Below are 111,682 nucleotides of genomic sequence, written 5' to 3'. Positions count from 1 at the left end.
TGGTCGCGCCGCGAATTCTGGCGATGGTGGTTGCAACGCCGGTGCTGGCATTTGTTGGTACGATTGCGGGAATTGCGGGCGGCGTGATGGTGGGCTGGATGGCGCTGGACATCAATCCGGCCCTGTTTCTGGATCGGTTGCAATCCAATGTTCCGCTGGACCAGTTCTGGGTGGGCATGTCCAAGGCACCCGTGTTTGGCTTTGTCGTGGCACTGATTGCCTGTCGGCAAGGCCTGAACGTTGGCGGGTCAGTCCAGTCGCTGGGCAGCAAGACGACGACATCGGTGGTGCAGGCCATATTCTCGATCATCGTGATCGATGCATTGTTTGCCATCTTCTACATGGAGATGGGCATATGACCGATGATTTCATCATCCGCATACGCGACCTCAAGACAGCCTATGGCAGCCATGTTGTTCATGAGCATCTGGACCTTGATATCCGGCGAGGCGAAATCATCGGCATTATCGGCCCGTCCGGCTGCGGCAAGTCCGTTCTGCTGCGGGCGATTACCGGCCTCAAGGAACCGGCAGCGGGCAGCATTGAAGTGTTTGGCAAGCGTCTGGAGACGCTGGACGCCGAAGAACGCGCCGCGGTCGAGCGGAGCTGGGGGGTGATGTTCCAGGATGGCGCGCTGTTCTCGAACCTCACCGTGCGTGAAAACGTCATGGTGCCGATGAAAGAGCACACCGAGCTTTCGCCGCAGCTCTGCCGAGAACTGGCCGACATGAAGATCCTGATGGCCGGGCTGCATGCTGATGCGGGGCCCAAATTCCCGTCGGATTTGTCCGGCGGCATGCGCAAGCGGGCCGCACTTGCCCGCGCGCTGGCGCTGGATCCGGAGCTCTTGTTCCTGGACGAGCCGACAGCCGGGCTCGACCCCATCACGGCGGCCAAGTTCGATGCCCTGATCCGCGATCTTCAGCGCGCACTGGGCCTGACTGTCTTCCTTGTGACGCATGATGTGGATACGCTGCATGCGACGTGTGACCGGATTGCCGTGCTTGGCGAGAAACGCGTGCTGGCGGTCGGAACAATTGATGAGTTGAGGGCCTTTGATCATCCCTGGGTCCAGGAATATTTCGGAGGTCCGCGTGGGCGGGCCGCTGCGGGACACTAGAAGAGGAGCCCGGAGACAATGGAAACACGTGCGAATTATGCGCTGATCGGTGCGTTCGTGATTATTGCGACCATGGCGGTTGCAGTCTTCACATTGTGGCTGGGCCAGTCGCAATTCCGTCAGGATTTCGAAGCCTATGACATCGTCTTCGAAGGCCCGGTGTCTTTGGAGCAGGGGGCATCCGTCCGCTATATCGGCATCAAGGTGGGCGAAGTATCCTGGGTGCGGATTGATCGGGGGGATCCGTCAAAGGTTCGCGCCCGCATCCGCGTCGACTCCGAAACGCCGGTTAAGGTGGACTCGACCGCCTCGATTCAGTTGGCGGGTATCACCGGCATTACCTTTGTTCAGATCACGGCAGGCACACCGAATGCGGCCTCCTTGCGCGCGCGGCCTGGACAGCCCGTTCCCGTCATCAAGGCAGAGCGCACCCAGCTCGACGAGATCTTTGCCGGTGGCGCCGAAGTGCTGGGCAAGGCGACGCGCACGATTGAGCGGGTCAATCTGGTGCTGACCGATGAGAACATCGAATCCCTTTCCAAGACGCTGACCAATATCGAGCGACTCAGTGGCCAGCTTGCCGCCACGGATGGCACGATGGCGCAGGCGACGACCACGTTGCGAGATGTGTCCGCTGCGGCGCAGCGGTTTGAAGAGGCTTCGGCCTCCTTTGGATCTTTCAGTTCCAATGCGGACGCGCAAATCACTCAGTTTGGCGGTGAGGCCAATGCGCTGATCGCTGATCTGAGAAACGTCACAGAGAACGCGAATACAGCCGTAGAAGAGAGCAATCGCGCCATCTCAGCCGCCGCCGATGCAATTGAAGGCCCGGCGACGGACGCGCTTCAGGATGCTCGTCTGGCCAGCCGTGATCTGCGCGTGTTGATCGCACGTCTGGACCGGGTGGCGCGTGAACTTGAACAGAACCCACAGGGCTTCGTGGTCGGTGACCCGGCCCCGTATGAGGAGAGCCGATAGATGATCCGTAAGCTTGCTACCTGCCTCGCAACGGGCGTTGCCGCCTTTGGCCTGGCCGCCTGTGTCTCTGTCTTGCCGGAACCGAAAGTGCCGCAAGGGTTGTACCGGTTTGCCGCCGTTGAGACGGTGTATGATCTTGAAGCATCCATTGTCGTTCGCGAACCGGAAGCGTCGCGCCTTGTCGCCGGACGGGCCATTGCAGCGGAGGATTCCTCCGGTGCGCTGAGGCTGGTGCCGAATGTGGAGTGGACCGATTCCTCCACGCGCCTGATGCAGATGGCAATGCTGGATGCGCTGGAAGGGAATGGGCCGGGCAAGGCGATTGTGCCGGAGACGGGCGCGCTTGCAGAATATGAACTTGCGTGGCAGGTGACCGATTTCACCCTGTCCGGAACGACGGGGCGGTGCCGGGTACGTGCGACCCTTCTGGAAGGGGCATCGCGGGATGTTCTGGATCAGACGATTGTTTCAACCACGCAGCAGGCCGATGGCGATTCCAATGCAGACCGCGCCAAGGCGCTGGCAGGGGCCGGGCGGGCCTGCGTGGACGAAGTTGCCGGCTTTGTCAGCCAGTACATCAACGCCCACGCGGCCAAACCCGAAAGCTGAGCTAGCCGCTCTTCATCTGGTCGAACGGCAGGTCCTTGTCGACCCGGACATCCTGAGGCAGTCCAAGAACGCGTTCGGCGATGATGTTCTTCAGGATCTCGTCCGTACCGCCAGCAATGCGCAGGCCAGGGGCCCACATGAAGCTCTGCTGGAAGATGGCGTCGGCTGGCATCCGGTCTGAATCCGTCAGGATGCCGTAATGGTCCTGCATCTCGATGGCCGAGTTGCAGATATCCTGAAGATGGTTGGCCGTGATGATCTTACCGATCGAGTTTTCCGGTCCCGGTGTCTGGCCGCGCGACAGGGCCGTCTGTGTACGGAACTTGGTCAGCTTGTAGCCTTGCGCTGCGACATACCAATCCGCCAGCTTCTCGCGGAAGGCCTGATCCGACATGGTGCCGGCCTCTTTGGCGTAGGCCATGATCTCCGCCCAGTCCGGGCCCGGCGATCCGCCCACGGCGAGGCGTTCGTTCATCAGCGTGACGATGGCCACTTTCCAGCCTTGGCCGACATCGCCGAGGCGATCGGAATCCTTGATACGGACGTCGGTGAAGTAGACTTCGTTGAACTCACGGCCGCCAGATGCCTGGTGGATCGGGCGAACTTCAACGCCAGCCTGTTTCATGTCCACGATGAACATGGTCAGGCCCTTGTGCTTTGGCACGCTCGGATCGGTCCGGGTCAGCAGGATGCCGTAGTCGGAATAATGCGCGCCGGAGGTCCAGACCTTCTGGCCGTTGATGACCCATTCGTCGCCATCTTTCACGGCGCGGGTCTTCAGGCCTGCGACGTCAGATCCTGCGGACGGCTCCGAGAAGAGCTGGCACCAGATTTCCTCGCCTTTCAGCGCCTTGCCGACATAGCGTTTCTTGTGCTCGTCAGACCCGAAGGCGATGACGGTCGGGATACACATGCCAAGGCCGATGGTGAACGGGCCGGTTGGCGCGTCGAACTTGCCTTCTTCCTGGTTCCAGATGACCTGCTGCATCGGTGTGCCACCACGACCGCCGATCTCCTTTGGCCATGTTATCTGGGCGTAGCCGTTCTCAGCCTTCGTTTTCTGCCATTCCTTGGCGCGGCGCATGAATTCAGAGCCATCGACGCGCTGGCGCAGGGGCTTGTCGCCTTTTGGGTCAAGGTGTTTGCCGAGGAAAGCGCGTGCTTCGGCGCGGAATTCGGCTTCTTCTTTGGTATCGTTGAAGTCCATGTCTGTTTCCTCCTTATGCGGCGTTCTTGTTTTCGAGGGTGCGGACGAGTTTCTCTTTCCACACTTTTGGGGCGCCGGCCTGAACGGCCAGCAGCTTGGCGCGGCGATAGAAGAGGTGGCAGTCCACCTCCCATGTGAAGCCCATGCCGCCATGAGTCTGGATGTTTTCCTTGGAAGCGAACCAGAAGGCTTCGCAGGCCGCGATACGGGCCGCAGCAGCCGCTTCCGGCAGTTCCGCTGCGCCGGTGGAGACCGCCCATGCACCGTAGAAACAGTTGGAGCGGGCCACTTCGTTCTTCACATACATTTCGGCCAGCTTGTGCTTGATAGCCTGGTTGCCGCCGATCGGACGGCCAAACGCGTAGCGCTCTTTTGCATAATCCGTCGCCATTTCCAGCGCGCGGGATGCTCCGCCCAGCTGTTCGAAGGCGAGCAGCACAGCGGCGTGATCCAGAATCTGGTCGTTCAGCATTTCGCCGTCGCCAGCGTTTCCGAGGCGTGTGGCCGGGGCCTTGTCGAAGACGATCTCGGCATGGCTGCGGGTCGGATCCAGCGTCTGAAGCGTCTTGCGGGTGACGCCTTCACCGGTCAGGTCCACGAGGACGAGGCTTGCGCCGGAGCCTTCCTTGGCCAGCACGACGGCATGTGTTGCCACATCGCCATCGGTGACAGGCACTTTCGTGCCGGAGAGGGTGGAGCCATCGAACGTGGTTTTCAGATTGGCCGCAGTCGGATTGCCGGGGCCTTCGCTGGCGGCGTAGCAGCCGACGACGTCCCCGCTGACGATGCGGGGCAGGACATCTGCCTGTTGTTCGGACGAGCCAGCGATCTTCAGCGCTTCGGTGAAGAAGTAGACGGTCGACGCCCACGGCACCGGCGCGAGGACGCGGCCCATCTCTTCTGCCAATACGCAGACCTCCAGCAGGCCGAGGCCAAGGCCGCCATGTTCTTCCGGAATGGCGGTGCCGAGCCAGCCCATTTCGACGACTTTTTTCCAGACGTCGGCATTGTGGCTGACATCATCATCGTTCAGGACCAGACGGACAGCCGTCATCGGGCATTCGGATTCCAGGAATTTCCGGGCTTCATTGCCGAGGAATTTCTGGTCTTCGGAAAAGTCGAAGTTCATGTCGCTTGCGCTCCCCTTGCTGGCCGTTGGGCCACTCTATTTTCTCCAATGATCAAGAAAATAGCGCGCTTTACGTGCGCGGAAACCCGTCACCCAACGGAAACGCCTGAATCCACTTTGGATTGGGAAAAATGCGGGTTGCGTGAAATTTGATCGTTCCGCTTCACGGCCCTGAAAGACCCGGATGGCATTTACCGGCGTTGAGATCGGGAGCTGTTGATGGCCAAGGCCGTATTTCACAAGGCGCAGCGCGTCTTCGTAAAGCCCGTAGGAACCTGGGCGTTGATCGAGCAAGTCATTCCCCATTGGGTGAAGGACGTGGACGAGCCCCTGCGCGTTACCTATGAGTGCGGATTGGGGCGCAGCTTTCAGGCGCATGAGCTGTCGGCTGACGACACGTCACCGACTGAAACGCGCCTGCACCGTCTCGAGAATGACGAAATCATGCTGGAACACTGGCATATCGTGCGGCGCAAGGCGAAATGGCGCGCGCGCATTGGCGGACCGGACCTCAGCGAAGTCGGAACGTTTCCGGTTGTTATCACCGATGAGGAAGACCTGAGCGGCTGGCGTGTGTCAGGCAGTGAGTATGACCGCGACCCGCAGCGCATCGAACATCAGGCGCGCATGATTGCCTGCACGCCGGACCTGTTGCAGACGGCGCGGCAAGTGGCGGACCAATATGAAGAGTCCCCTGACGCGTTTCCTCCAGAGTTGAAAACTGTCGCGCAGCGTTGCGCCTCCATCCTGCGATTTGTCTATGAGCTGGACGAGGAAGACGTAAAGCATTCAGCGACGGTCGCCGCCGAATAGGCGCCAATCCCCCCGCAAGAGCGTGACGATTGCGAGGCCGATGATCGCGCCCGCCACATTGGCTGCAATGTCGAGCCAGGATCCCTCTCGGCCTGCATCGCCCATCATCTGCGCAATTTCCATCGTCATGCCGTAGGTCGCAGCGATTGCGAAACCGGCCAGCACGCGCGCTTTGCCAATTCCGAATGCAACGCCCAGCGGGGCGGCGAGGGCGGCATACGCGACGAAGTGTTTGATCTTGTCTGAAAATTGGGGGGCAGGGGCCTCGGTGGCTGGGATGAGTGACAGGTAGCAGATTGTCGCCGCGATGATCAGCGCCGCCATCGCAGCGAGTATCCGCAGGGCGGGATGGGTGAGCAGGGTCGTCATATATAAATCCGGCTTTCTGCAAGCTACTGGGCGCTGGCCCTCGACGTTGCAAGTGCAAATCCCTAACTGGAAGACTGGAATTCTGTTTGCCGGAGAAAACATGCGCACTGAAGCCCCCGTTGCCGTCCAATTGTCCGATTACACCGCCTATCCGTTCGAAATCGAACAGGTGGACCTCAGGTTTGACCTTCACCCAGACGCGACTCTGGTGCGGGCGGACCTCAAGATCCGGCGCACGGGTGCTGCGGACGCCGCACTGGAACTGGACGGGGAAGCGCTGGAACTAAAATCCATCGCAATTGATGGCGCGCCTCTGCCGGAGAGCGCTTATGAACTGACCGAAAGCGGGCTGACCCTTCAGGACGTGCCGAATGCCTTCACACTGGTGACGGAAGTCGAGATTGCGCCATCGAAGAACACGGCCCTTTCGGGCCTTTACATGTCCGGTGGTCGCTTCTGCACGCAATGCGAAGCCATCGGGTTTCGTCGCATCACCTTCTATCCGGACCGGCCGGATGTGATGAGCCGGTTCACGGTACGGATGACGGCGGACAAGGAAACCTACCCCATCCTGCTGTCGAACGGGACGCCGGGCGAAACGGGTGATGTGGATGATGGACGCCACTTCGCGGTGTGGGATGATCCGCACAAGAAGCCTGCCTATCTCTTTGCGCTCTGTGCGGGGGATTACGATGTCTATCGCGACCAGTTCACCACGATGAGCGGCAAGGTGATCGACCTCGCCATCCATGTCGACAAGGGCGATGCGGACCGTGCTGCCTGGGCCATGGACAGCCTCAAGCGCTCGATGAAGTGGGATGAGGAGACCTATGGCCGGGAATATGATCTTGGCGTGTTCAACATCGTGGCCGTGCGGGATTTCAATTTCGGCGCCATGGAGAACAAGGGTCTGAACATCTTCAACTCCGCCTATGTGCTGGCCGATGAAGCCAGTGCGACGGATGCGGATTTCGAAGCCATTGAGAGCATTGTCGCCCACGAATATTTCCACAACTGGACGGGTAACCGGATCACTTGCCGTGACTGGTTCCAGCTGTGCCTGAAGGAAGGCCTGACAGTCTTCCGTGATCAGAACTTCTCTGCCGACATGCGCTCGCGTCCGGTGCAGCGGATCAAGGATGTCATCCGTCTGCGCGCTCGTCAGTTTGCCGAAGACGCAGGCCCGCTGGCGCATTCCGTGCGGCCTGAAACCTATGGCGCGATCGACAATCTCTACACGGCAACCGTGTATGAGAAAGGCGCTGAAGTCATCGGTATGCTGCGCCGGATCCTGGGCGAGGAAACCTATCGCAAGGGGATGGACCTTTATTTTGACCGCCACGACGGACAGGCGGTCACGATCGAAGATTTCTATGCCTGCTTCGAAGAGGTCAGCGGCGATGATTTCACCCAGTTCCGCCTCTGGTATTCGCAGGCCGGAACACCTGAAGTGAGCGTGGAGGAATCCTGGAACCCGGAAACCCGCGAAGTGGCCGTGACGCTGAAACAGCGCGTGCCGGCAACGCCGGGTCAGGCCAACAAGAAACCCATGCTCATCCCGATGGAAATGGCCCTGATTGATGATGAAGGGAACATGGCCGAGTGGATTACGCTGTTCGAAGATGAAGAACTGACGCTGACCTTTGACCTTCCCGAAGGATCGGAGCGTCCGCTGGTATCCATCAACCGGGACTTCACGGCGCCGATCCGCCTGAAGCGCAATCTGGACCGTGAAACGCAACTGGCAATGATCCGTTTGGAGACGGACCCGTTCAATCAGTGGGACGCTGTGCAGGCGCTCGCCAAACAGGAAATCCTTGCTTTGTCCGAAGGTTCGCAAGCCGAGCCAGACGACGCGCTGGTCGATGCGATTGCTGCGGCGGTCACCGGGGCATCGGATGATCCGGCCTTTGCTGCGCTGCTGGCGCGCTTGCCGGATGTGAATGAACTGTTCCTTGAGCGCCAGCCCGCTGACCCTGTCGCGCTGGATGCGGCGCGCAAGAAGCTTCAGGCAGCGCTCTATGGCAAGCTGAGCCAATTCGCCGACAGCGTGTTGGGTGAATCATCGACGCAAGCCTATGATCCGGGGGCAGAGCAGGCAGGCGAACGCGCCCTCCGCACGGCGCTGATTGGTCTGTTGGCGGCGTCTGGCGCGGATGAGGCAGGCGACCGTCTCCTGTCGCTCTACCAGGCCGCGACCAACATGACCGAGAAACTGGCCGCGCTGCGCGGACTGGCCGGTCTTGACGGCGAGGCTCGCGAGACAGCGTTGGCGGACTTTGAAGCAGAATGGACGTCCAATCCGCTCGTCATGGACAAATGGTTCGGCGTGCAGGCCGGGACAGGCGATGCGGCCACCATCGAGAAACTCGCGGCGCATTCCGCCTTCGATTTGCGTAATCCGAACCGCGTACGCTCAGTCGCAGCAGCTTTCGCGATGCAGAATCTGGCCGGCTTCCATGCCCCGGATGGTTCCGGCTATCGTGTGGTCGAGGATATCATCCTGAAAGCTGACAAGGTGAACCCCGCACTTGGCGCTCGGCTTCTGACCGCATTCGAACAATGGCGGAGCCTGGAACCAAAGGCCAAAGCGGAGGCAGAGGCCTGCCTGCGCCGGCTGCAAGCTGCTGATTTGTCAAAGAATTCTGTCGACATCGTTTCACGCGCGCTTGGCTAGGGACAGAATCACCCCGGCTTTGGGTTAACGAATTCTTTCTCTTTGTTAAGAATTGCGCAACAATTACGCCCGAGAAGCTGAGTTTAGTCTTGGGTTTAAGATAAATTGGCGCGCACAGAACATGGTGTCCCACTCGGTCATCCCTGGTGATACGGACGCCGCGACAAAAGGAGTCGCGGAGCCTGACCGACGTCGCCTGAAATGGACCGTTGTCGCCATCATTCTCCTGTTAGCCGGTGCGCTGGGCCTGAAGGCCTGGGATGAGCGCCAGACCGCCGATGAGGGCTTGCTGGCCGCGCTGGAGGCCAAGGCCAGCACGGTCGCTGCGCGCCTGGTCGGTCATGCGGGCACGGCAGAAATGGCGATGCGCCTGATCGAGGATACGGGCGCGTCCCGAACGACTGTTGCATCGGCGACGCCGGGCGTGGATGTGGTGGCTACGCTTCAGGATGCGCGACGGGCCCCCGCCGACAGCCGACTGGCCGCCGCTGTGCCGGTGGCTGAAACCATGCTGGCAAACGGCCACGGGATCGGCCTGTCGCGTCAGGGAGACCTGATTGTAGCCACAAACTCTCCGGACGGGGAGATCATTCTGGCGATGGCGCCGGTGGGCACATGGCTGCCTGCCAGCAGCGGGCGCGATGGGATATTTGTAACGGATAACCAGTTCAGCGCTGGTACGATGGTGCCCGGCTTGTCCGGCATGCGCCCAGCGACCGGGTTTCGCGCGCTGACGATGCTGGACCGCGCCGCGACAGGATGTGCCCCGGTCTCCAATAGCGGATTGATGGTATGTTCCAGTCGGACGATGCCCTTGTTTACGCTGGATGATTTGATCCGGTTGCTGATCTTTGGCCTGTTGCTTGCCGCGCCGATGCTGGTCATTCTGGGGCTGATGAATCGTCTCTCGGACTCGGCAGATGCATCGCTGGTCGAGCGTGCAAATGAAGCGGAAGCCGACCGGTTCATGAGTCCGGTCATGCTGGGCGTGCGCGCAGGGTATTGGGAATGGTCAGACGATTCCAGCGCGGTCTATCTCAGCGACGCGGCGTCTGAACTGATGGGCATGTTCGGGGATGGCGTGATCACCGTCGACGAATTGCTTCAGCAGGTGCATCCGGAGCACCAGGCGCGCGTACAGGAGGCCTTCCGCGTTGGCTACAAGGATGGCTGGGTGCAGACTAGCTTCGTGACCAGTTTCCAGCCGCCTCGCTGGATGGAGTTGCGCGGAAGCGTCACCACAAATGCGCAGACCGGTGCCAATGTCTATGGCGGCGTGCTGCTGGATATCACTGAGCGCAAACAGGCAGAAGATCGCGTCAAGGCGGCTGAACGCCGGTTGCGCACGGCGATTGAGGGTTTCAACGGGCCGTTCGCACTGTGGGACAATCGCAAGCGGCTGCTTTACTGGAACCGGGCGTTTGCCTCGGATTTCCAATTGGAAGAAACATTGCGGCCCGGCATGGCGCACCATACGGTCGCCATCGCGCGGGCGGGGGCCTTGCGCGCTGAACATCCGTCTAAAGAAGATGAGCGCGCTGTCGTGCTGGAGCTGAATTCGGACCGGTGGATCAAACTGGTCGAGCGCCCTACGCTGGATGGTGGCCTGCTGTCTGTCGGCGTGGATGTGACGGAAAATGTGCGCAACGAAGCCGAATTGAAAAAGCAGAAGGCGCAGATGCAGAAGACTGCGCTGGAGCTGAAACGCTCAGAGGGACGCGAACGGGAGCTTTCCCGGAAATATTCCGAGGAAAAGGCCAAGGCCGAGCATGCCGCACACACAAAATCAGCCTTCCTGGCCAATATGAGTCACGAGCTGCGCACGCCCTTGAATGCGATCAACGGCTTCTCCGAGATCCTCTCGAACGAGCTGTATGGCCCGATGGGGGATGAACGCTACAAGGGGTATGCCCAGGATATTCTGACATCCGGACAGCATCTCCTGGACATGATCAATGACATCCTCGACATGGCCAAGATTGAAGCGGGCAAGATGACGATTGATCCGCAGCCGATCGACCCGGTGGACCCGGTCGATGCCGCGGTGCGAATGATCCGCCGTAAGGCCGAGGACAAGCAGATAGAGATGAAGCTGGACTCCCAGCCGAACCTGCCGGAGATTGATGCAGACCACCGCGCCATTCGCCAGATGGTACTGAACCTTGTTTCCAATGCTATCAAGTTTACGGATGCGGGGGGCAAGATCACCGTAACCGTCGAACAGCGCGGGCCGGAGATCTATGTCGGCGTCACGGATACGGGCATCGGTATCCCCGCGGAAGACCTGCCACGTCTGGCAACACCGTTTGAACAGGTGTCCGGCACCAAGGACCGGAATTATGAAGGCACCGGGCTCGGCCTGGCACTGACCAAGTCCTTTGCTGAAATGCATGGTGGACGGATGATCATGTCATCCATCGAGGGCGAGGGCACGACCGTTGCCTTCACGCTGCCAATTACCGGCGCGCGAGAGTTGGTTGACGAGGCCAAGGCGCGCAACGTCGCCTAGGGGCGGCAATTCCATTCCGTGATGCGTGATCCGGCGGGCGTGATGTCGACACTGCCCCACGCGCCGGTTTTCAGTTTTCGGTCCAGCTGCTCCGGCTGGGCGTCCACGACATCGGGCAGAAAACGCGCAATGCCGTTGGAGGTGACAATCAGGGCGGTGTCGTCGGTGCTGAGTTCTGCTGCACGCGCGAGCAGTCCGCGCCATCCATCGCGCAGAGCATCGCCATCGACGAGCCAGCCATCAGGCGGCGTCGCATCGCGTTCCCAGGCTTCAAGCGCGGCCTCACCAATGCGGGCGAGCACTTTGTCTTCTGGCTGGTTTTCGTCCGGGCCGTAGTCAACTTCTGTCAGGAAAGGCAGGACGATCAGGGCAGGGGAGTTGGTGCGCATGCCAATTATCGCGCGTGCCGTCTGACGTGTACGGGCGAGGGGGGAGCAGAACGCCGCGACAAAGTGCGTGGCGTTGAACTGCGCGGCCAGCGCGTCCGCCTGTGCCAATCCGGAGGAGGACAGCGGGAGATCCGTCCGCCCACCAACACGGGTGACGGTATCGCCCTTGTCGAAAGTGTTGCCATGCCGAACGATGATAAGCCGTGCCATAATCGATCAATCCTGTAGCGGGTCGCCATGCTGCGCGATCAGTCGTTCTGCCAGTGCAACGTCTTCCGGCGCATCAATGCCCGGTATGGCGATGGCATCCGGCTCCACTTCGACACATTGAATGCTCATGCCGCTTTCCAGAAACCGTAACTGCTCAAGACCCTCCAGGGTTTCATAGTGACCCTCCGGCAGTTTCACATATCTCCGCAGCGCATCCAGACGGTATGCATAAAGACCAATATGACGACATACGGGAGACATGGGGCCAGCTTCCCGTAGCGCGGCTTCCTTGCGGATCGCCGGAATCAAATTCTTTGAAAACCAGAGGGCGCGGCCGGATGTGTCATGGGCCAGAGTTGTCCCAGAGAAGGGCGTGGTCTTCTTGTGCGTGCGGAAATCGTCAAGGGCCTGCCAGGTGAGGCGGACATAGGGCGTTGCCGCATCGGCGCCGGATTGCGCCGCCGCTTTTGCCACGGCCACAACATGGGAGGGCGGCGTGAACGGGGAATCGCCTTGTAGATTCACGACGACTTCCGGAGACACGCCCATTGCTTCCACGGCGGCCAACGCCCGGTCCGTGCCGGAGGGCACGTTCGGATCTGTCATCACCACATCAATGCCGAGCTCGCGGCAGTGTTCGGAGATGCGGGTATCATCGGTTGCCACGATGCTGGCTGCGTCATCCAGCTTCGCAGCAGCACGGGATGCCATCGCAGCGACACGGCTGACCATTGTGCGACCGGCAATCTCAACCAGCGGTTTGCCGGGAAAGCGGGTGGAGCCATAGCGGGCGGGAACAACAATCAGCGTTTTCATGGCCGCGCTTTACATGACCTGCGAAGAATTGCCCACCTCATCTTCACGCAATTGTTGCATCAGGCCGATAATTGGCGCGACCCATTGCAGCGCCTCCTCGTCGACGCCTTCATCGCGCAGGAAGCCTGTCAGCGCAGGGGCGAACTGCTCGCTTTGCCCGCACTCTACGAGGGCAAGTTCCAGTTCCGGCAGCACGACATTCTGAAAACTGTCAGCAAAATTCTGGAGGTCGTCTGTACGTGACATCAGGCGCATCGTGGCAAACGTGTTCAAATCGCCTTCATCATTGGTGATACGCTTCAGATCATTGATCAGACCGCGATTGTCGGAGGCAAATTCGCCCAAGATGTGGTCTGTCTTGTATTCCACCCATTCCTGCGTGCAGGGTTCTGGTGCGGTGACGCAGGCGGCGAGCGGGCAGGTGGCAAGTGCAAACGCGGCGATCAGGCGGTTCATGGGCGTCCTCCGATGTGTTCCCACAGGCACCCTAATCCCGGAGCCTGTCGGCGCAAGACGGCCTGCTCAGCGGCAAGAAAAAACCCCGGCGCAATGGGACCTGCGCCGGGGGCTTCCGCCTATGCATTCCGTGCAATGCGCATGCGGAATCTCTTATTCGTCGGATTGGTCGGTTTCGATCGTGATCGTGTGGGTCGATTTGGAGTGAACCTGCTTCTTGAAGGCCTTTTTCTCCGCGGTATCGAGCTTGTCGCTGTCGAGCACCGTTTTGATCGTGGCCTTGGCAGTCAGGGCACCCTTGCCGCCTTTGACGCAGGCGATCTTCACCTTCTTCGCCGCGCCATCATCAGTCTTTTTCTCAAGGATGCGGGTTTCACCGGTTGCGAGATCAGCCGTGCGACATTCCTCCACCAGATCTGTCAGGGCGATATGGGTGTTTTCGATCTGGTCCTCGAAATCATCGCCATAGGCGAGGTCGATCTTGCGTTCGAGTTCGTCAGCATGCATTTCGATGCGGGCTTCGAGCATGGCGATCTTGGGCTCCAGATTGCGTTCCCAGGCATCGGCCTGCGCCTCGGCCCGATCCGCCATCGCTTCGGCATGCATCTCCCATTTCTCGGCCTGTCTCTCGACATTCTCGGCCCACGCTTCCCATTCTTCTTCCGTCTTGGGCATGGTTTCTTCGGTGAAGCTGACGGCCAGTTCCATCTCGCGATTGAACTGTTCGTTGAGGCCGTCGAAGGCGAGTTCGATCACCGGCATGGACTCCACGAGCTTGTTGATCTGAGCCGTTTCGGCTTCGATTTTTGCTGTGAGGACTTCGATCTCACGCTCGATGTTGGGGTTCTTCACATTCACATTGAAGGGCTCGCCAATGATCACGATCTGACGATCCTCGACCTGCTCGCCATCGACATAGACCGTGCCGCTGTCCAAGCGAAGGCTGCTGGAAGATTTCAGCTCACGGATGTCTCCAGGCGTCGGAGTCTTTGGGGGAGTGGGCGCAGCGCGCGGTTGGTCTGGCATCGGTGCGCCAGCGAGTTCTGCCATGTCGACCGTGTTGTCGACTTCTGCAGACGCGCAGGCGGAGGTTACGAAACCCGAGCTGAGCAGGGCCGCGCTTCCCAGCAGTCCGGAGATTCCAGCGCCCATGAGGCGGCGGGAGCGGGATGGGCTGGGCGTGGTCATGCGGATCATTCTTTCCTTGAGGGCGTGGGTCAGCGGCAGGCTGGCGGCGGCGGTGAGGCGTTCCGGCAGGGCGAGCTGCACAGCCTTGAGGAGCGTTTCGCCATAGGCGTGCGGCGAGGACGCGCCGGATTTCAGGACATCACTGTCACACGCGGCTTCCTGGTCCGTGCGGAAGGCGCGGCGCGCCATGTATGCCAGCGGGTTGAACCAGAGCAGGGCGACAAAGATTTCCGACACTTGCAGGGCCCAGAGGTCACCGCGCTTGATATGGGTCATTTCATGGGCCAGTGCAGCGCGTTGCTGGCTTTGGGTGTAGTCGTCCTCGAACCAGGCTGGCAGCAATACGGTTGGACGCAGCAAGCCGGAGACGAGGGGGCCAGACGAGATGAAGCTGGTGGAGACCTTGGGCATCTTCTTCATGCCAACCTGACGGGCGACCTCCTCGGCAAGACGGGCGAGTTCCGGAGAGGGGGCCATTTCCTCGCGGCGCAGCGTGTTCATGAAGCTGTGGTGTGCCCAGCTGCTGCGGAGGATCATGTATAGGGCTCCGCCAACCCAGACGGCGAACATTGTGCCGAGCAGCAATCCGCCCAGTATCGGATCGGACACTTCCGGGAATGCCACAAGACCGGGTGCGCCATCGAGTAGGGGGCTCGAATTGGCTGGGCTTGAGACAGGCGGAGCCCCGACGACATGAGTTACGGTGCCTACAGGTTCAGGTGAGCGAAACAGTGCAGGGGCAACTTCAGTCGTCCCGGCCGAGGCAGGCATCGGAGTCTGGAAGAACTCGAAGAAACCCGCCAGCGGCGAGGGCATGGACAGGGGAGGCAGGACCAGTCGGGCGACCGGAATGGCCCACAGGGCATAGGTGACGCCTGCGCCGAACTGGCGGGCGACATGCTTTCGCGCAACCAGGATGAGGGCGATGAGGATCGACACCGCGATAATGGTCTGCGCGGCATAGCCGATGTTGAGGCTGTTCAGGTCGAAAATCATTTCTTCAACTCCCCCAGAAGCTTTTCAAGTTCCGCAATGTCGTCTGCGGTCAGGCCGCGTGTGTCTGCGAGGTGGGCAACCAGAGGGGCGGCGCGTCCGGAAAAGACCTGATCAACAAACTGACGTGCTGCGCCGGCCTTGTAGGTGCCTTCCTCAATCAGCGGAAAATAGAGATAGCGCCGACCGTCTTCCTGGGTGCTCAGCGCGCCCTTCTCAACCAGCCGGGCCAGCAGTGTTTTGACCGTGCGGCTGGTCCAGTCTTTCTCGGATCCGAGCGCGTCGTGAACGTCCGCGGCGGCGAGGCCGGGCTGTTTCCACAACACGGCCATGACTTCGAGTTCGGCGTCAGAAATCTTCATATGTAGAACCCCTCTCTGGACTACAGGTGTAGTCGTACGCGATGACTACATTCGTGGTCAACAAGTTTTCGATGACACATTCGTAAGGTGCAGATCGTCGCAGGAATCCGCGCTCGTGTGGCTTCTATTCGGGGTCGCAGTCGAGTACGGTCCTCTGAATAAAGTGGAGGAGAAGGCCATGAAGCGTGTAATGATTGCGGCGATTGCGGTGGCAACATTGCCGGCAGGTTGCGCGACGACGGGCAGCTCTGGCGATTTCGGACGCGTGCTGGGCGAGGTGCTGAGCCAGCAGACGGGCGACAGCTCCCTCACCCAGGCGGAGATAGATGCGGGCCTGCGCGAAGCCTTGACGGTTGGCACGAACCTTGTCGCGGCGCAGCTGGGCCAGACGAATGGATATTTCGGGGATCCTGAAATCCGCATTCCCCTGCCGAAGACCTATCGTGATATCCAGTCCGGCCTATCCCGCGTCGGGGCGAGCGGCCCGCTGGACGATCTGGAACTGCGGATGAACCGCGCCGCTGAGGATTCTGTGCCGGAGGCGAAGACGCTGGTGCTCGGCGCGATCCGGCAGATCACGATTGAGGATTCTGTGCGTATTCTAAACGGTGGGGACACGGCGGCGACGGATTTCCTGCGCGCGAAGACAGAAAGCCAGTTGCGGGCTTCGTTCACGCCTTATGTCAGATCTTCGCTAGCAGAGGCGGGGGCGTTTACGTCTCTTGAACAGGTGGCCAATAGCTATGGCGTTGGCGGCGTTACCACGACGCTTCAGAATGATTTGACAGACCATGCTGTGTCGCTGGGTCTGGATGGGCTGTTCCACTATGTGGCCCTCGAGGAGAAGAAAATTCGTGAGAATCCTGTGGCTCGGACGACGGAGCTGTTACGGCGCGTCTTTGGATCGAGGGGCTGATGCGTCGCTTTACGTATGAAGCCAAAGCCGGCGGAGAGATGGCCGGCATCGAATTCGGTGATCCCATCAAGCCCTTCTCGGCGGTGTGGCTGCACGCAACCGGATTCAACGGGATGACGTATCAATCCTTGCTGGCCCCTCTGGGCCTGCGCCAGCGCGTTGCAGCGCTCGATATGCGCGGACATGGCCGCACGACGCTGCAGGCAAAGCCGGGTCAGATGAAATCCTGGAAGCGTCACCGCGATGATGTGATTGAGTGGCTGGAAAAGGAAGCGCCGCATGGCGTGATCCTGGCGGGGCATTCCATGGGCGGATGCGTTGCGCTGATGGTGGCGGGCAAGCGTCCGGACCTGGTGAAGGGCCTGATCCTGGTCGATCCGGTGATCATGTCAAAATCGATCTATTTCTGGCAGCATATGCTGACGCCGATTTCCTTCCTGATGCCGAAGAACGGCATGGCGCGGCGGGCGAAGAAGCGCCGGGCGGAATTCGGCACATTCCGCGAAGCGCTGGAATCCTATACCGGTCGCGGGGCGTTCAAGACGTGGCGGGAGCCTTTCCTGGCGGACTATCTTCTGGACGGGATCGAGCGGGTTGACCACAATCCGATCGACAGTGACGAGCAGACATGGCGCCTGTTGTGCGAGCCGAAATGGGAGTCGGCCACGTTCGCGGCTCAGCGCAACCGTCCGTGGAGCGCGCTCCGGCGGGTGAAGAAACACCAGATCCCGATGACCATTCTGCGGCCAACGAGAGATTCCGTGATCACCGACAAGGTGCGGGCGAAGCTGATCCTGACCTATCCGGCGATGATGATGAAGGCCGTGCGCGGGACAACGCATTTCCTGCCGATGGAGGCGCCTTATGAAGTGCGCGATCAGCTTTCGGCGTTCTTGGCGCGGCTGGTGGAGCGGTTCACGCTGGAAGAGGACGCCTTCGTGGAGCGGTCGTTGAAGGTGCGCCGGCGCGGCGCGCGATAGGGCGGGGCAGTCCTCAGTTTAGAAAAGATCAGTGGTGGAACATTCGGCAAGCGTGTAAGGGTTCGCGGTTGCCTTTGGAGCTGACCCCATGCCGCTTGATATCCTGGCCCTGCCGGGGGTGGAGATCGCCATCGTGCTGTTGCTCGTGGCGGTTGTGTTTTTCGGCTTCATCCGGGAAATCCTGCCATCAGATGTGGTGGCCTTGCTGGCAATGGGCGCTTTGCTGCTGACAGGCATTCTGTCGGTTCCGGAAACGCTCGCAGTCTTCTCCAACCCGGCACCAATCACGATTGCGGCCATGTTTGTCCTGTCTGCTGCGCTGGAGCGTACAGGCGTGATTGATGCGGCGGGGCGGATGGTGACGCGGCTGGCCGGGCGCGCGTCGCCGATTGTCGCGATGCTGGCCATGATGTGCGGCGTGATGGTTCTGTCGGCGTTCATGAACAATACGCCGATTGTCGTTGTCCTCATTCCGGTCGTGATTCAGTTGGCGCGCAGTTTGGGGGTCGCGCCATCCAAACTGCTGATCCCGCTTTCTTTCGCCGCGATCTTTGGCGGTACGACAACATTGATCGGTACGTCGACAAACATCCTTGTCGATGGCGTGGCGCAGGAGGCAGGGCTCGCCCCCTTCGGCATGTTCGAGATCACCGCAGCCGGAGCTGTTCTGGCATGTGTGGGGGCGGCCTATCTGGGGCTTGTGTCGCGCTTCCTGCTTCCGACACGGGAGTCATTGATCGACATGTTGCCGGATGCCAGAAAGCGGCGCTTCCTCGCGCAGATCCTGATCCCGCTTGGTTCTCCCCTGATTGGCAAAGCCATTTCCGAGACCGGATTTAGCGCCGAGAAAGGGTTCAAGGTGATCGACGTGTTCCGCGATGGCCTGTCCCTCCGGGCGGATTTGCGTGACCTGATTATCCAGGCAGGGGACCGGGTGGTCTTGCGCTCGCCCGTATCGGAAGTCCTGACCCTGAAGGAAGCCGGCAGCATCGCGATCGGCGCATCAGCCAGCGATCTCCGCCCGGCATTCGAGCCGATCCAGACAAGCGAGACCATGATCATGGAGGGCGTGATCGGGCCGCAATCCCGCCTGATCGGGCGGTCCCTGACGGGCCTCGGCCTTGCGCGCCTCTATGGCGTTTACGTGCTGGCCATTCATCGGCGCGGAGAGAATGTCACCAACACACAGGATATGCGATTTGATGTCGGGGATACGGTCCTGCTTGAAGGGCCAGCGCGCGGGATGCGACAATTGTTCGATGACGGTATTCTCAACAATCTGACCGAGACGACCGAACGGGCAATTCGGCGCGGCAAGGCCCCGATTGCAATGGTAGCACTGGTAGCGGTGATGGGGCTGGCGGCGCTGGGCGTGCTTCCCATTGCGGCGCTGGCCCTGATTGCGGCAACGGCGGTGGTCGCGCTTGGCTGCCTGGACCATCAGGAAGCCTATCGTGCAATCAGATGGGACATCCTGATGCTGATTTTCGGCATGTTGGCGCTGGGGCTGGCCATGGAGAAGTCTGGCGCGGCAAGCCTTCTGGTCGGGCATCTGGCAGAGTTGACCGCCGGGTTTGGCCCGATCGCGGTGCTGGCCGTACTGTATCTGGTCACATCCTTCCTGACTGAAATCATGAGCAACAATGCCGCTGCGATCCTGCTGACGCCAATCGCGATTGGGCTAGGCGCGCAGCTGGGTATCGATCCGCGACCATTCGTGGTTGCGGTGATGTTTGCTGCCAGCGCCAGCTTTGCCACGCCTATCGGGTATCAGACGAATACGCTGGTCTACAGTGCAGGCGGGTATCGCTTCTCGGACTTCCTGAAGATCGGTGTGCCGTTGAACCTTGTGATGTTTGCGGCCGCCATGATCGTCATTCCGATGTTCTGGCCGCTGGGCTGAGCACTACCAGAGTTCCCGGTCGGGGGAGGCGGCATCGGCCAGCTTGCCCATCAGGCGCTCAAGCTCCTGCTGCTCGTCTTCGGTCAGCGCGCCGGACAGCTTCTGCTCTTCCGCCAGGGCGATTGGGACAATGAGTTCATAGACGTCCCTGCCTGCAGGCGTGAGGAAGAGCTGGGACCGGCGACCATCGGTTTCAGACGTCTTGCGCTCCAGATACCCCATCTGGATCATCGCAGCGATGGCGCGGCTGACGGCAACCTTGTCCATCGCGGTCAGCTGGCCGATCTCGGTCGCGCTGATGCCGGGCCGGTCGCCGACGACGGCCATGACCCGCCACTGCCAGATCGACAGGCCAAACTCGCGATCATACAACGCCGCAATCCGCGTCGAGATCGTGTTCGACAGGACAGACAGCCGGTAGGGCAGGAATTCGCGCAGGCGAAGCAGAGAGACATTATCGGAATCGGGCATGCCCTATTGATTGAGGGTTGCGCGCGCCGTGTCAATTAGTTACATATGAAACTAATGGCATTCATCCCGATATCACGATTGGAGCGCGCTTATGGCAGACCTGTTTGAGAACCCCGCCGGCCTTGACGGATTTGAGTTCATTGAGTTCTCCGCACCGGAAAAAGGCATGCTGGAGCCGGTATTCGAGATGATCGGCTTCACCAGGATTGCCCGTCACCGCACGAAGGATGTTGAGCTGTGGCGTCAGGGTGGCATCAACCTGATCACCAATTACGAACCGCGCTCTGCCGCTTGGTATTTCGCGCGAGAGCATGGCCCGTCCGCTTGTGGCATGGGCTTTCGTGTGCGCGATGCCCGCAAAGCCTACCAGCATCTTCTGGCGCAGGGCGGCGAGCCCGTGAACGTCAATACCGGGCCCAGCGAGCTGCACATTCCGGGCATTCGTGGCATCGGCAATTCCATCATCTACCTGATCGACCGCTATGGCGACGATCTGGACATCTATGACATCGACTTTGAATACCTGCCGGGCGTGGACAAGCACCCCGAAGGCGCTGGCTTCAAGCTGATCGATCACCTGACGCACAATGTTTATGGCGGGCGGATGAAGTATTGGGCGGACTTCTACGAGAAGCTCTTCAACTTCCAGGAAATCCGCTATTTCGACATCAAGGGCGAGTATACCGGCCTGACCTCCAAGGCGCTGACGGCGCCGGACGGAAAGATCCGCATTCCGCTGAACGAGGAAGGCGACGGCGGCAAGGGCCAGATCGAGGAATTCCTGCGCGAGTACAATGGCGAGGGCATCCAGCACATCGCGCTGATCTGTGATGATCTCTATGCCTGCTATGACCGTCTGAAAGAGCGGGGTGTACCCTTCATGACCGCGCCGCCAGCGACGTATTACGAAATGCTGGATGAGCGCCTGCCATGGCATGGCGAAGACGTTGAGGGCCTGAAGGCCCGCGGCCTGTTGCTGGACGGCACGACCGAGGGCGGCGAACCGCGCCTGCTGATGCAGATCTTTGCGCAAGCGCAGATCGGCCCTGTCTTCTTCGAATTCATCCAGCGCAAAGGCGATTACAAGGACGGCTTTGGCGAAGGCAATTTCAAGGCCTTGTTCGAAAGCATGGAACGTGACCAAATCCAGCGAGGTGCATTGAAGGTCGAGGAAAAGGAGGACGCGTAATGACTGCTCCCGCCCCCCTGAAAGGCGTTCACCACGTTGCCTATCGCTGCAAGGATGCGAAGGAGACGGTGGAGTTCTATCGCGATGCGCTGGGCATGGATTTCCAGCTGGCCATCGCCGAGGACAAAGTGCCGTCGACCGGCGCGCATGACCCGTACATGCATGTCTTCCTGGATGCCGGAAATGGCAACGTGCTCGCCTTCTTCGAGCTACCGACCCAGCCGGATATGGACCGTGATCGGAACACACCGCAATGGGTGCAGCATATCGCGTTCCGCGTCGGCTCTCTGGACGAGCTGATGGAAACCAAGGCACACCTTGAAGGCATGGGGCTCGACGTGCTGGGCCCGACGCATCATGGTATCTTCAAGTCGATCTATTTCTTCGATCCGAACGGCCACCGTATCGAACTGGCTGCTGACATTGGCACGCCGGAACAGATGAAGCAGCTGAAAGACGTTGCCCAGCCCATGATCGACGAATGGAGCGCGACAAAGAAAGCGCCGAGGCATGCGGCTTGGCTACACGAAAAAATCGCAGACGAAAGCTGAACCATGAAACTCGCTACACTGAAGAATGGCGCCCGTGATGGCCGCCTTGTTGTCGTTTCGAAGGATCTGACTCGCTACACGGATGCGGCCGGCATTGCGCCGACGCTGCAGGTGGCGCTCGACAAATGGGACGTCTACGCCCCGAAACTGCAACAGCTGGCCGAGCAGGTGGAGCTTGGCTCTGTGCCGACCGCACGCTTCCACGAGCATGATTGCGAAAGCCCGCTGCCGCGTGCCTATCAGTGGGCAGACGGGTCGGCCTATATCAACCATGTCGAACTGGTGCGCAAGGCGCGCGGCGCCGAAGTGCCGGAAAGCTTTTATGATGATCCGCTGATGTATCAGGGCGGCTCTGATGCCTTTCTGGGCCCGCGCGATGCGATTCCGCTGGGTGACATGGCATGGGGCTGTGACATGGAAGGGGAGATTGCGGTCATCACCGATGACGTGCCGATGGGCGTCTCTGAGGCCGATGCCGCCGGTCACATCAAGCTGGTCATGCTGTGCAATGACGTGTCCCTGCGCGGGCTGATCCCCGGTGAACTGGCCAAGGGCTTCGGCTTCTTCCAGTCCAAGCCACCGAGCGCGTTCTCGCCGGTTGCCGTGACGCCGGACGAACTGGGCGACGCATGGAAAGACAGCCTCGTGCACCTGCCGCTGCGCGTGGACTATAATGGCGAGCCTTTCGGCCGCGCCGAGGCCGCAGAAGACGCCACGTTCAGCTTGGCGCGGCTCGTCTCGCACGCGGCGAAGACACGGCCCCTGACGGCTGGCACGGTGATCGGTTCCGGTACGGTGTCCAACAAGGGCGCCGATGGTGACCCCGGAAAACCTGTCAGCGAGGGTGGTCTCGGCTATTCCTGCATCGCCGAAATCCGCATGATCGAGAAGATCGCCACCGGCGACTTCAAGACACCCTTCATGTCCCCCGGCGATACGGTTCGGATCGAGATGTTCGACAAATCGGGCCATTCGATCTTCGGAGCGATTGAACAAACCGTCAAGCAGGTCTAGAACGTCTGCTGCACCGCAGCATGACCTAAGGGGAGGCCCGCACTTCATGGCGAGCAAGATATACAAAACGGCCGCAGACGCGCTGGATGGCGTATTGTTTGACGGCATGACGATTGCCGCTGGAGGCTTCGGCCTGTGCGGTATTCCGGAACTGTCCATTGCAGCGATCCGGGACGCTGGAACCAAGGATCTGACGGTCTATTCCAACAATGCCGGCGTGGACGATTTCGGCCTCGGCCTTCTGTTGCAGACAAAGCAGATCAAGAAAATGTGCTCGTCCTATGTGGGCGAGAATGATCTGTTCATGCAGCAATATCTTTCTGGCGAACTGGAGCTGGAGTTCAACCCGCAGGGCACGTTGGCAGAGCGCATGCGCGCCGGTGGCGCCGGCATTCCGGGCTTCTACACAAAGACCGGTGTTGGCACGCTGGTGGCCGAAGGCAAGGAAGAGAAGGTCTTCAATGGTGAGACCTATATCCTGGAAGAGGGGATCTTCGCAGACCTCGCCATCGTGAAAGCCTGGAAGGCCGACACGACGGGCAATGCGATCTTCCGCAAGACGGCCCGCAACTTCAATCTGCCCGCCGCGACGTGTGGCAAGATCTGCGTCATGGAAGTCGAAGAGATCGTCGAGCCGGGCGAATTGGACCCTGACGCGATCCACCTGCCGGGCATCTACGTGCACCGCCTGGTGCAGGGCGAGTTCGAAAAGCGAATTGAACAGCGGACTGTCCGCAAGAAGGAGAGTGCCTGATGCCCTGGGATCGCGATCAGATGGCGGCGCGGGCCGCGCAGGAACTTGAAGACGGCATGTATGTGAATCTCGGCATCGGCATTCCGACGCTGGTGGCAAACCACATTCCGGAGGGTGTGAACGTCACGCTGCAATCCGAGAACGGCATGCTGGGCATGGGGCCGTTCCCGTTCGAGGGTGATGAAGATGCCGATTTGATCAATGCCGGCAAGCAGACGATTACGGAGCTTCCGCAATCTGTCTACTTCGACAGCGCGACCAGCTTTGGCATGATCCGGGGTGGCAAGATTGCGATGGCGATCCTTGGCGCGATGGAAGTGGCCGAGAATGGCGATCTGGCAAACTGGATGATCCCAGGAAAGCTCGTCAAAGGCATGGGCGGCGCGATGGACCTTGTTGCCGGAGTGGGCCGGGTTGTCGTGGTGACCGACCACGCCAACAAGCGTGGCGAGTCCAAGGTGCTGAAAGAATGCACACTTCCGCTGACAGGGCTGGGCGTGATCGACCGGATCATTACCGACCTCTGCGTGATGGATGTGGTTGAAGGTGGTCTGAAAATCGTCGAACTCGCGCCCGGCGTGACGTTGGATGAAGTGAAATCCAAGACCGAAGCAACACTCGTCGAATAATGCGGCGCTTAGCTGGTGGGTGAGGCGAGCGTCTTGAGCGTGTCGCCTGCCAGCCGCGGCACGATGCGATAGCGCGCCATCACGAAGCAATAGACGGCAAATCCCGCCAGTCCTGCTCCGGCCAAGCCGAGCAGGATGCGCCCAAAGGCTTGGGTTTCCAATATGCGAAGCGCTTCGCCGAGCCCGGCCGCACGTTCCGGGTTGGCCGAAATGCCTGCCCACAGGATCAGTCCTCCGACGATGAGCAGGACGAAGCCGTGCGCAGCGAGGCCGAAGCGCACTGCGGGCTCCAGCTTCGGCGCCATCCCCTTGCGGACAATGTCTTTCCGATAAGCGGCCTTCCAGGATTTGATGAAGAGGTAGATGGCGACGCTAAGCGTGGTGATACCGGCAGCGATCACAATGAGGCGTCCTGCGGGATGCTGCATCAGCGTGGCGCTCCAATTCTCGGCCGAGGAATCTCCGCCACTTGCCTGCGCGCCTTTCATGAGGATGATGATCGCCGAGATGCCGAGTGCGGCATGGGTCAGGCCAGACATGATCTGTCCGGCGCGATTGGCGTAACCTTCCAGATCGTCGCCTTCATTCTCAAGGTCGAGCACACCATCCACAAGCCGCCAGAGCGTGTAGGCGAAAAGCCCGGCCGCCGTGACCCCCAACAGGATAGATCCCAATGGCTGGCGGATCAGGAAATTCAGCGCGCCAGACGTGCCTTCGGCCTCGCCGCCATTCAGCGCCGCAAAGAATGCCAGGCCGCCAACGATCAGGTAGACCACACCGCGCGCGCCATAGCCTGCGCGCATCAGCCATTCGATCGCTGTATTGGCATGGTCAGTCATTCCGGTCCTTTCCGCGTCTGACAATAAAAGCCGCTGCGCGACAATCGGTTCCCGTTGAGGCGGTTGCCGTAACGTCGGCAAATGCATAGGGTCCGCCGCGACTTCCCAGAAGAACGGACCTCCGACATGTCACAATTCTCGACCCTGACCCCGATGCCCGCAGACGCGCTGCTGGGCCTGATGGCTGCTTATCGCGAAGATATGCGCGCGGAAAAATTCGACCTTGGTGTCGGTGTCTACAAGAATGACAAGGGCGAAACGCCGGTCATGTCTGCGGTCGCCAAGGCCGAAGCGCTGATCCTCGAATCCCAGACCACCAAAGTGTACGAAGGCCCGCGCGGCAATCCGGACTATTGCGCTGCCATTGAGGCCTTTGTGTTCGGGGAGGGCGCACCCGCCATTACAGAAGGGCGCACATTGTCCTTCACCGCGCCGGGCGGCTGTGGCGCGCTTTTCCTCGGTACGGGCCTGATGAGCCGTATGGGCGTCAAAACCGTCTGGGTGTCGAACCCGACCTGGCCAAACCATCCGAATGTCGTGCGCTTCATGGGCCTTGATGTGGCGGAATATCCCTATGCCGATCCGGAAACGGGTGAGCTGGACCTTGCGGCCATGATGGCCGGAATCGACAAGGCTGAGCGCGGCGACGGCATCATTATTCAGGGGCCTTGCCACAACCCGACCGGCATCGACCTGACGGTGGATGACTGGAAAGCCGTTGGCGAACTGGTGAAGAAAAAGGGCCTGATCGCGATGTTGGACGTTGCCTATCACGGCTTCGCCAAAGGGCTGGATGAGGACGTGAAGGGCGTGCGCGCCTTCATCGATGCGGCCGGCGAGGCGCTGATCTCCTATTCCTGTTCAAAGAATTTCGGGCTCTATCGTGAGCGTGCCGGGTGTTTCCTCGCGGTGGGAGAAACGGCTGACGGGATCGCAGCCGCGTCGACGCATGTGGCGGCGCTCGCCCGGGCCAGCTATTCCATGCCGCCGGCACATGGCGCGGCCATCGTGGCCACTATCCTGAACAATGCTGAACTGCGCGCAGAGTGGGAAGCCGAGCTGACCCAGATGCGCGAGCGGATGATTTCCCTGCGCAAGGCGCTTGCGGACGTGCTGGTCGAGAAGACCGGGTCCAACCGCCTCGGCGCAGTGGCAAACCAGAACGGCATGTTCAGCCAGTTGCCCTTGTCCAAGGACGGGATTACGGCGATGCGCGAAAAGAGCGGCCTTTACATGCCGAACTCCGGACGGATCAATATTGCAGGCCTGAACCTGAACGACATTCCGACCATCGCGGACATCATCGCCAGCGAAGCCTAGATTGCCAGCCCCGGTGCGGCCATCTCGCTTAGCTCCCGGATCATTTCCGGCGGAGCAGGGATGGCCTTGCGGGCGTCAAGGTCCAGCGTGATCGCCGTTGCCTGCATGGTGGCCCAAGGCTTTCCGTTGGCGGGATTCATCATCCAGTGAATCAGGTTGTGCGTCTTGCCCTGCGCTCCGCCGAATGATGTGTAGAGTTCGTACAGATCCCCGGCCACGGGCATGTCATGATACCGCAGCCGGTATTCCAGAACGGCAGCGCCCATGCGCAAATCCCCGGCGGACTCGGCAACTTTCTTGCGCCAATTGTAAAGGATGTTCGGAACCGAATCCGATGTGCGGCCCAGCATCCAATAGGGATACATGTGGCCATGCACGTCGAGATGCTGAGGTGGCACAGCGCCGCGCCCGGCCAATGGTGCGCCGACCTGCTTTACGCGGTCCAGCGTGATCTCACTGTGAGGCAGTCCGGGGGCTGACATATCGATTGAGCGCGGTGCGGATTCTTCTGGCGCGGTATCTGTAACGTCGGGAATGGCCTGCCGCGTTCGGGAACTCCACGGGAAGGGTTTGCGCATGGTCGTGTCGACATGCAGCACACGTGTTCGCATGCAGGCGGCCAGGCTGCCATCGCCGTGGCGCAGTTCCTGGTAGATCAGCGCGTCATCTTCGCCGGCTTCCAGAACGCAGCCATTCATGGTCAGCGGCCTGCCGGGCAGAACTTCCCGCACGAAGCGTATGTGCTGGTCTACCGGAATAATGGTCGACGGTGAATTCGCCCGGAAGGCGTGCGGCATGCCAAGGCTGGGCGCAAATGCCGCGAGCCCTTCCACCTGCTTCTCGACATAGACGCGCACGTTCATGTGCCCCATCTCGTCGCAATCCCACTGATTGCAGCTCCCCCTCCACAATGTGATCATGCAGCGCAATCCCGGCAGGTGCCGCGAACTTCGATCACGGCGCGCGTCATGGTGAAGCCGGCCGCTTCGGTTTCGGCGCGCAGGGCCTTGTTGGTCGAGGTTGCGTGCAGCTCTTCTGCGGCGTTGCAGGAATTGCAGATCAGGAACACGGCCGAATGATTGTGGCTGGCATGGCCACAGGCCACATAGGCGTTCAGGCTTTCGATCTTGTGTGCGAGACCGGTTTCCTGAAGGAAATCAAGCGCGCGGTAGATGGTTGGCGGTTTGGCAGAGCCTTCTCCATCCAGATTGTCCAGCAAATCATACGCTTTCGCCGGTTCCGGGCTTTCCAGGAGCAGCCGGAGCACCTTGCGGCGAATTCGCGTCATTTTCAGTCCGCGACGCGCAACCAGCGTCTCTGCTTCGTTCAGGAAAGCGTCCACATCCTGCGGGCTGCAGGGCGTATTCGCATGAAGAGGTGTGTCTGCGTGGGCCATGGCCGCAATGTCGTGTGTTTTGCCCTGAATGTGAAGGCCTCTGTCGTCAGCTTTCCCCGAGAACGCCTCTAGACGGAGTCTGCAAATCACCTGAGATTCTCCGCAAAGGCGAACAACAAGGAAAATGAAATGGCATTGTCGGAGCGTGAAGGACTGGAATTGTGGCGACGCGCTGTAACGGCGTCTGTCCGGTCTGATGCGCCGGACCTGACAGCGCGTCAGCAGGCCATTCTGATGACGATCGCGCTGACGCCCGGCCCGCATACGGTGCGAGGGCTCGCTGAGCATCTCAACATTGCCAAGCCAGCCGTTACCCGGGCGCTGGACGCCCTGTCGCGTCTGGACTTCATCCGCCGCATCAAGGACGACACCGATCTCCGCAACATCTTTATTGAGCGCACACCGGCCGGTATGGCGTATTTGCGGACATTCTCTGGCCTTGTTCTTGCGGCAGCATCTGGCAAGGATGATCAGCAAATGGCGCCGAAGCATCGCGGGAACACAAATGCTGCTGCCTGACGCGCCCGTATTCGGGAACAGGCATGCCGACATTTGACGACAAGAGACTGAAGCGACCCGACGGCGAAGCAACAGCTTATCAGGTGACTGCAGGCGTGGTCGCCGTACGCCAGGCACCTCAGCCGGATGCCCGATTGGAAACGCAGGCCCTGCATGGGGAAATCGTCGACGTGTTCCGCGAGGAAGGCGAGTTTGGCTATGCGCAGTGTCGCCGCGACCGATATTGCGGATGGGTGCTTATGGAGGCGCTGTCTGCACCGACCTTGCCAGTTACCCACAAGATTATCTCGCCGCGCACGCATTGCTATAGCGAGCCCGATCTCAAATCGGCCCCGCACTTCCTGTTGAGCCAGGGCGCACGGCTGTGTGTCAGCGGGACGGAAGGGGATTGGCTCCATTCCGATCGCGGTGGATGGGTGCACAAGCGCCATGTGGCTCCTGTCGGAGCCCTTCAAGATGATCCGGTGGCGGAAGCCGAGCGATTTCTTGGCGCGCCTTACTTATGGGGCGGACGCGAAAGCCTCGGGATTGATTGCACGGGACTGACCCAGCAGGCCTTCGAGGCCGTGGGAATCATGCTGCCGCGTGACAGCGACATGCAATATGAATGGAGCGGGCAGGGCATCCCCGACTGGCGCGCGCCAAATGCCCTGCGGCGCGGTGATCTGTTCTTCTGGAAAGGCCATGTCGGGATCATGACCGATAGCGAGCATTTGCTGCATGCCAATGCGTGGCACATGGCCGTGGCGGTCGAGCCGCTGGAATCTGCCGTGACTCGTATCGCAAACTATTACGCCGAGCCCATTGGGGCCCGGCGCATAGACGTTTCTGCTGAAAGACGGCGCCAGCCTGACTGGTTGTCCAGCCAGTAGCGCAGAAGACGGTCTTATTCGTCTTCTTCTTCAGTCTCTGTCGGTGCAATTTCTTCAAAAGCGTCTTCAGCTGTCTCGGTTGCTGCATCAGCGCTTTCTTCGACGGCCTCGGCAACTTCATCAGGAATGGTGACGGTTTCGCCAACATCGCCGTCATTCGGGCCGGTGCCATCAACGGAGTCAACCGTTTCAACTTCGCCCGTCGCAAGCGTCGGGTTATCCATGTCGTCCACACCGTCTACGGGCAGAGCGGCGTCTACGGCATCGCCTTCAGCCGTCTCTTCGCCCTCAGCCGGAAGCGGCTCGGGGAAGGCAGGAGGGTTGTCGGTGTAAGAGGCCAGATAGGCGATCACGTTGATGCGGTCGTCATCGCGGCGCAGGCCAGCGAACGACATTGTTGTGCCGCGGGCGTAGCCGGCTGGATTGTAGAGCCACTCATTGAGCGCCTCATAGGTCCATTCTCCGTCCATGCCGGAAAGGGCAGCGGAGTAGGCAAAACCATCATGGTGGGCTTTTTCAGCGCCGACCGTGTTGTAGAGGTTCGGGCCGGTGCCGTTGGCGCCGCCCTGGTCGATGGTGTGGCAGGTGGTGCACTTGCCTTTGAAGGTGCGTTCGCCGCGGGCAACGTCAGCATTTGCGAGCAGCAGGCCGAGGTCGAATACCTCTTCCTCTTCGCCGCCGGAGCCGCCTGCATCAGCAACTTCGACACAATATGCAAATTGCTCACACATTTTTTCTGACATCGAGGCCGGTTCGGCGTGCTCTTCGCCGTGATGGCCGCCATCGCTTCCATGGCTGAACACGATGCTGGATAGCGTCTGCAGGGCGAAGACTCCGAGTGCCGTCGCAATCAGCGCACCGAAAATCTTGTTGAGACCGAGTTCTCCCATGGAGGTATTCCTTCGAATCTGTCTGGTCATACGTCTTGGCGCGGGCTTATTGGCACGCTAACGGGAAGCAGACAATATAAAGGGTGTGCGTCATAGGGGCTTCCCCCTTTCGTCGCGGCGATCCGACGCACATTAAATCCACGAAAAGGGGCCTCCAACCCATGACCGGCAAAATCGCGTACCAGGGTGAACCTGGCGCAAACTCTCACATCGCTTGCAATGATGCCTATCCGGATCTCGAACCGTTGCCATGCCGCACGTTCGAGGACTGTTTTGCTGCTGTGGAGCGCGGTGAGGCCGAACTGGCGATGATTCCGGTCGAAAACACGATTGCTGGCCGTGTGGGCGACATCCACTACCTGCTGCCCAACACCGAGTTGCAGATTGTCGCCGAATATTACCTGCCGATCCGGTTTCAGCTGATGGCCCTGAAGGGCACGAAACTGGAGGCTGTGAAAAAGGCCCGCTCCCACATCATGGGGCTTGGCCAGTGCCGCAATTTCCTGCGCGCGCACGGCATTGATTCGGTCACAGCAGCGGATACCGCTGGCGCCGCGCGAGAAGTTGCCGAGCTTGGTGATCCATCTATTGCGGCCATTGCGCCAAGACTTGCGGCAGAGGTGTATGGGCTCGAAATCCTCGCCGAGGACATTGAAGACGCTGCCCACAACACCACCCGCTTCATCATCATGTCGAAGGAGCATTCCGACATCGAAGCGCAGGATGGCCCCGCCAAGACGGCGTTCATGTTCGAGGTCCGCAACATTCCAGCTGCGCTCTACAAGGTGATGGGTGGGTTCGCGACGAACGGCATCAACATGACCAAGCTGGAAAGCTATATGGTTGGCGGCTCATTCACGGCGACGCTGTTCTATGCAGAGATCGAGGGTCATCCGGACGAGCGGCATGTGCAACTTGCGCTCGAAGAGCTGGGCTTTTTCTCGCAATCGCTGAAAATCCTGGGCGTGTTCCCGAGCACCGAACACATCGCCGATTAGCACTGGTCGATTGCGTCCTTGAGAATATCGGTCACATGATCGGCGAAGAGCTTCGTCTTTCCGCGCAAGCGACCGGCGGTCCAGACGCAGTTGATGGGCAGACGATCCAGTTCCCAGTCCGGCAGGATCGGCACAAGCTGACCGTCATTGACGCAGTCCGCGACGAGCCAGTTCGGCGCCAGCAGGATACCGAGCCCCGCTTGTGCCGCTTGTAGCAGATTGTCGCCGCCTGACGCCGCGAATGGCCCATCGACGCGAACCGTGACGGATTCCTCGCCCCGCCTGAGGGTCCAGTCGGAGTAGAGGCCTTTTCTGAACAGAACCGCATCATGCTGTTCCAGATCGGACGGTGTCTGCGGTGTACCGCGTTTTGCGAGATAATCAGGCGAGGCCCAGAGTGAGCGGGGAGACTCGGCCAGTTTCCGCATCATCAGGCGCGAGTCCCGCAGGTGGCCAAAGCGAAACGCCAGATCGATGGCTTCCTCCACCAGATCCGTCAGGGCGTCGTCGGAGATAATGTCGAACCGGATACGCGGATATTTTTCGAGAAAGGGCGGAATGGCTGGCAGGATGATCCGGCGGGCAAATGAGTTCGAACAGGAAATTCGCAGCAATCCGACGGGTTCATGCTGAAGGCCGCGTGCCTCGGCTTCGGCGGCTTCGTAATCAGAGATCAGTTCGATCGCGCGGCGGTAGAAGCGCTCTCCGGCTTCGGTCAGGCTGAGCGCGCGCGTGGTGCGCTGGAACAGCGTAACGTCCAGCTGCGCTTCCAGGTCCTGGATGCGGCGCGAGACGGTTGGTTGCCCAACTCCGAGCGCTGTGGCGGCTTTGGAGAAATTGCCCGCTTCAGCTACGCGAACGAACAGGCGCATTGCGTCGATACGGTCCATCTGACCCCTCCCGGCATGACAGAACCCTATTTAGGGACGCCCATCGAGATTCGCGAGGGCAGGGCGAAAATTCACGAAATTTCGTGCGCCTGCTCACATAAAAGTGGGCAGGGCTCACACCCCATTGTTTTGAAAGAGAGCAGGAAGCGTGGGACAACCTCCGCCTCAAAGGGAGGACGCACAATGTCTGGTTTGGTCAAAAAATACGCGCCGGTCGCCTACGCATTAATTGCGGGCGCCGTGTTTCTGGACAGTCTGCGCTTCAAATTCACAAATGCGCCGGAAACGCAGGTCATTTTCGGTAAGCTGGATGAATGGGCCGCAAGTTTCGGCGCGAGCGGGCTTTTCACGCAGACAGGCCTGTTCAGCCAGTATGTGATCGGGACTGCCGAACTGGTGGCGTCGGTCTTGTTGCTGGTCGGAGTTGTGCCGGCGCTTCGCCGGCTTCAGACGCTTGGGGCATTGATTGCCGTTGCCGTCATGACCGGGGCCGTCAGTTTCCATCTGTTTACGCCGCTGGGCATTGATCCGAACAATGATGGCGGCGGCTTGTTCGCAATGGCCGTCACTGTCTGGCTGGCCTCGATTGCCTATCTCGTTTTTCATCGCAAGACGCTCATCTCGATCGTGACCGGTATTGGCCGGGCCATACTGCCCGGCCTTTCGGCTGGATCCGAAGCGGCGTGATAGCCAAATGCACTACAGGAGGTTTTCCATGAAACTACGTGCCATGATCATCGCGGCCGCAGTCGCAGGCGCGCCAATGCTGGTGACTGCTCCGGCAGCTTATGCCGAACCGCCAATCTATACTGGCGTGTTCTCAAATACCGCACTTCAGGGCCATGACCCTGTCGCCTATTTCACCGAAGGAAAGCCGGTGAAGGGGCGGGATGAATTCACGACGGATTATATGGGCGCACAGTTCAAGTTTGCCAGCGCTGCCAACCGGGATGCGTTCCTGGCAGATCCTGAAGCCTACGCGCCTCAGTATGGCGGGTATTGTGCCTGGGCGATGGCAGATGGAAAGCACGCCAAGGGAGATGCGCGATATTGGAAGATTGTCGATGGCAAGCTCTATCTGAACTACAACAAGAACATCCAGAAAAAGTGGGACGCGGATATTCCGGGCTTTATCGAAAAGGCCAATTCAGAGTGGGCGGCGATTAATGAATGAGGCCGCGCGCCTCATTGGTTAATCTGGTGTCGGTTGATACCGATGGCCAGTCGGCAAATGGGATAGCCGCCAAGCCTCGGGATTTGCAGGCATTTTCCGACTTCCCCGGGAGTCGCCTGAGGCGCGGGAGAAAAACGCCCGGTAAACGCGGTGCGAAAAGAAATGCCACAATAATCCGGTAGGCTGTGCTCAGGATCTTCGGGGGAACAGACCGACTCGAGATCAGTTCAGTCTGCGCAATCCGGAGGGCACTCGATGCCGTTTGCCGCCGGTCTGCCAGCGCCCCCGCATCCAGGCGATGCGGGGGTTTTTCATGCGCTGTAGTTAGGCATTAAAAAACGGGCGGAGGGCCCGCCCGTTCCTGACACTGATGGCCGCAAGCCTATTTCTTCTTTGCGGTCGTCTTCTTCGCTGCCGGCTTGGCCGCTTTCGCTGCTTTGGCAGCTGGCTTTTTGGCGGCTGCTGCAGCCTTCGGGGCGGTAGCCTTTTTTGCGGCTGGTTTCACCGCGGCCTTCTTTGCTGCAGGCTTCGCAGTCTTCTTTGCAGCGGGTTTGGCAACAGTCTTCGGGGCGGCCTTTTTCGCCGTGGCCTTCTTTACTGCGGCCTTCTTGGGTTCAGCCTTTTTCGCTGGTTTCTTCAAGGTTGTCGTTGCCATGTCGGGTCTCCTGTAAATGGCAACTTTCAGACTAGATTGATTCGAGGAAAATCAACTCCAGTTTTGTGGAGCTCAGTGAGGGGATAGTCGGAGGTCAGATGAGCGTGTCAGCCGCGCGCAGCCCAGGTCTTCAGCAAGTGATGCGCGATGGCCATCGGGGGCGGGCAGAAGAGGCGCGGATGCGTTCCGGCGAGCATCTGTTTCACATCGTCCCGGCTGATCCATTCCGCCGATTCCAGTTCGGACGGGTCGATGGTGATTTCCTCGGAGTCTGCTTCCAGAATGAGGCCGACCATGAGGGATGAGGGAAATGGCCAAGGCTGGCAGGCAACGTATTCGGCGCTTGCGGGGTCACAGACGATGCCGGCTTCCTCTTCCAGTTCGCGCGCAGCAGCCTGTTCGATGGTTTCGCCAGGTTCGCAGAAGCCTGCCAGGCTCGAAACAAAGCCAGCGGGCCAGTTTGCCTGTCGTCCGACCAGGCATTTTTCGCCTTTCACCGCCAGCATGATGGCAACCGGATCTGTGCGTGGGAAATGTTCGGTGCCGCAGGCCGGGCATTCGCGTTTCCAGCCGCCTTCGACAATGGCCGTGCCGGCACCGCATTTCGCGCAGAAGCCGTGCGAGCCATGCCACAGGAAGATGCTGCGCGCCGTGGAGGCGCAATTTGCCTCCAGCGGGCTCATGCGACCAGCGGCAGCCCGAAACTCGATGAATTCGCCTGCGCCAGCGATGAGGGAGCTTTCCAGATCGAATTTGGACGGCAAATTCACCGCAAAAATCGGCGTTCCGTTCTTGTCTTCACCGAGGAAAATGCGCGGGGACCCCGGTGAGACCTGCTCGATTTCCGGCCCCATCCAGACCAGACCGCCATCCTTTGCGGCGAACGGGTCGCCATTGCGCAGCAGCAATACCAGCACATCATCGCGTTTGAAGGCCGTATCGAGCCAGGCATCATCCTTGCGGTGATGGGCGGCGCGGTCGATGGGATTGGCGGCAAGGGGCATGTCATTGGAATTGGTCATGGAGGGTCCTCACTTTGCCGAGCTGACTTGCCGTCTGATGGTCCGTTTGTAAATGCGGTGCGCCGCGGCAGGGGGTGCCTGACAACAAAGCATAGCCATTTGCGGCGGGCCCGTGTATGTGCGCGGCAAAACAGCCTCCCTCCCGAAAGCATATCCTTCATGTCCACGCCTATCGAGAAAATGCGCAACATCGCGATTATTGCCCACGTTGACCACGGCAAGACCACGCTCGTCGATGAATTGCTGAAGCAATCCGGCACGTTCCGCGAGAACGAAAAGACCGCCGAACGCATGATGGATTCCAACGATCTGGAAAAAGAGCGCGGAATCACGATTCTCGCCAAGACGACTTCGGTTGAGTGGAAAGACTACCGCATCAATATCGTGGATACGCCCGGACACGCTGATTTCGGCGGCGAGGTGGAGCGGATCCTGGACATGGTGGACGGTGCCATCGTGCTGGTTGATGCCGCTGAAGGACCGATGCCGCAGACGAAATTCGTTGTGTCCAAGGCGCTGAAGGTTGGCCTGCGTCCCATCGTGGCTGTCAACAAGATCGACAAGCCTGAGCGTCGCCCGGATGAAGTGATCAATGAAGTGTTCGACCTGTTTGCGAACCTGGACGCGACCGACGAGCAACTCGATTTCCCGATTCTTTACGGTTCAGCCAAGCAGGGCTGGATGAGCACGGATTACGAGAACCCGACCGACAGCATGGATTCGCTGTTCGAAATGGTGGTCAATCACGTGCCGGTGCCAAAGGTGGAAGAGGGGCCGTTCCGCTTCCTCGCGACGACAATCTCGTCTGACCCGTTCCTTGGCCGCATTCTGACGGGCCGTATTGCCTCTGGCTCTGTGAAGCCGAACCAGGCAATCAAGATCCTCAATCGCGATGGCGAACTGGTGGAGCAGTGCCGTGTTTCGAAGGTTCTGGCTTTCCGCGGCCTTGAGCGCGTGCCGGTGGAAGAAGGCAATGCGGGTGACATCGTATCGCTTGCCGGAACAACGAAAGCGAACGTGGCCGACACGTTCTGTGATCCGTCAGTCAGTGAGCCGATGGCCGCCCAGCCGATTGACCCGCCGACCATCTCCATGACGTTCCGTGTGAACGATTCACCGCTGGCGGGCACTGAAGGTTCGAAAGTCACCAGCCGGATGATCTGGGATCGCCTGCTGAAAGAAGCCGAAGGTAACGTCGCGCTGAAAGTGGAACGCGCAACGGACGCCGAAGCCTTTACCGTTTCTGGCCGCGGCGAACTGCAGCTGGCGGTTCTGATCGAAACCATGCGCCGCGAGGGCTTCGAGCTTGGCGTGTCGCGTCCGCAGGTCGTGATGCAGGAAGGCCCCAATGGCGAGCGCCTTGAGCCGATTGAGGAAGTCGTGATCGACGTGGACGACGAGCATTCCGGCGCCGTCGTTCAGAAACTGTCTGAGCGCAAGGCCGAGATGCTGGACATGCGTCCATCCGGCGTGGGGCGTACACGCATGATCTTCCATGCGCCAACGCGCGGCCTGATCGGATATCAGGGCGAGTTGTTGTCTGATACGCGCGGTACGGCCATCATGAACCGCGTGTTCCACGACTACCAGCCGCACAAGGGCAAGATCCAGGGCCGTCACACCGGCGTGCTGATCGCCATGGACCAGGGCGAAGCGGTGGCATTCGCGCTCTGGAACCTCGAAGATCGTGGCCCGATGATGATCCATCCGGGCGACAAGGTGTATGGCGGCATGATCATTGGCGAGCACAATCGCGACAATGATCTGGAAGTGAACGTACTGAAGGGCAAGAAACTCTCCAACGTGCGGGCCTCCGGTACAGATGATGCCGTGCGCCTGACACCGCCTCTGCAAATGACGCTTGAGAAGTCACTGGCCTATATCTCTGACGACGAATTGGTCGAGGTGACGCCGGAGAATATCCGCCTGCGCAAGGTTCATCTCGACCCGCACGAGCGCAAGCGCGCCGCCAAGGCAAACGCGGACGCCTGATCGGCGCCGGCCGCACCCGGGAACCGCCAAGACATCCTGACGTTGTGTCTCCAGTTGCAAGAACAGCACTGGAGCGCACAATGTCGTCCTTCGGACTCTATCTTATCGGTTTCCTGATCCTGATTTCGGGTCTGGCCTATGCAGCCTACCTGATCGGTGCACCGCCCGTCTGGATCGGGGTTGGCGCCATCATCCTGATTGGTTTCGGGATCATCACGGGCGTCGCAAGAACTCGTCAGCGGGATGAAACCGCGGCCAGTGACTAGCAGGCGCCCGCCTACGTACCGGGCTGGCTGGGAATCTGCACTTGCCGGACGGATTTCGGCGGCTTGTTGGACAAGCGCAAAGTACGGCGCAGCCAAGTGTTCGACGGCGTTTCGAAATACCGGAAGCTGAGATAAGCGAGCACTGTTGTGAGTGGTATGATCACCACGAACATCAGTGCGGTCGCTACCCAATCATTCCCGGTAATATTGAAAGCCGCCACGCCCACTAGCGAGATGAGCAGGGGGTGGATCAGAAAGATACCGTAGCTGATTTGCCCACCGACTGAGACCATCTTGTTTTTGAGGGACTGACGGAACAGGTCCTGACCCGCGCAGGCGAAGACAAGCAACGCGCTCGGCGGCGCATAGGTCGCGATTTTGCCCCACCCCTCCCAATCGAGCTTCATTGCAAGTGCGAACCCTGCAAGTCCGATCAGAACGAAAGGCCACATGGGGGTGCTTCGTACGAAGTCTTGAACATGGCTCTGACGCAGTATCAGGCCGATGATGCACCCCATTGCAAACTCCACCAGAATGGGGTCGCCATAGAATTCGCGATACGCACCATTTGGCAAAAGATGCGCGCCTGCGATGACGCCAAGCGTCATCAAGATAGCGCTTGGAACCTGATATTGTTCGGGAACGAACAGCGTGAGCGAGAACAGTAGATAGAAGAGCATTATATAGCCCAGCGTCCATCCCACAAACAGGATCGGCTGGATGTCAGCCCCAAGATCGTAATGCGGCAGGAAGAGATAACCGCTTATGATGGATGACAGGCTGGTGTCCGCATCCTGGAACAGCCACGGTTTCAGGAGTGCCATGCCCAGAGCCAATGTAGTGGCAGTCCAATAGAGCGGGACGATGCGCACCGTCCGCTTAAGCATGAAGTTCATGGGGGTGTCGTGCGGCTGGGTGATGTAGACAAGGATAAAGCCGCTGATTGCCAGGAACAGGTGGAAGCCGGGCGCGGCAGAGAAGGCGAGGTGTACGGTATCAGAATGAGCGTGCACGAACTCCCGTATGTGGAAGATCAAGATAGCGAAACACGACAATGTCCTGAGCAGGTTAATGCTGTTGAGCATGACCAGCCCCTCCAAAACCAATTGCGTGTCCACAACGCAAGACGGGGGCCAATTAGAGGAGGTGGCCGGGCGCAACTCCCTGTTCTGTAAATATGTGTGCAGAACAGGTTAGATCGAACGACAGTGCCCGGAGGCCGGGCACTGTCTGAAACATGGTGTGAATCTATTCGCCTGTGTCAGAATCGGATTCCGTCTTGGCTGGATCATATTTGGCAAACCAGCCCATGATATTGTCCGTTTTGGCAATCAGGCGGCTTGGTCGGCCCGCGATGTAATGCGGTGAGCCCGGCACGCGGATAAGAGCCGTTTCCACGTCATTCATCTTGAGCGCCGTGTAGAATTGCTCCGCCTCCCAGGTCGGGGTGCGCCAGTCTTCCTCGCCCACCATGACGAGCGTCGGTGTAACGATCTTGTCGACATAGGAGATCGGCGACAATTTCAGAAAGGCTTCCGGATTCGTCCACGGATCTTCGCGAATCCAGTGCCGGCGAACATATTGGGAGATGTCGCTGGCCATCGCCATTGTCATCCAGTTGATCACCGGCTTGACCGAGGCCGCCGCAGCGAACTTGTCTGTCTTCGTGACGATCCACGCGGTCAGGATTCCGCCGCCGGAGCCACCGGTCACGAACAGGCGGTCAGGGTCTGCATAATTGCGCGTCACCAAATCATCGACGACGCTCATCAGGTCATCATAATCGTACCCCGGATAGGCGCGATCGATGGCTTGTGCAAAGTTTTCTCCGTACCCTGTAGATCCGCGAGGGTTCACATAAACGGTGACATAGCCCTCTGCAGCGTAGCGCTGGATCTCGCTGGCAAAGAACGGGCCATACATCGAGAACGGGCCACCATGAATTTCCAGGATCAGCGGGAAGCTGCCATCCGCCTTGAAGTCTGGCGGCAGGGCGACCCAGGCTTCGATTTCAAGACCGTCATGACTGGAGGCGACCTTGATCTCTTCAATCGGGGACATGTCCAGATAAGGAAGAACGTCCGCGTTGAGGTCCGTCAGGATACGGTTGTCGCGGCTGTCTGAGCGGATAGTGCCGACCTCAGCGGGACGGTCTGCGAAGCCGGCCGTATAGGCAATCTGTTCGCGGCGTCCATTCTTCGCCAAGGAGAAGCTGCCGCCGGCATAAGGCCGACCGATGGCAGTGCCGCCGATATTTGTGACCGTCTGTGTCATGCGGCCCTGCAAATCCACCTCGTTCAGCGTCAGCACGCCGTGATCCTCAAACAGGACGAACAGGCTCTTGCCATCCGGGGCCCAACGAACCTGATCCGGCGAACCGGTAAAGTCTGGCGCAAGCTCCCGCACATTCGAGCCATCGGCATCCATCAGGTAGAGCTTGTTCTGCTGATAGGATTTCAGCTCATCATCATAGCCGAGAAAGGCGATGACCTTCCCATCGGGAGATGGGAGCGCAGAATGATCGGGGCCATCCCGGCTTGTTAGCGGCGTAACGGACAAATCTGAAAGTTCGATTGCATAAATCTCGCTTTCGACCGGGTCCATGTCGCGATCATCGGCGAGATTGCCCGAGACGGTCAGCGTATCATTGTCCTGCCAGGCTGCGCCGCCCATGTCGGCTTCGCCCTTGGTAACCTGGCGCGGAGAGCCGCCTTCAGCGGGCAGAACGAACACCTGGTCTGAGCCATCCTCGAGATACCCCTGGCCATCAAACCGGAACGTCAGATCGTCGATCACTTTCACCGGCTCTGACCATTTTGCCCCTTCGGGCTGTTTGGGCGCGGTCGCGAAGCCGGGCTTTTCGCCAGGCACGAACATCGAGAAGGCGATATTCTTCCCATCGGGTGACCAGGTGGCGCCAGACGGCGCTTCTTCGAACTGGGCCAGTGAATAGGAGAGCCCGGTGTCCATATAGACGATCTTCAGCGCTGGCTTGCCATTCTCGGAGGTCGAGAAGAGGAGGCGCGTGCCGTCCGGCGACCAGCGGGGCGCGCCTGCGCTGCCATTCGCGCCGAGCAGGGGGCGCTGTGTGCCGGTTTCCACATCAATCGCCCAGAGATGCCCTGTGTCGCGGTCGGTCATCCGGTCCATGCTGTGGCGTACATAGACGATGGTGCGCCCATCTGGCGAAATCTGCGGGTCGGTGGCGTATTCCATGTCGAAGACGCGCTCAGCGGTGAAACGCTTGCTCTTGTCTGCTGCGTCAGAATCGGCGAAAGCAGGCGATACGGCCATAAGCGCCGCGACGCTGGCGGCGGTGGCGATACGGTGAAATTTCACGGGGCAGTCCTCCATCATCCCTGAAGGCAAGGAGGCTAACACGGGTTTTGAGCGCCGGGTAAGTGGTTTGGGTGTCGCTGGCCCTTGCGCCCCCGCTTTCAGCGAAGCATATAGGCGACAGGAGGCAGGCGGCGGACGGGTCGCTCGCCAATCGGGTCAGGTCGGGAACGAAGCAGCCCCAACGAGTTTTTCGCCCGGGTCGCTCGTCTGTCTCCGCTTTTCAGGAAATTCAGTTGATGTCGCGCAGGTCGGTGCCAAGTTCCAGATGGAGCCTCAGGCGCGCGAGCGTGCGGAACACCGAGAAGTTCAGCTTGGCGCGTTCCAATATGTAGGCGTGACGGTTCAGGCCAGAGGCGAGCACGCTGGATTCCTGAAGGTGCAGCAGCTGCCGACCATCTTTCTGCGGGATGATCGTGTACTCGCTCGACGATTCGATCACCGGGCAGTCAGCGTCAGCATCGCGGATCGTGGTGCGGTAGCAGTAACGTTTGCCGGGGCGCGCTTCAGTCACTTCGAAGATCAGTGTCTTGCCTGGCTCGCCGGGGTCTGTCGCTTCGAAGATGTCGTAGGCCGGATTGCCCGCACCGAACACGTATCCGCGTTCGCGATAGGCATTGAGGGGCGTCGCGAAGTCCAGCTTCTCGTAGATCTGTGCAGCGGTCGCGTCGATGATGGTTTCGCCATCATTCACGATGGGCGCGCTCGACCAATTGTGGAGTGTTTGATTCTTGAGCCAGTTGAGCATCGTGTCCTCGCGTGCCGGAGTGGGGCGTAGTGGCATAATGCACGGGGATAGTTAGCGAATTTCCCAATCAGGTCGGGCAATCGGTATGGATCTGGTCATCTGGCATTAACGGAATCGATTTCGACTCCGGTTTCGAGAGACTTTTTTGCCAAGGCGGGAAGCTGAAATTTGATGCAGTTTTGTGCAGCTTCCGAAAGGTCAATAGTGGCGGGAGTTTGCGGGGTGTGTTAACCATTCATTAACCCGAATTCCACGGCTATCTTGACGTTTTTGAGACTTGTCCCGTTGACCGCCTATTAACCTTCAGACACTATATGTTGTGTCAGGAACGGGGTTGAGAGCAATATCTGGCTTTCAGGGGCTTCCGGACCTATATGTTTCTAATGAATCTGGAGGGCTGCACCTATGTCTGCAACCGAGGCCAAATCTGTGTCTGAAACTGCACTGCGCAAGGGGAAGCCCAAGGCAGGTGTGGAAGGTCTGCTGCGCGTTGTTGAGGGCAACCCAATTCAGATTGACGAATCCCGCGATGCCTTGCTGACTGAATTCGGCAAGAAGACGCTTCAGGACCGTTATCTGCTGCCCGGAGAATCCTATCAGGACATGTTTGCGCGGGTGTCGCTGGCTTTCGCTGACGACAGCGAGCACGCCCAGCGCCTTTACGATTACATGTCCAAGCTCTGGTTCATGCCAGCGACGCCTGTTCTCTCGAACGGTGGCGCGGCCCGCGGCCTGCCGATTTCCTGCTTCCTCAACCAGGTCGGCGACTCTCTGGACGATATCGTTGAAACCTGGACCGAGAATGTTTGGCTGGCCTCCAATGGCGGTGGCATCGGCACCTATTGGGGCAATGTGCGCTCCATCGGTGAGAAAGTGGGCCAGAACGGTCAGACCTCCGGCATCATCCCGTTCATCCGCGTGATGGATTCGCTGACGCTGGCGATCAGCCAAGGTTCGCTGCGTCGTGGGTCGGCTGCTTGCTACATCGATGTCCACCATCCGGAAATCGAGGAATTCCTTGAAATCCGTAAGGCATCGGGCGACTTCAACCGGAAATCCCTGAACCTGCATCATGGTATCAACATCACCGACGACTTCATGGATGCGGTGAAGAATGATGAAGAATATGGCCTGATCAGCCCGAAGTCGGGCGAAGTGATCCGCACCATCAATGCCCGCAAGCTGTGGCAGAAGATTCTTGAGCTGCGCATGCAGACGGGTGAACCATACCTGCTCTTCACTGATACGGTGAACAATTCCATGCCGGCCCACCAGCGCAAGCTGGGCCTCAAGGTCACGCAATCGAATCTCTGTTCAGAGATCACCCTGCCAACCGGTATCGACCATGCGGGGCAGGACCGTACGGCAGTTTGCTGCCTGTCCTCGGTCAATGCCGAGAAGTTCCTTGAGTGGTCGAAGGATGAGACCTTCCTGGAAGATATCTTCCGCTTCCTCGACAACGTCCTGGAAGACTTCATTGAGCGTGCGCCGCCGGAAATGGCTCGTGCTGTCTACTCGGCGAAACGCGAGCGTTCAGTCGGCCTTGGTCTGATGGGCTTCCACTCCTTCCTGCAGACAATGAACGTGCCGCTGGAAAGCGCCATGTCCAAAGTCTGGAACGAGAAGATGTTCAAACACATGCGTCAGGGCGCAGACGCTGCTTCGGTCAAGCTGGCCAAAGAGCGTGGCCCGTGTGAGGACGCGCGTGACGTGGGCATGATGGCGCGCTTCAGCCACAAGATGGCTGTCGCTCCGACCGCGTCGATCTCCATCATCTGCGGGGGTACATCGGCAGGTATCGAGCCGATCCCGGCAAACGTCTACACGCACAAGACGCTGTCTGGCTCCTTCACCGTGAAGAACCAGCAGCTGGAGAAGCTGCTTGAGAGCAAGGGCAAAAACACTGACGATGTCTGGGTGTCGATCCTGGAGCATGAGGGGTCTGTCCAGCATCTCGATTGCCTCGACGAGCATGAGAAATCCGTCTTCAAGACGGCGTTCGAAATCGACCAGCGCTGGATCATTGAATTGGCCGCGGATCGCACGCCTTATATCTGCCAGTCCCAGTCGCTGAACCTGTTCCTGCCGGGTGACATCGCCAAGTGGGACCTGCACATGCTGCACTGGACTGCATGGGAGAAGGGGCTCAAATCGCTCTATTACTGCCGTTCCAAATCGGTACAGCGCGCTGCATTTGCCGGGTCCGAGAAGATCGGCACCCAGAAAATGGAGACGCCGAACACCGACTATGACGAGTGCCTGGCCTGCCAGTAAAGCGTCGCCGAAAACGGTCGAAGAATCAGAACCGGCACCTCAATGAGGTGCCGGTTTCTTTTGTTGGTCTACTACTAATGTAGCCGGAACTACTGGCCGCGCCGCAATCTTGCCACGAAATTCATGAAATTTTACAATAGGTTAAATTTCAATTCGGCGTCTCTTCCAGAGAAAACCATGTGAAAACCACACATTTTCCGGGTTCTGGAACAAAAACTACAGGTACGAGTTCAAATCGAACAAATTAATGTATTTCGGCTGATCGACGTTTGAGGCTGGCGACATCTTTATGCTAAGTTAAGCGTCGATTGGTCTAATCCTTGAGAGAGACGGCTCTGGGATTAAGACATGCGAGGCTTGAAGCGAATGGTATTTGTAATATCGACCGCAGTCATAACCATGGCTTGCCAGGGGTGCGCGACCACGTCCCCGCACGAACAGGTGCGTTCTGAAGCCATCGTTCCACCGAGCCTCGGCATGCAGATGGCCGTGCCGACTGCATCGAACACTGAACTCGTCGCTTCGGCCTCCAACAAGGCTTCGGTTCATGTGTTCAGCGCGCAATCGCATCGGTTCAGCGGTGTGCCGCTTGAGGCCACCAATCAGGTTGCCGCCCAGCTACTGGCAAGCGAGCCGGTAGATTATCGGCAGGCCCCGACAGCCGAGTTCAGCATTCCAAACAATACACGCATCGATTGGGGAAACAGCGACACATTGGTGGCCGTTTCCGCCGAACGTAGCCGTGCAGCGCTGACACGCCCTGGCCGTATCGAGAAGGACATCGCCGCAGAGATTGCCATCTCCGCCCCACGCGAAGTCACCGGACTGAAATTCGACGTTGGCGTTGCCCCGCGGATCGCTGTGCGGGAAGAGGGCGAGATCCTGACCCGCCGTGTAGGGGGTGAGGTTCGTATCGGCCAGAACATTGATATTCTCGATCGCAACGGACAGCCGCAGGGCTGGTATATCTTTGCCGGCGCAGATGGCGAAGCGCTGGTATGGGACGCCGACGCGAACGGCTTCCGGCCGAGCCTCGGTGATATGTCCCTCACAGATCAAGTGACTGTAGGAGATCTGCAGGCCGGCGTGTCCGTCCAGAGGAGCGGCGGAGAATTGTCACTCAGCTATATCCGCCGGGAAGTGAAATATTCCGACCGCAATGTCAGCATCAGTGAAACGGAAGATTTCGCAGGTGTTAGTTTCACGATGCGCCGTTAACTGCTAATCGCAGGCGCATGAACGCTCTAACCACACTTTTCAATGCTGCGGCTCTGTCCGCAGCTTTTCTGAATGTGCCCGCCGCCTTCGCGCAGGAGGATGAGCCAACCGTGCCGCGCAAGCCAGCGGTTGTTTCTTTCTCTACGGAGAATGATTTCTTCGGCGGTGGCACAGATCGAAACTATTCCAACGGATTGCGGATTGAGCGTGTTTCGGGCGCGGACAATGTTCACCCTGGCCTTCAATGGGTCGCATATCGCTTGCCATGGATTGATCTTGATCGGACAGAGCTTAGGCAGGGGTTTGCACTCTCTCACGCGATTTTTACGCCGGAAGACACGCAGGCCTTTGTGCCAGACCCGACCGACCGACCATACGCGGCCTGGCTGGCGCTCTCGTCAACAGTTGCCGCCAGCAGCGAGAATACGCAGGATACCCTACAGGTGAATCTCGGAGTGGTCGGTCCGTCCGCAGCTGGCGAATTCGTCCAGAATACCTGGCATGAGATCATTGGTGCACCGACCGCGAAGGGCTGGGACTATCAGCTGAAGGATGAGCCGGGTGTCGAAATCATCGCTCAGCGTCTTCAGATGTTTGACGGTCCAGACCTGCCCTTGGGGCTGGAAACCGATTTCGGGGCGCATTTGGGCGTCGCGCTTGGAAATGTGCGCACATATGGCGCAACGGGGCTGACCGCGCGGATTGGATGGGACCTTGATTCCAGCTTCGGACCGCCCCGTATTCGTCCGGCACTATCCGGAGCAGGGGAATTCGTGCCTGGCACGCCGGAAGACCCGCTCGGCGGATATTTCTTTGTCGGTGTAGATGGCCGAGCGATTGCGCGCGACATGTTCCTTGATGGCAATCTCTGGCGTGACGGCCCACGGGTGGAGGATCGCCGCGCGGTCGTCGGAGACTTGCAGGCTGGTATAGCCGTCCATTATCGCAGCGTGCAGCTGGCCTTTACCTTTGTGAACCGAACCGAAGAATTCGTGCGTCAGGATGGTCCACAACGCTTCGGGGCCCTCTCTATCAGCATCGCGCGCTAGGCATTGATTTCCCTCGCGGCTGGCTTGCGCTCAATTTCCGCCCATCGCACACTGCCCCGAAAGCGGAGCAGAGACATCCGCATGGGAGGAAATCATGAGAAGACTGGTCGGATTGGCTATCGCCATTGCGCTGGGGGCGTGTTCACAAAATTCGGAGACGAGTGACCGGTCTATCAAGTCGGAAGCGCCGCCAATGGGCGTTGCAACGGATGCGACCCGCGCAGCAAACGCCGCTGTGGCAGAGCGCTTGCCTCTTGGGGATACATCAGACTTCGTCGACGCAACCCGCGGGCTGCTCGCCCAATTGAAGCAGGATCGGATTACTGACGCGAATGGCAACACGGTCTGGCAGGTCAGTAATCGGGATTTCATCGAAGGCGATAGTCCGGATACGGTGAACCCGTCGCTCTGGCGACAGGAGCGGCTGAACTCCGAGCATGGCTTGTTTGAAGTGATGGACGGGATCTATCAGGTGCGCGGCTACGATCTGGCGGTGATGTCTGTCATTCGCGGTGAGATCGGATGGATCATTGTTGACCCCTTGCTCAGCCAGGAAACGGCGGCGGCCAGCCTTCAACTGGTCAACGATACGCTAGGCGAGCGCCCTGTGACCGGCGTGATCTACACCCATTCGCACGGCGATCATTTCGGGGGCGTCCGCGGTGTGATCGACGAAGCCGATATAGAGGCCCGAGGCGTGCCCGTGCTGGCGCCAGTCGGTTTCACGGAATCTGCCGTGGCGGAAAACCTGCTCGCCGGAAACTATATGAGCCGCCGGGCCGTGTTGATGTTTGGCAGCTCTCTGCCAAGTGGACCGACGGGGCAGGTAGGTGTCGGACTCGGGCCAGCGCTCGCGCAAGGCACTATAGGCTTGATAGAGCCGACCGAGGAAGTGCCGGGGCGCGGTACGGTGCGGGTGATTGATGGTGTCACGTTTGAATTCGTGGATGCGGCAGGGACGGAGGCGCCGGCAGAATTCATGTTTTACCTGCCTGAGTTCAATGCTCTGTGCACAGCGGAAGTTGCCACGGCGACATTCCACAATGCGCTGACCCTGCGCGGGGCGAAGGTTCGTGACTTGCTGGAATGGAGCCGCGTGATTGACTATGTCCTGACAGAGTATGGAGACAAGTCTGACGTCGTGTTTGCATCCCATCATTGGCCGACCTTTGGGCAGGAAAATGTGGAATCCTATCTGAGAGGCCAACGCGATATTTATCGCTACACGCATGACCAGACGGTGCGTCGCGCGAACAGGGGCGAAACTCAGTTCGAGATCGCCGAGGCGCTGCCCGAACCGTCGGTGCAGACCGATAGTTTCGATACGCGCGGCTATTACGGCACGCTGAACCATAATGCGAAGGCTGTCTATCAGGCATATTTTGGCTGGTGGGATGGTGTGCCTGCCACGTTCAACGCCCACCCTCTGGAGGCCAAGGCCGGACGGTTCATCAAGGCTGTCGGGGGCGAAGAGGCCGCGCTTGCAATCGGGCAGGAAGCCTTCGACGAAGGTGACTATCGATGGGCAGCCGAGGTCCTGAACTATGCCGTGTTTGCAAACCCGGAAAACCAGGCGGCCCGCGACTGGTTGGCAGCGAGTTATGAACAGCTTGGCTTTCAGGCAGAAAGCGGCGCGTGGCGGGATTACTATCTCACTGGCGCCCAAGAATTGCGTTTGGGATTGTCAGACGATGGAGAGGTCCGCACGCGAAGCCGGGAATTTGTTGAAGGTGTACCGACCGTTGAATTGTTCAACGCGCTGGCTGTTCGCTACTCGCCCGAAAGTCTGAGCCGTGATCCGTTCGAGCTGAATTTCCAGTTCACGGATACCGGCGAAGACTTTGTGATAGATGTGGGGGAGGCGACGGCATTCCCGCGCCCCAATACACAATCAGACGATGCGGTTGCCACGCTGACCCTGACGCGGGATGCCTTCAACGATCTCATTCTTCAGGCCCGCAGTTTCCGGGAGATCGCGGCTGCAGGTGAGGCGTCGGTTGAAGGCGACCCAATGGCATTGATGGCCTGGTTCTCGGCGCTCGAAACGCCGGACTTCTGGTTCAACGTGGTCGAGCCGTAAGGCGAATCAATCACTCATCTGATCGCGGAAGAAGTCCACGATCATTGGCGCGACCTTGTCGCCTTTTTCACCGAGGCGGTCATTCAGGCTTTTGTGGTCGCGCTTCTTCACGAGCCGGGCCTCCGCCTTGTGCCCGGCGCTATTGAGGGCTTCGGCCAGTTCCTTCGCGCGACTGGGGGAAACGGCGCGGTTCACATACAGCAGGAGAAATGGCGGGATGTCCGTGGTTTCCTCAACCTGAAGCGTGGGGGAGGCCGCTGCCCAGACATCCTGATCGTCGCCCGTGAAAGTTGGGTGGTAGAAATCCGGAATGTCGCCATCGCTGCCCGTGCGAACAAGATTGTAGGCGGCACTGTCCATCGCCACGACCCCCTTGATGACGGACGGCGTCAAATCATGCTCGTCGAGATAGTCTGGATCAATCGCGGTGAGCGCCGCCATGTGTGCGCCTGCCGAATGGCCCATCAGGAACATATTGTTGCGGTCGCCGCCGATCTCGTCGGCGTGTTCGTGGAAATAGGCGATGGCGGCGGCAACATCTTCCTGTTGCGCCGGGAAGGGATTGGCGGGTGCGAGGCGATAGTTCACGGAAATGAAGATGAATCCTTCGCTCGTGAAGTAGCGCGCCTGAAACATGCCGAGGCCGCTCTGTTTGTTTCCAAACGTCCAGGCGCCGCCATGCATCATCAGAATCATCGGCGCGCCGTCCGGATTCTCAGGCAGGTACACGTCTGCTCGCACGTCACCGGGGTCCAATCCGGGCGCATCATTGTAGATGACATCGCGGATCACCTTCGCGTTCGCTGGCGCTGCGGTCGACAGGCTTGCAAACAAGGCAAGTAGAATGACACTGAATAAACGCATGAAATCTCGTCTCGTAGGGCGGGTGTGGAACGCTTGAACGCTGCAATGGTGCCGATCTATCTGCAGGAATGCGTGCGGCGCCAGCCTTAAGCGGCAATTATGCCAAAACTGTGAGCAAGCCTGTGAACAAGTGCACTTTGCCACAGTCAAACATCTTGCGTGCCGTCCACGGTTCAGGCACTATATGTGGTGTAGATTGTTCCCAAAAATACAGCAGACGATTTAGGAGGCCCCGATGGCTGACGGAAATTCAAATGTGCCCGGATTGCTGACCCCGAGCCGGGCGTACAAGCCCTTCCGTTACCCGTGGGCGTATGACTTCTGGAAGATCCAGCAGCAGGTTCACTGGATGCCGGAAGAAGTGCCGCTCGGTGAGGATTGCAAGGACTGGGCTGTAAAGCTCAACGATTCCGAGCGCAATCTGCTCACCCAAATCTTCCGATTCTTCACCCAGTCAGATGTTGAAGTTGGTGCGAACTACATGGAGCATTACATGCCCCTGTTCAAACCGACCGAAGTGTCGATGATGCTCGCCTCCTTCTCCAACATGGAGACGATCCACATCGCGGCCTATGCGCTTTTGCTGGAAACTATCGGCATGCCGGATTCAGAGTTTTCGGCGTTCATGGAATACGAACAGATGGCGGCGAAGCACGACTATCTCGGCCAGTTCGGCACGGACACGAATGAGGATATCGCTGTGTCCATGGCCGTGTTTGGCGGCTTTACCGAGGGCCTGCAATTGTTCGCCAGCTTTGCGATGCTGATGAACTTCCCGCGCTTCAACAAGATGAAGGGCATGGGGCAGATTGTGTCCTGGTCCGTGCGCGATGAGTCGCTGCATTGCGAGGGCATGATCAAGCTGTTCCATACATTCTGTGCCGAAACAGGCGTCATGAATGATGCGCTGCGCGAACGCATTCGCGAATGCTGCCGGACGGTTGTGTCGCTCGAAGACAAGTTCATCGAGCTCGCCTTCGAAATGGGACCGGTCGAGGGTATGACCGCCGACGACATCAAGCAGTACATTCGCTACATCGCTGACTGGCGTTTGGGCCAGTTGAAGCTGGAGCCGGTATTTGGCGTTACGACGCACCCGATCCCGTGGCTAACGGAGATCCTCAACGGGGTTGAGCACGCAAACTTCTTTGAGCAGCGCGCGACAGAATACTCAAAGGGCGCGACAAGCGGCGACTGGCATGGCGATGATGGTGTCTGGTCGAAATTCGATCAGCGCAAGCTCGTCGACGCGACTATCGGCTAGTTACTGATTGAATTGATGTGTGAAAGGCGCGCCTTCCGGTTTGGAAAGCGCGCCTTTTTCTTTTGGGCCGAGGTTCTAGACCGGCGTCAGTACCAGAATGGCGCGGCACCGTAATAGGAATACACGCTGCGGCCATAAGCGTCGTCGCGTAACCGGTCGTATTCGGTCCGCTTCAGCGTAGGTGCCTTGCGAAGCTGGTCTTCGCTGATGTCTACGACATAGCCTTCCTGGCGCTCATCATAATCGAGAGATTGCCAGGGAAGGGGATGGTATTCCTCGCCTATTCCGAGGAATCCGCCGAAGGACATGACAGCATAGGCGACCTTGCCGCTGCGCTTGTCCAGCATGAGATTGTCGATATGTCCGATTTTGTCGCCTGCCGTGTTGTAGACGGTTGTGCCTTCAACGCGGTCAGAACTGATGAGAGGATTGAAAGTCATTGTAGCGTCGTTTGGCATGTTTGCCTCCGGGGTTTGAGTAGCCCACCCAGACCAAACCAACGTGCACAACAATCCTCCGATCCATAATTGCGCCAGTTTAATCTTCCCGGTGTATGCCCCTGATCCGGTTTTGTTGCTCTGCACAAAAAAATGAGGGGCTGCCCGTGGCCCTGGGCAGCCCCTCCAACGCTATTCCGGGAGGAAACGTGGTCTAGCGTTGTCCCGCGTCAGCGACGAGGGTTACAGCTTGTCGCGCGAATGCAGGCGCGGTGCTGAGGCCGGAAACTTCCTGCTTGTTCAGGATCTTTTTCAGGGCAGCTTTCTTGATGTTCTTGGTGCAGGTGCGGTCAACATAAGGCTGGTTGGTAACCGGCGAACGTGCGGAACAAGCTTCCTTGGCTTGAGCCTCAATGGACTCGAGAACAACAGCGGCACCGGCTTCAGAGCCCAGCAGCGCTTTATCGTAGGCAATTTCTACAGTGATGGGTTTGCCTTCTGCAGTGGCTGCAGCAGGAGCGAGGGTTACAGCGGCCAGAAGTGCCGGAACGATGAACTTTTTCATGTCTAAACTACCTTAAGAGTTAGCGACGGCATGATTGCCGACAGGGAACTCCTCCCGCCCCACGCCACGCCATTTGTCTGTTCTCCCCGCAGTGACGCCGAAGCGTCATGGCCTTTCCGCGCGGGACTGACGTGTCATGTTGCGCTGCAACAAAAGCGCATGTTTGCGCATGGCTCAACAAAAAGGTGCACAGCAGAAAGTCATAGCTGCCTTGCACCTCAAAATGCGCGAACGCTGAGCTTTGGCTGCCTATTTGTTTGTCACATACAGCGCTCGGAGGCCTGCAGATTGACAGAAAGTCGCAATGCAGCCATTTGGTGTCATGTCGAAATTGAATACACCAGATCAAGTTATTGACGCGCTCGAGAAACTCTATTCCGACGCTGTCTCCGCTTTGTCGTCCGCGCTGGACATCTTCCTTCATTCGGGAACGCCGCCATCTGCCGATTTGAGGGCGTCGGGCGCTTTCTGCTATCCGCAGATCCGTCTCGTCTACAATCCGGAAGGCCCTCCGCCGCCGATATCACGCGCCTTCGGGAAAATGTCGGAGGCCGGCACTTATGTGTCTACGATCACCCGGCCGGACTTCTTCCGTGGTTACCTGATGGAGCAGTTGTCACTGCTGATGCGAGATTATGACATCGACGTGTTCGTCGAGCAGTCGGATTCCGAAATTCCCTATGCCTATGTGTGGGATCAGGGGCAGGCGAGTGGGCTGGAAGAGATTTCCCCGGCTGAATTGGCGCGCCATTTCCCAAGCCCGAATCTTGCAGATATTGGTGACGAGGTTGCCGATGGAGAATTGTACGAGCCATACGAAACGCACCCGCTTGCCCTGTTCGATGCCCAGCGCGTGGATTTTTCCCTGAAGCGCCTTCAACATTATTGTGGAACGCCGGTTGAGCATTTCCAGCATTATGTGCTGTTCACGAACTATCACCGCTATGTTGATGCGTTCTGTGACTGGGCATTGCAGAAGCTTGGCGACGATAATCACTATACATCTCTGTCCGTTCCGGGCGGCCTTGAGATATCCGAGCCCACGGATACCTCGCGCACTGAGATTGATGCTTCACCCTGGCGCCGGTTCCAGATGCCAGCCTATCATCTGCGCGCGCCAAATGGTGGCGGCATCACGTTGGTCAACATTGGCGTCGGGCCCTCCAACGCCAAGACGATCACGGACCATCTGGCGGTGTTGCGTCCGGAAGTCTGGCTGATGGTCGGCCATTGTGGTGGCTTGCGACATAGTCAGGCGATCGGAGACTATGTGCTCGCCCACGCCTACCTGCGCGAAGATCATGTGCTGGACGCCGTCCTGCCGCCGGAAATTCCTGTTCCGCCAATTGCAGAGGTTCAGGTGGCACTTCAACAGGCTGCGGCGAGCGTAACCGGGGAAGATGAAAAGCAACTGAAACGCCGCTTGCGGACGGGAACCGTGGTGACGACAGATGACCGGAACTGGGAGTTGCGCTTTTCTGCGTCGGCCCGTCGGTTCAACAAGTCCCGCGCGATCGCGATCGACATGGAAAGTGCGACCATTGCCGCAAATGGCTTCCGTCTTCGCGTTCCCTACGGCGTGCTGCTATGCGTGTCGGACAAGCCGCTGCACGGTGAAATCAAACTGCCCGGCGCAGCGAACCGTTTCTATGAGCGTGCAATCGGGGAGCATATCCGTATTGGCATAGAAACGCTGGAGCGCCTTTCCGCCGACAAGGGCGCGAAATTGCACAGCCGGAAATTGCGTGCGTTTGACGAACCGCCGTTCCGCTAGTTGAACGAAAAAGGCGCAGGTACACGGCTGAGCCGGTATCCTGCGCCTTCGCCCTGGCTCACCTGAGCCTTAGCCGTTTAATGCAGCTTCGTGATCTTCGTGCCTTCAATGCTGATACCAGCCATCAGGCCCTTCTGGTCAAACACGAACGCATAAGCGTCTTCCTTCAGTGTAGAGGTCGACAGGTTTTCTGCGACTCCGGCGTTCACCAGAACGACAGTCGGCCCGACGCCGATCTCCCAACCATCGGATTCTTCAAGATATTCGACCGCATCGTCGTTCATCAGGAACACGGCATAACCGTATGATTGCGCGCCTGCCTGCAGGCCCCATGAACCTGTGAAGGAGCTATAATAGTCGACAGTTGATCCGCCGCGGATCAGCTCACCCTCACCGTAGGCGCCGCCGAGGCCAAGGCCTGCCTTCACCATTGATGGGAAGACGAGAACGGCGCGGGATTGGCCATTGATGGCGCGTGCCGCAGAGTTCTCGCTGATCAGCTTGTTGAGGGCCGCGCGGCTCCCGGCGTCGATCTGCGCGCGGTCCACTTCGTCAGGGAGCGATGAGCAGGCACTCAGGCCAAATGCGGAACTGGCGGCAAAGCAACCAGCCAGCAGGGCAAAACGAAACGTCTTCATGATCGGACTCCTTTACGATCCAGGTCACATAACTGTGGTAGGGCGGGGATGGTTCCCGAACGCGGCGCGCTTGGCGGGCGTGTCGCGCGGTGTCGGAATCAGCTGATTGGTTTGCCTCCGGTAACGCCGATGATTTCACCGCTTATATAGCTGGATTCCTGCGATGCCAGAAACACAAAAGTGGGGGCCAGTTCGGCGGGTTGGCCGGGTCGGCCCATCGGCGTTGCCTTGCCGAATTCCTGAACTTTTTCCTGCGTTTGGCCCCCGGAAGGTTGAAGTGGCGTCCAGAACGGTCCTGGCGCGACGCCATTGACCCGGATGCCCTTTTCGATGGCGCCTTGGGCGATTGCTTCAGTGAAGCCCCTGATCGCGAATTTTGTCGTCGCATAATCGAGCAGATATGGCGCGGGACTGAAACCCTGATTTGAAGTGACGTTTATGATCGCAGCGCCTGGCGGCATCAGGGGCAATGCAGCCTTTGTCAGCCAGAACAGTGCGTACACATTCGTCTTCATCGTTTCATCGAATTGTTCGTCTGTGATGTCTTCAATGCCGGGTTGGCGCACCTGCTTGCCGGCATTGTTCACCAGAATGTCCAGTCCGCCCAGTTTCGCTTGAGCGTCCTTCACCAGTTTCTGGCAGAAGCCCTTGTCCGTGAGGTTTCCCGGAATTGTATGGACGGTGTGGCCTTCCTCTTTCAGCAGTTCGACCAGCCACTGCGCGTCTCTCTCTTCTTCAGGCAAGTAATTGATGCAGATTTCTGCACCCTCTCTCGCATAGGCGATCGCAACCGCGCGTCCGATGCCGGAATCCCCGCCAGTTATCAGAGCCTTACGACCTTTCAGGCGACCAAAGCCCTGATAGCTGGCTTCGCCATGGTCTGCCTTGGGGTCCATCTTGTGATCGAAGCCGGGTTTGTCCTGCGGCTGTTTCGGGAAGGGGGGCTTGGGGTATTGCGTCCGCGGATCGCGCATGGCGTACTGGTTTTCAACTGTGTCTGACATGGTGGCCTCGTAAGTGGGTGACTAGCCAAACAACAGTCCCGAACGCCGAGGGTTCCGGACAGTGTCGAACCTGAGCGGCGACCTGGGACAGGGATCCGGAATGATCGGGTGAACCTGAACTGAACAAACGGGCCTGTCGGCGTTCAGGCGTGGTCTGGCTTACGATTTTGTAACGCAAACCAAAGAGGGGGCTGATCCATGACAGACTGGGTCGAACAGATAGATATCAACCAATACCTGCCGGGCGCACTGGCCTGGGCAACCAACGTATTGCTGGCAATCGTAATCCTGATCGTCGGATTCTGGATCGCCGGACGGATCGGGAAAAGCATCCGCAACATGGGCGAGCGGAATGCGCGCCTTGATGACACCCTGTTCCGGTTTCTCGGCAGCGTCGCCAAATATGTGATTTTGGCGTTCGTCATCATCGCGGTGCTCAACCGGTTCGGTGTTGAAACGACGTCAATCGTCGCCTTGCTGGGTGCCGCCGGTCTGGCGGTGGGTCTTGCGCTTCAGGGAGCAATGTCAAATCTGGCGGCTGGCGTGATGCTAATGGTGTTCCGGCCCTACCGTGTGGGCGAATTCATCGATGCGGCGGGCAAGTTCGGGAAGGTAGAGGAAATAACGCTGTTCACCACTGTGCTTCAGACGTTCGACAATCAGCAGATCATCATTCCCAACAGTCAGATCTGGGGCGATCAGATCATCAATCATAGCCACCATCCCGTGCGCGGCGTGGATATGCATTTCGGCGTCGCCTATGGCGAGGACATCGACAAGGCACGTGCAACCATCGAAAAGGTTCTGGCTGATCATCCGCATGTTCTCAAAGATCCGGCTCCCTTTGTGGAGGTTGAGACCCTGAACGACAGTTCGGTGGATTTCCTGGTGCGTCCGTTCTGCGATGGCGCGCACTATTTCGATGTGCGTTATTCGCTGCCGGAGCAGGTGAAGAAGGCACTGGATGCAGCTGGTATCGAGATTCCGTTCCCGCACCGCAAGGTGATTGTGGTCAACGAATAGGCCGAGACTGTCTGGGGGAGGTCACAAAACCTTCCCCAACGCTCATCTGGACGCGGGCGCGCATGCGGGCTAGGTCGCCAGCATGACAGACAGAATCTATTCGCTTCAGGGCGTTCGCAATTTTCGTGATTTTGGCGGGTATAAATCCCGTTATGGCGGCCAGATCAAACGGGGGCGCTTGTTCCGGTCCGGCCATTATGCTGAGGCGACCGAGGATGATCTGAAAGCGCTGGGCGCCCTGGACATCCACCTGCAGGCCGATCTTCGCCGCCCTGATGAGCGCGAACGCAATGTCGCCCGCTGGTCTGCCCCGAACACGCTGACCCATGATGGCGGGCGTGAGCATGAAGCGCCACACGCGCAATTCCTGAAAAAGGTCGAGGCTGACGCCCAGAAGGCCGATGACTGGATGAACGACTATTATGCGCTCGCGCCGTTCAAGGCACATCATGCGGAATTGTTTTCCAGCTGGTTTGAGCATCTCGCTGGACTGGAAGGGCAAGCCGCAGGGCTTGTGAACTGCGCCGCTGGCAAGGACCGCACCGGCATTCTCTGTGCCTTGACGCATCATGTGCTAGGCGTCGAAGAGGCAGATTTGCGGGCCGACTATGAGCTGACCAATACGGCGGTGAATGTCGATGAATTCCTGCCCCAGGCTGCTGCCTTCTTTAATGAGCAGGTTGGCAAGGTTTATGAGCCTGAAGTTTTTCGCCCCTTCCTCGGTGTTCGGCTGCGTTACCTCGATACGGCCTTCAATGTGATTCATGACAAGCATGGCACTGTTGACGCCTATCTGGCGGAAGTTCTGGGCGTGGATGACGCGGCTCAAGAACAGCTTCGGGCGCATCTGTTGGAAGTGTGAGCCGCGCCTTCCACTTTATTCGACACTCGCCCCATTGCCGCAGCGCCCTGAGACTCGCTAAAGTCGCGCCCGATGAGCGATTCCGAACTCCCCGAAGAACGCGACGACCAGACCTTCTCCATGTTCGGGGAGGATGAGGCTCCGAAATCGGAGGCTTATCAGGTCCTTGCGCGTAAATACCGGCCCCGCCGGTTCGAGGATCTGATCGGACAGGAGGCGATGGTTCGTACGCTCTCCAATGCGTTCGAGACGGGCCGGGTGGCGCATGCGTTCATGTTGACCGGTGTGCGCGGCGTCGGGAAGACCACGACGGCGCGCCTTCTGGCCCGCGCGCTCAACTATCAATCCGATGATCATGATGGGCCGTCGATCCGTCTCGACCCGAAGGGCGAGCATTGCGACGCCATCATGGCGAGCCGGCATCCGGATGTGCTGGAGCTGGACGCTGCCAGTCGCACGGGTGTTGCCGATATGCGCGACCTGCTGGATGGGGCGCGATATGCGCCGGTATCGGCCCGCCACAAGGTCTACATCATTGACGAAGTTCATATGCTTTCGACGGCGGCGTTCAACGCGCTGCTTAAGACTCTGGAAGAACCGCCACCGCATGTGAAGTTCATTTTTGCGACCACAGAAATTCGCAAGGTTCCGATCACGGTTCTGTCGCGGTGTCAGCGGTTTGACCTGAAACGGCTTGATGCGGTGAATCTCGCAGCGCATTTGGGGCGTGTCGCCGCAAATGAGGGAGCGAAAGTTTCAGAGGAGGGCCTCGCGCTGATCGCGCGCGCAGCGGAGGGCTCTGTGCGCGACGGGCTCTCCATTCTGGACCAAGCCATCGTCCAGACGATGGATGGAGAGGAAGTCACCGGAGCCGCAGTGCGGGATATGCTGGGGCTTGGCGATCGTGCGCGTCTTCTGGATGCATTCGAGAAGGCGATTTCCGGCAACGCGCCGGAAGCGCTGGCCGAAGTAAAGGACCAGATCCATGCCGGCGCGGACCCTGCCGTGATCCTGAAAGACCTTATGGATGTATGCGCGGATGTGTCCGTCGCGCAGGCGACCGGTGGCGAATTCCAGTCTGCCGGGCCCGCTGAATGGACGGAACGCACGCTCGCCATGGCGCAGAAGCTGACCGCCGCTCAGGCGTCGCGTTATTGGCAGATACTTTTGTCTGGGTTCAATGATCTTCAAACTGCGCCTGATACGGCGACGGCGTTGAACATGATTATCCTGCGTCTCGCAGCCGCTGCAAACCTTCCGTCTCCGGAAGAGGCGGCGCGCATGATTGCCGAAAAAGGCGGTGCGCCGGGAAAGCCTGAACAACACGGTCTGGCCCCGTCTCCCGCCGGCGGGCTGGAGAGCTTTGCCCAGATCGTCGCCTATCTCGGCGAGCATCGGGAAGTGAATTTGCAGGTCGAACTTGAGCGATATGTACGCCCAGGGCCGGTGCGGTATGGCTATTTCTCGTGCGAGCTGGAAGAGCAGGCGCCGAATGATCTTCTGGCGCGCCTGAAAGCCTTTCTGGAGCGAGATACAGACGATGACTGGGTGGTCGAGCAGATCCGTACCGACGCGGAAACCATGCGCCAGACCGAGATCCGAACCCGGGAAGAGCTATTTGCCGCTGCCGCCAGTCATCCCGCTGTCGCAGATGCCTTGAAGAGTATCCCCGGTATAACCATTGTTGACGTGACAGAGCCGCCGACGAGTGATGGCAATGTCATCGATTTGAACTCCAGACGAACGGCCTGAAGGAGGCCCGCTTCCCATGAAAGACCTTGGCAAGATCATGCAACAGGCCCAGCAGATGCAGGCCAAGATGCAGGAAGCGCAGGAGAAGATCGAGGCGACCGAGGCCGAAGGCGTTGCGGGGGCAGGCCTTGTCTCGGTTCGCCTCAAAGGCAAGGGGGATATGGTAAGTGTAAAGATCGACCCATCGCTTATGTCTGATGATGCCGAGATCGTTGAAGACCTCATCAAGGCTGCTCATTCCGATGCTCGCAAGCGTCTGGATGAAGCGATGGAGAAGGCGATGAAGGAAGCAACTCAGGGCCTGGGCGGCGGCATGCTGCCAGGGTTCAAGATGCCGTTCTAAGCCAGTCTAGTATAGTTCAGGTTCTGCAGTTCTAAACGCCGAAGCCATCCATCCGCGATGGAAAGCGGCGCGCATTGTCCAGTAATTTCGTTTTTGCTCTGACCATGCATGCAGCACGGCCATTCCGTAGCAGAAGCCCACTTTTGCCGCCGATGAAAGGACGGTCAAAGTGAGTGTCACCGGGTTGCGCGTTTTCAGATAGTGATAGCCAAAACTCATGCCGGAGCGAAACTTTCGTTGGCGAATCCACTCTGCATTCAGCCGCTTTGGGTCCACTGCTTCATGGACGATCGCAGCTTCACTGATCCCGAATTTGGCGCCTGAATACCATAGGCGGAAAAAGAACTCGGTATCTTCTCCGCCCGTTTTCCCCTTTTCCAAAAGGAAGCGCTGCCCTTTTACGAGTGAGGAGCTGGCACGCATCAGCGCGTTGCATGTGTGGCCCGTTTGAACGACACCAGCTCTCCGTACGGGAATGTTTGAGTGATAGTCCTGTTCGCGCATCCAGTCTGGAGCATTGTCAGGATACACCGCATAGGCCGGACCAAACACTGCGTCCAGTTCACGCGTCTTGGCCATCTGGAGCAAAGAAGCGAGCCAGTCCGGATCTGCGACTTCATCATCGTCGATAAAGGCGATCCATTCTGCCGTCGCAGCATCCAACCCGGCATTCCGGGCAAGGGAGATATTATTTGCTGGCGCATGTATGTACGTCACGGGAACGGCAAGCGTCTTGGCAATTGCCTCGACGCGGTCTTTTGCGCTTGGTGTCTCATCGTTGTCGATCACGATGACCCGGTGTGAAGTACCTTTCGGCAAGTTCTGCAGATCCAGCGATCGCAATGTGTCTTCGATGGATGGTCTGCGATAGGTGCAGACGCAAATGTCGATCGTCACTTTGGCGACCTCGTTCCAGAGTTCTTGCGAGTAAAACATGCTGGTTGTAGCTGCCAGCAAATCCTGTGCCATGCTTTAGCGAATCCGCGCCTGGATTACAGTCCTATGTTTCTGCTGGCGGTAAAGTTCTCGCGATAAGCTCATTAATCAGGCGTTGCGCCTCTTCTGTCTTCCGTGGATCGCGGGCGTCAATCTGACAGTACCATACTAGTTCATTTGTCTTTGAGTTCACTAGGAGGAGTTCTGCGGATTGTTCGATCCCATCCGGACCGGGCACGCCGCCGAACATGACGTCAAGACTGCCCTGAACGAGCCGGCTGGCAGAGCTTTCGAAATCATAGCGGACCCGAATGAGGGCAACGAGTCGGTCTGTCGGCTCAGCCACTACAACAGTTGCAGGGTCCAGCGTGCCCAGGTGTTGCGACAAGAGTCGAGCTCGATCCGTAGCGTTTCGAGATGGATCGAAAAGCTCTTCTGGCACCGTGCTGGATAAGGCTTCGGCAAGGTTAAGACGTGCGGTATCGCTTTCCTCCGGCCGTGGCTCTCGCATGCCGGCTGCGGTGACGAGCGTTACTTCAGCCAGGGGCGGAAGGTATGTGATCTCTGCTGCCTCTGGCGGCTCAATATCCACCGGCGCGCGGGTAGGCGATGCGCACGCCACAAGCCCTGCCAGTAGGCCGATCCAGAATAGCCGCATCAATTAGCCCCTTTAGTGATCCGAGTGGAAAAGGGTATCATCCTTTGCGCGAAGTCAAGTTCGCCCGAAAATGAGCCCAATCATGGACACAATTTGCCGTTCCTTATATGTTCCGGCGAGAATCGTGCGAGGCAGAGCGAATGGAACCTGTTATCATTATTGGCGGCGCTGGGTTTGACGCTGCGCATCTCATCCTCTTTCTGTTGGCGCTTGCACTCGCGGGCACGGCATGGTGGTTGGCGAGCAAGTCGGGCGCGAAAGAAGAGCGGCTGACGCTCGATCTGGAACGGGCGACTGACGATCTCGATGAAGCGAAGCAACGCGCGCGGACACTGGAAGAGGTGGCGCGAAAAGCTGAACTCGAACTGGCTGAAGCGAAAGCAAGAAGTGCGGAGGATGAGCGCAAATTCGCCGAAATGGCGCAAGGCGTGCTGCAGAGAGCGAATGCTCAATTTCTTCAATTGGCAAATGAGACGTTCGAGAAGCACAAGGAAGGTGCTCAAGGGCATCTGAACGAACTGATGAAGCCGATCGGGGAGAATTTCGACGCGTTCAAGAAGCGGGTGGATGAGATCGAGAAAGTCCGGACCGAAGACAAGTCTGCCATTCAGGAACAAGTCAAAGCGATTCACGAAAGCCTGAAGACGAACACTCAGGAGACCGGCAAGTTGGTGAGCGCGTTGACCGCACCGAAGGGCGGAGGACGTTGGGGTGAAATGACGCTCCGCAACGTCATGGAACAGGCTGGGCTATCGGCGCATTGCGACTTTTCCGAACAGGTACACGACGATACAGAGCAGGGGCGGCAGCGTCCGGATGCCGTCATCCACTTGCCTGGAGGGCGTCAGATCGTCGTCGACTCCAAGGTTTCGCTCGCGTCATACATGTCAGCCGTAAACGCCGAAGACCCTGCAGAACGGGCGGCGCACTTGAAAGCGCATGCTGCCAGCGTTCAGCGCCACGTGAATGGGCTCGCGTCAAAGGATTATCAGTCCAATCTGGGCGGACGGTTCGACTATATTGCCATGTTCATTCCAGGGGAAAACTTCTTCGCGGCGGCTTTGGAGCATTCGCCAGACCTGATCGAGAAAGCAATGAGCCGTCAGGTTATCGTCACAACGCCCACGACACTTATCGCGCTTGCGCGAACCGTCGCCCATCTGTGGCGGCAGCATCACCAGAATGAAAATGCCATGGCTGCGGCTGAATTGGGGGCCGAATTGTACGGCCGTATGGGCGTGATGCTGGGCCATATCGAAAAGCTCGGGAAGTCTCTCAACGGGTCGGTTGATCACTTCAATTCAGCCATGGGATCTTTTGATAAACGGGTTCTGCCAACACTGCGCAAGTTCGAGGACATGGAAATCGCACCGCCTTCGAAAACCTTGTCTGAGCCGAAACAGATCGAAAACAGGGCGAATGTTTCTGAAAACACCGGAGAGCTGGACTTTGGGGCGCCGAAGAAACCCCTTGCCGCCGAATGAGGGGCAAGTGTTGACCATCCGGCCCAGCGTACATATTTCATCGTTATGGCTATCAGAGAAATCCTCACCGTCCCGGACCCGCGTCTGAAGGAAGTGTCGAAACCCGTCGAGGGTGGCGTCACTGACGACATTCGCGCGCTTATGGATGACATGCTGGATACGATGTACGACGCGCCGGGCATTGGCCTTGCTGCGATCCAGATTGGCGTTCCGTTGCGGGTGATCGTGATGGATCTGGCCAAGGAAGGTGAGGAGGCGCAGCCGCGCTATTTCGTAAATCCTGAAATCCTTCCTCTGACTGAGGACAAGGCCCCCTATGAAGAGGGGTGCCTGTCGGTGCCGGATATTTTCGAGGAAGTTGAGCGCCCGACAGAGTGCCGCGTGAAGTATCTCGACTATGATGGCAACGAGGTCGAGGAAATTGCGACCGGCATGTATGCGGTCTGCATCCAGCACGAGATGGACCATCTCGAAGGCACGTTGTTTATCGATTACCTGTCTCGCCTGAAGCGCCAGCGCGCCGTGGACAAGGTAAAGAAGATCAAGCGACTCAAGCAGAAGAGCGCAGCCTGATCCAGATGAGGAAACGCGGAAATCCTTTCGCGTTGTCTTGGTTCCGATGGATGTTGGCGCTGATTCTTGCCGCCGTTGTCGTATTTGTTGTTGGTGGAAGCGGGGTGGTGCCGTTCAGCATGACATCGGCAATGCGCTGACACATCCTGGACTCTGCGCTTTCAAAAACGTCTCTGAGCGCTTATCTCCGACGGCATGACAAAACCTCTTCGTCTTGCCTTCATGGGCAGCCCCGATATCGCCGTCAGTGTTCTTCAGTCACTGATGGCGGCAGGCCATGAAGTCGTTTGCGTGTATTCCCAGCCGCCCCGGCCTGCCGGGCGGGGCAAGAAGTTGACCCCGACACCGGTGCATGCTTTCGCCGAAGCGAGAGGCATCGAGGTGCGCACGCCAAAATCCCTCAAGAAGCCACCGGAGCAGGAGGCATTTGCTGCGCTGGAACTCGATGCAGCAATTGTGGTCGCCTATGGGCTGATCCTGCCTCAGGCTATTCTGGATGCGCCCAGGCTGGGGTGTCTCAACATGCACGCATCGATCCTGCCGCGCTGGCGTGGCGCAGCCCCAATTCAACGTGCGATTATGGCCGGCGACACGGAAACGGGTGTCGATGCGATGATGATGGAGGCGGGGCTCGACACAGGCCCGGTCGTCGCTACTGAACGTACACCCATCACGGTAGAAGACACCGCAGGCTCAGTTCACGATCGCTTGGCAGAATTGGCAGCACAGCTTGCGCCCCGCGCGCTGGCTGGGTTGGCGGATGGAAGTCTCACGCCTGTTCCGCAGGCGGAAGAAGGGATGACTTATGCCGCGAAGCTCGGCCCGGCGGACCAGCGCGTTGACTGGGGCAAGTCGGCGCGGGAGGTGGATTGCCAGATAAGAGGGCTTTCACCGTTTCCGGGTGCCTGGTGCGAATGGACGCCGCCGGGCAAGGATGTGCCAATCAGGCTGAAATTATTGATGAGCCGGCGGTCCGGGCGCGAAACGTCCGCGCCAGTTGGCATGGTTCTGGATGATCGTTTACTCGTGGCTTGTGGCGATGGGGGTGCTGTGCGTATCCTCAAGCTGCAAAAACCAGGAGGGAAGCCGATGGATGCTGAGCAGTTCCTGAAAGGACAAGCAATTGCTCCGGATACGGTGTTCGGCTGATGAGTTTCTGGATTCGCCCCGCCCGAGACGAGGATCTCGCGGAAATCATCGCCCTGAATGATCTTGCATTTGGTGGCAAGGACGAGGGCAGGATTGTGAAGGCTATGTCCGAAGGTGAAGACAGTGTTCTCTCCTTGGTCGCGAGCGATGACAATCTGATTGCCGGCCATATCCAGTTTTTCCGAATATGCATCGACGGCGCGCCAGTCGCCGTCGGATTGGGGCCGATGTCGGTTCATCCTGATTTTCAGAAGACCGGTATCGGAAGCGGCCTGATCCAGATGGGGCTTATGGCGTTGGAAGGAGCAGGCGAACAAATTGTGTTCGTGTTGGGTCATCCCGAATACTATCCGCGATTTGGGTTTTCTGCGGATCTGGCTGCACCGTTCGATAGCGATTGGTCAGGCGAAGCGTTCATGGCGTTGCGCCTTCATCCCGATGCGCCAGCGTCCGGACGGTTGACCTATCCGCCTGCCTTTGGCTAGGGCAGCGCGATGCCACGATACAGACTGCTCATAGAATACAACGGTGGCCCGTTTCAGGGCTGGCAGCGCCTGCCAGGGCTCCCGACTGTGCAAGGCGCGCTGGAAGAGGCCGCGACCAAACTGGATGATGGCGCGCCAGTCGAAGTGTTTGGCGCGGGACGTACAGACAGTGGTGTGCATGCCACCGGGCAAGTCGCGCACATGGATTTGCAGATCGATCGTGGCCACAAGGTCGCCGATGCGATGAATTTCCATTTGCGTCCTCATCCGATTGCTATCCTGAAGGCCGAAGAAGTTGACGATGAGTTCAGTGCCCGCTTCAGTGCTACCGAACGCCACTATCGATTTATCATCGTCAACCGGCGGGCGGACCTGACACTGGAGCGTGGATTGGCCTGGCGCGTGCCGTCTGCACTTGATGCGGACAAGATGCACGAAGCGGCGCAACACCTGGTCGGGACGCACGATTTCACGACATTTCGCGACACGGATTGTCAGGCAAATTCGCCGCTTCGCACGCTTAATGCCATTTCCGTGTCGCGATATGGTGACAGGGTCGAACTGACCTGTCGCGCTCAGAGCTTCCTGCACAGGCAGGTGCGCTCAATGGTCGGCAGTCTGGTCGAAGTGGGCCGTGGCCGTCGCCCGGTGCAATGGATCAAGCAGATTCTGGAGGCTGCAGACCGAACGAAGTGCGGGCCAATTTCGCCGCCCGATGGCTTGTACCTCGAGAAAGTCGACTACGAGTGACGTATTGCTGACGCGAAGTCAGCCTGTTCTACAAAACGCTTCCGACTTAGCCTCCCTTCAAAACGACAAAGGGAGACAGGCAATGGCGATTGATTTCACGATTCCGGAGGATGCCAAGGAAGTTCGCGAGCGCGTGCGCCAGTGGGTGCAAGATGAGTGCATTCCCGCGGAGAAGGAAATGGCTGCGGGTAGGCCTTTCAAGGAGGTGTTGCCCGAATTGCGGAAGAAAGCGCGGGCGCGTGGGCTTTGGTGCCCCTTCATCCCGGTAGAGCATGGCGGCATGGGGCTTGGCCCGCTCGCCAATGCGCTCGTGCAAATGGAACTCGGCCAAAGCCACCTTGGCGCTCTGTCGATGAACTCTCAGGGGCCGGATGACGCCACCATGCTGACCCTGCTGGCACATGGTACGGTTTTTCAGAAAGAGACGTATCTGAAGCCACTGCTGAATGGCGAAAAGCGGATTTGCTATTCGATGACGGAGAAAGCAGCCGGGGCAGACGCTACCGGGATGCAGACGCGCGCCGAGAAGGATGGCAAGGGAAATTACGTCCTGAACGGCGAGAAGTGGTTTTCGAGCGCGGCTACGGCAGCCGACATCGCCGTGGTCATGGCGAAGACAAATCCCGATGCGCCCCGCCATCAGCAATTCTCTACGTTTATCGTTGAGCTGCCAAATCCCGGCTACAAGATCATCCGGGGTATCCCGACCATGGCAGTTCACGGGCCCCATTATGAGGAGATGGGCGGCGGACATGCGGAAGTGAAGATCGAAAACCTCGTTGTTCCCGAGGAGAATCTGCTCGGTGGGGAAGGGGGCGGATTCTCAATGGGCCAGCATCGTCTTGCCTATGGTCGCCTGCGCCACGGCATGCACAATGTGGCCATGGCTCAGCGGGCACTCGATCTTGCTACGGAACATGTCACCAATCGGGAAACCTTTGGCCAGCCCCTCGAAGACCGGCAGGGCGTTCAATTCATGCTCGCGGAGTGTGCCAGCCAGCTCTACATCGCGCGCCTCATGCTGATGCATATCGCCTACAAGGCGGAAAACGGCATGGATTTGCGCCAGGAAAACGGTATCGCCAAAGTCTATCTGGCCAATATGGTTCACAAGGTAGTGGACACAGCAATCCAGCTGCACGGCGCGCTTGGCTATTCGCTCGATACGCCTCTGGCCGCTTGGTACACACACATTCGTTCACAACGCCTGGTCGATGGGCCGGATGAGGTGCACAAATGGATCACGGGAAAGAATGTCATCCGCGCTTTCAAGAAGGATGGTACAACCGCCGGTGCGGCGGGGGGTGATTTGCTATGATCAAGCTGACGTTCTGCCTGCGACGATTGCCACATCTCAGCCGAGAGGAATTTCAAGTCTATTGGCGAGAGAAGCATGCACCACTGGTGGCGAAGCATGCGGAGGTTTTAGGGATCCTCCGCTACGTGCAAAATCATACATCGCATGATAATTTGAATGCCAGCATGCAGGCGAGCCGCGGTGGTCCTCCAGCTTATGATGGCGTCGCTGAGCTATGGTTCAAAAGCGAAGAGGCCATGGCCGCCAAGAGCAACGCGGCGGCGGCAAAAGCCGGCGCCGAACTGCTCGAAGACGAAAAGAAGTTCATAGACTTGGCAAGCTCTCCGCTCTGGTTTGGGGATGAGTTTGAAGTCGTGAGTTAGCTGACGACTTGCCCGAATGGAACTTTCAACTGTTTCACGTATTCTGCGCAGGTGAAACGGAACGAAATCGCAATCGGCAATCTTTGCTCGCTGGCAAATGGAGTATGCGTCAGTCTGATGATGCTTTGCATTGCGGTGGTCGGCCCGATAGCGTTTGCACAATCATCAGGGCCGATCGAGGATCCTACGCCTGCTATCCAGACTCCGCCACCACAGGCGAGCGATTCAGAAATCAAGACGCGTATTTCCGGTATTTTCGATGAGATTGCTACGCTGCGCAAAGTGACCGTGGACGTAAGCCACGGTGTGGTCACTCTGGGTGGAGAAGTGGCGAACACGGCTGCGGAAGTTCGCGCTGAAGAAATTGCCCTGCGCGTGAATGGGGTTGTCACAGTTGAGAACCAGATAGAAAGAAGGTTATCGGTAGATAATGGTGACGGGCCGTTTTTCGGAGACCCCTCCGGGAGGCTGGACAAGCTTTACCGCGCTTTACCACTGTATGGCGCAGCCCTCGCGGTTTTCCTGTTCCTGGCTTTACTGGGGCATCTTGTGGCCTCGTGGCGTAGCCTGTGGCGTTGGGCGCTCCCGAATCCCTTCCTTGAGGAGTTGGTGTCCGGCGCGTTCCGAATACTGATGCTGTTGGTTGCGCTGATCGTCTCAATGAATGTGCTTGGCGCGACTGCATTGATGGGAACGATCCTGGGCGGTGCTGGCGTGATTGGCCTGGCAATCGGCATTTCGGTCCGTGATACGCTGGAAAACTATGTGTCCTCAATCATGCTCAGTGTACGCCAACCGTTCCGGGCGAACGAGCACGTTGTCATCGATGAGCATGAGGGAAAGGTGATGCGGTTAACTTCGCGTTCGACCATCCTGATGACGCTGGACGGCAACCATCTACGCATTCCTAACTCCGCTGTCTTCAAGGCAGTGATTCTGAATTATACGCGTAACCCAGAGCGCCGTTTTGAATTTGAACTCGGTGTTGACGCAGCTGATGATCCTGTGGCGGCAATGCAGATAGGCCTCGATCGACTGAAGGCCATGTCGTTCGTGCTATCCCGCCCAGAGCCTGAAGCACTCGTGCAGACTGTCGGAGACTCAAATATTGTGCTGCGCTTCATGGGCTGGGTTGATCAAAGGCAAACGAATTTCGCCAAGGCCCGAGGTCTTGCGATCGTCGCTACCAAGGATGTCTTGGAAGAGGGGGGCTTCACCTTGCCGGAACCGATTTATCGTGTTCGCTTCGATAGCGGCGTGGAAGATGCATTAAAAAGCGCAAAGCCTGAAAGCCGCGGCGCTGGGGCAGCTGAACAGCCGCGCGTGAAAGCTCGACCGAGTTCAAATTATGATTCCGATGTCGCGGCTGACAATACGATTGATGAGAAAGTCGACGCCGAACGTGCCAGCAGTTCTGAGGCTGACTTGCTGGACGAACAAATACCCGTTGAATAGGAATTTAGCTGCGATCGCTACCGAGTGCCATATCCAAATCTGTCAGCAGGTCCTTTGAATCCTCCAATCCGACCGACAGACGGACGAGGCCATCTGAAATGCCGTGGGCGAGGCGTTCTTCCTGAGAGTAGGTCGAATGGGTCATGCTGGCGGGGTGTTGGATCAGAGACTCGGCGTCCCCAAGGCTTACGGCGCGCTGGATGAGCTGTAGTCGGTCCATCATTCTCGTCCCGGCCTCAAACCCGTCGGCCAGTTCAAAGGCGATCATGCCGCCAAAGTCCGCCATCTGGCGTTTGGCCAGATCGTGCTGAGGGTGGCTTGGCAGACCGGGATAGTGCACGGCTGAAACGGCGGGATGCTGTTCGAGCCAGTTGGCGATGCGAAGGCCGCTTTCAGAATGGCGCATCATCCTTAGCTGGAGGGTTTTGAGGCCCCGGATGACCAGCATGGCGGTCAGGGGCGCCATCACTGAGCCGGTCATGTCCTTCACACCAATCAGGCGAATGTCCTGAACAAGGTCAGCCGGGCCACACACAGCACCTGCCACCAGGTCTCCATGCCCGCCCAGATATTTGGTGGCGGAGTGGACAACCAGGTCCGCGCCAAGCTCAATCGGGCGCGTCAGCAAGGGCGTCGCGTAGGTGTTGTCTACAATGGTCAGTGCGCCGGCCTGTTTCGCGATTGACGACACCGCAGCGATGTCGACGAGGCGCATGTTGGGATTTGCTGGCGTTTCGAAGTACACAATCCGCGTCGTGTCGCTAATTGTCGCCTGCAGATTCTCCGGGTCTCTCAGATCCACATGCCGAACTTTGACACCGAAGCGAGACAATCCATCCCGCATGAACGCAAAGGTGCAGCCATAGAGCGTCTGGTCCGTGATGATCTCGTCGCCGGGTTTGACGAGCGTCCAGAGCGTCGAAGCAATCGCGCCCATTCCACTGGCCGTCGCAAGACCAGCCTCAGCCCCTTCAAGGTTCGCCAAGCGCGTTTCGAGGACTTCAAGCGTGGGGTTGGAGATGCGAGAATAGAAATGCCCTTCGGTTTCCCCCGCAAAAAGTGCCGAACCTGTTGCAGTATCGGGGAAAACGAAGGTAGACGTCATGTGGACGGGCGGAGTAAGAGAGTGCGAATGATTCGCAGGTGAGTAGCCATGATGAATGGCTCGGGTTGCAAATCCTGGATCGCGTGACGGTTTGAGGGCCATGGGGGAACCTTGCTGTCTGTCGAAGCAATATAGCAGCGCTCTCGGGACAGGTGCTGTCAATTTATGCCAAGCATGGCGTGATGATTGGCATATTATACCAGTTCGAGGGTGGTATGGATAAAATTGACGCTAAAATCGTTCAGGCCCTTCAAGAGGATGGCCGTCTGACGAATCAGGATCTCGCAGAGAAAATTGGATTGTCTCCATCTCCCTGTCTGCGCCGGGTTCGCAATCTGGAGAAGGCCGGTATCATCAAGGCCTATTCCGCGACGATCGACCAGAAGGCCTGCGGATACCCGATAACGTGCTTTGTCAGGATCCGCCTGTCTATCCATACAGAAGACACGATCCAGAAGTTCGAGAAGATTGTTGAGGAAACGCCTGAGATACTCGACTGCTACCTGATGGCAGGTGGCTCAGATTATCAGTTGCGAGTCGTAACGGGCAGCCTCGACGAATACGAGCAATTGGTAAGACAGACGTTTCAGAAGCTGCCGGGGATTTCATCGGTCGAGACCAGTTTCGCCTATGGCGTGGTCAAGAAATCCCGCGTGTTGCCGGTAAAGATCAATACCTGACCGGATGCGGGGCATTACGCCGCCGGATTGCCAGATTGGCAGCGCACCTGAGGTCGAGAAGCGGGAAAATCCGGCCTTCGGTGATCATGGCATAGGCGGGACAGTGTGACTTGCTATATAGGCTATCCATGAGCACAGATTCTCCCGCCAAACCCGCGCAAGAGCCCACTCTCGTTGAATCCCGCAACCGGACGAGCCGCCGGCCGGGCAAGTGGCGTATTTCAAACATCATTGATGGTCGCTCGCTGAGGGTGAAATTGACCACGGCAGCGCTTGATAATCTTGGGGACGCGCAGGCGATGCGCAAAGCGGCCCTGGATCATTTGCACGGCGCCATGTTCAGAGGCCGCATGATTGCGCAAGAACGACTGCAGCAAGGGGCGGACGGCCTGGATACGGCCCGATTACTTGCCGCCGTGCAGGATGAGGTTGTGCATGCGCTTTATGATTTCACCACCACGCACGTGCACCGTGCGCGCAACCCCACAGAGGCCGAGCGTCTCGCCATTCTCGCGACGGGAGGATACGGGCGAGGGGTGATGGCGCCGTCGTCAGATACGGACTTGCTTTTCCTGCGCGCCTACAAGGCCTCTCCGCACACGGAAAGCGTGATCGAGTACATGCTATACGCATTGTGGGACATGGGGCTGAAAGTTGGCAACGCATTCCGTACCCCAGCAGAATGTGTGAAGCTGGCTGCAGAAGACGTAACGATCAAGACGTCTCTGCTGGACTCTCGTTTCATCTGCGGTGATCAAGCTCTTTCCGACGAGATGATGTCGAAATTCATGAAGGAAGCCGTCGAAGGAAAAGACGCCGAGTTCATCATGGATAAGCTTGCCGAGCGCGACGCCCGTCATGCCCGACAGGGTGATGCGCGGTATGTGGTTGAGCCAAACATCAAGGAAGGCAAGGGCGGCCTTCGGGATCTGCAGACCCTCTACTGGATCGTGAAGCATATTTATGGTGGCGAGACTCTCGAAGACGTAATGAAGGGCGGACCGTTCACGCGTAGTGAGTATACGTCCTTTATTCGCTCGGCGAAGTTCATGTGGACGGTGCGTTGTCACCTGCATTATGTGACAGGGCGCGCGGAGGAACGTTTGAGCTTTGATCTGCAGCCGGAAATTGCGGCGCGTATGGGCTATCGGGACCGTACGGGGCAATTGGGTGTCGAGCGTTTCATGAAGCGCTATTTCCTCGTTTCGAAAGATGTTGGCGCGTTGACGCGCATTATCGCGGCGAAGCTGGAGGCTGAACAGAAGAAGAAGCCTGAAGGGTTCCGCAGACTGCTGCCACAGAAAACGCCGCAAGCCTTGGCTGACAAGGGGTTTGTGGTGGATGCCGGGCGGGTGAGCATCACATCTGAAGACGTGATGAAGGATGACCCGCTGAACATGCTCCGGCTCTTCATTATTGCCCGCAGGGAAGACAAGGACATTCATCCGAATGCCTTGTCGGCAATTACCCGGAACTTGCGTGCCCTGAATGAAAGCGTCCGTAGTTCCGACGAGGGAAGGCGGCTGATACTGGACGCTATTCTTGGCAGCAAGGAGCCTGGTCTCATCCTGCGGCGGATGAATGAAGCGGGCGTTCTGGGTAAGGCCATCCCCGAGTTTGGCGGTATCGTCGCCCAAACACAGTTCAACATGTATCATCATTACACGGTTGATGAGCATACGATCCGCGCAGTTGAGGCAATCGCGGAGATGGAGCAGATCAATGCCGAGCGCGTGCCGCTTGCGACCGAGATATTCCAGCTCGTTGAGAATCGCCGGGCGCTTTACCTTGCCATGCTGCTGCATGATACCGGAAAGGGAAAAGGCGACCAACAAATCGAAGGCATGAAGACAGCCACGCGGGCTTGTCAGCGTTTGGGCATTCCGGAAGACGAAACGGAATTGGTCGCCTGGTTGGTCGGCAACCATTTGGAGCTGAGTGAGACCGCGCAGAAGCGCGATATTTCTGACCCTCGAACGGTCACGCAGTTCGCCAATCTGGTTGGCTCGCTTGAGCGGTTGCGCTTGCTTTACATTCTGACGGCTGCGGACATTCGCGCAGTCGGACCGGGCGTATGGAATGCCTGGAAGGGGCAGCTGATGGCAGACCTCTACCACAATACGGCAGCTGCCTTGCGCGGCGGTCGGGCGGATGAATCGGGCGTACAGGCGCATCTTGAAGCAAGAGCGGAAGCGCGGCGGGAATCCGTTGTGGAGGAGCTGGGAAGCATTCCGCACACGCTGCTTGAGATGGAGACTGCATACTGGACAGGGTTTGATGTGCCGGACCTGACATGGCACGCCACAGCGCTGAAGGAGGGGGGGAGCGTCGTATGCTATCGTTTCCCGCCTGAAGGGGGGGCGCTCACGCTCATGGTCTGCGGGGAAGACCGGCCCGGCCTGTTTGCGGATCTTGCGGGAACCCTTGCAAACCTTGGGGCGAATGTTGTCTCAGCGCAGGTCTTTACCAATCGTAGCGGACGCATCCTCGACATCTTCATTCTTCAGGATGGCTCACAACAGCCTTATGGATTGAAGGACGCGTCCCGCCTGCAACGTCTGGAAACCGCATTGGAGCAGACCCTTTCGGGCACGAGCGTGAAAGAGCCAGCCGCTGCACGCATGGGACGGCGCGAAGCGGCCTTTCTGGTGCAACCATCCGCCCAGATACGGAATGATGTTTCGACGGAATATACGGTGGTCGACATCGCGGGCCGGGATCGTCCCGGGCTGCTTTATGATGTCGCGAGCGTTCTGGCAGAAAGCGATTTGTCTATCCATTCAGCGCATGTCGGATCGTATGGAGAGCGTATGTTCGATGCTTTTTACGTGCAGACGGCTGCTGGAGAGAAGCTCACGGATGCTGACCGGATTGAGACATTGAAAGAACGTCTTCTTGACGCATTGGGGCAGCATGAACCGGATGCACCGGAAACGCCGGCCAGGAAGCTGAAGCGATCACGCGCCGTGGACAGTTTCTGAGAATTCGATCAGGGGAGGCCGCATGAGCGTCGCTCGCAACACACTCGTGCAATCCTCGCTGACATTGGCCAGCCGCATTCTCGGTATGGTTCGCGACATTCTGCTTATCGCGAAAATTGGTGCCGGGCCGATTGGTGATGCCTGGGCAACGGCCCAACAGTTCCCGAACCTGTTCCGCCGGATTTTTGCTGAGGGGGCGTTCGCCTCTGCCTTTGTGCCGACATATGCCCGCACCTTGGAGGCAGAAGGTGCAGAGGCGGCGCGTGATGTGGCGCAGGAAGCGTTGAGAGTTCTGTTTGCGGCGACGGCAGCGCTGACCATCGTGGCGCAAATTTTCATGCCATGGGTGCTGTTGCTGATACACGGCGGACAGGCCGACGATCCGGAAAGCTATGGTTTGGCTGTGCTGCTGACGCGAATTACGATGCCATATCTGACGTTCATGGCCATCGCCGCCTTGTTGTCAGGGGTTTTGAACTCGGCCGAGCGATTTGTCTTGTCAGCAGGCGTGCCAACACTGCTGAATTTGTGTCTGATCCCGGCAGCCTTCGTCGCTCCGGACGCCGAGGGCACAGCCCTTGCCGCTGCGATGGCGTATTTTGTCGCCGGTCTTTTGCAGGCCGGCGCGCTTTGGTGGGGCGTCAATCGCCAAAAGGTTCGCCTCAGCCTGATTGGCTGGCCTAGGCTGACACCCGCCGTGAAGAAGGTTTTGAAGCTCGCCATACCCGGAACGATCGCGGCGTCCGGTACCCAGATCAACATTATCGTCAGCCAGTCGCTGGCGAGTTTCGAAGTCGGGGCGAAATCCTGGCTATATGCGGCTGATCGCTTGTATCAGTTGCCCCTTGGTCTGGTCGGCGTGGCGGTTGGTGTCGCGATTCTTCCTCGTCTCAGCCGTGCTGCGCGCGCGAGCGATGACGGTTCCAGTCGACAGACAATGGATGAAGGGATCGGGCTTGCCATGGCGCTGACCCTGCCAGCGGCGGCGGCGCTGATGATTGCGCCGGTCTTTCTGATCGATGCGTTCTTTACGCGCGGCGAATTCTTGCCATCTGATGCGGCCATGTCCGGAAGCGCGCTGTTCCATTTCGCCTGGGGGGTACCTGCCTTCGTTTTGATCAAGGTGCTCGCGCCGGCATTTTTTGCGCGGGAAGATACGAAGACCCCAATGCGCTATGCGCTCGTCTCCGTCGTCATCAATACCGTGCTGGGCGCGGGTCTTTTCTTCTGGATGAAATCGAATGGCGGGGCTGGGTTTATAGGTCTGGCCATCGCAACCTCCGTTGCTGCCTGGATGAACACGGCGCTGTTGGCGATGACCTTGCTGGCGCGGGGATGGTATACGCCCGGTCCGCGTCTTGTTTCTGGTGTGGTGCGTGCAGCTTTGGCCACCGCGATCATGTCTGCAGCGGTCTGGTTCATGCTCCAAAACCTGCCCGAGATCCGCGCGGAGTTGTGGGATTCCCGGATCGCTTCTGCCGCAGCCATCGTGTTCGCGGGCGGGGTAATTTACGCATTTGCCGCGCTTTTAACTGGGGCAATCCGCATTTCTGACATTCGACAGGCTTTGCGGCGCTAGACAAACGCGCTAAAGCGCCTGCCCATGACTGATACACCTGCATCCTATAGTGGCCCGCAACGCATTTTCTCGGGCATCCAGCCAACAGGCAACCTCCATCTGGGCAACTATCTCGGCGCCCTGAAGAAGTTCGTGGACCTGCAGGAAGATGGCTGGGATGCCGTTTACGCAGTTGTGGATTTGCACGCGATCACAATGCCGATGGAGAAGGGGGCTCTGCTCAGCCAGACCCGCCAGATTGCGGCGGCGTTCCTGGCCTGCGGCGTGGACCCCAAGAAATCCATCCTGTTCGCGCAGTCTTCAGTGAAGGCGCATGTCGAACTGGCATGGATCTTCAACTGTGTCGCCCGGATGGGTTGGGTCGAGCGGATGACCCAATTCAAGGACAAGGCGGGCAAGGATGCTGAGCGCGCTTCCGTTGGCCTGTTTACCTATCCGGTTCTGCAAGCGGCAGACATTCTGGCATACAAGGCAACGCATGTGCCCGTGGGCGAAGACCAGAAACAGCATCTGGAGCTCAGCCGCGATATCGCTGACCGCTTCAATCGTGAATATGATGCGCCAGGCTTTTTCCCGCTGCCAGAACCGCTCATCAAGGGGCCGGGCGCGCGCGTTATGAGCTTGAAAGACGGCACCAAGAAGATGTCGAAATCCGATCCATCGGAGCTCTCTCGCATCGCGCTTGTGGATGACGCCGACACGATTGCGAAGAAGATCAAGAAGGCGAAGACGGATTTGCTGGGTGATATGCCGAGCGAAGTGGATGGCCTTGAGGGCCGTCCGGAAGTTGAGAATCTGGTCGGCATTTACGCAGCGTTGTCAGGAGAAAGCGTCGAGGCAATCCTGAAACAGTATGGCGGACAGGGCTTTGGTGTATTCAAGCCGGCCCTGGCGGAGGTGACTGTGAATCATCTCTCGCCGATCACACAGCGCTATCGCGAAATTCTGGATGATCCGGCCTTTATTGATTCTGTCCTGCAGGACGGTGCAGAGCGGGCCGATGCGATTTCTGCTCCGGTTATCGCAGAGGTGCGGAAACTTGTCGGATTCTGGGGCGCCTGATCCGGCCTGCGGCAACGGGAGTTGTTGACCTTCGCCTGAAGTGGGGTAGGTCTCGTGTCGCTATCACACGGTTGGAGACCTGTACCATGCGTATCGCTTCTATCACTGCCGCTTTCGGACTTGTCGCTATGGTCGCCTGTGCGCCAGCACCAGAAACTGCGGAAAGCTCAGTGACGGCGAGCGGCGCATTCGTCGTGAAGCCTGCACCGGGGCGCGATGTTGCGGGTGGAGGACTGACTTTGACTGTTACGGGCGAGCCGATGTCACTGGTCGGCGCAGAGACCGATATTGCAGACACGGTTGAGCTTCATACGATGAGCATGGACGACGGCGTCATGAGAATGCGCAAGGTCGATCAGATGGACGTCACTGAAGATGCTCCGCTTGAGCTGAAGAGCGGCGGCAATCATCTGATGCTGTTTGGGGTTAGTCCTGACATTGAAATCGGTGAAACGGCGGAATTGGTCCTTACGCTGACCGATGCCGACGGCACTGAGTCAACCCTGACCACCCAGGCAGAGATACGCGGCCTCGGCGATTGAGCCTGATTTCGGCAATTCACTGCCGGATTTTGCCACGAGAAATTCCTGAAGATATGCCCCGCCCGGTCAAATCGCGGGCAGGCATGTTGCTTGCATATATTTAACAGTAAATAGACTGTTAATATCCGCTTTTTGCCTGCATAGTGCTTTAACCGCAACAGGCTTGGCGTGGGCATGTTTTGGAACAGGGTAGAGTGAATGGCATTTGATAGTCGTCTTCCAGCGGCGTACCAGGAGGAAGGTCCTGTGATGACCGTACTTGGCTCTGACCATCTCGTGACATTCGACTATGCAGAACCCAGCCCCATCATGTTGTTCGCTCAACGTTGGTGGCGCCGTACCATCACCTTGATGAAAGTGGGTGTCGTGATTGCCGCCGTTGGCGCGTATCCGATCATGACTGTCGCATCGAACAAGATTGATGACAGCCCGATTGAGGTGGCAGGCCAGGACTGGACCGTGCCAGCGGTGGGCGTGTCGATCGTGAAGATCGCACGCGAGCTGGAAGGCGCTGGCTGGGCGGGCGATCGTGCCAATTGGCACCCTCAGGCTCGATTGACTGCCATGCCGGCCTGGCAGGGCGCGACTGCTGATGCCTTGTCTGAACATACGAACTTGCTGGCTGAACTGACTGTGCAGGATGGCGAAGTTGATTCCGATCTCAAGGCTGCCGCGCGTTTGCTGATGGGCGTGGAGGGTGAAGATATGCGCCCGCGTCTCACAGCAGCCGCTGAAGCCTTGAACCGATATGATTCGCGGGCTGCCCGCGGATTGGCCACTACGCCGGCAAAACTCGACAAGCTGAAGGCGGAAGCGGCATTGTTCTCCGGGTGGGCTGAAGCGGACCGAAACGATTTGTCGCTTCAAGTGAATCAAGACGTCGTGGAGTGGCCCGCCAGCAAGACAGACATCGAGACCTTCTATGGCGCCAAAGCTCGCGCTCATATTGCGCAGCAGATGCTGGTTGCGGCCCGCAACTCCGAACCACGCCTTGCAAGATTGCCCGCCGTAAGTTCGGCTTTCGATCGGGCTGAACTGGCTTGGAGCCGCGCCGCTCAGATGCAGCCACTGATTGTGTCAAATCAGAACGGCGATGGTCCTTTTATGGCCAATCATCTGGCCAGCATCGGATTCTACCTCGGTGAAGCGCAGGACGCGTCGCAGAATCTCGCTGAAGCGTTGGCGCATGTACCAGCTGGAGCGCTGGAAAATGTGGCGTCGCTTGAAAAGCAACTGGCCGCCGCACCCTGAGACTTCACGCAATCCCTTGAACTGGTCGCTCGGCCAAGCCATCTGGTTGTCAAGACTGCAATCCAGAAAGGGCCCCCAAGGCCATGTTCATACAAACCGAACCCACGCCAAACCCGGACACCGTCAAATTCCTGCCCGGTCACCCTGTCGCGGGCGACGCCGGTCCGTTTGATTTCCCCGATGTTGCGAGCGCCCGCATCAGCCTGCTGGCGCGCGCACTGTTTCAGGTAGATGGCGTTGAGCGCGTGTTCTTGGGTAGCGATTTCGTGTCGATCAACAAGGATCCCGACAAGGAATGGAAGCACGTCAAACCGATGGTGCTGGCTGCGATCATGGATCACTACATGGCGGGTCTGCCAGTCGTGGAGGCAGGCGCGGCGTCTTCGGCCGACACCGAGGCTGATGTCAGCTATGAAGGCGAAGCTGCCGAGATCGTGGAAGAGATCCGCGAACTCATCGAAACGCGCGTTCGCCCTGCCGTGGCCCAGGATGGGGGTGATATCATCTTTCACAAGTTCGAGCCGGACACGGGAATTGTCCACTTGTCCATGCGAGGCGCGTGTGCCGGGTGTCCGTCGTCGACCATGACCCTGAAGCAAGGGATTGAGAACATGCTGAAGACTTATGTTCCGGAAGTAACGGCAGTCGAGGCCGTTCTGTAGCTTTGCCGGCATTGTCGCTGACGACATGTCATTGATTGTGCTTGCGTTTCCCGGCAAGACTTCTTGAAAGAACTTGTTTTGACGGAAGGATACAGGACATGGCCCATCCGGTGAATGACCATGCGCTCGACGTAATTTTTCGCGACGGCCGTAGCTATAACGGGTTTGAGGACAAGGACGTGCCGGAGATTCTGGTGCGGGCCGTCTATGACCTTTCCAAGATGGGGCCGACGAGCGCGAATTGCTCACCGGCGCGATTCGTCTTCGTTTCGTCAGAAGAAGGTAAATCGCGCCTGCTGCCATTGGTGTCCGAGGGCAACCAACAAAAGGTGAAGCAAGCGAAATGGTCCGTGATCATAGCTTATGACATGGAGTTCCAGGAAAAGATTCCGAAACTCTTTCCGCATAATCCGAGCGCGAAAACCTGGTTCGACAACAATAGGGAAGAAACGGCCTTTCGGAACGGAACGCTCCAGAGCGCTTACTTCCTGATGGCTGCGCGCTCACTTGGGCTCGATACGGGACCAATGTCCGGGTTCGACATGGATGGTGTGAACAAGGAATTTTTCGCATCTCAGGATGGCGAAGAAAAGAACTGGCGCGCCAACTGGATCTGCAATCTTGGCTATGGTGACCGGTCCAGCATCTTTGCACGCAGCCCGCGCTTGCGCTTTGAAGAGGCATGCAGGATCGTCTGACGTGTCATGATCGTCCTGGGACTGAATACAGCGTTCACCGCCATGGAAGCGGCTATCGTCAAGGATGGTGAAATCCTGGCCGATGCGCGCGAGACGATGGCGAGAGGGCAAGACAAGGCCTTGCCGGGCTTTGTGGAGCGGCTGTTGGCCGACGCAGGAATTGACCTGTCGGACATTGACAGGCTGGCCGTCGTGACGGGCCCCGGTAGTTTTACCGGCATTCGCATTGGCGTGGCCTACGCCCGCGGTTTGTCACTCGTCACGAATGTGCCGTGCGTAGGTGTCACCAGCATTGAAGCTGCCATTCCGGCGGGCATGAAAGACACGGCCCTGGGGTGTCTTGCGGCCCAGAAACGACCGCCTGAACAAACCTGGTGGGTGCAAGGTGTATCAGACAATGCGGGTATCGCAGATACGATAGAAGTCGGGCTGAATGAGCTGAAGGCCATGCTGACCGGATTTACCGCGCCCGTATTCATGCAATCGCCTGAGGCTTTGGAAGGTCAGGCAGATTTGCTGGACATTCGCCCGCTCAATCCCTCAGCCGTGACCGCTGCGCTCAAGGCACCGCTGTTCGACCCGGCATATCACACCCCTGCGCCCGTTTATGCGCGTGAGCCAGATGCGAAGCTGCCTGAGTTGAAATCCTGATGACCGGGCTTGTCATTCTGAGGCCAGACGATGCGCGGCAGCTGGCGACTCTACATGCGCAGTGTTTCGACGACGCGTGGGACGCCGCCGCGATTAGAGGACTGTTGGAGGATTCGAAGGTTCTGGCACTGGGCGTTGAGAGCGTCGGCGCAATCGTCGCCTTCCTGATTGCGCAGACGGTGGCGGGAGAAACCGATATTCTGACGGTGGCGACTGATCCGGCCGAGCGCAGGAAGGGGTTGGCCAGCCAGTTGATTGATGCCTTGATCGCACGTGCCGGCGAGCGGGGCGTGTCACGGATCATGCTGGACGTGGCGGAAGATAATGTGGCTGCACGTCAATTGTATCGAGATCATGGCTTCGTAGAAGATGGGCGGCGGCCACGATACTATCGAGCCGGAAGGGATATTCCTGTGGATGCTATCTTGATGTCCCGCATGCTTGGAATAGCCACATAGTTCCAGATCACGTTGGGCCTCGCGAGTTATTGGACTATGTTCCGGTCCAGACCGAGATGGAGGCCTTGATGTCGAATAAGCAGGATATTCCGCAAGAAGTGTACGAACTCTATGACGCCTATTGCCATGGCGACATTTCGCGACGGGCTTTTTTCTCAGGTCTCGGAAAGTATGCGGTGGGCGGCATGACGGTAACCAGCCTCGCGGCCTGTGTGATGCCGGATTATGCGAAGCAACAAACCCAACCCGGCGCGGACGGCCTTTATGAGGAAATGCTGATCTACAATTCGCCCAACGGAGCGGGTGAGATGGAAGGGTATTTCGTGCGACCTGCCAACGCCGCGGGAAAACTGCCCGGCATTGTGATCATTCACGAAAACCGCGGACTGAACCCTCATATTCGAGATGTTACGCGCCGAGCGGCTCAGGCAGGCTTTGTCGCCTTCGCGCCGGACGCCCTGTATCCGCTTGGGGGATATCCCGGAAATGACGATGATGGCCGCGCGATGCAGGCGAAACGTGATCGCGAAGGCATGGTGCAGGATTTCATGGCGGCAGCAGAATTCCTGCGCGGACATGTGGCGGTGAACGGCAAGGTCGGTTGCGTTGGCTTCTGCTTTGGCGGCGCCGTTTCCAATCTGATGGCGGTGCGCCAGCCCTGGCTGTCGGCCTCAGTTCCGTATTACGGTGGTTGGCCAACGGCAGATGAGGCCGCACAGGTTCAGGTCCCACTTCAGATCCATCTTGCCGGCCTTGATGAGCGCGTGAACGCCGGGTGGCCTGACTACAAGGCGGCGCTGGACGCCAATTCAGTGTCATATGAGGCATACATCTATCCGGGCGTGAACCACGGTTTCCACAATGACACGACGTCTCGCTACGATTCAGAGGCTGCGAAACTGGCATGGGAGCGCACTCTGGACTTTTTCCGCCTTCACCTCGTTTGAGACTGAAAATCATGAAAAATCAAACAGGGTTACGCTGCGTTCAATCGACTGGACTTCCCTGAAATGTGAGGGCAAAACACTTCCATGGATCGACTCGAAAAACTCTGTGCGGAAAAAGGATTGCGGATGACAGAGCCTCGGCGCGTCATTGCGCGGGTTCTTTCGCAATCTGATGACCACCCGGATGCAGAAGAACTGCATCGCCGTGCCAATTCCATGGATGCGTCAATATCCCTGGCGACTGTGTATCGAACGGTAAAACTGTTTGAAGACGCCGGTATCATTCAGGCTCACGACTTCCGCGACGGGCGCGCCCGTTATGAGGAAGTGCCTGATGAGCATCATGACCATCTGATCAATGTGAAGAATGGTGAGGTCGTCGAGTTCCACTCCGAAGAGATCGAACGACTACAGGTCGAGATTGCCAAGAAGCTTGGCTTCAAACTGGTGGACCATCGTCTCGAACTGTACGGTATTCCGCTCAAAGACGGCGAATAGCCCCCGCAAGTCTGCCATAAGCGCGGCCTGTTCAAGACCCGTAAAGCATTGCTCTAGCAGAATGGCCCGACAGGTTTGACCGGACGGGCCATTCGCGCGCGAAATTGATTGCGCTGCCAAAGATCAGCCGCATTCCGGACCTAATCACATTACGGGACGGTAATTCGATATGCTTCTGGCTTTTCTTGCGAGCTTTTTCCTCATGACGCAGGCGCCGCCACTGGATACGGCGCTTACGGCCACGGAAGCACCGACATCGCTGCGTGCAGCCTTCACCGTTGAACTCCAGAGCCAGCATGCCAGCCGTGTTTATTCGTATGATCCTCGCCGCGAAAAAGGGCAGCGCTGGCAAGTCGTCTCCTGGCAGGGCGAAGATGACGAACTCGAAGAGGTTGCCAGAACCTGGGCGAATGAAGCGGCTCCGGATGGCCGACTGTTTCCAGATGATTTGCGCGCGAGCATGGGGCGGCAAGTCAGTGTCGACGATATGGGACACGCTTGGCGAGTGTCGTTTCGCCACCACCCATCCACCAATGATGGCGAATTCGATGTATGGGCGGCCGAGCGCCTTCAGGCGTCTGCCTGGTTAGATCCGGTCGGCGAGCGGTTTCTGCGTATAGATTATCATTTGCCGAAGCCTGTTGCCGGTCCAGAAGGCGGTAAGCTAACGCGGTACGAGCAGAGCTATTTCATCCGGACGGAGCCGCGCTGGGGGATGAGCTATGTGTCGAGCTTCTCGATTGATCTGGAAGCGCGGGCGGCATTCCGAACGATGACACGACAATATTCGGCGAACATCATTCAGACGGAATTCTTCTTTGCGAGCGCAGAGGCCGAGGCGGAGTTTGAGGCCATTCGTAAGGGTCCGCAGCTGATGTCTGGATTGCCGCGCTGAGGTCGCTAGATTACTCGCATGACGATTCACATGGTGAAGCTCTGCGTCGGCGCGGATGATATCGACGATCTGGTCAATTGGCAGAAGCGTCTGATGAAACAGGGGCATGAACCCTTTCATCGCACACGCATGATGCCAAAGCAGAAAGACCAATTGCTTCAGGGCGGCTCTATCTATTGGGTGATCAAGGGCGCCATCCGCGTTCGTCAGCAAATCATCGATGTTCGCGAAGTGGCAGGGGATGGCCACACAATGTGTGAATTGGTGTTCGACCCTGAGCTCGTGCGGACATATGCCAAACCCAAGCGTCCATTCCAAGGCTGGCGGTATTTGAAACCGGGGGATGCGCCGCGCGATTTGGGTAGCAAGGAAGCGGCGGTGGATATTCCGCCGTCCCTTGATGCTGCACTGAAACACGCTGGCGTCTGGTAGGCCTTAGTCCGACAGTTCTGTCAGCAGGATTTCAGCCTGCAATTCGAACGCATCGCTGCCAGGCGCGATCAGCTCGACGTGGCCGGTCTCCAGTACGAGAATGGAACGGGCGTCGCTGCCGGCCGCCTTTGCCTTGTTGGAGTATTCCTCCCCGAGAATGGGCGGGGCAATCTGGTCTAGCGCGCCATTCACGCTGAATTGGTGGGCTGCGAATGGCAGGAGCTCGGCGGGCGACGTATCTGAAAAGACATCAGGTCGACCGCCTGACGCTGCACCCGTCAAATCATCCATGATGGCGCTCAAACAGCTTTCCAGCGTTACGGGAGCGGAAGCCTCCAAATCAGCCAGGCCGCCGGAATTTACAACGAGGTCGATATGAAGCGGATCTGATTGCCAGAGCGGGCTGGACTTTGGCAATTTGGGTCTCGCCGCGAGCCACAGCGCCAAATGGCCGCCTGCCGAGTGGCCGAACGCGCCGATGCGGTCGATCTTGAGATTGTAAGTGTCGGCATGCTCTCTCAGCGCGTCTGCGGCGTGTGCGACGTCCTCAAACGTGCCTGGGTAGCCGCCGCCATCTTCGTCCACGCCGCGATACTCAATGTTCCAGACGGCAAATCCCTTCTGGCGAAGGTCTTCGGCGGCGAAATCCATCAGCGAATGGTCTGCAACGGATTTCTGCCAGCACCCGCCATGAACCATGATTACAACCGGGTGGGGGCCATCCCCATCTGGCAGCCAAAGGTCGACGATATCAGTGTCGCGGGGCCCCGTTCGGATCGTATGAGGCGTTGTGGGGCGGTCTCGAGATAAGAGATCCGCCCAGCTCATCAGCGTCGGGGTGCTTGTGTCTTTCGGGGCCGGAGCAAGCTGCTCCGTGTCAGACATGTCGCATCCAGTCGCAAGAATTAGTGCGAGAGTCGCTAGGAAAGGTGCACGCATGGCATGATTGCTACTAGCCTCCGTGCGGTCTGTCATGCACAAACATGCGATGACCTTGATATCCCTTCCAGAATCCCGCGCAGAAGCGGAGGCATTGGATGAAGTCGACCCGCTGGCGCGGTGTCGTGCGGCCTTTGCGTTGCCAGAGGGGGTGACTTACCTCGTCGGACATTCCCTGGGGCCAGCGACAATTGGCGCGATGGAAGCGGTGCGGGAAGCATCCGAAGGCGCGTGGCTGAATGATCGTGTGGGCGCATGGAACAGCGCAGACTGGATTCAGCTGGCTGAACGTGTCGGTGGTCGTATTGCAAAATTGGTCGGAGCGGATGTGTCCGAGGTGATCGTGTGTGACAGCGTCTCGGTCAATCTGTTCAAACTGGCGGCAGCGGCCTTGCCGCTCGCGCGGACGCGTAGGCTTGTCGTTGAGACGGACGAATTTCCAACCGACCAGTATATTCTGGAAGGCCTGTCCGGTGTCGCGGATGTGGAGCTGATCCGCGCCGAACCGGGGCAGGGGCTTGCCCAGCTGAATGGCGGCGTACTGGTCAAAAGCCTCGTAAACTATCGCTCTGCCGACGTGGCGGATATGTTCGCGGATGAGGCTGCCGCGCAGAACGAGGGCGGCTGGATCGTCTGGGACCTTAGCCACGCGACGGGGGTGCTGGATGTTCAACTGGCCAAATCCCACGCAAGATTGGCCGCGGGCTGTACCTACAAATATCTGAATGGTGGCCCCGGCGCACCAGCCTTCCTTTACGCGCGCGGCGATGTAGCCGGTGAATTGTCTTCTCCTTTGCCTGGTTGGATGGGGCATGCCGCGCCATTTGAATTTACTTCTGACTACAAGCCCAAGCATGGCGCAGCGCGGTTTGCATGCGGAACGCCGCCAATTCTCTCGCTTGCTGCGTTGGATGGAGCACTGAAAGTGTTCGACGATGTTGCCATGCGCGACGTACAGGCCAAGTCCAGGTCGCTGGGGCAGATGTGCCTGATGATGGCGGAGGGCATGGGACTGGACATTGCGTCTCCGCTAGACCCTCAGCGGCGCGGTGGCCATGTCAGCCTTCGCCACCCTGACGGTTATCCTTTGGTACGCGCCATGGCGGATTGGGGGATTGAGGCAGATTTCCGGACCCCGCACACCATCCGGCTGGGGCTGTCTCCCTTGTTCCTGAGCTATGCCGAAATTTGGGATGCCATGTCTGAGCTTGCCGAGATCGTCGAAACGCGCAGCTGGGATACGGCGTGCTATCGCGAAAAGGCGATCGTCACCTGATGGAGTTGATTGTTCAGTATGCCCCTTTGCTGCTCGCACTCGCCGCAGCAGGGATCGCCGCTGGATTGGCCGCAGGCCTCTTCGGAATTGGGGGCGGGGCGATCATTGTGCCTGTGCTGTATTTTCTTTTTGAAGGGATGGGGTATGGAGAAACGGCCATGCATGTGGCCGTGTCCACATCACTTGCCACGATAATCCTGACATCCATCCGCAGCGTGATGGCGCACAATTCCCACGGCGCAGTGGATTGGAGCATAATTCGCGGTTGGGCGCCGTGGATTGTGGTCGGGGCTCTGCTCGGCATGGCCGCCAGTGGGTATCTTTCCAATCGCGGCCTGCTGGCGATTTTCGGATCTCTTGCCTTTCTGCTTGCGGCGCAGCTTTACTTTGGACGACCCACCTGGCGCTTGGCGGACGACATGCCACGCGGCTTTCAGCGTGCCGGATTGGGCACAGCCGTTGGGGCGCTGTCGGCACTGATGGGAATTGGTGGAGGCACATTCGGCGTCAGCCTGATGACACTGTGCGGACGTCCCATTCATCGCGCCGTGGCGACGGCGGCTGGGTGGGGTGTTGCGATTGGTTTGCCGGGCGCATTGGCGGCGATCTTCGTTGGATGGGGCGTGGACGGGCGCCCGCCATTCTCGCTTGGCAATGTGAATCTGGCCGCGTTCGCGCTGATTTCTACCTTTACCGTCACTATGGCGCCTATTGGCGCGAAGCTGGCGCACAAGCTGGATGCGGCCAAGCTGAAGCGATGGTTCGCAATCTTGCTGGCGGTCGTGGCGGCTCGCATGTTGTGGAAAGCGCTGGGCCTTTAGAAGAAGGTCGCCACAATTCGTTCGATCGCCCAATAGCTACCCGTGATTCCGATTGCATAGGCTGCAGCCGTCTTCACAGCGTGCTCCCCGTGGCGGTAAAGGCGAAACCCTAGCCAGGCGAGCGCGAGGAGGAACAGCACAAAGGCGACCTGCCCCGCTTCGACTCCCAGATTGAATAACAGTAGCGCCATTACTTCGGCGTCTCTTGGAAGACCGATTTCGGATAGCGCGCCAGCGAATCCAAATCCATGAATCAATCCGAACCCAAATGCGATGATCCAGGGGCGTGTCTGGGACAGGGTATCCCGACCCTGCATCCTGTAAATGGCTTCCGCTCCGAGCAGAGCGATACTCATGGCGATTGTGATCTCGACAGGCGGCCCGGGCAGCGTGATCCCGGCAAGAGACGAGGCCGCAAGCGTGATGGAATGGGCAATTGTGAAAGCGGTAACTGTGGCGAGCAATTGGCGCGGACGAACAAGAAGGACCAATCCGAGAACGAACAGCAAATGATCGTATCCGAAGATAATGTGCTCTACCCCGATGCGGAAATAAGCCAGCAAAGGTGCGCCCTGAGACTGACCCAGATCCACCGAGTTTGCCTCGGGTCGCAGGACGATCGAGATATCTTCATTCTCCAGCCGGTCCATGCGCAGGAACACGTCAGTGAGCGTGCGGTCCAGCCCCTCAATTGCCAGGGTGGCAGAGTTGAGATCACAGCTCATGGACCAACGCGTAATCAATGTAGCGGCAGGGGCCGACACACGCTCGTTCTCTCGTGTGCACCCCTCCGGGAATGACGGCTCGAGTTTCAGGCGACGTCCATCGAGAATGGGCTGTTTCCAGATGACGTCATAGTGCCCGGCTTCGGTTTCGTTGACTTCTAGATAGGCCGGGCGGACTTCGTGAGCCGCAGCGCACAAGGCGATCATAAAGGCAGCAAAGAGACTCAGGACGAAGCGCACTATTCGACGCCTTCAATCTCGACGGTATAGCGTGCAATAATGTCCTGGATTGCCTGCTCGTTCGCAATGCGCCGTGAATTCTCCAGCCAATCCTTGCGGACTTGATCCAAAATGTCGTCGAAGGGAATGACCGAGGCGGGTGTCGAACTTTCCAGCTTGACCAAATGAAGGCCAAAGGCGGAGGGGAGCGGACCTTGCCATTCATCTGATACGCTTAATTCAGAGAGTTCATTTGCGAACTCGCCCCCAAACTGCCGTGCGACCTCCCGAAGGGGCACATCACCATATTGGCGCTGCAGCATGAACGGGTCTCCGAGATTGTCCAAGGCGGTTGCCGATGAGGCGTTGAGCTGTGCGAGCGTATCGGCGGCATCTGTTTCGGTGCCGTCGCCGCGCACATCGGGGCTGAAATAGATGTGTGAGAATGTGAGGGTCGCGGGGGTTGTAAAACGCTCTGTATGCGTTGCGTGCCAATCCAGCATCTCATCACGCGTCGGTTCCGGGTCTTCTGCCAGATCGGACACGACAAAGCTCATCTTCTGGGCAAGTCGACGCGTGATGATCGTATCATCCCTGTCCAGCCCCAAGCGCCGGGCTTCGCGTGACAAGGCCTCGTCCCGCACAAGATCGGAGACCATCGCGGCCATATCCGCTTCACTCGGCAGTGCGCCTGCTTCAGACGTATATAGCGCGGCGAGACGTTCAAGCTCGCCCGTTGTCACTAGAATGGTCGAGTCAGCCTTGTCGGACCGGTTTTGCCAGACTGAGTAGGCGACAAAGATCAAGGTTGCCGCCAAGACGAAATGGGTCAGCGGATCGCGAAGTAATTTCACTGAAGTACCAATCCTTACTCGCTGGGGATGTACCAGATTGGCGAGGTGTAGGCCCGCTCCTGAATGGTTTGCGGTACATCAGGCCGAGGGGGAACGTTAGCTCGCATGGCTTCCCATGTCGACCAACGGCAACTCGGATTTTCCAGGACACGAACATAGTAGGTTGCGCGCCTTTCCGGATCGAATTCCGGATCTTGCCAAAGGGCTTTCAATTCGCTCGCGCCGTCGCCGGTTGGGGTGCAGGTTTTCATGTCGACTGCTGCGCCGTTGTCGGTGCACCGATGCGTATCCGGATCGGGCGTCCCATCATGACACGCCACATCATAAACGGCTTCGCCTTCTGAGGTGACCTTGATAATTTGAACGCTCTGCAGTGCGCCCATATTCGGATCGCGCTGTGCCCAGGCAAGGAATGTCGGGGCTGCACCATTGCCCACCAGGTCACTGCCCATCGGCACCCCGCCATCATAGGCAAGTCGGGTGAGATTGGAGTCAGATACTATGTCGTCGGAATAGTCGAACCCGGCAAAGAAGCGGACCTTCATCCGGGGGCCTGTGGTGGCGAATGTTTCCTTGCGGCGGAATGCGTCAAAGATGGATTCCCGCGTGTTTTCTTCCGCCCAAACGCCCGTCAAGCCAGACGCGCCCCAGCGCGAAAACCACTCCCGAGCATTCTGAACGATCTGGTTGTCTGGCTGTTCGTCCCAGCTCTTTGTACCGAAGAATGGGACGGACCCACGTTCCATTGGCGTGCCATCGACAATGCCAACCTTCGACCAGTAATCATTTTCGGCATAGGCGCCGCCGATAACATGACTGTCAGATGCCGCGACCAGGCCGAAGCGAAATGGATCAAATCCTTGCTCTTCCTGCAGTTTCAATCCGTTGCGATACGCTTCCCGGACATAGCTGCCTTCGGCCTTGGAAACTTCGTAGGAGGCAAGCAGGCGATCATAAATCTCGAAATCTGCCCATTCGTCGTTTGGCGAGAGGGCAGGGTGCGTTTCGCTGGTGCCTTTGACTTGCGTGACTTCGACAAGCGGCTCATTGCGCATGCGCTGCTCTGCATAGGCGGCATCAAGTGGGTCGCCATTATAAGTCTGCAGTCGGAACATGAGTCCGTCCGACACATTTGGATTATGCGGGATGGCAATGGATTCGTAACCTTCGGCGCGCTTGGCGTCCATCCAGTCCCAAAGGTCTTCGGGGTTGGTCGAGTCGAGCGTTGAGAAAGCGCGGTCAGGTGCGTCGCCCTTGAAGAAGACATTACGGTGGAGGTTGCCGCCAGCGAAGGATCCTTCCTCTTCATTGGCTGCCACGGACGTGTATTCATAGGCTGCGAATGTTGTGAACTCACCAGGTACATAGTGCCGGTCAGCCGCAGCGACATTTTGCATCCAGACCGAATCCATCACGTCCGTATCGTGCATTTCCGCGATCACTTCGCCGGAACGGACAGATGCGCCAACCCCCTGGAAGGCCGCAGTGATCCGGCCCGGATCGGTTGAGAACATGTCTTTCGCGCGGGGAAGTTCAGAAAGTTCCGTGCCGGGCGTATTCATGGCAGGCAGGATGCCTAGATACTCGGCGTGGTCTGTCACTGTGTAGAAATCAAGCGGACCGCCGGCAATGGTCATGTCAAAGCCGGAAGGGTGGGTGATCGTGTCCCCACGTGCAAACCGGTATGCATCATCGGCGGTCCTGCGAACATTGAAGATATACGCATCAAAGCTCGACCGGGTGTGGATATGAAGATCACCGAAATAGGCATTTCGGTCTTCATTGTATCCAGCTGTCCGCTCGGTCGATTGAGCATCTGTTTGCGTTTCTGCGGTATCGGTTTCCGGTGCAGACGATTCTGGCGCAGGGTTACTGCACGCAGCCAAAGCAATCGCCGAAACGGCGAGGCTCAGATATCTCTTCATGTTTTCCTCCCAATGGGCAGGTTTCCTGCTCTCATTGGTGGAAATAGTGCGCCGTTATTACAGCTGTGTCCAGCTTGACGCCCGGTAAAGACTAGACGGGGCTGATGTCGGTAATCTTGTATGTAAGGGGTGTTTCGCCGTGGCTGGCGATGGTGACATATTCGCCTTCCTTGAAGACATGATCACCAAGCCGGTAGCCGGATTCATCATCGCCCTCATCATCTTCATCATAGTGAAAGAACCAGCGGCTGCCCCGATGGGTCAGTTTGCCGGTGGCGTGCTCATCGGGATCCGGGCTGAACCGAACGACATGGCAGGCATCACGGTGCGCCCGCCAGGCTTCAACATCAATCTGCCCGGACGTGTCCAGCGGGGCGACCAGCGTGTAGCCCTGACCGGCGTCGCCGTTCGGCAGGCCAGGATTGCGGGCAAGTTGGAGTACAATCTTGGACAGGCTCATGTCTGAGTCTCCTTTAGTGGGCCAGAGCAAGTGCGGGGGCATGTTCCGCGTTCAAAAGGCGCCGTGTCGTGCCACCGAAGATCCGCTCAGCCAGACGCGAATGACCGTAGGCGCCCGCAAGGATCATGCTGGCATTTGTGCCTTTGGCCATGGCGAGCAGTCCGGATGCGACTTCACCTTCGATTTCCATCAGGCGCGATGAAATACCCTGCAACAGAAGCCAGTCGGAAAGGGCCTCCGGGGCGGCGATTTCCCTTTCAGGATCCTTGTTCAGATCGTCTGTGTTCTGTGCGATGATGACATCGCCAATTGCGCGGAGGAGGGGAAGGTGGAAGCGGACAGCGCGTGCGGCGCCATTACTGCCGTCCCACGCGATGATCGCCGGACCTGACATGTCGGTCGATGTTCCTGCCAGAACAACAGGCAAGTGTGCGTCCATCAGCACATGGTCAAAACCGATATTCAGCGGTTGCGAGGCATCTGTGGCCGTACGCGGAAAGATCACTGCATCAGCCAAGGCCGCAGCGTTAGCCGCAGCGCGTTCGACAGTGTTCACTTCATGCTTGAATTCGCAAGTGATGTCGTCGACGCCCTGCTTTGCCGCCAGAAAGGCTTCGCGGGCATTGGCAAGCACTTCTTCCTGCATGTCGAAGATGGATTGAGTGGCAACGCCGGTCAGTCCCGCAGCTTCCGGCGTCGCGATCACCATCATGGCAGAGTTCGGATCGGGAAGGGCGCACAAGGCACGCACTGGAACGTTCATGCGACGGGCCAATGACAGCGCAGTCTCTACGGTGGCACGGTCGGTCTCAACCGTTCCCTGCAACATGGCTACTACGGACATTGTCTCACTCCTCGTGTCGATCAGCTTCGATAGGATATGTGTAACATCTATCGCAGAGAACGAACTAAGTGAGACTACCTAATCTGTTCGGCCAATCCGTTGGCGGGCGATCCGGTCTGCCACATGGTTGGTCGGCTCGTTTGTCTCAAGCGCCGCGTCCAGGACTTCTCCAAGCGTTTCCATAAGTGTTTGGACCTTGGCATCTACCCATTCACGCGAATAGGTGCCGGATATCTCTGCGCATACATTGATGATCCCGCCGCCATTGATGACATAGTCCGGCGCATAGAGGATTCCCCGGCGACGGAGCAGTTCACCCATTTCAGGCACGATCAGCTGATTGTTCGCGCCTCCGGCGATGGCCTTCACACGAAACCGCTCAAGCGTCTGCTCGTTGACAATCGCGCCCAGCGCGTTTGGTGAGAAGATGTCCGCCTCGGCGTCATAAATCTCATCCGGCGCCACGATCCGTGCTCCGGTGCGGGATGACACGTCCGCCAGTGCCACCTGATCAATATCGGTGATGATCAGATTTGCGCCTGCCTTGGCCAGATGTTCGCAAACATGACCGCCAACCGACCCCACTCCTTGAACTGCGATCGTCCGGCCATTCAGGTCGTCGGTTCCGAAGGCACGCTTGGCGGTTTCGCGAATGCCCAGATAGATACCCATGGCTGTTATCGGGGAGGGGTCACCGCTTGCTGCGATGCCCTGGTCCAACCCGGCTACATGCGCCGTCTCTTCGCGCACGATCTGCATGTCGGCGACATCAATCCCAACGTCTTCTGCCGTGATGTATTTGCCTTGCAGGCTCTCCACCGCCCGCCCGAATGCGCGGAACAAGTCCTGAGATTTGTCGGTCTTTGCATTACCCCAGATGACTGCTTTGCCGCCGCCCAGTGGAATGTCGGCCATGGCGTTCTTGTAGCTCATACCGTGGCTGAGGCGCAGCGCGTCGCGCAGCATGGCTTCGCCGGTGTCATAATTCCACATACGGCATCCGCCCGCCGCAGGGCCTCGCGCCGTTGAATGGATCGCGACAATCGCCCTCAGGCCGCTTGCCGCATCGTGAAACATGTGCACGCCCTCATGGGCATCGAAGGAAGAATGGTCAAACATGCGAGGGATCGTCAGTTGCAAATGAAACGAAAGCCGCGTGTAGGCCCTCGTAGTTGACCGCGTCAACAGGGCCAGCGCTCTTGGACTTGGCGTGAAAATGGCATATCTGCCGTGCCGCAGGCCACCAAGGGTCGCAATCAAGCGTCAGGAGCCACAGGAATACGCTCGAAAACCATTCAGATCACTCATCTGATGCAGACTGCTTAACCACGCAATGCGTTGACACCTCAGCAGGATTTGCAGCGTATCCTCCCGCCAGTCATGCAGCTTCGTTCCGTTTTCCTTGCCATTGGCATCATGACCGTCCTGCTCGGCATGGCGATGATTCCGTGCGCGTTGATCGACATGGCTGATGGTCGGCAGGAGACATATGTCTTCGAAGTCTCTGCATTTGGCTCAATTTTGATCGGATCGTGCATCTGGGTCTTGTCGCGCGGCGAAGTGGAGCGCTCAGGTCAGCGTGAAGGATTTCTGCTGACCGTCCTGGTCTGGGTATTTCTGCCCATGATTGCCGCGATTCCGTTTCTGGCGCTGGGTATGAGCTTCACTGACGCCATGTTCGAGTCGATTTCGGGCCTGACGACAACCGGCGCAACGGTGCTGACTGGACTTGATGACATGCCGCGCGGGATCTTGCTGTGGCGGGCGATCCTGCAATGGATCGGCGGGATCGGTATCATCGTGACGGCCATTGCCATCCTGCCACAGCTAAGGGTCGGCGGTATGCAGCTGTTTGAACTCGAAAGCTCAGACATTTCAGGGAAATTCCTGCCGCGCATTACCGATATCGCCGCCTATCTCGGCCTCACATATCTGCTGATCTCGGTGCTGTGTGCGTTTCTCTATTACCTGACAGGCATGAGTTGGTTCGATGCGATTGCGCATGCGATGACCACGATGTCAGCTGGCGGCTATTCCACCCATGATGCCTCATTCGGGTATTTCAACGACACGAATGCGCCTTATGTGGCGACCTTTTTCATGTTCGTGGCGGGCCTGCCATTCAGCCTGCTGGCCATGCTCATGCTGCAAGGGCGCATTCGCCCGATGCTGTCAGATCCACAACCGCGCCTGTATGTGTGTCTTGCGCTGGCCTTCTCGACGATCATCGTGGTGTACCACGAAGCCGTTGTAGACCCGCCCGTCTTCGACCACATCTTTCACGGCTTCAAGGAAGCCCTGTTCAACATCATCTCGATCATGACAGGCACAGGCTACGCATCCGCGCCCTATGATACGTGGGGGCAACCGGTCATGGTTGTGTTCCTCGGCGCGACGTTTGTTGGTGGGTGTGCGGGATCGGCAGCCTGCGGCCTGAAAATGTTCAGGCTTGAGATCGCCGCGAAGACCATACTCGCCTATTCCCAGAAAATGATTCAGCCCCATCGCCGAACGCCCGTGCGTTATGCCGGCAAGACCGTGGACGAGGAAGTCCTGCAGTCGGTTATGGTGTTTGTCAGCCTCTATCTGCTGACCTTCCTCGTCGCGGCAGCCTTGATCAGCCTTACGGGCGTGGATGCCCTGACGGCGATTTCAGGTGCCGCAACCAGCGTCTCGAATGTTGGGCCTGGTTTGGGGCCAATGATCGGGCCGTCGGGAACCTTCCAGCTATTGCCAGACTTTGCGAAATGGGTCTGTGCCATCGCCATGCTGCTTGGGCGGCTTGAGTTTGTGGCGGTGTTCGTGGTGCTGACGCGGCGCTTCTGGCGCGGTTAGGCCTAGTTCCAGGGATTGAACCGTTTGACCGGGCGTGGCGCCGGTGTCTCAGCTTCTGGCACTTCTTCCTCAGACGCGGCAGCCGGTTCCGGCGCGGCAACAGCTTCTGGTACGAATTCCGGCTCTGGTGCCGGGCTGTGTTGGGGCTCCGTCACGGGCTGAGGTCGGTCGTACTCTGCTATCGGTTCCACGCTCTCATCTGCTTCTGCGAGCGGCGTGTCGTGGCCCAGCCAGGTGGGAAGATCGCTGGTACCATCGATGACGACATCCGGCGCAGGTTCGGTTTGCTCGGGCGTGCTGGCCTCGACGGGAGCGGGCGGCTCAATAGAGTCCCGAGGCGCGGTGATGCCCGACAGGCTGAAGGACCGCATGGGTTCCGGGGAAGGTTGGGGCGCTTCGACGGTTTCGATTGGTTCGGGTTCTGAAGGCGCTTCGTCTGCGACTGGAGCCTCCGGAGAGCTGTCGACAGGACGATCCGGCGCAGGGGCTGTGTCGGTGCGGTACGCGCCGAGGCTGCTGCCATAGCCGCCACCGAAGAAGCCGCCAGTGTTGCCGAAACTGCCTTGCGGGGCAGGGGCTGGCTGTGGCTCAGGGTCATCAGCGGCTTCCGTCTCGGTTTCAGGCGCGTCGATGTCTTTCTCGTATTGCGGGGCTAGGTCTGCTGTTGTGTCTTCTGCGGGGTCTGCATCGAATACAGGTGTTTCGGGCGCGTCTTCGGATGTGGGGGTGAAGTTTCCAAACGGCTCGGCCTGTGCGTAGCCGGGCGCATCTGAAACGTCCTCAGAGAAGGCGGGCGCGTAGGCGTGGTCGGCCTGTGCTTCTACAGGTGCCGCCTCCTCCACGATGTCCGGAACGGGAGAATCTTCGGCAGGCTCTGGTGCCGTGTCTTCTGTTGTCGTTGTTGTGAATCCTGTGGGTGTGTAGCCACCGGCGGGCTCATTGAGCGGCGTTGGCTCTTCGATCTCTTCCAGCGCAGCAGGTTCGTCTTCCGGTGTCACGCTGAACGCATTGATCGCATCGTGTTGCGCATCGTCGCTCGCTGTCGCGTCGGCGTCGCCGTCTGTCGCGACGGTGTTGTCATATGTCGCCATTTGTTCAATTTCGTCGCCGGATGTCGTCTCACTGTCGACTTCGGTCGCCGTCACGGCTGTGTTCTCGTCCGTCAGGATCTCGTCTTCCTGCGCCGCCTCTTCAGGCCCGGCAGGCGCAACCATGGAGGCACCATTGACCTGGTCAGCGAGGCTGGCGACCGCGAAGGTGATGTCTTCGGACTGGCTGTCCATCTCGGCATAGTCTTCCGCGTCGAGCGGGGAACTGTCATCGAGTGGGTCTTCGACACTGTCTTCGGTCACCTCGACCATTTCGACTGGTTCGTCGACCGGTGGATCGATCATCTCTTCAGCCGGGGCCTCCACAGCGTCCAGTCCGGCCAGCACGGCGCTGATGGCTTCTTCCGCGCCGCGCGCATGGCGTTTGGCTTCGCGGTACAATTCTTCGACGAATTGCGCATAGGGGCGGCCCTCTGCGTCGATCTCATCAGCAAATTCGGCCGGGCTGCAGGTCTCTATTTCGCGGCCCTGGGAATCTGTCAGCAGCACCGCGTGGGGGTCGGCTGTCAGCGTGACCCGATATCCTTCGGTGTCGTGGGTGATGTTCCCATCTTCGCCTTCCTGCCACGCCACTTTTTGCCGGCGCGTCATGTCGCCGAGCTTGTCGATCAGCCGTTTGGTCGATGGGTGTAGCATCAAGACCCGCCTTTCTGTTTGTCCCGCGCCTGCGTTTCTATCAATTACAAGCTGCTAGGCGAATGATCAAACGTCCAGACGCGCCAAAATCATGGAAATGGCGCGAAATCCGGCAGGTTACAGTTTCCGCTGAGTTAATCGGCGGTCTGGGGCAGCTCTGGCAGGAACATCATGCGCGCAAGAACGGGTTGCGACGTGTCGCCATTTGTCGCGAAGCCCCACTGAAAGCGTGCGCCCGTGTCACCGCTTGTGCAGATCAGGAGCCCTTCGGCCTCATCCACGCCGTCCTGACAGGTTTCTCTCTGTGCATCGGTGAGCTGGTCGAGCGTGAAGCTGCCCACGCGTTCGCCGCCCGGACCGGCAACATCCGGGTGCGTGGTCGTGACACGCTGGACCTGGCCAAGTGACCAGTCAGGCTCCAGCACAAAGGCGGCTTCGGCCTGGCTGTCGGCGACAACTTTGAAGACCGGATAGGTCTGGCCTTCTGCCTGCATCTGGTCCGGGACGACCTCAAAACCGGGGAAGGCGGCGCGGATGGCATTTGTATTGAAGGGAATTGCGCCGGACAGGGATGCCGCGCCGTCCGGACCGATGGTCGCGAGCGATGCTTCAGGAAGCGAGGCCTCCTTCGTTTCGGCCTTCACCCTGGCGACATCCTTCAGGAAATCCTTCACGGGTTCCCCCTCTGCGACGGAAAGGTCCGTTCGGAATCCACGCACCACGCCATTCGGATCGACCAGCAGGTAGGACGGCGTCCATTTGATGGCGAGCGCGTCGCGCAGGCTGGCATCTTCATCGAGCAGCGTCGGATAGGAATATCCCTTGTCCTCGAAATAGGCGCTGACAGAACCGTACTTTCCGTACATGTCAGACGGCGTTGCGCGATTGGCGTTGGCCGGCGTGTGAATTGACAGGAAGCCGAGATCCGGATCCTGCTCGATCGCAGTTACCAAGGCAGCGACATAGGGCGCATCGGCCATGCAGTCGCCACACCAGATGCCCCAGACGTCAATCACATTCCATGTGCCGTCCAGCGAGGCCGGATCAAATGCGGTGCCGTCCGCCATCTGGCCGGACAGGGCGGGCAGGGGCTCTCCCAGGAGAGCATAGCTGTAGGGCCTGCCGTCCGCGTCGCGTGCGATGGTTTCGCCTTCGCGAACCGTGGCGGTTTCCGGTGCGACCGTGTTGGAGGTGATGAAGCCCGTTGCAGCGTTCGGATCCGTGCTGACGCCGTGATCGGCTTTGTCTGCTCCTTGCCCGCAGGCAACAAGCGCGATCAGGCTGGCGGCAGAGATGAATTGGCGGATCATGATGGCTCCAGTTCGGGCAAGTCGATGGGTGTCAACATAAGGTCTTGTCCCCAAAAGGAAAACGCCCCGAACCGAAGTTCGGGGCGTTCGCTGCGTTCAAACTGAAAAGGATCAGCTGAAGATTTCGAACAGTCCGGCTGCGCCCATGCCGCCGCCGATACACATGGTCACAACACCATATTTCGCGCCGCGGCGCTGGCCTTCCATCAGAAGGGAGCCGGTGCAGCGCGCGCCGGTCATGCCGAATGGGTGACCGATGGAGATCGAGCCTCCATTGACGTTGTACTTCTCCGGGTCGATGCCGAGACGGTCGCGGCTGTAGAGGCACTGCGATGCGAAGGCTTCGTTCAGTTCCCACAGGTCGATGTCGTCAACTTTCAGGCCGTGACGCTCCAGCAGGCGTGGAACAGCGAAGACCGGGCCGATGCCCATTTCATCCGGATCACAGCCAGCGACGTTGAAGCCGACGAAACGGCCGAGTGGCTTCAGGCCACGCTGTTCGGCTTCCTTGGCTTCCATGACGACCACAGCGGCGGCGCCATCGGACAGCTGGGAGGCGTTACCAGCGGTAACGTATTTGCCTTCCTTGACCACCATGCCGCCAGAGAAGACCGGCTTCAGGCCAGCAAGGCTTTCATAGGTCGTACCGGGACGGTTGCATTCGTCACGGTCACAGACGACTTCCTGGAAAGTCTCTTCGCCGGTTTCGCGGTTGACCAGCTTCATCGTGGTCTTCAGCGGAACGATTTCCTCGGCCATGTAGCCTTTTTCCTGGAAGGCAGCGGTGCGCTTCTGGGATTCAACGGAATATTCGTCCTGATATTCGCGGCTGACGCCATACCGGTCCGCAACGATCTCGGCGGTCTCGATCATGGTCATCCAGATCGCAGGCCACTTCTTCATCAGTTCGTCTTCGGTGTAGCGGTGCACGTTCATGTGGCCGCTGCGGGAAACGAGGGAGAGGGATTCAACACCGCCGCCGATGGCAACCGGAGCGCCTTCATTGATGACAGTGTGCGCTGCGTTGGCGATGGCCTGCAGGCCGGACGAACAGAACCGGTTGATCGTCGCGCCGGACGTGGAGGACGGGCAGCCAGCCCAAAGCGCCGCGTTGCGGGCCACGTTGTGGCCGGTTGCGCCTTCTGGCTGGGCAGAGCCGAGGAACACGTCTTCCACAGAAGCGGCTTCGATGCCGGCGCGGTCAATTGCGCCCTTGATGGCATGGCCGGCCATCGTGATGCCGTGCGTGTTGTTCAGGGATCCGCGGCTGGCTTTCGCCATGCCAGTCCGGGCGTAGGATACAATAACGGCTTCGCGCATGAGCTTTCCTCCAAGATAAGCGTCGTTGTTGCGGCGCACACTAATCAGCAGAATTCCGCAACGCCAGCCTTACCTTAGCGTAAGCGGAACGCAGAAACTGCATTGTGATCGAAAAACCCGTGCGAGCAGGGGGCTGAAGCCCGTCCGAATGAAACCTAGTTCTCTCCCGGTTGATACTTGAAAGACCAGGTCAGCGAGTAGATCGGATCGTCGTCAAGGCCGGGTACGGGCTGTTCGAACGGCTGGGCCATTTCAAACCCCAGCGAGGCATAGGTTTTCCATTTCAGACGTACACCCAGGCCGGCTGATCCAAGCGTGATATCGCGCAATTCGGTGCCAGATGCGTTCAACGATCCGCCGCCATAATCTGCAAAGGCATAGATCTCGCTATTCTTGAAATCGCCATCGCTGAGCGGCCGATAGGCGGGCTCGATCAGGCCAGCATAGCCAGTGTCGAACGCCACCAGGCCGTTGCGAAAGCCGCGACCATAATTCGTGCCGCCAATCAGAAAACGTTCATTCGCAGGCAGGGTGTCATTCGTCCACTGTCCGGTGAGGGACGCGCGCAGGAAAGTGCGGTCGCCGAATTTCTGAACCAGACGGGCCGTGCCGCCGAGCTTGCCGAAATCGAGTGATGCACCGGGCGTCGAGGTCTCGGCACCTTCAATATCCACCCCCCGGGAATAGAGCACGCTGCCTGTCAGCAGGCGTGTCTTTGCTGACTTGCGCGCAGACAGGCCAAGGCGGGCTGCTGTGACTTCGTCATTGGCGATGACCGAGCCGAAGGCTGCATTCGAACTCATTGTGTGATCGATCCGTAGGCTGGCCGAGACTTCATGCTTGAAGTCCAGGAGGATCGGGTGGGTCAGACTCGCCGACAGCCGCGTCGCTTCGCCTTCAATGGGCAGCGTGTCGGGTTTTGTTTCTTGGTACACAGCGGCGACATCCAGCAATGTTCCGCGCAGGCCGACAGTCGTGGCATAGGTCAGCTGCGCGGACCGGGCCTGTTCGCCATCGCTCGCGACCGAGACTTGTCCGGAAAGCTTGTCGCCTTCCCGGAGGAGGCCGTAGACGGTTCCACCCGCTGCGATGCGCCCGGTATCGATCAGGCGGGATTCGCGACTGTCGAAGCCGGCATAGAAGCGGTTCTTGCGGGGTTCGATGTCGAGGATGAGATTGGTCGCGCCTTGTTCTCTGGTTGTGCCAAGGCGGGGGTTGACCTTCAGGCCGGGCACACGCCGGACGAGTGACAGGGCGCGCTCATAATCCGTGCTCGAAGCAGGCTGCTGACCGACAAGGGGCGCCACATAGCCTGCGATGAGCGGGCTTTCCGTCAACTCGCCATCCTTCCGGATGATCGCCTGTTTTACATAGCCTTCAGCGACATGAACCCGCACCACGCCCTTGGAAAAATCCTGCGACGGAATCGCCAGAGAGAAGAGCGCGACAGGAGAATTCTGGTACGCCTCCGACATGGCGGCGGCGAGAGCTTTGAGAGTTTCTTCGTCCGTAGGCTGACCGAGAAATGCCTCGGCCGCGAGCGCGACGTTTTCCGGGACGTCGGAGCCGACAAAGTCAATGACTTCAATGTTTGCCTTCGTCTTCTCAGTTGGCGTCGAGACGTCGAGCCGGCCGCGTATTTGAGGCGCTTCGAGTTTGGGTGGTTCGGTCTCAGGTGGTGAAAACCCCGGATCGAGTGAGGGATCAGGATCAGTCGCGGAGCTTTGAAGCCCCGCGGCTGGGAGTGGCAGAAGCATCGCGCTCAAAAGCACGAACGGCACTGCGATGTGAGCGCGATGTTTCATGTCTTGGCCTGGGCTTAGCGTCCGCCGCCCAGTCCGGAAAGCAACCCGCCAAGGCCGCCTTCGCTGTCGTCGTCAGAGCTGCCGGTGACTCCGTCCAGAAGGCCTGCTTTCCCTTCGCCGGAGAGCAGGTCTTCCAGCCCTTCCTGCAGGTCTTCGCCTGCGTCTGCCAGCAGGTCACCGGACGAGTCGGGATCCAGCAAGTCGGTCCCGCCGAGCGTGTCCTCCACGCCGCCAACAACATCAACTGTCGCGACGCCGGGGATTTCCAGGCCACTCTCACTTTCAGGGGCCAGGTCGACGTTCAGCAATGTGTCGTCGCTCGCGACGCCTGCTTCGAGAAGGGTGCCGGATGCCTGCTCTTCAGACAGGACACTGAGGCCAATGAGGCCAGCCTCGCCGTCTCCGCCGAGCGATTCGGACTGGTCGAGCAGGTTCACCGAGGCCAGGGTTGCTTCGCCATCAATGAGATCGCCTTCACCTCCGATGACATCCACGCTGGCCACGCCCGGAATATCGAGCCCGCCATCGCTGTTTGGTGCGAGGTCTGCGTTGAGGAGCGTGTCATTGCTTCCCACGCCGATTTCGCCGAGCGTTCCGGATTGTTGGTCGGCTGCCAGAATGCTCGTCCCGATAAGGGACTCTGAGCCGTCGGCACCGCCCACAACATCGGCCGCGCCGACGCTTGCGGTCAGGATTGGCGACGGCGCTTCAAGCACACCATCCACCAGGGGTTGTTCCCCATTGCCAAATCCGCTGAGTGCGTCGCCTGTCGCGGTGACGGTATCTGCCGCTGCGACAATGATGTCGCTGACGGCATTGCCGTCCGAACCGCCAACTCCTGCCGCGAGCTGCTCACCCGTTTCTGACAGGGTATCGCCAAGCGAAACGGCAGGCTCGCCAATGACAGGCGGGGATGTGGACGGGTCGCCCAGATTGGCCAGCAGGCCTGTGCCGCCGATGCCGTTATCGCCTGTCAGGCCGCCCACGGCGATCATGCCAGCCTCGCCGAGTCCGAAATTGCCATCCTGGCCGTCCATGCCGTTCATGCCGTCGGCGCCATCAGTGCCATCCCGGCCATCAATGCCATCGCGTCCGTCTGCGCCGGGCGCTCCGCGTTCACCCTGCGGGCCAGCCGGGCCTTGTTCGCCCTGAGGGCCAGCGGGACCCACTTTGCCAGCCGCGCCGGATGCGCCGGGAGTGCCGATACTGGCATACCGTTTGGTTCCGCTGGAGTTACATGCGGTTGCCATCAGCAGTGCGCCAATGGCGGCGGTTGTAATGAGGTGTTTCTGCATTGAGGTCGTCCTCCTTTGTAGCCAGCGGCTAAGGGATCGGGCCTTTTCGGCCCTTGTACTGGCCAGCAATCAAAGGGTGTTGGAGACATGTTGCAGAGGCATTTCGAGATCCTGCCATTCCGCGAGACCTCATTTACGTTTCGATAAGAAGCCAAGCGTTTCCGCGTCAGGTCAGCCGCGGTTTCCGTCTTCGAAACTTGCCAGAGTCCACTCTGCAAACTCAGACAGGTTTCCGCTACGGAACTTGAATCCTGCAATGCCTGCTGCACGCGCAGCGGCGATGTCGGTATCCTTGTCACCGATCAGGAAACTTTGCTCACGTTTGACGGGAAATTCAGCCATCGCCGTCAGCAGCATCCCGGGATTTGGCTTTCGGTCGAAACTTTTTTTCCGATAAAGCGGGTTCTCACCCTCTTCGTGGAAGGGGCAATAATAGACCTTATCAATGTTAGCGCCTTTCATCGAAAGTTCCGCCAACATCCAGTCATGAAGCGTTTGCATATCGCTTTCGGAATAATAGTTCCGGGCGATGCCTGACTGGTTTGTCACGACGAATACAAACCAATTGCGCGCATTAAAGGCTGCGATCGTTTCCGCCGCGCCGGGAATCCACTCGAAGTCCTCGATGCGGCTGACATAGCCCTTGTCGACGTTGATCACGCCATCTCGATCTAGAAACAGGGCTGGCCGGGAAGCAGTCATTGGATCGGTCTCTGCCCGTCCTCCCGCCAAGTTGCAACTCTCCCATTGGGGGGAATTTGCTGGACCTGACCGGCAAAAGCAGATTTCCTTAACCATGGAGGGGCCGAAAGAGCCCCCCGAAATGCCTTAAGGGAGGGCGTATTATGGAAAGTATCTTACCACTCATTCTGAGCGCGATTGGCGGGCTAGTCATTGGACCGTTGGTTGCGCGCCTTGGCGGCGGCGGTGGCACCGGGGGACTTATCGGTGGCATTGTTGGCGGCATTGGCGCGCATTTCGGACTGGATGCGGCAGGTATTCAGGTGCTGGGTGATGCGGCAGCTGATCCTGCATCCCTGATGAATATCATCAACTCGCTGCTCGAAGGCGGCGTGGGTGGTGGCATCGTTGGCGTGCTGGCCGGACTGGTCATGAAGCCGAAGGGCTGATCACGCTGCGAAATCCAACGGACGCCGGCCCTGTCAGGGGCCGGTTGTCCCGTCATCGTCGGGCAGGGCGCCCCGGTTCGCGATGACCCCCCGCTGAAAGGGAATGAGCGAGACTGCCGTCAGGATTGCGGCGAGCAGGAATGCCGCGCCTGCAAAGTGAATGCTGGATTCCGGACGGGTGAAGTAGAACAGCGCGCCGCTCATCAGGATCGGGCCGAAGATCATCGCGAACGAGTTCAGGCTGGCGGACGCCCCCTGCAATTCACCCTGGGCATTCTTGGGGGTGACAGTCGACATGAGCGCATTGAGGGCGGGGTTTGCCACGCCGCCGAGCGCGTTGAGCGGAATGATGAGATAGACGATCCATCCGGCGCCCGCGATCGCGAACAGGAAAAGCGATACGGCATTGATAAGGATGCCATACAGGGCGGTGCGAACCGTGCCGAAGCGTTTCAGCGCCTGTCCCATGAGGCCAGCCTGAACGATTGCCGCGCCGACGCCCACAAGGCCCAGCGACAGACCGATATCGCGCGGCGTCCATTCGTAACGGATCTCGGTATAGACCGACCATGTGGATGGGAAGACGGTGTGCGCCAGGAAGAAAATGCCTGCACAGGCAAGGAACCAGGACACGTGGGGCAGTTTGGAGAAGTGTTTCACCGCGCCGAACGGGTTTGCGCGTTTCAGGTCAAAATTGCGTCGGTCTTCCTGGTTGAGCGATTCCGGAAGCACGAATGCGCCATAGATGAAGTTGAGACCGGCGAGCGCGGCGGCGGCGAAGAAGGGCGCGCGCGGGTCGAAATCCCCGAGGAAACCACCCAGAACCGGGCCGAACACGAACCCGAACCCGAATGCTGCGCCCGTCATGCCGAACGCCTTGCCGCGTTCTGCCGGTTCGGTGACGTCGGCAATATAGGCGTTGGCCGTTGAGAACGTCGCGCCTGAAATTCCGGACAGGGCCCGCCCGAGAAACAGGAGCCAGACAGAGTTGGCAAAGCCCATGATCAGGAAGTCCAGCCCCAGCGTCGCGATTGAGGCGAGCAGAATGGGGCGACGGCCATACCTGTCAGACAGCGATCCCAGAACCGGCCCAAACAGGAAATTCATGATCGCATAAGTCGCGCCGAGCGCGCCGATATACAGGGTGGACTGTTCGGCAGAGATGTTGCCGAGTTCCTGCACCAATGTCGGAATCACCGGAATGATCAGGCCGAAGGCCAGCATGTCGATCGCGACCGTGATGATCACGAACATGAACGCGTTCTTGTCGTGGCGCTTCGTTGAGGCAGGGGAATCTGTCATGCGCGCATCTGGCCGTAGCGTCCGGTCTGGTCAATGCGTTTATGCGTCCACTTTGTTGACCATGTCGCCGGGTGACGCCTTGCCGAGCAAACCGGGCTGTGGCCAGTCTGGGAAATGACCGATGGAATTCCCGTCACGCGTCGGCTCGTGTCCGCCCAGCGGGCTGACAATATTCGCCAAATGGTGCGCAGAGCAGAGACGCTCGGAGATGCGCCTGATGCGTCTCGGCTGGCGAGGCCGGACGACGCGCCGGCGCTCTATGCCCTGTTGTCTGATCCTGCAGTCCATGCACCGATTTACACGCTGCCGCGTCCGCTGACAGAGGCAAGTGTTCAGGCGTTCATCCAGTCCCATCTGGACGAACGGGAGGCGGGCACGGGCCTGCTGTTCGTGCGGGCGGCAGAGGATGGCCGCATCATGGGCTACAGTGATGTGCAGGTCTGGCCGCACTGGGCCGCAGGGGAGCTGGGCGGCGCGCTGCACCCGTCAGAGCACAATAGAGGGCAGGGCACACGCGGCGCGGCGGCAAGCTTCGACTGGATGTTCGAATCTCTCGATCTGGACCTGCTGTGTGAAACGGCCAGCCTTGAGAATGTGCCCACCCAGCGCATGCTGGACGGTATGGGCTTTGAGCGCAAAGGCGAGGTAGAAAGCCGTCGGCCGGACGGCTCGGCGCGACGGTCCCTCGTCTGGGAAATGACGCGAGATGCCTGGCGCGCCAGACAGGGGGCCGGTCAGCCTTAACAGCGCCTGCAAGGCCGGATAAGGATAAGGTCTGCGAATCCGGAGGGCCCGACACGTGCTGACCTATATCCTGCTTGGCCTTGTGGCCGTTCTCATTGTCGGGGGCGTGCTCATCTACAATCGCCTCGTCAGCCGGTCACAGATGGCCGACAATGGATGGTCCGACATTGATGTTCAGCTGAAACGCCGGGCGAACCTTATCCCCCAATTGGTGGAGACGGTGAAAGGCTATGCCGCGCATGAGCGGGACTTGTTCGCGGAGATCACCGAAAAGCGAACCCAGGCCCTGGCAGCGGGTGATGATCTCGCGAATCGGGGCGCGGCGGAAAGCGCGCTGTCGCAACCGGTTGCGCGCCTGATGGCTGTGGCCGAGGCGTATCCAGACATGAAGGCCAGTGCGAACTTTCTGGAGTTGCAGCAGGAGCTTTCCGAGACCGAGGACAAGATCGAGATGGCGCGGCGTTTCTACAATGGGGCTGTGCGTGAGCTGAACACCAGTATTCAGAGTTTTCCGGCCAATCTGCTTGCCGGACCGTTCGGGTTCCACGCGCGATCATATTTCGAAGTCGACATGGCCGATCGCGCACTGCCCGAAATCGATATGGGGAGCCGGTCGTGATGCTGCGCTTTTTCGCGGCATGCCTGGCCGCCAGCCTGTTTGTGCTTTCCGCCGTCGCCGAAGAGCGGATCAACAGTTTCGACGTGGCCATCACGGTGGAAGAAGATGGAGATATTCAGGTGTCTGAAACACTTCAGGTTACATCAGAGGGCGTCCGCATCCGCCGGGGCATTTTCCGCGAATTGCCGCGATACTACGCCGATGATGAAGGGCGGCCGGGGGACAAGCTGCCCTACCAAATCAATGTAAAGCGCGTGACACGGGATGGCCGCAAGGAGCCCTATGCCGTGGAACGCGACGGCAATGCCTTCCGTATCCGGATCGGGGATGCGGATGTGTTTATAGATCGCGGCGCGCATACCTATGAGATCGAATACGAAGTAAAGAACCAGATCCGCTACTTCGACACGCATGACGAATTGTACTGGAACGTGACGGGAAACTATTGGCTGTTCCCGATAGATCAGGCCGCGGCGCGTATCACGCTGCCAGAGGATGCACGCGTGGTCTTGCAGGACGGATATACAGGCGGTTACGGAAACTCGGGCAGCGATTACGCCTATCGGCAGAGCGGCGGCGCCCATGTGTTTGAGGCAACGCGACCCTTCGATGCCGGAGAGGGCCTGACCATCTCGCTGGGTCTTGAGAAGGGCGTGATTGAACCGCCGTCATTTGCAGACAAGAGCGTGCTCTGGTGGTTCCGGTATGGCGCGCTGGGCATATTGCTCGCCTCATTCCTGGGTGTTCTGGGATTCCTGATGCGCAGCTTCAGGAAAGTCGGAGAGGATCCTCCGAAGGGCCCGGTCTTTGCGCGTTATGAGCCGCCAGAAGGGTTGTCTCCGGCTGCGGTGCATCATGTTTACTTCAGGGGCTTTCGCGGCCACGGGGCGCTGATCTCGACACTGATAAATATGGGCACAAAAGGCCTCGTGGATATTGACGCATCAGAGAAGAAGTCCACTGTGCTGACCCGCAAGGGCGGTGCGGCGGCCGCCCTGACTGCTGACGAGCAAAAGCTCGATAGCGAATTGTTCGATGGCAAGAAGACGCGCACGCTGGGCGGCAAGTATGATGCCAGCTTTACCACCTCCTACACCTTGTTTCGCAAGGCCCTGTCGCGGAAATATGGCAAGCCGTATTTCCGTTGGAATTTGAGCTATACACTTGTGGCCGTGGTGCTGACCATTGTCGGGGTCGCTGTGGCGATCACGCAGACGGTCAATTGGTCCGTCTGGCATTTGGCGTTCATCCTGGCGCTCGCTGCGCTCAATGGCCTGTTCATGTATCTGATGCCGGCCCCGACGCCGAAAGGGCAGAAGATCCGCACAGAGATCGAGGGCTTCAAATTGTATCTGGAAACAGCTGAGAAGTTGCAGCTGAACACGGTCGAAGTTGGCAGTGACGCACCGCCGCCCATGAGTGTTGAGCGCTATGAGCGGTTCTTGCCTTACGCGATTGCGCTGGATGTGGAAAAGCCCTGGACGAAGTATTTCGAGGACACATTGCCGACAGAGGCGGCGTCGTATTCTCCTGCCTGGGGACATTTCGGCAGTCGTTCGTTCAGCAATGTTGGCGGCATGAATGATGCTGTCATGTCCAGCATGAGCACGGGTGTCAGCGCTTCATTGCCGCAAAGTTCCAGCTCTTCCGGTGGAGGAGGGGGCGGTTTCTCCGGCGGCGGTGGCGGCGGCGGCGGGGGCGGCGGCTGGTAGCTGCCTAGCGAGCGCCCGGCGCGTGGCGATCAAGGAAGGGCACGATAAGATCCAGCAGCACGGGGATCATTTTCTCCGGCATGTCGTGGCCCCATTTGTCGAGGATGTTTAACTCTGCTCCCGGAATACGGCGGGCGATATCCTCTCCGGCGGCCGGCTTGATCAGCGTGTCCACTGCGCCGTGCAGAACCAATGTAGGGTGCGATACGCGCTCCAAACGCTCATGCCATCGCGGCTGGGCCAGAATGGCTGCGTACTGCCGTGCGACGCCCACGGGGCGATCCGAGCGCGTCATGGCATCCATTGAAAGCTTCCGGATATCATCGTCTGAGTTGCGGATATCGGGATGCGATCCGTATGCCGCTGCAGACTTGACCGCCTGGTCCGCTATGGCTTCAGGCGTGCGCTCCGGCGGGACCGATGTAAGAGCCTCAATGGCAACCGGATCTGACGGGGGTAGGGACGGGTCACCCGATGTTGTCATTACCGGGATCAGTGTTCGAACTTTCTCCGGATGGTTCAGTGCCATGAGCTGAACGATCATGCCGCCCATCGACACGCCCAGTATGTCAGCCTGGTCTGCACCGAGGGCTTCGACAAGGTTGGCGGCGTCTGCGGCCATGTCATCCAGAAGGTAGGGCACGCTTTCATGGACCGGTTCGCCCGCGGCAATGCCTTTGACGATGCTTTCAGGAGATGGCGGCACTTTGCCTGCCAGTTCCGTGCTCAGCCCGATGTCGCGATTGTCGAATACGACGACGCGTCGGCCGGCATCGGCCAATCCCTTCAGGAATGCTTCGGGCCACCGGGTCATCTGCCCGGAAAAGCCTGACACGAGCAGCATCAGCGGATCTTCAGGTGAACCTGTCTCAGCGTACTCGATTTCAATTCCGTTGACGGCAATACGCGGCATACAAGATCCTTTAGCGGCTGAGTTCCTTCATCGCCTCGTCCAGGCCTTCCAGCGTCATCTCAAACATGCGGTGCCCGCCAATCAGCTCGCGGATCAGTTTGATGGAGCCGGTATATTCCCACGCGCCTTCCTTGACCGGGTTCAGCCAGACAAAGTTCGGATAACGCTCAACGAAGCGCTGGATCCAGATGCCGCCGGCTTCCTCGTTCCAATGCTCGACGGAGCCGCCTGCATAGGTGATCTCATATGGGCTCATCGTGGCGTCGCCAACGACGATGACCTTGTAATCGGATGGGAATTTGTTCAACACGTCCCAGGTCGGGATGCGATTGTTCATGCGACGGCGATTGTCCTTCCACAGACCTTCATAAGGGCAGTTGTGGAAGTAATAGTATTCGAGGTTCTTGATCTCGGACCGCGCAGCTGAGAACAGCTCTTCCATCACGCGGACATATGGGTCCATAGATCCGCCGACATCCAGCAGCAGGAGCACGGAGACCGTGTTGCGTTTCTCCGGGCGCATTTCGATGTCGAGATACCCCTTGCGCGCCGTGTTGCGGATGGTCTGGTCCAGATCGAGTTCATCATCAGCGCCGGTGCGCGCCCATTTGCGCAGGCGCTTCATGGCGATCTTGATGTTGCGTGTACCGAGCTCAACCGAGTCGTCGTAATTCTTGAATTCGCGCTTGTCCCAGACTTTCACCGCGCGGCGATGGCGGGATTTTTCCTGCCCGATGCGCACGCCTTCCGGGTTGTAGCCGTTGGCGCCGAAAGGAGAGGTGCCGCCCGTGCCGATCCATTTGTTTCCGCCCTCATGGCGCTTCTTCTGTTCTTCGAGCCGCTGTTTCAGCGTCTCCATCAACTTTTCGAAGCCGCCCATCGCTTCGATCTCGTCCATCTCTTCCTTGGTCAGGAATTTCTCGGTCATCTTGCGCAGCCATTCTTCCGGCAAATCCTGCACGTCTACCGCGTCGGCGAGCGTATCGAGCCCCTTGAAGACGTGGCTGAACACCTGGTCGAACTTGTCGATGTTGCGCTCGTCCTTCACCAGGGCCGCGCGGGAGAGGTAGTAGAAATCCTCCACCTCCATATTGATGACCTGCTTGTCCATCGCCTCCATCAGCAGGAGGTATTCCTTCAGCGTGACAGGCACTTTTGCTTCGCGCAGCTCATTGAAGAAGTTCAGGAACATGGGGCGGTCTCTTCGATTGGGTTCTCCTGAAAGATAGCGTCGCCGGGCCGCCCTGTCCAAGATGACGCTGGGAAAAGCAAAATGCTGCTTGACATGAAACCTTTTGGTTTCCTATTAAAAGGGAAACCAAAAGGTTTCCTATATGACTGATCCAGACGTATTCCGCGCGATTGCCGACCCCACTCGTCGCCAGATTATGGCCTTGCTCGCCAGCGGCGATTTGCGCGTGTCTGACATTGCCAGCCGGTTCGACATGAGCCGACCAGCGGTTTCCAAACATCTGGCCCTGCTTGAATCGGCCCAGCTGATCCGCGTTGAGCGCCAGGGCAGGGAAGCCATTAATTGTCTCAATCCCGACGGGCTGAAGCCTGTTGCGGAATGGCTGACCTTCTTCAGCCAGTTCTGGGACGACAAACTTCTCAAACTGAAACAGGCCGTGGAGGGATCCGATGACTGACGCCACTCTTACCAAAACCATATTCATCAACGCCGCGCCGGAACGGGTCTGGACCTATCTCGTCGAGCCGGAAAAACTGGCGCGATGGTTCCACGAGGCAGATTCGGACCTCAGCGCAGGCACTGACTATGCGCTGCTGCGCGAAAACCCGGACAAGCCCGACCCGAAGATGATTTGGGGCAAGGTTCTGGTATCGGAGCCGCCTCGTCGCCTGCGTTACACATTTACGCATGCGTTCCTGAATGGACACGAAACCATTGTGGACTGGACGCTGGAATCCGCATTTGGTGGCACACGACTGACACTGGTGCATTCCGGGTTTGAAACGTTCGACGGTGATGTGTTCGACATGCTGACAAGTCACGACAAGGGCTGGGACCAGCATTTCGTTCGGCTGCGCACGGTGGCTTCCTGAGCGGCTTACTCATGCCCGGTTCAGCTGCTTCTTGCTAACCGGGCAGCATGAAATCCCTTCTGACCAGTTCGCTGTTCAGCATTGCCGCGTTCGGTTTGGACGCTGCACATGCGTTCGAACATCCGGCGTGCGGCACCGCTGATGAGGCGGCGTGTATGCTGGACGCGATCTGGTCGGCGGCTGAGCACTTGCCCGCAGAAAAGCAGAACCGGTTGAAGGCGCCGTTTCTGGAAACCGTGGCGAAGAGTGGCGACACGCTGTTGCTGCGGCACTGGCAGGCGCGGCTTGGCGCAGATCTGAGACGTGAGAAGGCCGTCGAACCCTATGCGAGGAAAAAGGCCAAGGCGGCTTTGTCGCGGGGGAATTGGACAGCATTTTTGCGCGATGCACGGGCAGGGGCGCAGCCTTTCAATATTGGCCGTCCTGAGATCATGGCAGAGGGCGCGCGTCATGCAAGCGGACTGGACCGGTCGTTTGAACAGGCCGATTTCGGTCATTCCCTCGCAGAACTGGCGATGGAGGCATGTGACTTGAGCAGTTTTGACCGTGCCATTGCGCTCACCGCTGATCCGGAGTCTCTACGCTATGCGCTGTGGCGGCGGCGGATTACCGGGCAGGCCGGAGCGCTGGCTGGGCGCATCCGGGCGGACGCGAATTCCGACGATACGCACCATGTTCGTCTTGCCCTCGACGGCTATGGACCCGTCCTCAAGCTCGGTTATTGCAATTGATGGGAACCTGAACCGGGTTCGCGCGTTACACGCGGATGGAGTTTACGCCCATTGAAGACCTGAAGACCGAAGTCGAAAACATGGCTTCAGCCTTCTTCAAGAGCCTGCCCAATCTCACCATTGCGCTGGTCATCCTGATTGTGACCCTGATTGCGGGCCGGATTATCCGGGCGATTGTCTCGACGGCCATGCATCGCGCGCGGGTTCGGGACGCATTGGTGACATTGGCGCAAAACCTGATTTCCATCGCGGCCTGGATCGTCGGCGTTGCGATTGCGATGACGGTGATTTTCCCGTCCGTGTCGCCATCTGACATTATTGCCGGTCTGGGCCTGACATCGGTCGCGATCGGCTTCGCGTTCAAGGACGTGTTCGAGAATTTCCTCGCAGGGGTTATCATCCTTGGCCGCGAGAAACTTCGGATCGGTGATGTGATCGAATGCGAAGACGTCTATGGCCGGGTCGAGAGCATTTTGATCCGCGAAACCCATGTCCGGGAAACGGATGGCGAGCTTGTCATCGTGCCGAATTCGTACCTGTTCAAGAATCCGGTCAATATTGAAACCGACCGCACCCTGAAACGTCAGGAGCTCGTGGTCGGCGTCGATTATGATACCGACATGCGCAAGGCCAAGTCGGTGTTGCAGGACGCGCTGGCAGGCTGTGAGTCGGTCGAGCAGTCTGAAACCATGGACGTGCAATGTGTCTCGTTCGGTGGCTCGTCCATCGATTTCAAACTGCTCTGGTGGTCTGGCAGCCGCCCGGCGGACCAACGCGCAACCTATGACGAAGTCGCCTTTGCGGTGAAGGATGCGCTGGACGAGGCGGGCATCACCATTCCATTCCCGCAATCCACGCTATCGTTCCGGGAAGAGGCTGTTCCAATTCCGTTGAAGACGCGGGTTGTGAAAGAGCGGGAAGAAGCCCGCGAAAACAACTGAGCCCGCGCCCGATTGCCCCTTGGCGCGGCGGAGATTCGCGCCGTAGAATGCCCGTATGAGCGATTTGGAATTTACTGAAGATCCTGATGGCGATCCGCCTGAAGCCATTGTGGGCAGCAAGGAGGTTGGCGCGCTGGCCCACCTCTATCGCGCGGAAGTCTATCGTTCGACCATCTGGCGCCAACGTCTGGACCAGACGACGAACTGGGCTGTGATCTCGACCGGGATCGGCCTGTCAGTATCCTTTGCCAGTGATCGCGCATCTCCCTTTCCCATCGTGCTGGTCGGGGCGCTCTGCATCATGTTCCTGATACTGGAAGCGCGTCGCTATCGATTCTTCTATGTCTGGCGGTTTCGCGCGCGCGTGTTGGAGATCGCATTTTACGTCCCCATGCTGCGCGGGAAGGGCGCCCGGATACCGCTCGACCGAGGCACCGCCCTGTCGGACGATTACGAAAAGCCGCAATATCGAATATCCATGGCGCGCGCCATTGGGCGGCGGTTGCGCCGGAATTATGGCTGGATTTTCGCCATTCAGGGCGCGGCCTATTTTGCCAAGATTGCGATCCATCCAACCGATGTGCTGACTCTGGGAGAGTTTGTCCGGCGTGCCCATATCGGGCCGATCCCCGGTCTGGTTTCGATCATCTGTGGCCTGCTGTTCCATGCCGCCTGGATGACACTGGCCTGGAAAACCTGGTTCGACGAGCGCCAGGACAAGACCAAGATGGCCGACTTCCTGAAAAGCCGCGAAGACGTCAACCGGCGGCCCAAGGCGCAGCCGCTGGGCGACATCTCAAAGGATTGAGGTGCGTGTGACGTTGCCAATCGGTAGTCGCCCAAGCCAGTCAGTCATTCCAAATGAGCGACAATTGAAAAGTACTCTTAGGCAACAGGCTGAATACGTCACCGGTCCGTGAAGCGTTTAGTATGCGATCACATCGAAAAGTGCGGGGCTCGTTTCGTAGATGATCAAATGAGACGACATACCAGACCGGATATTTTAGCAGGAGGTAGTGCGGATCAATCCGTCGCCGCGATACCGCGCCATCCTCGCTCTTGTAGTCGATTTCCAGTGTTTCCAAATCCATAAATGCCTGATGCAAGGATTGAACAATCCGTTTTGGGGGAGCGGTGACACTGGCCTGCACATATGTCGAGGCCGTAGCGCCTACCAGAATTCGGGCTCTTAATCGGTCAACAGATTCACGTTTGGTTGGCGAGAATGACGCTACGAGTTGACGGC

At 58.7% G+C, this 111,682-nt stretch carries 111 protein-coding genes and 1 other RNA gene (1 of these 112 cut by a window edge); 68 read left to right on the top strand and 44 right to left on the bottom strand.

What is annotated here, in order from left to right; translation table 11 throughout:
• The 4 genes in view from HF931_RS00560 to HF931_RS00545 are tightly spaced (at most 18 nt apart) and all read left to right on the top strand, a layout consistent with a single transcriptional unit that may run on beyond the window.
• A protein-coding gene (locus HF931_RS00560; RefSeq protein WP_273011231.1) for an ABC transporter permease crosses the window boundary here: on the top strand, nt 1-359 show its end. 766 nt of this gene lie to the left of the window's left edge; the window shows 359 of its 1,125 coding nt (coding positions 767-1,125); its start codon lies beyond the left edge, outside the window; its stop codon occupies nt 357-359.
• Nucleotides 356-1,120: an ABC transporter ATP-binding protein gene (locus HF931_RS00555; RefSeq protein ID WP_273241428.1), complete on the top strand. Its 765-nt coding sequence runs from the start codon at nt 356-358 to the stop codon at nt 1,118-1,120. Before HF931_RS00560 ends, HF931_RS00555 begins: the two co-directional genes overlap by 4 nt.
• An 18-nt stretch (nt 1,121-1,138) precedes the next feature.
• The gene (locus HF931_RS00550; RefSeq protein ID WP_035550836.1) at nt 1,139-2,098 is read left to right on the top strand and encodes an MlaD family protein; all 960 of its coding nucleotides are present in this window, start codon (nt 1,139-1,141) and stop codon (nt 2,096-2,098) included.
• A complete protein-coding gene (locus HF931_RS00545; RefSeq protein WP_273241425.1) occupies nt 2,099-2,707 on the top strand; it encodes an ABC-type transport auxiliary lipoprotein family protein in 609 nt (202 codons plus the stop codon).
• 1 nt (nt 2,708) lies between these two features.
• On the opposite strand, the gene HF931_RS00540 is transcribed toward HF931_RS00545, so the two are convergent.
• On the bottom strand, nt 2,709-3,914 hold the full coding sequence (locus tag HF931_RS00540) for an acyl-CoA dehydrogenase family protein (RefSeq protein ID WP_035550842.1): 1,206 nt from the start codon (nt 3,912-3,914) through the stop codon (nt 2,709-2,711).
• A 13-nt stretch (nt 3,915-3,927) separates the two neighbouring features.
• Complete coding sequence (locus HF931_RS00535; RefSeq protein WP_035550845.1) at nt 3,928-5,043, bottom strand: acyl-CoA dehydrogenase family protein; 1,116 nt, start codon at nt 5,041-5,043, stop codon at nt 3,928-3,930.
• Between the two features lie 219 nt (nt 5,044-5,262).
• On the opposite strand from HF931_RS00535, the gene HF931_RS00530 reads away from it, so the two are divergent.
• Entirely contained in the window at nt 5,263-5,856 is a 594-nt protein-coding gene (locus HF931_RS00530) for a hypothetical protein (RefSeq protein ID WP_273241422.1), read from the top strand.
• Here the strand turns inward: HF931_RS00530 and HF931_RS00525 are convergent.
• Nucleotides 5,833-6,225 (bottom strand): VanZ family protein, encoded by a 393-nt coding sequence (locus HF931_RS00525; protein WP_273011243.1) that lies wholly within the window; start codon nt 6,223-6,225, stop codon nt 5,833-5,835. The two genes, HF931_RS00530 and HF931_RS00525, sit on opposite strands and share 24 nt — an antisense overlap.
• 100 nt (nt 6,226-6,325) lie before the next feature.
• On the opposite strand from HF931_RS00525, the gene pepN reads away from it, so the two are divergent.
• Nucleotides 6,326-8,902, top strand: coding sequence for an aminopeptidase N (gene pepN, locus HF931_RS00520; RefSeq protein WP_273241420.1), 2,577 nt, complete (start codon nt 6,326-6,328; stop codon nt 8,900-8,902).
• 121 nt (nt 8,903-9,023) lie between these two features.
• Nucleotides 9,024-11,411, top strand: a complete 2,388-nt coding sequence (locus HF931_RS00515) for a sensor histidine kinase (protein ID WP_273241418.1) — start codon at nt 9,024-9,026, stop codon at nt 11,409-11,411.
• Here the strand turns inward: HF931_RS00515 and HF931_RS00510 are convergent.
• From HF931_RS00510 to HF931_RS00490, 5 genes are all read right to left on the bottom strand, one after another.
• Entirely contained in the window at nt 11,408-12,010 is a 603-nt protein-coding gene (locus HF931_RS00510; RefSeq protein WP_273241416.1) for a histidine phosphatase family protein, read from the bottom strand. The two genes, HF931_RS00515 and HF931_RS00510, sit on opposite strands and share 4 nt — an antisense overlap.
• Nucleotides 12,011-12,016: 6 nt before the next feature.
• The gene (locus HF931_RS00505; RefSeq protein WP_273241414.1) at nt 12,017-12,826 is read right to left on the bottom strand and encodes a 3-deoxy-manno-octulosonate cytidylyltransferase; all 810 of its coding nucleotides are present in this window, start codon (nt 12,824-12,826) and stop codon (nt 12,017-12,019) included.
• Between the two features lie 9 nt (nt 12,827-12,835).
• Nucleotides 12,836-13,282 carry a hypothetical protein gene (locus tag HF931_RS00500; RefSeq protein WP_035550859.1) on the bottom strand — a complete coding sequence of 149 codons (447 nt, stop codon included), beginning with the start codon at nt 13,280-13,282 and terminating at the stop codon, nt 12,836-12,838.
• Between the two features lie 153 nt (nt 13,283-13,435).
• Nucleotides 13,436-15,466: a M56 family metallopeptidase gene (locus HF931_RS00495; protein WP_273241411.1), complete on the bottom strand. Its 2,031-nt coding sequence runs from the start codon at nt 15,464-15,466 to the stop codon at nt 13,436-13,438.
• On the bottom strand, nt 15,463-15,825 hold the full coding sequence (locus tag HF931_RS00490) for a BlaI/MecI/CopY family transcriptional regulator (protein WP_035550865.1): 363 nt from the start codon (nt 15,823-15,825) through the stop codon (nt 15,463-15,465). The genes HF931_RS00495 and HF931_RS00490 overlap by 4 nt, the downstream gene beginning before the upstream one ends.
• Nucleotides 15,826-16,003: 178 nt before the next feature.
• On the opposite strand from HF931_RS00490, the gene HF931_RS00485 reads away from it, so the two are divergent.
• From HF931_RS00485 to HF931_RS00475, 3 genes are all read left to right on the top strand, one after another.
• A complete protein-coding gene (locus HF931_RS00485; protein WP_273241409.1) occupies nt 16,004-16,741 on the top strand; it encodes a DUF4197 domain-containing protein in 738 nt (245 codons plus the stop codon).
• On the top strand, nt 16,741-17,721 hold the full coding sequence (locus tag HF931_RS00480; RefSeq protein ID WP_035550870.1) for an alpha/beta fold hydrolase: 981 nt from the start codon (nt 16,741-16,743) through the stop codon (nt 17,719-17,721). Before HF931_RS00485 ends, HF931_RS00480 begins: the two co-directional genes overlap by 1 nt.
• Nucleotides 17,722-17,809: 88 nt before the next feature.
• Nucleotides 17,810-19,624, top strand: a complete 1,815-nt coding sequence (locus HF931_RS00475) for an SLC13 family permease (RefSeq protein WP_273241407.1) — start codon at nt 17,810-17,812, stop codon at nt 19,622-19,624.
• 3 nt (nt 19,625-19,627) lie between these two features.
• Here HF931_RS00475 and HF931_RS00470 read toward each other — a convergent pair whose 3' ends face one another.
• Nucleotides 19,628-20,095, bottom strand: a complete 468-nt coding sequence (locus HF931_RS00470; protein WP_035550876.1) for a MarR family winged helix-turn-helix transcriptional regulator — start codon at nt 20,093-20,095, stop codon at nt 19,628-19,630.
• Between the two features lie 91 nt (nt 20,096-20,186).
• On the opposite strand from HF931_RS00470, the gene hppD reads away from it, so the two are divergent.
• The 5 genes from hppD to HF931_RS00445 are packed head-to-tail and all read left to right on the top strand — an operon-like array spanning nt 20,187 to nt 24,232.
• A complete protein-coding gene (gene hppD / locus HF931_RS00465) occupies nt 20,187-21,284 on the top strand; it encodes a 4-hydroxyphenylpyruvate dioxygenase (protein WP_273241405.1) in 1,098 nt (365 codons plus the stop codon).
• On the top strand, nt 21,284-21,835 hold the full coding sequence (locus HF931_RS00460; protein WP_273241403.1) for a VOC family protein: 552 nt from the start codon (nt 21,284-21,286) through the stop codon (nt 21,833-21,835). Before hppD ends, HF931_RS00460 begins: the two co-directional genes overlap by 1 nt.
• A 3-nt stretch (nt 21,836-21,838) precedes the next feature.
• Nucleotides 21,839-22,849, top strand: a complete 1,011-nt coding sequence (locus tag HF931_RS00455; protein ID WP_273241401.1) for a fumarylacetoacetate hydrolase family protein — start codon at nt 21,839-21,841, stop codon at nt 22,847-22,849.
• 46 nt (nt 22,850-22,895) lie between these two features.
• On the top strand, nt 22,896-23,603 hold the full coding sequence (locus tag HF931_RS00450; protein WP_206992323.1) for a CoA transferase subunit A: 708 nt from the start codon (nt 22,896-22,898) through the stop codon (nt 23,601-23,603).
• Nucleotides 23,603-24,232 carry a 3-oxoacid CoA-transferase subunit B gene (locus HF931_RS00445; RefSeq protein WP_273241398.1) on the top strand — a complete coding sequence of 210 codons (630 nt, stop codon included), beginning with the start codon at nt 23,603-23,605 and terminating at the stop codon, nt 24,230-24,232. Before HF931_RS00450 ends, HF931_RS00445 begins: the two co-directional genes overlap by 1 nt.
• Before the next feature lie 8 nt (nt 24,233-24,240).
• On the opposite strand, the gene HF931_RS00440 is transcribed toward HF931_RS00445, so the two are convergent.
• A complete protein-coding gene (locus HF931_RS00440) occupies nt 24,241-25,071 on the bottom strand; it encodes a DUF1206 domain-containing protein (RefSeq protein WP_273241396.1) in 831 nt (276 codons plus the stop codon).
• 126 nt (nt 25,072-25,197) lie between these two features.
• Between HF931_RS00440 and HF931_RS00435 the strand changes: the two genes are divergently transcribed.
• On the top strand, nt 25,198-26,391 hold the full coding sequence (locus HF931_RS00435) for an amino acid aminotransferase (protein ID WP_273241394.1): 1,194 nt from the start codon (nt 25,198-25,200) through the stop codon (nt 26,389-26,391).
• Here the strand turns inward: HF931_RS00435 and HF931_RS00430 are convergent.
• On the bottom strand, nt 26,388-27,311 hold the full coding sequence (locus tag HF931_RS00430) for a thioesterase family protein (RefSeq protein WP_273241392.1): 924 nt from the start codon (nt 27,309-27,311) through the stop codon (nt 26,388-26,390). The two genes, HF931_RS00435 and HF931_RS00430, sit on opposite strands and share 4 nt — an antisense overlap.
• Complete coding sequence (locus HF931_RS00425; RefSeq protein ID WP_035550894.1) at nt 27,308-27,787, bottom strand: transcriptional repressor; 480 nt, start codon at nt 27,785-27,787, stop codon at nt 27,308-27,310. The genes HF931_RS00430 and HF931_RS00425 overlap by 4 nt, the downstream gene beginning before the upstream one ends.
• Before the next feature lie 129 nt (nt 27,788-27,916).
• On the opposite strand from HF931_RS00425, the gene HF931_RS00420 reads away from it, so the two are divergent.
• On the top strand, nt 27,917-28,306 hold the full coding sequence (locus tag HF931_RS00420) for a MarR family transcriptional regulator (protein ID WP_051602624.1): 390 nt from the start codon (nt 27,917-27,919) through the stop codon (nt 28,304-28,306).
• A 23-nt stretch (nt 28,307-28,329) separates the two neighbouring features.
• A complete protein-coding gene (locus HF931_RS00415; RefSeq protein WP_035550895.1) occupies nt 28,330-29,178 on the top strand; it encodes a C40 family peptidase in 849 nt (282 codons plus the stop codon).
• 14 nt (nt 29,179-29,192) lie between these two features.
• On the opposite strand, the gene HF931_RS00410 is transcribed toward HF931_RS00415, so the two are convergent.
• Nucleotides 29,193-30,068: a c-type cytochrome gene (locus HF931_RS00410; RefSeq protein ID WP_051602625.1), complete on the bottom strand. Its 876-nt coding sequence runs from the start codon at nt 30,066-30,068 to the stop codon at nt 29,193-29,195.
• A 161-nt stretch (nt 30,069-30,229) separates the two neighbouring features.
• On the opposite strand from HF931_RS00410, the gene HF931_RS00405 reads away from it, so the two are divergent.
• Nucleotides 30,230-31,066, top strand: a complete 837-nt coding sequence (locus tag HF931_RS00405) for a prephenate dehydratase (RefSeq protein ID WP_035550898.1) — start codon at nt 30,230-30,232, stop codon at nt 31,064-31,066.
• On the opposite strand, the gene HF931_RS00400 is transcribed toward HF931_RS00405, so the two are convergent.
• Nucleotides 31,063-31,956 carry a LysR family transcriptional regulator gene (locus tag HF931_RS00400; RefSeq protein WP_035550900.1) on the bottom strand — a complete coding sequence of 298 codons (894 nt, stop codon included), beginning with the start codon at nt 31,954-31,956 and terminating at the stop codon, nt 31,063-31,065. The two genes, HF931_RS00405 and HF931_RS00400, sit on opposite strands and share 4 nt — an antisense overlap.
• Before the next feature lie 183 nt (nt 31,957-32,139).
• Between HF931_RS00400 and HF931_RS00395 the strand changes: the two genes are divergently transcribed.
• Together HF931_RS00395 and HF931_RS00390 are read left to right on the top strand one after the other, a co-directional pair.
• Nucleotides 32,140-32,643 (top strand): hypothetical protein, encoded by a 504-nt coding sequence (locus HF931_RS00395; protein ID WP_273241388.1) that lies wholly within the window; start codon nt 32,140-32,142, stop codon nt 32,641-32,643.
• Between the two features lie 76 nt (nt 32,644-32,719).
• Entirely contained in the window at nt 32,720-33,130 is a 411-nt protein-coding gene (locus HF931_RS00390) for a YHS domain-containing (seleno)protein (protein WP_345906732.1), read from the top strand.
• A gap of 382 nt (nt 33,131-33,512) precedes the next feature.
• Here the strand turns inward: HF931_RS00390 and HF931_RS00385 are convergent, their stop codons facing one another.
• Both HF931_RS00385 and nudC read right to left on the bottom strand, forming a co-directional pair.
• On the bottom strand, nt 33,513-33,785 hold the full coding sequence (locus HF931_RS00385; RefSeq protein WP_273012543.1) for a hypothetical protein: 273 nt from the start codon (nt 33,783-33,785) through the stop codon (nt 33,513-33,515).
• Nucleotides 33,786-33,892: 107 nt separating this feature from the next.
• Nucleotides 33,893-34,807, bottom strand: coding sequence for an NAD(+) diphosphatase (gene nudC / locus HF931_RS00380; RefSeq protein WP_273012545.1), 915 nt, complete (start codon nt 34,805-34,807; stop codon nt 33,893-33,895).
• Nucleotides 34,808-34,966: 159 nt separating this feature from the next.
• Here nudC and typA point away from each other — a divergent pair, with 159 nt between their 5' ends.
• Together typA and HF931_RS00370 are read left to right on the top strand one after the other, a co-directional pair.
• Nucleotides 34,967-36,799 carry a translational GTPase TypA gene (typA, locus tag HF931_RS00375; protein WP_035550901.1) on the top strand — a complete coding sequence of 611 codons (1,833 nt, stop codon included), beginning with the start codon at nt 34,967-34,969 and terminating at the stop codon, nt 36,797-36,799.
• Between the two features lie 80 nt (nt 36,800-36,879).
• A complete protein-coding gene (locus HF931_RS00370; RefSeq protein WP_273012548.1) occupies nt 36,880-37,065 on the top strand; it encodes a hypothetical protein in 186 nt (61 codons plus the stop codon).
• Nucleotides 37,066-37,076: 11 nt separating this feature from the next.
• Here HF931_RS00370 and HF931_RS00365 read toward each other — a convergent pair whose 3' ends face one another.
• Together HF931_RS00365 and HF931_RS00360 are read right to left on the bottom strand one after the other, a co-directional pair.
• Nucleotides 37,077-38,150, bottom strand: coding sequence for an acyltransferase family protein (locus tag HF931_RS00365; RefSeq protein WP_273241385.1), 1,074 nt, complete (start codon nt 38,148-38,150; stop codon nt 37,077-37,079).
• Between the two features lie 163 nt (nt 38,151-38,313).
• Nucleotides 38,314-40,404: an alpha/beta hydrolase family protein gene (locus HF931_RS00360; protein ID WP_273241383.1), complete on the bottom strand. Its 2,091-nt coding sequence runs from the start codon at nt 40,402-40,404 to the stop codon at nt 38,314-38,316.
• 120 nt (nt 40,405-40,524) lie between these two features.
• On the opposite strand from HF931_RS00360, the gene ffs reads away from it, so the two are divergent.
• An RNA gene (gene ffs / locus HF931_RS00355) (signal recognition particle sRNA small type) lies at nt 40,525-40,622 on the top strand.
• A gap of 11 nt (nt 40,623-40,633) precedes the next feature.
• On the opposite strand, the gene HF931_RS00350 is transcribed toward ffs, so the two are convergent.
• The gene (locus HF931_RS00350) at nt 40,634-41,149 is read right to left on the bottom strand and encodes a hypothetical protein (RefSeq protein WP_273012551.1); all 516 of its coding nucleotides are present in this window, start codon (nt 41,147-41,149) and stop codon (nt 40,634-40,636) included.
• A 405-nt stretch (nt 41,150-41,554) separates the two neighbouring features.
• Between HF931_RS00350 and HF931_RS00345 the strand changes: the two genes are divergently transcribed.
• From HF931_RS00345 to HF931_RS00330, 4 genes are all read left to right on the top strand, one after another.
• Nucleotides 41,555-43,423 carry a ribonucleoside-diphosphate reductase subunit alpha gene (locus HF931_RS00345; protein ID WP_273012553.1) on the top strand — a complete coding sequence of 623 codons (1,869 nt, stop codon included), beginning with the start codon at nt 41,555-41,557 and terminating at the stop codon, nt 43,421-43,423.
• Nucleotides 43,424-43,789: 366 nt separating this feature from the next.
• The gene (locus HF931_RS00340) at nt 43,790-44,641 is read left to right on the top strand and encodes a lipid A-modifier LpxR family protein (protein WP_273241381.1); all 852 of its coding nucleotides are present in this window, start codon (nt 43,790-43,792) and stop codon (nt 44,639-44,641) included.
• 17 nt (nt 44,642-44,658) lie between these two features.
• Complete coding sequence (locus HF931_RS00335; RefSeq protein WP_273241379.1) at nt 44,659-45,690, top strand: lipid A deacylase LpxR family protein; 1,032 nt, start codon at nt 44,659-44,661, stop codon at nt 45,688-45,690.
• Between the two features lie 94 nt (nt 45,691-45,784).
• Nucleotides 45,785-47,770 (top strand): alkyl/aryl-sulfatase, encoded by a 1,986-nt coding sequence (locus HF931_RS00330; protein ID WP_273241377.1) that lies wholly within the window; start codon nt 45,785-45,787, stop codon nt 47,768-47,770.
• A 6-nt stretch (nt 47,771-47,776) separates the two neighbouring features.
• Here the strand turns inward: HF931_RS00330 and HF931_RS00325 are convergent, their stop codons facing one another.
• The gene (locus HF931_RS00325) at nt 47,777-48,634 is read right to left on the bottom strand and encodes an alpha/beta hydrolase (protein ID WP_051602632.1); all 858 of its coding nucleotides are present in this window, start codon (nt 48,632-48,634) and stop codon (nt 47,777-47,779) included.
• Between the two features lie 235 nt (nt 48,635-48,869).
• Here HF931_RS00325 and HF931_RS00320 point away from each other — a divergent pair, with 235 nt between their 5' ends.
• Nucleotides 48,870-49,898, top strand: a complete 1,029-nt coding sequence (locus HF931_RS00320) for a ribonucleotide-diphosphate reductase subunit beta (protein ID WP_035550914.1) — start codon at nt 48,870-48,872, stop codon at nt 49,896-49,898.
• A gap of 86 nt (nt 49,899-49,984) precedes the next feature.
• Here the strand turns inward: HF931_RS00320 and HF931_RS00315 are convergent, their stop codons facing one another.
• A complete protein-coding gene (locus HF931_RS00315; protein ID WP_273241375.1) occupies nt 49,985-50,356 on the bottom strand; it encodes a PRC-barrel domain-containing protein in 372 nt (123 codons plus the stop codon).
• Between the two features lie 193 nt (nt 50,357-50,549).
• Complete coding sequence (locus tag HF931_RS00310) at nt 50,550-50,900, bottom strand: UrcA family protein (RefSeq protein WP_035550923.1); 351 nt, start codon at nt 50,898-50,900, stop codon at nt 50,550-50,552.
• Nucleotides 50,901-51,222: 322 nt separating this feature from the next.
• Here HF931_RS00310 and HF931_RS00305 point away from each other — a divergent pair, with 322 nt between their 5' ends.
• On the top strand, nt 51,223-52,674 hold the full coding sequence (locus HF931_RS00305) for an AMP nucleosidase (protein WP_273241373.1): 1,452 nt from the start codon (nt 51,223-51,225) through the stop codon (nt 52,672-52,674).
• A gap of 77 nt (nt 52,675-52,751) precedes the next feature.
• On the opposite strand, the gene HF931_RS00300 is transcribed toward HF931_RS00305, so the two are convergent.
• Nucleotides 52,752-53,315, bottom strand: coding sequence for a lipid-binding SYLF domain-containing protein (locus HF931_RS00300; protein ID WP_420537748.1), 564 nt, complete (start codon nt 53,313-53,315; stop codon nt 52,752-52,754).
• A gap of 95 nt (nt 53,316-53,410) precedes the next feature.
• Nucleotides 53,411-54,316 carry an SDR family oxidoreductase gene (locus tag HF931_RS00295; RefSeq protein WP_273241370.1) on the bottom strand — a complete coding sequence of 302 codons (906 nt, stop codon included), beginning with the start codon at nt 54,314-54,316 and terminating at the stop codon, nt 53,411-53,413.
• 198 nt (nt 54,317-54,514) lie between these two features.
• Between HF931_RS00295 and HF931_RS00290 the strand changes: the two genes are divergently transcribed.
• The 4 genes from HF931_RS00290 to HF931_RS00275 all read left to right on the top strand — a co-directional run bounded on the left by HF931_RS00290 (nt 54,515) and on the right by HF931_RS00275 (nt 58,296).
• Complete coding sequence (locus HF931_RS00290) at nt 54,515-55,339, top strand: mechanosensitive ion channel family protein (RefSeq protein WP_273241368.1); 825 nt, start codon at nt 54,515-54,517, stop codon at nt 55,337-55,339.
• Between the two features lie 82 nt (nt 55,340-55,421).
• Nucleotides 55,422-56,201, top strand: a complete 780-nt coding sequence (locus HF931_RS00285) for a tyrosine-protein phosphatase (protein WP_273011119.1) — start codon at nt 55,422-55,424, stop codon at nt 56,199-56,201.
• A gap of 72 nt (nt 56,202-56,273) precedes the next feature.
• Complete coding sequence (locus tag HF931_RS00280) at nt 56,274-57,953, top strand: DNA polymerase III subunit gamma/tau (RefSeq protein WP_273241366.1); 1,680 nt, start codon at nt 56,274-56,276, stop codon at nt 57,951-57,953.
• A 16-nt stretch (nt 57,954-57,969) separates the two neighbouring features.
• A complete protein-coding gene (locus HF931_RS00275) occupies nt 57,970-58,296 on the top strand; it encodes a YbaB/EbfC family nucleoid-associated protein (protein WP_035550939.1) in 327 nt (108 codons plus the stop codon).
• A gap of 6 nt (nt 58,297-58,302) precedes the next feature.
• Here the strand turns inward: HF931_RS00275 and HF931_RS00270 are convergent, their stop codons facing one another.
• Both HF931_RS00270 and HF931_RS00265 read right to left on the bottom strand, forming a co-directional pair.
• Nucleotides 58,303-59,265, bottom strand: coding sequence for a glycosyltransferase family 2 protein (locus tag HF931_RS00270; protein ID WP_273241364.1), 963 nt, complete (start codon nt 59,263-59,265; stop codon nt 58,303-58,305).
• 31 nt (nt 59,266-59,296) lie between these two features.
• Entirely contained in the window at nt 59,297-59,890 is a 594-nt protein-coding gene (locus HF931_RS00265) for a hypothetical protein (RefSeq protein ID WP_273241363.1), read from the bottom strand.
• A gap of 140 nt (nt 59,891-60,030) precedes the next feature.
• On the opposite strand from HF931_RS00265, the gene HF931_RS00260 reads away from it, so the two are divergent.
• From HF931_RS00260 to HF931_RS00225, 8 genes are all read left to right on the top strand, one after another.
• Nucleotides 60,031-61,374: a DNA recombination protein RmuC gene (locus HF931_RS00260; RefSeq protein WP_273241361.1), complete on the top strand. Its 1,344-nt coding sequence runs from the start codon at nt 60,031-60,033 to the stop codon at nt 61,372-61,374.
• Between the two features lie 45 nt (nt 61,375-61,419).
• Nucleotides 61,420-61,947 carry a peptide deformylase gene (gene def / locus HF931_RS00255; protein ID WP_035550946.1) on the top strand — a complete coding sequence of 176 codons (528 nt, stop codon included), beginning with the start codon at nt 61,420-61,422 and terminating at the stop codon, nt 61,945-61,947.
• 195 nt (nt 61,948-62,142) lie between these two features.
• Nucleotides 62,143-63,096, top strand: coding sequence for a methionyl-tRNA formyltransferase (gene fmt / locus HF931_RS00250; RefSeq protein WP_273241358.1), 954 nt, complete (start codon nt 62,143-62,145; stop codon nt 63,094-63,096).
• Entirely contained in the window at nt 63,096-63,581 is a 486-nt protein-coding gene (locus tag HF931_RS00245; protein WP_273011110.1) for a GNAT family N-acetyltransferase, read from the top strand. The genes fmt and HF931_RS00245 overlap by 1 nt, the downstream gene beginning before the upstream one ends.
• 9 nt (nt 63,582-63,590) lie before the next feature.
• Nucleotides 63,591-64,331 carry a tRNA pseudouridine(38-40) synthase TruA gene (gene truA, locus HF931_RS00240; RefSeq protein WP_273011108.1) on the top strand — a complete coding sequence of 247 codons (741 nt, stop codon included), beginning with the start codon at nt 63,591-63,593 and terminating at the stop codon, nt 64,329-64,331.
• Between the two features lie 82 nt (nt 64,332-64,413).
• Nucleotides 64,414-65,649 carry an acyl-CoA dehydrogenase family protein gene (locus tag HF931_RS00235; RefSeq protein ID WP_273241356.1) on the top strand — a complete coding sequence of 412 codons (1,236 nt, stop codon included), beginning with the start codon at nt 64,414-64,416 and terminating at the stop codon, nt 65,647-65,649.
• Nucleotides 65,646-66,011, top strand: a complete 366-nt coding sequence (locus HF931_RS00230; protein WP_273241355.1) for an EthD domain-containing protein — start codon at nt 65,646-65,648, stop codon at nt 66,009-66,011. The genes HF931_RS00235 and HF931_RS00230 overlap by 4 nt, the downstream gene beginning before the upstream one ends.
• Before the next feature lie 117 nt (nt 66,012-66,128).
• On the top strand, nt 66,129-67,466 hold the full coding sequence (locus HF931_RS00225; RefSeq protein WP_273241353.1) for a mechanosensitive ion channel domain-containing protein: 1,338 nt from the start codon (nt 66,129-66,131) through the stop codon (nt 67,464-67,466).
• A gap of 4 nt (nt 67,467-67,470) precedes the next feature.
• On the opposite strand, the gene HF931_RS00220 is transcribed toward HF931_RS00225, so the two are convergent.
• Nucleotides 67,471-68,673 carry a methionine gamma-lyase gene (locus HF931_RS00220; protein WP_273011100.1) on the bottom strand — a complete coding sequence of 401 codons (1,203 nt, stop codon included), beginning with the start codon at nt 68,671-68,673 and terminating at the stop codon, nt 67,471-67,473.
• A 113-nt stretch (nt 68,674-68,786) separates the two neighbouring features.
• On the opposite strand from HF931_RS00220, the gene HF931_RS00215 reads away from it, so the two are divergent.
• From HF931_RS00215 to HF931_RS00150, 14 genes are all read left to right on the top strand, one after another.
• Nucleotides 68,787-69,251, top strand: a complete 465-nt coding sequence (locus HF931_RS00215) for an Lrp/AsnC family transcriptional regulator (RefSeq protein ID WP_035551356.1) — start codon at nt 68,787-68,789, stop codon at nt 69,249-69,251.
• Nucleotides 69,252-69,379: 128 nt separating this feature from the next.
• Nucleotides 69,380-72,232 carry a [protein-PII] uridylyltransferase gene (locus HF931_RS00210; RefSeq protein ID WP_273241351.1) on the top strand — a complete coding sequence of 951 codons (2,853 nt, stop codon included), beginning with the start codon at nt 69,380-69,382 and terminating at the stop codon, nt 72,230-72,232.
• Between the two features lie 22 nt (nt 72,233-72,254).
• Nucleotides 72,255-73,811: a murein biosynthesis integral membrane protein MurJ gene (gene murJ, locus HF931_RS00205; RefSeq protein WP_035550966.1), complete on the top strand. Its 1,557-nt coding sequence runs from the start codon at nt 72,255-72,257 to the stop codon at nt 73,809-73,811.
• A 24-nt stretch (nt 73,812-73,835) separates the two neighbouring features.
• The gene (gene trpS, locus HF931_RS00200) at nt 73,836-74,873 is read left to right on the top strand and encodes a tryptophan--tRNA ligase (RefSeq protein ID WP_273241348.1); all 1,038 of its coding nucleotides are present in this window, start codon (nt 73,836-73,838) and stop codon (nt 74,871-74,873) included.
• 86 nt (nt 74,874-74,959) lie between these two features.
• A complete protein-coding gene (locus tag HF931_RS00195; RefSeq protein ID WP_051602633.1) occupies nt 74,960-75,415 on the top strand; it encodes a copper chaperone PCu(A)C in 456 nt (151 codons plus the stop codon).
• A 249-nt stretch (nt 75,416-75,664) separates the two neighbouring features.
• Nucleotides 75,665-76,666, top strand: coding sequence for a hypothetical protein (locus HF931_RS00190; RefSeq protein ID WP_273241347.1), 1,002 nt, complete (start codon nt 75,665-75,667; stop codon nt 76,664-76,666).
• An 83-nt stretch (nt 76,667-76,749) separates the two neighbouring features.
• Entirely contained in the window at nt 76,750-77,328 is a 579-nt protein-coding gene (locus HF931_RS00185; RefSeq protein WP_273241346.1) for a NifU family protein, read from the top strand.
• A 98-nt stretch (nt 77,329-77,426) separates the two neighbouring features.
• Nucleotides 77,427-78,026 (top strand): malonic semialdehyde reductase, encoded by a 600-nt coding sequence (locus HF931_RS00180; RefSeq protein WP_273241345.1) that lies wholly within the window; start codon nt 77,427-77,429, stop codon nt 78,024-78,026.
• Between the two features lie 6 nt (nt 78,027-78,032).
• The gene (gene tsaB / locus HF931_RS00175) at nt 78,033-78,677 is read left to right on the top strand and encodes a tRNA (adenosine(37)-N6)-threonylcarbamoyltransferase complex dimerization subunit type 1 TsaB (protein WP_273241344.1); all 645 of its coding nucleotides are present in this window, start codon (nt 78,033-78,035) and stop codon (nt 78,675-78,677) included.
• Nucleotides 78,677-79,135 carry a GNAT family N-acetyltransferase gene (locus tag HF931_RS00170; protein ID WP_051602635.1) on the top strand — a complete coding sequence of 153 codons (459 nt, stop codon included), beginning with the start codon at nt 78,677-78,679 and terminating at the stop codon, nt 79,133-79,135. Before tsaB ends, HF931_RS00170 begins: the two co-directional genes overlap by 1 nt.
• 68 nt (nt 79,136-79,203) lie before the next feature.
• Nucleotides 79,204-80,082 (top strand): dienelactone hydrolase family protein, encoded by an 879-nt coding sequence (locus HF931_RS00165; protein WP_273241343.1) that lies wholly within the window; start codon nt 79,204-79,206, stop codon nt 80,080-80,082.
• Between the two features lie 84 nt (nt 80,083-80,166).
• Nucleotides 80,167-80,580: a Fur family transcriptional regulator gene (locus HF931_RS00160; protein ID WP_035550984.1), complete on the top strand. Its 414-nt coding sequence runs from the start codon at nt 80,167-80,169 to the stop codon at nt 80,578-80,580.
• A 169-nt stretch (nt 80,581-80,749) separates the two neighbouring features.
• Nucleotides 80,750-81,475, top strand: coding sequence for a hypothetical protein (locus tag HF931_RS00155; protein ID WP_035550986.1), 726 nt, complete (start codon nt 80,750-80,752; stop codon nt 81,473-81,475).
• An 18-nt stretch (nt 81,476-81,493) separates the two neighbouring features.
• Nucleotides 81,494-81,907, top strand: coding sequence for a DUF1489 family protein (locus tag HF931_RS00150; protein WP_273241341.1), 414 nt, complete (start codon nt 81,494-81,496; stop codon nt 81,905-81,907).
• Between the two features lie 3 nt (nt 81,908-81,910).
• Here HF931_RS00150 and HF931_RS00145 read toward each other — a convergent pair whose 3' ends face one another.
• Nucleotides 81,911-82,792 carry an alpha/beta hydrolase gene (locus tag HF931_RS00145; protein ID WP_273014726.1) on the bottom strand — a complete coding sequence of 294 codons (882 nt, stop codon included), beginning with the start codon at nt 82,790-82,792 and terminating at the stop codon, nt 81,911-81,913.
• Between the two features lie 103 nt (nt 82,793-82,895).
• On the opposite strand from HF931_RS00145, the gene HF931_RS00140 reads away from it, so the two are divergent.
• On the top strand, nt 82,896-84,122 hold the full coding sequence (locus HF931_RS00140; protein ID WP_273241339.1) for a kynureninase/PvdN C-terminal domain-containing protein: 1,227 nt from the start codon (nt 82,896-82,898) through the stop codon (nt 84,120-84,122).
• Nucleotides 84,122-84,943, top strand: coding sequence for a sulfite exporter TauE/SafE family protein (locus tag HF931_RS00135; RefSeq protein ID WP_273241337.1), 822 nt, complete (start codon nt 84,122-84,124; stop codon nt 84,941-84,943). The genes HF931_RS00140 and HF931_RS00135 overlap by 1 nt, the downstream gene beginning before the upstream one ends.
• On the opposite strand, the gene HF931_RS00130 is transcribed toward HF931_RS00135, so the two are convergent.
• The 6 genes from HF931_RS00130 to HF931_RS00105 all read right to left on the bottom strand — a co-directional run bounded on the left by HF931_RS00130 (nt 84,940) and on the right by HF931_RS00105 (nt 91,089).
• Entirely contained in the window at nt 84,940-85,908 is a 969-nt protein-coding gene (locus HF931_RS00130) for a HupE/UreJ family protein (RefSeq protein ID WP_273241335.1), read from the bottom strand. The genes HF931_RS00135 and HF931_RS00130 overlap by 4 nt on opposite strands.
• On the bottom strand, nt 85,908-86,741 hold the full coding sequence (locus HF931_RS00125; protein ID WP_273241333.1) for a peptidylprolyl isomerase: 834 nt from the start codon (nt 86,739-86,741) through the stop codon (nt 85,908-85,910). The genes HF931_RS00130 and HF931_RS00125 overlap by 1 nt, the downstream gene beginning before the upstream one ends.
• 14 nt (nt 86,742-86,755) lie before the next feature.
• Nucleotides 86,756-88,666, bottom strand: a complete 1,911-nt coding sequence (locus HF931_RS00120; protein ID WP_273241331.1) for a DUF3604 domain-containing protein — start codon at nt 88,664-88,666, stop codon at nt 86,756-86,758.
• 91 nt (nt 88,667-88,757) lie between these two features.
• The gene (locus HF931_RS00115; RefSeq protein WP_273241329.1) at nt 88,758-89,126 is read right to left on the bottom strand and encodes a hypothetical protein; all 369 of its coding nucleotides are present in this window, start codon (nt 89,124-89,126) and stop codon (nt 88,758-88,760) included.
• A 13-nt stretch (nt 89,127-89,139) separates the two neighbouring features.
• Complete coding sequence (locus tag HF931_RS00110) at nt 89,140-89,970, bottom strand: universal stress protein (protein WP_273241327.1); 831 nt, start codon at nt 89,968-89,970, stop codon at nt 89,140-89,142.
• 78 nt (nt 89,971-90,048) lie between these two features.
• The gene (locus HF931_RS00105; protein WP_273241325.1) at nt 90,049-91,089 is read right to left on the bottom strand and encodes a Leu/Phe/Val dehydrogenase; all 1,041 of its coding nucleotides are present in this window, start codon (nt 91,087-91,089) and stop codon (nt 90,049-90,051) included.
• A gap of 261 nt (nt 91,090-91,350) precedes the next feature.
• Between HF931_RS00105 and HF931_RS00100 the strand changes: the two genes are divergently transcribed.
• Nucleotides 91,351-92,805, top strand: coding sequence for a TrkH family potassium uptake protein (locus HF931_RS00100; RefSeq protein ID WP_273241323.1), 1,455 nt, complete (start codon nt 91,351-91,353; stop codon nt 92,803-92,805).
• Between the two features lie 2 nt (nt 92,806-92,807).
• Here the strand turns inward: HF931_RS00100 and HF931_RS00095 are convergent, their stop codons facing one another.
• From HF931_RS00095 to HF931_RS00070, 6 genes are all read right to left on the bottom strand, one after another.
• Complete coding sequence (locus HF931_RS00095) at nt 92,808-94,550, bottom strand: hypothetical protein (protein ID WP_273241322.1); 1,743 nt, start codon at nt 94,548-94,550, stop codon at nt 92,808-92,810.
• Nucleotides 94,551-94,684: 134 nt separating this feature from the next.
• Entirely contained in the window at nt 94,685-95,860 is a 1,176-nt protein-coding gene (locus HF931_RS00090; protein WP_273241316.1) for a redoxin family protein, read from the bottom strand.
• A 111-nt stretch (nt 95,861-95,971) separates the two neighbouring features.
• Complete coding sequence (locus HF931_RS00085; RefSeq protein WP_273241314.1) at nt 95,972-97,180, bottom strand: acetyl-CoA C-acyltransferase; 1,209 nt, start codon at nt 97,178-97,180, stop codon at nt 95,972-95,974.
• Nucleotides 97,181-97,335: 155 nt separating this feature from the next.
• Nucleotides 97,336-98,985, bottom strand: a complete 1,650-nt coding sequence (locus HF931_RS00080) for a ShlB/FhaC/HecB family hemolysin secretion/activation protein (protein WP_273241312.1) — start codon at nt 98,983-98,985, stop codon at nt 97,336-97,338.
• A gap of 14 nt (nt 98,986-98,999) precedes the next feature.
• Complete coding sequence (locus tag HF931_RS00075; RefSeq protein ID WP_273241310.1) at nt 99,000-100,280, bottom strand: collagen-like domain-containing protein; 1,281 nt, start codon at nt 100,278-100,280, stop codon at nt 99,000-99,002.
• A 171-nt stretch (nt 100,281-100,451) separates the two neighbouring features.
• Nucleotides 100,452-100,982 carry a D-glycero-alpha-D-manno-heptose-1,7-bisphosphate 7-phosphatase gene (locus HF931_RS00070; protein WP_273012942.1) on the bottom strand — a complete coding sequence of 177 codons (531 nt, stop codon included), beginning with the start codon at nt 100,980-100,982 and terminating at the stop codon, nt 100,452-100,454.
• A 143-nt stretch (nt 100,983-101,125) separates the two neighbouring features.
• Here HF931_RS00070 and HF931_RS00065 point away from each other — a divergent pair, with 143 nt between their 5' ends.
• On the top strand, nt 101,126-101,410 hold the full coding sequence (locus HF931_RS00065) for a hypothetical protein (RefSeq protein WP_035551015.1): 285 nt from the start codon (nt 101,126-101,128) through the stop codon (nt 101,408-101,410).
• 33 nt (nt 101,411-101,443) lie between these two features.
• Here the strand turns inward: HF931_RS00065 and HF931_RS00060 are convergent, their stop codons facing one another.
• On the bottom strand, nt 101,444-102,712 hold the full coding sequence (locus HF931_RS00060; protein WP_273241308.1) for a TCR/Tet family MFS transporter: 1,269 nt from the start codon (nt 102,710-102,712) through the stop codon (nt 101,444-101,446).
• 114 nt (nt 102,713-102,826) lie between these two features.
• Here HF931_RS00060 and HF931_RS00055 point away from each other — a divergent pair, with 114 nt between their 5' ends.
• Genes HF931_RS00055 through HF931_RS00045 form a run of 3 tightly spaced genes read left to right on the top strand, consistent with a single transcriptional unit; the run spans nt 102,827 to nt 105,787 of the window.
• A complete protein-coding gene (locus HF931_RS00055) occupies nt 102,827-103,456 on the top strand; it encodes a GNAT family N-acetyltransferase (RefSeq protein ID WP_273012945.1) in 630 nt (209 codons plus the stop codon).
• A 55-nt stretch (nt 103,457-103,511) separates the two neighbouring features.
• Nucleotides 103,512-104,075 (top strand): LemA family protein, encoded by a 564-nt coding sequence (locus tag HF931_RS00050; protein ID WP_081806105.1) that lies wholly within the window; start codon nt 103,512-103,514, stop codon nt 104,073-104,075.
• The gene (locus HF931_RS00045) at nt 104,075-105,787 is read left to right on the top strand and encodes a DUF2207 domain-containing protein (RefSeq protein ID WP_273241306.1); all 1,713 of its coding nucleotides are present in this window, start codon (nt 104,075-104,077) and stop codon (nt 105,785-105,787) included. Before HF931_RS00050 ends, HF931_RS00045 begins: the two co-directional genes overlap by 1 nt.
• A 4-nt stretch (nt 105,788-105,791) precedes the next feature.
• On the opposite strand, the gene HF931_RS00040 is transcribed toward HF931_RS00045, so the two are convergent.
• Together HF931_RS00040 and HF931_RS00035 are read right to left on the bottom strand one after the other, a co-directional pair.
• Complete coding sequence (locus tag HF931_RS00040) at nt 105,792-106,700, bottom strand: alpha/beta hydrolase (protein ID WP_273241304.1); 909 nt, start codon at nt 106,698-106,700, stop codon at nt 105,792-105,794.
• Nucleotides 106,701-106,710: 10 nt separating this feature from the next.
• A complete protein-coding gene (locus HF931_RS00035) occupies nt 106,711-107,892 on the bottom strand; it encodes a vWA domain-containing protein (protein ID WP_035551027.1) in 1,182 nt (393 codons plus the stop codon).
• A gap of 142 nt (nt 107,893-108,034) precedes the next feature.
• Here HF931_RS00035 and HF931_RS00030 point away from each other — a divergent pair, with 142 nt between their 5' ends.
• Genes HF931_RS00030 through HF931_RS00010 form a run of 5 tightly spaced genes read left to right on the top strand, consistent with a single transcriptional unit; the run spans nt 108,035 to nt 111,244 of the window.
• The gene (locus tag HF931_RS00030) at nt 108,035-108,349 is read left to right on the top strand and encodes an ArsR/SmtB family transcription factor (protein ID WP_273241301.1); all 315 of its coding nucleotides are present in this window, start codon (nt 108,035-108,037) and stop codon (nt 108,347-108,349) included.
• Entirely contained in the window at nt 108,342-108,764 is a 423-nt protein-coding gene (locus HF931_RS00025) for an SRPBCC family protein (protein WP_273241299.1), read from the top strand. The genes HF931_RS00030 and HF931_RS00025 overlap by 8 nt, the downstream gene beginning before the upstream one ends.
• Before the next feature lie 47 nt (nt 108,765-108,811).
• On the top strand, nt 108,812-109,495 hold the full coding sequence (locus tag HF931_RS00020) for a hypothetical protein (protein WP_273241320.1): 684 nt from the start codon (nt 108,812-108,814) through the stop codon (nt 109,493-109,495).
• A 35-nt stretch (nt 109,496-109,530) separates the two neighbouring features.
• Nucleotides 109,531-110,436, top strand: a complete 906-nt coding sequence (locus tag HF931_RS00015; RefSeq protein WP_273241295.1) for a mechanosensitive ion channel family protein — start codon at nt 109,531-109,533, stop codon at nt 110,434-110,436.
• Nucleotides 110,437-110,491: 55 nt separating this feature from the next.
• Nucleotides 110,492-111,244: a DUF2270 domain-containing protein gene (locus HF931_RS00010; protein WP_273241294.1), complete on the top strand. Its 753-nt coding sequence runs from the start codon at nt 110,492-110,494 to the stop codon at nt 111,242-111,244.
• Nucleotides 111,245-111,284: 40 nt separating this feature from the next.
• On the opposite strand, the gene HF931_RS00005 is transcribed toward HF931_RS00010, so the two are convergent.
• Complete coding sequence (locus HF931_RS00005) at nt 111,285-111,527, bottom strand: helix-turn-helix transcriptional regulator (protein WP_273243198.1); 243 nt, start codon at nt 111,525-111,527, stop codon at nt 111,285-111,287.
• Between the last annotated feature and the right edge of the window lie 155 nt (nt 111,528-111,682).

The organism is Hyphomonas atlantica corrig. (assembly GCF_017795365.1).
In the GTDB taxonomy this organism is placed as follows: domain Bacteria; phylum Pseudomonadota; class Alphaproteobacteria; order Caulobacterales; family Hyphomonadaceae; genus Hyphomonas; species Hyphomonas atlantica.
The sequence above is the reverse complement of the archived record's forward strand: the minus strand, read 5'-3'. Positions and strand labels throughout refer to the sequence as shown.

What these genes read in the sequence shown, in the direction of transcription:
- pepN (WP_273241420.1), top strand. Translation starts at nt 6,326, where the DNA reads ATGCGCACTGAAGCCCCCGTTGCCGTCCAATTGTCCGATTACACCGCC.
- HF931_RS00285 (WP_273011119.1), top strand. Translation starts at nt 55,422, where the DNA reads ATGACAGACAGAATCTATTCGCTTCAGGGCGTTCGCAATTTTCGTGAT.
- HF931_RS00210 (WP_273241351.1), top strand. Translation starts at nt 69,380, where the DNA reads ATGAGCACAGATTCTCCCGCCAAACCCGCGCAAGAGCCCACTCTCGTT.
- HF931_RS00005 (WP_273243198.1), bottom strand. Translation starts at nt 111,527, where the DNA reads ATGGATTTGGAAACACTGGAAATCGACTACAAGAGCGAGGATGGCGCG.
- HF931_RS00385 (WP_273012543.1), bottom strand. Translation starts at nt 33,785, where the DNA reads ATGGCAACGACAACCTTGAAGAAACCAGCGAAAAAGGCTGAACCCAAG.
- HF931_RS00495 (WP_273241411.1), bottom strand. Translation starts at nt 15,466, where the DNA reads ATGATTTTCGACCTGAACAGCCTCAACATCGGCTATGCCGCGCAGACC.
- trpS (WP_273241348.1), top strand. Translation starts at nt 73,836, where the DNA reads ATGACTGATACACCTGCATCCTATAGTGGCCCGCAACGCATTTTCTCG.
- HF931_RS00275 (WP_035550939.1), top strand. Translation starts at nt 57,970, where the DNA reads ATGAAAGACCTTGGCAAGATCATGCAACAGGCCCAGCAGATGCAGGCC.
- HF931_RS00145 (WP_273014726.1), bottom strand. Translation starts at nt 82,792, where the DNA reads ATGTCTGACACGGAGCAGCTTGCTCCGGCCCCGAAAGACACAAGCACC.
- murJ (WP_035550966.1), top strand. Translation starts at nt 72,255, where the DNA reads ATGAGCGTCGCTCGCAACACACTCGTGCAATCCTCGCTGACATTGGCC.
- HF931_RS00010 (WP_273241294.1), top strand. Translation starts at nt 110,492, where the DNA reads ATGAGCGATTTGGAATTTACTGAAGATCCTGATGGCGATCCGCCTGAA.
- HF931_RS00270 (WP_273241364.1), bottom strand. Translation starts at nt 59,265, where the DNA reads ATGGCACAGGATTTGCTGGCAGCTACAACCAGCATGTTTTACTCGCAA.
- HF931_RS00105 (WP_273241325.1), bottom strand. Translation starts at nt 91,089, where the DNA reads ATGTTTGACCATTCTTCCTTCGATGCCCATGAGGGCGTGCACATGTTT.
- HF931_RS00190 (WP_273241347.1), top strand. Translation starts at nt 75,665, where the DNA reads ATGACCGTACTTGGCTCTGACCATCTCGTGACATTCGACTATGCAGAA.
- HF931_RS00515 (WP_273241418.1), top strand. Translation starts at nt 9,024, where the DNA reads ATGGTGTCCCACTCGGTCATCCCTGGTGATACGGACGCCGCGACAAAA.
- HF931_RS00165 (WP_273241343.1), top strand. Translation starts at nt 79,204, where the DNA reads ATGTCGAATAAGCAGGATATTCCGCAAGAAGTGTACGAACTCTATGAC.
- HF931_RS00490 (WP_035550865.1), bottom strand. Translation starts at nt 15,825, where the DNA reads ATGAAGATTTCTGACGCCGAACTCGAAGTCATGGCCGTGTTGTGGAAA.
- HF931_RS00025 (WP_273241299.1), top strand. Translation starts at nt 108,342, where the DNA reads ATGACTGACGCCACTCTTACCAAAACCATATTCATCAACGCCGCGCCG.
- HF931_RS00090 (WP_273241316.1), bottom strand. Translation starts at nt 95,860, where the DNA reads ATGATCCGCCAATTCATCTCTGCCGCCAGCCTGATCGCGCTTGTTGCC.
- HF931_RS00350 (WP_273012551.1), bottom strand. Translation starts at nt 41,149, where the DNA reads ATGCTCAACTGGCTCAAGAATCAAACACTCCACAATTGGTCGAGCGCG.
- HF931_RS00340 (WP_273241381.1), top strand. Translation starts at nt 43,790, where the DNA reads ATGGTATTTGTAATATCGACCGCAGTCATAACCATGGCTTGCCAGGGG.
- HF931_RS00390 (WP_345906732.1), top strand. Translation starts at nt 32,720, where the DNA reads ATGCTGGTGACTGCTCCGGCAGCTTATGCCGAACCGCCAATCTATACT.
- truA (WP_273011108.1), top strand. Translation starts at nt 63,591, where the DNA reads ATGCCACGATACAGACTGCTCATAGAATACAACGGTGGCCCGTTTCAG.
- HF931_RS00445 (WP_273241398.1), top strand. Translation starts at nt 23,603, where the DNA reads ATGCCCTGGGATCGCGATCAGATGGCGGCGCGGGCCGCGCAGGAACTT.
- HF931_RS00545 (WP_273241425.1), top strand. Translation starts at nt 2,099, where the DNA reads ATGATCCGTAAGCTTGCTACCTGCCTCGCAACGGGCGTTGCCGCCTTT.
- HF931_RS00260 (WP_273241361.1), top strand. Translation starts at nt 60,031, where the DNA reads ATGGAACCTGTTATCATTATTGGCGGCGCTGGGTTTGACGCTGCGCAT.
- HF931_RS00295 (WP_273241370.1), bottom strand. Translation starts at nt 54,316, where the DNA reads ATGTCAGACACAGTTGAAAACCAGTACGCCATGCGCGATCCGCGGACG.
- HF931_RS00500 (WP_035550859.1), bottom strand. Translation starts at nt 13,282, where the DNA reads ATGAACCGCCTGATCGCCGCGTTTGCACTTGCCACCTGCCCGCTCGCC.
- HF931_RS00470 (WP_035550876.1), bottom strand. Translation starts at nt 20,095, where the DNA reads ATGCCCGATTCCGATAATGTCTCTCTGCTTCGCCTGCGCGAATTCCTG.
- HF931_RS00440 (WP_273241396.1), bottom strand. Translation starts at nt 25,071, where the DNA reads ATGACTGACCATGCCAATACAGCGATCGAATGGCTGATGCGCGCAGGC.
- HF931_RS00085 (WP_273241314.1), bottom strand. Translation starts at nt 97,180, where the DNA reads ATGCGCGAAGCCGTTATTGTATCCTACGCCCGGACTGGCATGGCGAAA.
- HF931_RS00370 (WP_273012548.1), top strand. Translation starts at nt 36,880, where the DNA reads ATGTCGTCCTTCGGACTCTATCTTATCGGTTTCCTGATCCTGATTTCG.
- HF931_RS00135 (WP_273241337.1), top strand. Translation starts at nt 84,122, where the DNA reads ATGGAGTTGATTGTTCAGTATGCCCCTTTGCTGCTCGCACTCGCCGCA.
- def (WP_035550946.1), top strand. Translation starts at nt 61,420, where the DNA reads ATGGCTATCAGAGAAATCCTCACCGTCCCGGACCCGCGTCTGAAGGAA.
- HF931_RS00405 (WP_035550898.1), top strand. Translation starts at nt 30,230, where the DNA reads ATGACCGGCAAAATCGCGTACCAGGGTGAACCTGGCGCAAACTCTCAC.
- HF931_RS00195 (WP_051602633.1), top strand. Translation starts at nt 74,960, where the DNA reads ATGCGTATCGCTTCTATCACTGCCGCTTTCGGACTTGTCGCTATGGTC.
- HF931_RS00510 (WP_273241416.1), bottom strand. Translation starts at nt 12,010, where the DNA reads ATGGCACGGCTTATCATCGTTCGGCATGGCAACACTTTCGACAAGGGC.
- HF931_RS00480 (WP_035550870.1), top strand. Translation starts at nt 16,741, where the DNA reads ATGCGTCGCTTTACGTATGAAGCCAAAGCCGGCGGAGAGATGGCCGGC.
- HF931_RS00160 (WP_035550984.1), top strand. Translation starts at nt 80,167, where the DNA reads ATGGATCGACTCGAAAAACTCTGTGCGGAAAAAGGATTGCGGATGACA.
- HF931_RS00180 (WP_273241345.1), top strand. Translation starts at nt 77,427, where the DNA reads ATGGCCCATCCGGTGAATGACCATGCGCTCGACGTAATTTTTCGCGAC.
- HF931_RS00310 (WP_035550923.1), bottom strand. Translation starts at nt 50,900, where the DNA reads ATGAAAAAGTTCATCGTTCCGGCACTTCTGGCCGCTGTAACCCTCGCT.
- HF931_RS00020 (WP_273241320.1), top strand. Translation starts at nt 108,812, where the DNA reads ATGAAATCCCTTCTGACCAGTTCGCTGTTCAGCATTGCCGCGTTCGGT.
- HF931_RS00030 (WP_273241301.1), top strand. Translation starts at nt 108,035, where the DNA reads ATGACTGATCCAGACGTATTCCGCGCGATTGCCGACCCCACTCGTCGC.
- hppD (WP_273241405.1), top strand. Translation starts at nt 20,187, where the DNA reads ATGGCAGACCTGTTTGAGAACCCCGCCGGCCTTGACGGATTTGAGTTC.
- HF931_RS00115 (WP_273241329.1), bottom strand. Translation starts at nt 89,126, where the DNA reads ATGAGCCTGTCCAAGATTGTACTCCAACTTGCCCGCAATCCTGGCCTG.
- HF931_RS00485 (WP_273241409.1), top strand. Translation starts at nt 16,004, where the DNA reads ATGAAGCGTGTAATGATTGCGGCGATTGCGGTGGCAACATTGCCGGCA.
- HF931_RS00305 (WP_273241373.1), top strand. Translation starts at nt 51,223, where the DNA reads ATGTCGAAATTGAATACACCAGATCAAGTTATTGACGCGCTCGAGAAA.
- HF931_RS00120 (WP_273241331.1), bottom strand. Translation starts at nt 88,666, where the DNA reads ATGAAGAGATATCTGAGCCTCGCCGTTTCGGCGATTGCTTTGGCTGCG.
- HF931_RS00345 (WP_273012553.1), top strand. Translation starts at nt 41,555, where the DNA reads ATGTCTGCAACCGAGGCCAAATCTGTGTCTGAAACTGCACTGCGCAAG.
- HF931_RS00095 (WP_273241322.1), bottom strand. Translation starts at nt 94,550, where the DNA reads ATGCTACACCCATCGACCAAACGGCTGATCGACAAGCTCGGCGACATG.
- fmt (WP_273241358.1), top strand. Translation starts at nt 62,143, where the DNA reads ATGACAAAACCTCTTCGTCTTGCCTTCATGGGCAGCCCCGATATCGCC.
- HF931_RS00505 (WP_273241414.1), bottom strand. Translation starts at nt 12,826, where the DNA reads ATGAAAACGCTGATTGTTGTTCCCGCCCGCTATGGCTCCACCCGCTTT.
- HF931_RS00450 (WP_206992323.1), top strand. Translation starts at nt 22,896, where the DNA reads ATGGCGAGCAAGATATACAAAACGGCCGCAGACGCGCTGGATGGCGTA.
- HF931_RS00415 (WP_035550895.1), top strand. Translation starts at nt 28,330, where the DNA reads ATGCCGACATTTGACGACAAGAGACTGAAGCGACCCGACGGCGAAGCA.
- HF931_RS00230 (WP_273241355.1), top strand. Translation starts at nt 65,646, where the DNA reads ATGATCAAGCTGACGTTCTGCCTGCGACGATTGCCACATCTCAGCCGA.
- HF931_RS00530 (WP_273241422.1), top strand. Translation starts at nt 5,263, where the DNA reads ATGGCCAAGGCCGTATTTCACAAGGCGCAGCGCGTCTTCGTAAAGCCC.
- HF931_RS00280 (WP_273241366.1), top strand. Translation starts at nt 56,274, where the DNA reads ATGAGCGATTCCGAACTCCCCGAAGAACGCGACGACCAGACCTTCTCC.
- HF931_RS00220 (WP_273011100.1), bottom strand. Translation starts at nt 68,673, where the DNA reads ATGGCCCTCAAACCGTCACGCGATCCAGGATTTGCAACCCGAGCCATT.
- HF931_RS00400 (WP_035550900.1), bottom strand. Translation starts at nt 31,956, where the DNA reads ATGGACCGTATCGACGCAATGCGCCTGTTCGTTCGCGTAGCTGAAGCG.
- HF931_RS00365 (WP_273241385.1), bottom strand. Translation starts at nt 38,150, where the DNA reads ATGCTCAACAGCATTAACCTGCTCAGGACATTGTCGTGTTTCGCTATC.
- HF931_RS00155 (WP_035550986.1), top strand. Translation starts at nt 80,750, where the DNA reads ATGCTTCTGGCTTTTCTTGCGAGCTTTTTCCTCATGACGCAGGCGCCG.
- HF931_RS00065 (WP_035551015.1), top strand. Translation starts at nt 101,126, where the DNA reads ATGGAAAGTATCTTACCACTCATTCTGAGCGCGATTGGCGGGCTAGTC.
- HF931_RS00040 (WP_273241304.1), bottom strand. Translation starts at nt 106,700, where the DNA reads ATGCCGCGTATTGCCGTCAACGGAATTGAAATCGAGTACGCTGAGACA.
- HF931_RS00395 (WP_273241388.1), top strand. Translation starts at nt 32,140, where the DNA reads ATGTCTGGTTTGGTCAAAAAATACGCGCCGGTCGCCTACGCATTAATT.
- tsaB (WP_273241344.1), top strand. Translation starts at nt 78,033, where the DNA reads ATGATCGTCCTGGGACTGAATACAGCGTTCACCGCCATGGAAGCGGCT.
- HF931_RS00540 (WP_035550842.1), bottom strand. Translation starts at nt 3,914, where the DNA reads ATGGACTTCAACGATACCAAAGAAGAAGCCGAATTCCGCGCCGAAGCA.
- HF931_RS00330 (WP_273241377.1), top strand. Translation starts at nt 45,785, where the DNA reads ATGAGAAGACTGGTCGGATTGGCTATCGCCATTGCGCTGGGGGCGTGT.
- HF931_RS00265 (WP_273241363.1), bottom strand. Translation starts at nt 59,890, where the DNA reads ATGCGGCTATTCTGGATCGGCCTACTGGCAGGGCTTGTGGCGTGCGCA.
- HF931_RS00525 (WP_273011243.1), bottom strand. Translation starts at nt 6,225, where the DNA reads ATGACGACCCTGCTCACCCATCCCGCCCTGCGGATACTCGCTGCGATG.
- typA (WP_035550901.1), top strand. Translation starts at nt 34,967, where the DNA reads ATGTCCACGCCTATCGAGAAAATGCGCAACATCGCGATTATTGCCCAC.
- HF931_RS00535 (WP_035550845.1), bottom strand. Translation starts at nt 5,043, where the DNA reads ATGAACTTCGACTTTTCCGAAGACCAGAAATTCCTCGGCAATGAAGCC.
- HF931_RS00335 (WP_273241379.1), top strand. Translation starts at nt 44,659, where the DNA reads ATGAACGCTCTAACCACACTTTTCAATGCTGCGGCTCTGTCCGCAGCT.
- HF931_RS00325 (WP_051602632.1), bottom strand. Translation starts at nt 48,634, where the DNA reads ATGCGTTTATTCAGTGTCATTCTACTTGCCTTGTTTGCAAGCCTGTCG.
- HF931_RS00150 (WP_273241341.1), top strand. Translation starts at nt 81,494, where the DNA reads ATGACGATTCACATGGTGAAGCTCTGCGTCGGCGCGGATGATATCGAC.
- HF931_RS00320 (WP_035550914.1), top strand. Translation starts at nt 48,870, where the DNA reads ATGGCTGACGGAAATTCAAATGTGCCCGGATTGCTGACCCCGAGCCGG.
- HF931_RS00420 (WP_051602624.1), top strand. Translation starts at nt 27,917, where the DNA reads ATGGCATTGTCGGAGCGTGAAGGACTGGAATTGTGGCGACGCGCTGTA.
- HF931_RS00245 (WP_273011110.1), top strand. Translation starts at nt 63,096, where the DNA reads ATGAGTTTCTGGATTCGCCCCGCCCGAGACGAGGATCTCGCGGAAATC.
- HF931_RS00455 (WP_273241401.1), top strand. Translation starts at nt 21,839, where the DNA reads ATGAAACTCGCTACACTGAAGAATGGCGCCCGTGATGGCCGCCTTGTT.
- HF931_RS00460 (WP_273241403.1), top strand. Translation starts at nt 21,284, where the DNA reads ATGACTGCTCCCGCCCCCCTGAAAGGCGTTCACCACGTTGCCTATCGC.
- HF931_RS00290 (WP_273241368.1), top strand. Translation starts at nt 54,515, where the DNA reads ATGACAGACTGGGTCGAACAGATAGATATCAACCAATACCTGCCGGGC.
- HF931_RS00015 (WP_273241295.1), top strand. Translation starts at nt 109,531, where the DNA reads ATGGAGTTTACGCCCATTGAAGACCTGAAGACCGAAGTCGAAAACATG.
- HF931_RS00055 (WP_273012945.1), top strand. Translation starts at nt 102,827, where the DNA reads ATGACCGATGGAATTCCCGTCACGCGTCGGCTCGTGTCCGCCCAGCGG.
- HF931_RS00110 (WP_273241327.1), bottom strand. Translation starts at nt 89,970, where the DNA reads ATGTCCGTAGTAGCCATGTTGCAGGGAACGGTTGAGACCGACCGTGCC.
- HF931_RS00435 (WP_273241394.1), top strand. Translation starts at nt 25,198, where the DNA reads ATGTCACAATTCTCGACCCTGACCCCGATGCCCGCAGACGCGCTGCTG.
- HF931_RS00315 (WP_273241375.1), bottom strand. Translation starts at nt 50,356, where the DNA reads ATGCCAAACGACGCTACAATGACTTTCAATCCTCTCATCAGTTCTGAC.
- nudC (WP_273012545.1), bottom strand. Translation starts at nt 34,807, where the DNA reads ATGACCAATTCCAATGACATGCCCCTTGCCGCCAATCCCATCGACCGC.
- HF931_RS00170 (WP_051602635.1), top strand. Translation starts at nt 78,677, where the DNA reads ATGACCGGGCTTGTCATTCTGAGGCCAGACGATGCGCGGCAGCTGGCG.
- HF931_RS00035 (WP_035551027.1), bottom strand. Translation starts at nt 107,892, where the DNA reads ATGTTCCTGAACTTCTTCAATGAGCTGCGCGAAGCAAAAGTGCCTGTC.
- HF931_RS00080 (WP_273241312.1), bottom strand. Translation starts at nt 98,985, where the DNA reads ATGAAACATCGCGCTCACATCGCAGTGCCGTTCGTGCTTTTGAGCGCG.
- HF931_RS00140 (WP_273241339.1), top strand. Translation starts at nt 82,896, where the DNA reads ATGACCTTGATATCCCTTCCAGAATCCCGCGCAGAAGCGGAGGCATTG.
- HF931_RS00100 (WP_273241323.1), top strand. Translation starts at nt 91,351, where the DNA reads ATGCAGCTTCGTTCCGTTTTCCTTGCCATTGGCATCATGACCGTCCTG.
- HF931_RS00425 (WP_035550894.1), bottom strand. Translation starts at nt 27,787, where the DNA reads ATGGCCCACGCAGACACACCTCTTCATGCGAATACGCCCTGCAGCCCG.
- HF931_RS00045 (WP_273241306.1), top strand. Translation starts at nt 104,075, where the DNA reads ATGCTGCGCTTTTTCGCGGCATGCCTGGCCGCCAGCCTGTTTGTGCTT.
- HF931_RS00060 (WP_273241308.1), bottom strand. Translation starts at nt 102,712, where the DNA reads ATGACAGATTCCCCTGCCTCAACGAAGCGCCACGACAAGAACGCGTTC.
- HF931_RS00410 (WP_051602625.1), bottom strand. Translation starts at nt 30,068, where the DNA reads ATGGGAGAACTCGGTCTCAACAAGATTTTCGGTGCGCTGATTGCGACG.
- HF931_RS00475 (WP_273241407.1), top strand. Translation starts at nt 17,810, where the DNA reads ATGCCGCTTGATATCCTGGCCCTGCCGGGGGTGGAGATCGCCATCGTG.
- HF931_RS00555 (WP_273241428.1), top strand. Translation starts at nt 356, where the DNA reads ATGACCGATGATTTCATCATCCGCATACGCGACCTCAAGACAGCCTAT.
- HF931_RS00550 (WP_035550836.1), top strand. Translation starts at nt 1,139, where the DNA reads ATGGAAACACGTGCGAATTATGCGCTGATCGGTGCGTTCGTGATTATT.
- HF931_RS00075 (WP_273241310.1), bottom strand. Translation starts at nt 100,280, where the DNA reads ATGCAGAAACACCTCATTACAACCGCCGCCATTGGCGCACTGCTGATG.
- HF931_RS00070 (WP_273012942.1), bottom strand. Translation starts at nt 100,982, where the DNA reads ATGACTGCTTCCCGGCCAGCCCTGTTTCTAGATCGAGATGGCGTGATC.
- HF931_RS00430 (WP_273241392.1), bottom strand. Translation starts at nt 27,311, where the DNA reads ATGATCACATTGTGGAGGGGGAGCTGCAATCAGTGGGATTGCGACGAG.
- HF931_RS00235 (WP_273241356.1), top strand. Translation starts at nt 64,414, where the DNA reads ATGGCGATTGATTTCACGATTCCGGAGGATGCCAAGGAAGTTCGCGAG.
- HF931_RS00215 (WP_035551356.1), top strand. Translation starts at nt 68,787, where the DNA reads ATGGATAAAATTGACGCTAAAATCGTTCAGGCCCTTCAAGAGGATGGC.
- HF931_RS00225 (WP_273241353.1), top strand. Translation starts at nt 66,129, where the DNA reads ATGATGCTTTGCATTGCGGTGGTCGGCCCGATAGCGTTTGCACAATCA.
- HF931_RS00185 (WP_273241346.1), top strand. Translation starts at nt 76,750, where the DNA reads ATGTTCATACAAACCGAACCCACGCCAAACCCGGACACCGTCAAATTC.